The 115,343-nt window shown below is 27.6% G+C and carries 135 protein-coding genes, 1 pseudogene, 3 CRISPR repeat arrays, 3 riboswitches and 1 other annotated feature (2 of these 143 only partly in view); of the genes and pseudogenes, 124 read left to right on the top strand and 12 right to left on the bottom strand.

All coding sequences use genetic code 11. The features are described from left to right. From ACTG45_RS10865 to ACTG45_RS10615, 51 genes are all read left to right on the top strand, one after another. Nucleotides 1–1,086, top strand: partial view of a DUF2800 domain-containing protein gene (locus ACTG45_RS10865; RefSeq protein ID WP_021384812.1) — the 3' portion only. 78 nt of this gene lie to the left of the window's left edge; the window shows 1,086 of its 1,164 coding nt (coding positions 79–1,164); its start codon lies beyond the left edge, outside the window; its stop codon occupies nucleotides 1,084–1,086. 16 nt (nucleotides 1,087–1,102) lie between these two features. Further along, nucleotides 1,103–1,438 (top strand): hypothetical protein, encoded by a 336-nt coding sequence (locus tag ACTG45_RS10860; protein WP_021384834.1) that lies wholly within the window; start codon nucleotides 1,103–1,105, stop codon nucleotides 1,436–1,438. 52 nt (nucleotides 1,439–1,490) lie between these two features. Next, nucleotides 1,491–2,072 (top strand): sigma-70 family RNA polymerase sigma factor, encoded by a 582-nt coding sequence (locus ACTG45_RS10855; protein WP_479918960.1) that lies wholly within the window; start codon nucleotides 1,491–1,493, stop codon nucleotides 2,070–2,072. Between the two features lie 34 nt (nucleotides 2,073–2,106). After that, a complete protein-coding gene (locus ACTG45_RS10850; RefSeq protein WP_021384805.1) occupies nucleotides 2,107–2,673 on the top strand; it encodes a DUF2815 family protein in 567 nt (188 codons plus the stop codon). Then, complete coding sequence (locus tag ACTG45_RS10845) at nucleotides 2,673–4,631, top strand: DNA polymerase (RefSeq protein WP_479918959.1); 1,959 nt, start codon at nucleotides 2,673–2,675, stop codon at nucleotides 4,629–4,631. Before ACTG45_RS10850 ends, ACTG45_RS10845 begins: the two co-directional genes overlap by 1 nt. Before the next feature lie 11 nt (nucleotides 4,632–4,642). Further along, a complete protein-coding gene (locus tag ACTG45_RS10840; RefSeq protein ID WP_479918958.1) occupies nucleotides 4,643–7,060 on the top strand; it encodes a virulence-associated E family protein in 2,418 nt (805 codons plus the stop codon). A gap of 280 nt (nucleotides 7,061–7,340) precedes the next feature. After that, nucleotides 7,341–7,667 (top strand): VRR-NUC domain-containing protein, encoded by a 327-nt coding sequence (locus ACTG45_RS10835; protein WP_109277324.1) that lies wholly within the window; start codon nucleotides 7,341–7,343, stop codon nucleotides 7,665–7,667. Further along, on the top strand, nucleotides 7,616–8,986 hold the full coding sequence (locus ACTG45_RS10830) for an SNF2-related protein (protein ID WP_479918957.1): 1,371 nt from the start codon (nucleotides 7,616–7,618) through the stop codon (nucleotides 8,984–8,986). Before ACTG45_RS10835 ends, ACTG45_RS10830 begins: the two co-directional genes overlap by 52 nt. A 153-nt stretch (nucleotides 8,987–9,139) precedes the next feature. Continuing rightward, complete coding sequence (locus ACTG45_RS10825; RefSeq protein ID WP_021384820.1) at nucleotides 9,140–9,619, top strand: RNA polymerase sigma factor; 480 nt, start codon at nucleotides 9,140–9,142, stop codon at nucleotides 9,617–9,619. Between the two features lie 191 nt (nucleotides 9,620–9,810). Further along, the gene (locus tag ACTG45_RS10820) at nucleotides 9,811–11,832 is read left to right on the top strand and encodes an NACHT domain-containing protein (RefSeq protein ID WP_021384837.1); all 2,022 of its coding nucleotides are present in this window, start codon (nucleotides 9,811–9,813) and stop codon (nucleotides 11,830–11,832) included. Between the two features lie 57 nt (nucleotides 11,833–11,889). Then, nucleotides 11,890–12,573 (top strand): phage terminase small subunit, encoded by a 684-nt coding sequence (gene terS / locus ACTG45_RS10815; protein WP_021384822.1) that lies wholly within the window; start codon nucleotides 11,890–11,892, stop codon nucleotides 12,571–12,573. Continuing rightward, nucleotides 12,563–13,804, top strand: coding sequence for a PBSX family phage terminase large subunit (locus ACTG45_RS10810; protein ID WP_479918956.1), 1,242 nt, complete (start codon nucleotides 12,563–12,565; stop codon nucleotides 13,802–13,804). The genes terS (ACTG45_RS10815) and ACTG45_RS10810 overlap by 11 nt, the downstream gene beginning before the upstream one ends. A 35-nt stretch (nucleotides 13,805–13,839) precedes the next feature. Beyond that, on the top strand, nucleotides 13,840–15,252 hold the full coding sequence (locus tag ACTG45_RS10805) for a phage portal protein (RefSeq protein WP_479918955.1): 1,413 nt from the start codon (nucleotides 13,840–13,842) through the stop codon (nucleotides 15,250–15,252). Further along, a complete protein-coding gene (locus ACTG45_RS10800) occupies nucleotides 15,242–16,603 on the top strand; it encodes a minor capsid protein (RefSeq protein WP_479918954.1) in 1,362 nt (453 codons plus the stop codon). Before ACTG45_RS10805 ends, ACTG45_RS10800 begins: the two co-directional genes overlap by 11 nt. Nucleotides 16,604–16,605: 2 nt before the next feature. After that, the gene (locus ACTG45_RS10795; RefSeq protein WP_479917030.1) at nucleotides 16,606–16,767 is read left to right on the top strand and encodes a CPCC family cysteine-rich protein; all 162 of its coding nucleotides are present in this window, start codon (nucleotides 16,606–16,608) and stop codon (nucleotides 16,765–16,767) included. 70 nt (nucleotides 16,768–16,837) lie between these two features. Then, the gene (locus ACTG45_RS10790) at nucleotides 16,838–17,032 is read left to right on the top strand and encodes a hypothetical protein (RefSeq protein ID WP_167650228.1); all 195 of its coding nucleotides are present in this window, start codon (nucleotides 16,838–16,840) and stop codon (nucleotides 17,030–17,032) included. 43 nt (nucleotides 17,033–17,075) lie between these two features. Beyond that, complete coding sequence (locus ACTG45_RS10785; RefSeq protein WP_021385807.1) at nucleotides 17,076–17,642, top strand: phage scaffolding protein; 567 nt, start codon at nucleotides 17,076–17,078, stop codon at nucleotides 17,640–17,642. A gap of 17 nt (nucleotides 17,643–17,659) precedes the next feature. Next, nucleotides 17,660–18,562, top strand: coding sequence for a capsid protein (locus tag ACTG45_RS10780; RefSeq protein WP_479918953.1), 903 nt, complete (start codon nucleotides 17,660–17,662; stop codon nucleotides 18,560–18,562). Further along, entirely contained in the window at nucleotides 18,562–18,852 is a 291-nt protein-coding gene (locus ACTG45_RS10775) for a hypothetical protein (protein WP_479918952.1), read from the top strand. Before ACTG45_RS10780 ends, ACTG45_RS10775 begins: the two co-directional genes overlap by 1 nt. Nucleotides 18,853–18,861: 9 nt before the next feature. After that, the gene (locus ACTG45_RS10770) at nucleotides 18,862–19,272 is read left to right on the top strand and encodes a hypothetical protein (RefSeq protein ID WP_021385819.1); all 411 of its coding nucleotides are present in this window, start codon (nucleotides 18,862–18,864) and stop codon (nucleotides 19,270–19,272) included. Beyond that, nucleotides 19,266–19,628: a hypothetical protein gene (locus tag ACTG45_RS10765; protein ID WP_021385809.1), complete on the top strand. Its 363-nt coding sequence runs from the start codon at nucleotides 19,266–19,268 to the stop codon at nucleotides 19,626–19,628. The genes ACTG45_RS10770 and ACTG45_RS10765 overlap by 7 nt, the downstream gene beginning before the upstream one ends. Next, on the top strand, nucleotides 19,628–20,053 hold the full coding sequence (locus ACTG45_RS10760) for an HK97 gp10 family phage protein (RefSeq protein WP_021385813.1): 426 nt from the start codon (nucleotides 19,628–19,630) through the stop codon (nucleotides 20,051–20,053). The genes ACTG45_RS10765 and ACTG45_RS10760 overlap by 1 nt, the downstream gene beginning before the upstream one ends. Beyond that, a complete protein-coding gene (locus tag ACTG45_RS10755) occupies nucleotides 20,046–20,483 on the top strand; it encodes a phage tail terminator family protein (RefSeq protein WP_021385811.1) in 438 nt (145 codons plus the stop codon). The genes ACTG45_RS10760 and ACTG45_RS10755 overlap by 8 nt, the downstream gene beginning before the upstream one ends. Beyond that, nucleotides 20,467–20,652: a hypothetical protein gene (locus ACTG45_RS10750; RefSeq protein ID WP_407815314.1), complete on the top strand. Its 186-nt coding sequence runs from the start codon at nucleotides 20,467–20,469 to the stop codon at nucleotides 20,650–20,652. The genes ACTG45_RS10755 and ACTG45_RS10750 overlap by 17 nt, the downstream gene beginning before the upstream one ends. Nucleotide 20,653: 1 nt before the next feature. Further along, a complete protein-coding gene (locus tag ACTG45_RS10745) occupies nucleotides 20,654–21,964 on the top strand; it encodes a phage tail sheath family protein (protein WP_479918951.1) in 1,311 nt (436 codons plus the stop codon). Between the two features lie 19 nt (nucleotides 21,965–21,983). Further along, entirely contained in the window at nucleotides 21,984–22,454 is a 471-nt protein-coding gene (locus tag ACTG45_RS10740) for a phage tail tube protein (RefSeq protein WP_479918950.1), read from the top strand. 52 nt (nucleotides 22,455–22,506) lie between these two features. Further along, a complete protein-coding gene (locus ACTG45_RS10735) occupies nucleotides 22,507–22,764 on the top strand; it encodes a hypothetical protein (RefSeq protein WP_021385803.1) in 258 nt (85 codons plus the stop codon). 1 nt (nucleotide 22,765) lies between these two features. Continuing rightward, complete coding sequence (locus tag ACTG45_RS10730) at nucleotides 22,766–23,206, top strand: phage tail assembly chaperone (protein WP_021385805.1); 441 nt, start codon at nucleotides 22,766–22,768, stop codon at nucleotides 23,204–23,206. A gap of 347 nt (nucleotides 23,207–23,553) precedes the next feature. Then, a complete protein-coding gene (locus ACTG45_RS10725) occupies nucleotides 23,554–23,805 on the top strand; it encodes a hypothetical protein (RefSeq protein WP_021385817.1) in 252 nt (83 codons plus the stop codon). Between the two features lie 57 nt (nucleotides 23,806–23,862). Continuing rightward, entirely contained in the window at nucleotides 23,863–24,210 is a 348-nt protein-coding gene (locus tag ACTG45_RS10720; RefSeq protein ID WP_021385812.1) for a DUF6054 family protein, read from the top strand. A 211-nt stretch (nucleotides 24,211–24,421) separates the two neighbouring features. Continuing rightward, entirely contained in the window at nucleotides 24,422–24,583 is a 162-nt protein-coding gene (locus ACTG45_RS10715; RefSeq protein ID WP_021385814.1) for a type I toxin-antitoxin system toxin, read from the top strand. 401 nt (nucleotides 24,584–24,984) lie between these two features. Further along, nucleotides 24,985–27,378: direct repeats of the CRISPR family, unit length 29 nt; unit sequence GTTTTATATTAACTATGTGGTATGTAAAG. A gap of 97 nt (nucleotides 27,379–27,475) precedes the next feature. Beyond that, a CRISPR array of direct repeats spans nucleotides 27,476–28,030; the repeat unit is 29 nt. A 387-nt stretch (nucleotides 28,031–28,417) separates the two neighbouring features. After that, entirely contained in the window at nucleotides 28,418–29,188 is a 771-nt protein-coding gene (locus tag ACTG45_RS10710) for an SHOCT domain-containing protein (protein WP_021384429.1), read from the top strand. Between the two features lie 155 nt (nucleotides 29,189–29,343). After that, nucleotides 29,344–29,520 (top strand): ribbon-helix-helix protein, CopG family, encoded by a 177-nt coding sequence (locus ACTG45_RS10705; RefSeq protein ID WP_021360954.1) that lies wholly within the window; start codon nucleotides 29,344–29,346, stop codon nucleotides 29,518–29,520. 126 nt (nucleotides 29,521–29,646) lie between these two features. After that, nucleotides 29,647–30,489: a BRO family protein gene (locus ACTG45_RS10700; protein WP_021384426.1), complete on the top strand. Its 843-nt coding sequence runs from the start codon at nucleotides 29,647–29,649 to the stop codon at nucleotides 30,487–30,489. Nucleotides 30,490–30,543: 54 nt separating this feature from the next. Further along, the gene (locus ACTG45_RS10695; RefSeq protein ID WP_021384427.1) at nucleotides 30,544–30,702 is read left to right on the top strand and encodes a hypothetical protein; all 159 of its coding nucleotides are present in this window, start codon (nucleotides 30,544–30,546) and stop codon (nucleotides 30,700–30,702) included. 237 nt (nucleotides 30,703–30,939) lie between these two features. Next, nucleotides 30,940–32,280: direct repeats of the CRISPR family, unit length 29 nt; unit sequence GTTTTATATTAACTATGTGGTATGTAAAG. 192 nt (nucleotides 32,281–32,472) lie between these two features. Further along, nucleotides 32,473–33,000, top strand: coding sequence for a zinc-ribbon domain-containing protein (locus tag ACTG45_RS10690; RefSeq protein WP_479917012.1), 528 nt, complete (start codon nucleotides 32,473–32,475; stop codon nucleotides 32,998–33,000). Between the two features lie 82 nt (nucleotides 33,001–33,082). Continuing rightward, nucleotides 33,083–35,494: a tape measure protein gene (locus tag ACTG45_RS10685; protein ID WP_479920291.1), complete on the top strand. Its 2,412-nt coding sequence runs from the start codon at nucleotides 33,083–33,085 to the stop codon at nucleotides 35,492–35,494. A gap of 335 nt (nucleotides 35,495–35,829) precedes the next feature. Then, a complete protein-coding gene (locus ACTG45_RS10680; protein WP_479918949.1) occupies nucleotides 35,830–36,201 on the top strand; it encodes a LysM peptidoglycan-binding domain-containing protein in 372 nt (123 codons plus the stop codon). Next, nucleotides 36,194–38,164, top strand: coding sequence for a C40 family peptidase (locus ACTG45_RS10675; RefSeq protein ID WP_479918948.1), 1,971 nt, complete (start codon nucleotides 36,194–36,196; stop codon nucleotides 38,162–38,164). The genes ACTG45_RS10680 and ACTG45_RS10675 overlap by 8 nt, the downstream gene beginning before the upstream one ends. Nucleotides 38,165–38,177: 13 nt before the next feature. Continuing rightward, entirely contained in the window at nucleotides 38,178–38,438 is a 261-nt protein-coding gene (locus ACTG45_RS10670; protein ID WP_479918947.1) for a DUF2577 domain-containing protein, read from the top strand. A gap of 4 nt (nucleotides 38,439–38,442) precedes the next feature. Then, nucleotides 38,443–38,862, top strand: coding sequence for a DUF2634 domain-containing protein (locus ACTG45_RS10665; protein ID WP_227836546.1), 420 nt, complete (start codon nucleotides 38,443–38,445; stop codon nucleotides 38,860–38,862). Further along, nucleotides 38,863–39,912 carry a baseplate J/gp47 family protein gene (locus tag ACTG45_RS10660; RefSeq protein WP_479918946.1) on the top strand — a complete coding sequence of 350 codons (1,050 nt, stop codon included), beginning with the start codon at nucleotides 38,863–38,865 and terminating at the stop codon, nucleotides 39,910–39,912. After that, entirely contained in the window at nucleotides 39,905–40,522 is a 618-nt protein-coding gene (locus ACTG45_RS10655; RefSeq protein ID WP_479918945.1) for a YmfQ family protein, read from the top strand. The genes ACTG45_RS10660 and ACTG45_RS10655 overlap by 8 nt, the downstream gene beginning before the upstream one ends. A gap of 11 nt (nucleotides 40,523–40,533) precedes the next feature. Then, nucleotides 40,534–41,340: a phage tail protein gene (locus ACTG45_RS10650; protein WP_479918944.1), complete on the top strand. Its 807-nt coding sequence runs from the start codon at nucleotides 40,534–40,536 to the stop codon at nucleotides 41,338–41,340. 16 nt (nucleotides 41,341–41,356) lie between these two features. Further along, on the top strand, nucleotides 41,357–42,829 hold the full coding sequence (locus ACTG45_RS10645; RefSeq protein ID WP_479918943.1) for a hypothetical protein: 1,473 nt from the start codon (nucleotides 41,357–41,359) through the stop codon (nucleotides 42,827–42,829). 13 nt (nucleotides 42,830–42,842) lie between these two features. Further along, nucleotides 42,843–43,139, top strand: a complete 297-nt coding sequence (locus ACTG45_RS10640; RefSeq protein WP_021384798.1) for a hypothetical protein — start codon at nucleotides 42,843–42,845, stop codon at nucleotides 43,137–43,139. Continuing rightward, nucleotides 43,139–43,321, top strand: a complete 183-nt coding sequence (locus tag ACTG45_RS10635; protein WP_021384794.1) for a hypothetical protein — start codon at nucleotides 43,139–43,141, stop codon at nucleotides 43,319–43,321. The genes ACTG45_RS10640 and ACTG45_RS10635 overlap by 1 nt, the downstream gene beginning before the upstream one ends. A gap of 133 nt (nucleotides 43,322–43,454) precedes the next feature. Further along, a complete protein-coding gene (locus ACTG45_RS10630) occupies nucleotides 43,455–45,137 on the top strand; it encodes a glycine rich domain-containing protein (protein WP_021384791.1) in 1,683 nt (560 codons plus the stop codon). Nucleotides 45,138–45,380: 243 nt separating this feature from the next. Continuing rightward, nucleotides 45,381–45,611 carry a hemolysin XhlA family protein gene (locus tag ACTG45_RS10625; protein ID WP_021384792.1) on the top strand — a complete coding sequence of 77 codons (231 nt, stop codon included), beginning with the start codon at nucleotides 45,381–45,383 and terminating at the stop codon, nucleotides 45,609–45,611. Between the two features lie 15 nt (nucleotides 45,612–45,626). Beyond that, nucleotides 45,627–45,884, top strand: a complete 258-nt coding sequence (locus ACTG45_RS10620) for a phage holin family protein (protein WP_479918942.1) — start codon at nucleotides 45,627–45,629, stop codon at nucleotides 45,882–45,884. After that, nucleotides 45,884–46,720, top strand: coding sequence for an N-acetylmuramoyl-L-alanine amidase (locus tag ACTG45_RS10615; RefSeq protein ID WP_021384790.1), 837 nt, complete (start codon nucleotides 45,884–45,886; stop codon nucleotides 46,718–46,720). Before ACTG45_RS10620 ends, ACTG45_RS10615 begins: the two co-directional genes overlap by 1 nt. A 30-nt stretch (nucleotides 46,721–46,750) precedes the next feature. Here ACTG45_RS10615 and ACTG45_RS10610 read toward each other — a convergent pair whose 3' ends face one another. Then, on the bottom strand, nucleotides 46,751–47,272 hold the full coding sequence (locus ACTG45_RS10610) for a hypothetical protein (RefSeq protein WP_021384795.1): 522 nt from the start codon (nucleotides 47,270–47,272) through the stop codon (nucleotides 46,751–46,753). A gap of 247 nt (nucleotides 47,273–47,519) precedes the next feature. On the opposite strand from ACTG45_RS10610, the gene ACTG45_RS10605 reads away from it, so the two are divergent. The 7 genes from ACTG45_RS10605 (at nucleotide 47,520) to ACTG45_RS10575 (ending at nucleotide 53,255) form a co-directional block, all read left to right on the top strand. Further along, a complete protein-coding gene (locus ACTG45_RS10605; RefSeq protein ID WP_044213511.1) occupies nucleotides 47,520–49,205 on the top strand; it encodes an AIPR family protein in 1,686 nt (561 codons plus the stop codon). A 699-nt stretch (nucleotides 49,206–49,904) separates the two neighbouring features. Further along, entirely contained in the window at nucleotides 49,905–50,657 is a 753-nt protein-coding gene (locus ACTG45_RS10600; RefSeq protein WP_021384789.1) for a sulfite exporter TauE/SafE family protein, read from the top strand. A gap of 204 nt (nucleotides 50,658–50,861) precedes the next feature. Beyond that, the gene (locus tag ACTG45_RS10595) at nucleotides 50,862–50,996 is read left to right on the top strand and encodes a hypothetical protein (RefSeq protein WP_021384793.1); all 135 of its coding nucleotides are present in this window, start codon (nucleotides 50,862–50,864) and stop codon (nucleotides 50,994–50,996) included. A gap of 255 nt (nucleotides 50,997–51,251) precedes the next feature. Further along, nucleotides 51,252–51,551, top strand: a complete 300-nt coding sequence (locus ACTG45_RS10590) for an autorepressor SdpR family transcription factor (protein ID WP_479916814.1) — start codon at nucleotides 51,252–51,254, stop codon at nucleotides 51,549–51,551. Then, on the top strand, nucleotides 51,532–52,173 hold the full coding sequence (locus ACTG45_RS10585) for an SdpI family protein (RefSeq protein ID WP_021384786.1): 642 nt from the start codon (nucleotides 51,532–51,534) through the stop codon (nucleotides 52,171–52,173). Before ACTG45_RS10590 ends, ACTG45_RS10585 begins: the two co-directional genes overlap by 20 nt. Nucleotides 52,174–52,435: 262 nt before the next feature. After that, complete coding sequence (locus ACTG45_RS10580) at nucleotides 52,436–52,768, top strand: carboxymuconolactone decarboxylase family protein (RefSeq protein WP_021384788.1); 333 nt, start codon at nucleotides 52,436–52,438, stop codon at nucleotides 52,766–52,768. A gap of 322 nt (nucleotides 52,769–53,090) precedes the next feature. Continuing rightward, nucleotides 53,091–53,255 (top strand): hypothetical protein, encoded by a 165-nt coding sequence (locus tag ACTG45_RS10575; RefSeq protein WP_003424195.1) that lies wholly within the window; start codon nucleotides 53,091–53,093, stop codon nucleotides 53,253–53,255. 410 nt (nucleotides 53,256–53,665) lie between these two features. On the opposite strand, the gene ACTG45_RS10570 is transcribed toward ACTG45_RS10575, so the two are convergent. The 3 genes from ACTG45_RS10570 to ACTG45_RS10560 all read right to left on the bottom strand — a co-directional run bounded on the left by ACTG45_RS10570 (nucleotide 53,666) and on the right by ACTG45_RS10560 (nucleotide 57,713). After that, nucleotides 53,666–54,508 carry an NTF2-like N-terminal transpeptidase domain-containing protein gene (locus ACTG45_RS10570; RefSeq protein WP_021384785.1) on the bottom strand — a complete coding sequence of 281 codons (843 nt, stop codon included), beginning with the start codon at nucleotides 54,506–54,508 and terminating at the stop codon, nucleotides 53,666–53,668. 102 nt (nucleotides 54,509–54,610) lie between these two features. Next, complete coding sequence (locus tag ACTG45_RS10565) at nucleotides 54,611–55,372, bottom strand: ABC transporter ATP-binding protein (protein ID WP_021384796.1); 762 nt, start codon at nucleotides 55,370–55,372, stop codon at nucleotides 54,611–54,613. 10 nt (nucleotides 55,373–55,382) lie between these two features. Continuing rightward, on the bottom strand, nucleotides 55,383–57,713 hold the full coding sequence (locus tag ACTG45_RS10560) for an FtsX-like permease family protein (protein WP_479918941.1): 2,331 nt from the start codon (nucleotides 57,711–57,713) through the stop codon (nucleotides 55,383–55,385). Nucleotides 57,714–58,228: 515 nt separating this feature from the next. Then, nucleotides 58,229–58,322, top strand: a riboswitch (cyclic di-GMP riboswitch). An 84-nt stretch (nucleotides 58,323–58,406) separates the two neighbouring features. Between ACTG45_RS10560 and ACTG45_RS10555 the strand changes: the two genes are divergently transcribed. From ACTG45_RS10555 to ACTG45_RS10530, 6 genes and pseudogenes are all read left to right on the top strand, one after another. After that, complete coding sequence (locus ACTG45_RS10555; RefSeq protein ID WP_479918940.1) at nucleotides 58,407–58,895, top strand: SH3 domain-containing protein; 489 nt, start codon at nucleotides 58,407–58,409, stop codon at nucleotides 58,893–58,895. Nucleotides 58,896–59,243: 348 nt separating this feature from the next. Continuing rightward, complete coding sequence (locus ACTG45_RS10550; RefSeq protein ID WP_021384779.1) at nucleotides 59,244–59,642, top strand: hypothetical protein; 399 nt, start codon at nucleotides 59,244–59,246, stop codon at nucleotides 59,640–59,642. A 153-nt stretch (nucleotides 59,643–59,795) separates the two neighbouring features. Beyond that, nucleotides 59,796–60,398, top strand: coding sequence for a TetR/AcrR family transcriptional regulator (locus tag ACTG45_RS10545; RefSeq protein WP_021384783.1), 603 nt, complete (start codon nucleotides 59,796–59,798; stop codon nucleotides 60,396–60,398). 123 nt (nucleotides 60,399–60,521) lie between these two features. Beyond that, nucleotides 60,522–60,785: a binding site (T-box leader), on the top strand. Nucleotides 60,786–60,934: 149 nt separating this feature from the next. After that, complete coding sequence (locus tag ACTG45_RS10540) at nucleotides 60,935–61,486, top strand: tryptophan transporter (RefSeq protein ID WP_479916810.1); 552 nt, start codon at nucleotides 60,935–60,937, stop codon at nucleotides 61,484–61,486. Nucleotides 61,487–62,333: 847 nt separating this feature from the next. Then, entirely contained in the window at nucleotides 62,334–63,773 is a 1,440-nt protein-coding gene (locus ACTG45_RS10535; RefSeq protein ID WP_479918939.1) for a cell wall-binding repeat-containing protein, read from the top strand. Nucleotides 63,774–64,024: 251 nt separating this feature from the next. After that, nucleotides 64,025–64,174 (top strand): annotated as a pseudogene (locus ACTG45_RS10530) (tRNA (N6-isopentenyl adenosine(37)-C2)-methylthiotransferase MiaB); the annotation flags it as partial. Nucleotides 64,175–64,256: 82 nt separating this feature from the next. Here the strand turns inward: ACTG45_RS10530 and ACTG45_RS10525 are convergent. After that, complete coding sequence (locus tag ACTG45_RS10525) at nucleotides 64,257–65,936, bottom strand: recombinase family protein (protein WP_479918938.1); 1,680 nt, start codon at nucleotides 65,934–65,936, stop codon at nucleotides 64,257–64,259. A 182-nt stretch (nucleotides 65,937–66,118) separates the two neighbouring features. Between ACTG45_RS10525 and ACTG45_RS10520 the strand changes: the two genes are divergently transcribed. Continuing rightward, nucleotides 66,119–67,816, top strand: a complete 1,698-nt coding sequence (locus tag ACTG45_RS10520; RefSeq protein WP_479918937.1) for a restriction endonuclease — start codon at nucleotides 66,119–66,121, stop codon at nucleotides 67,814–67,816. A 110-nt stretch (nucleotides 67,817–67,926) separates the two neighbouring features. On the opposite strand, the gene ACTG45_RS10515 is transcribed toward ACTG45_RS10520, so the two are convergent. After that, on the bottom strand, nucleotides 67,927–69,060 hold the full coding sequence (locus ACTG45_RS10515; RefSeq protein ID WP_479918936.1) for a type I restriction endonuclease: 1,134 nt from the start codon (nucleotides 69,058–69,060) through the stop codon (nucleotides 67,927–67,929). Nucleotides 69,061–69,266: 206 nt separating this feature from the next. Then, nucleotides 69,267–69,482 (bottom strand): helix-turn-helix domain-containing protein, encoded by a 216-nt coding sequence (locus ACTG45_RS10510; RefSeq protein ID WP_021386639.1) that lies wholly within the window; start codon nucleotides 69,480–69,482, stop codon nucleotides 69,267–69,269. 189 nt (nucleotides 69,483–69,671) lie between these two features. Between ACTG45_RS10510 and ACTG45_RS10505 the strand changes: the two genes are divergently transcribed. Continuing rightward, complete coding sequence (locus ACTG45_RS10505) at nucleotides 69,672–69,797, top strand: hypothetical protein (RefSeq protein ID WP_021386640.1); 126 nt, start codon at nucleotides 69,672–69,674, stop codon at nucleotides 69,795–69,797. A 116-nt stretch (nucleotides 69,798–69,913) separates the two neighbouring features. Here ACTG45_RS10505 and ACTG45_RS10500 read toward each other — a convergent pair whose 3' ends face one another. Continuing rightward, on the bottom strand, nucleotides 69,914–70,261 hold the full coding sequence (locus ACTG45_RS10500) for a helix-turn-helix domain-containing protein (protein WP_479918935.1): 348 nt from the start codon (nucleotides 70,259–70,261) through the stop codon (nucleotides 69,914–69,916). A gap of 143 nt (nucleotides 70,262–70,404) precedes the next feature. Between ACTG45_RS10500 and ACTG45_RS10495 the strand changes: the two genes are divergently transcribed. Together ACTG45_RS10495 and ACTG45_RS10490 are read left to right on the top strand one after the other, a co-directional pair. After that, a complete protein-coding gene (locus tag ACTG45_RS10495) occupies nucleotides 70,405–70,635 on the top strand; it encodes a helix-turn-helix transcriptional regulator (protein ID WP_479918934.1) in 231 nt (76 codons plus the stop codon). Nucleotides 70,636–70,690: 55 nt separating this feature from the next. Continuing rightward, nucleotides 70,691–70,831 carry an Arc family DNA-binding protein gene (locus tag ACTG45_RS10490; RefSeq protein WP_479918933.1) on the top strand — a complete coding sequence of 47 codons (141 nt, stop codon included), beginning with the start codon at nucleotides 70,691–70,693 and terminating at the stop codon, nucleotides 70,829–70,831. Here ACTG45_RS10490 and ACTG45_RS10485 read toward each other — a convergent pair. After that, the gene (locus ACTG45_RS10485; RefSeq protein WP_102815652.1) at nucleotides 70,809–70,997 is read right to left on the bottom strand and encodes an Arc family DNA-binding protein; all 189 of its coding nucleotides are present in this window, start codon (nucleotides 70,995–70,997) and stop codon (nucleotides 70,809–70,811) included. The two genes, ACTG45_RS10490 and ACTG45_RS10485, sit on opposite strands and share 23 nt — an antisense overlap. 154 nt (nucleotides 70,998–71,151) lie before the next feature. Between ACTG45_RS10485 and ACTG45_RS10480 the strand changes: the two genes are divergently transcribed. The 48 genes from ACTG45_RS10480 to miaB all read left to right on the top strand — a co-directional run bounded on the left by ACTG45_RS10480 (nucleotide 71,152) and on the right by miaB (nucleotide 103,255). Further along, nucleotides 71,152–71,319 carry a hypothetical protein gene (locus tag ACTG45_RS10480; RefSeq protein WP_223152983.1) on the top strand — a complete coding sequence of 56 codons (168 nt, stop codon included), beginning with the start codon at nucleotides 71,152–71,154 and terminating at the stop codon, nucleotides 71,317–71,319. Continuing rightward, entirely contained in the window at nucleotides 71,312–72,115 is an 804-nt protein-coding gene (locus ACTG45_RS10475; protein WP_479918932.1) for a phage antirepressor, read from the top strand. Before ACTG45_RS10480 ends, ACTG45_RS10475 begins: the two co-directional genes overlap by 8 nt. Before the next feature lie 46 nt (nucleotides 72,116–72,161). Then, on the top strand, nucleotides 72,162–72,641 hold the full coding sequence (locus tag ACTG45_RS10470) for a hypothetical protein (protein WP_479918931.1): 480 nt from the start codon (nucleotides 72,162–72,164) through the stop codon (nucleotides 72,639–72,641). A 16-nt stretch (nucleotides 72,642–72,657) separates the two neighbouring features. Continuing rightward, nucleotides 72,658–72,858, top strand: a complete 201-nt coding sequence (locus ACTG45_RS10465) for a hypothetical protein (protein ID WP_479918930.1) — start codon at nucleotides 72,658–72,660, stop codon at nucleotides 72,856–72,858. A gap of 18 nt (nucleotides 72,859–72,876) precedes the next feature. Beyond that, complete coding sequence (locus ACTG45_RS10460) at nucleotides 72,877–73,104, top strand: hypothetical protein (RefSeq protein ID WP_021386649.1); 228 nt, start codon at nucleotides 72,877–72,879, stop codon at nucleotides 73,102–73,104. 19 nt (nucleotides 73,105–73,123) lie between these two features. Beyond that, nucleotides 73,124–73,375 carry a hypothetical protein gene (locus ACTG45_RS10455; protein ID WP_021386650.1) on the top strand — a complete coding sequence of 84 codons (252 nt, stop codon included), beginning with the start codon at nucleotides 73,124–73,126 and terminating at the stop codon, nucleotides 73,373–73,375. 76 nt (nucleotides 73,376–73,451) lie between these two features. Further along, nucleotides 73,452–73,718, top strand: coding sequence for a hypothetical protein (locus ACTG45_RS10450; RefSeq protein WP_243193336.1), 267 nt, complete (start codon nucleotides 73,452–73,454; stop codon nucleotides 73,716–73,718). Next, nucleotides 73,718–74,350, top strand: a complete 633-nt coding sequence (locus tag ACTG45_RS10445; RefSeq protein ID WP_479918929.1) for an ERF family protein — start codon at nucleotides 73,718–73,720, stop codon at nucleotides 74,348–74,350. Before ACTG45_RS10450 ends, ACTG45_RS10445 begins: the two co-directional genes overlap by 1 nt. 1 nt (nucleotide 74,351) lies before the next feature. Next, on the top strand, nucleotides 74,352–74,549 hold the full coding sequence (locus ACTG45_RS10440) for a hypothetical protein (RefSeq protein ID WP_021386653.1): 198 nt from the start codon (nucleotides 74,352–74,354) through the stop codon (nucleotides 74,547–74,549). Between the two features lie 13 nt (nucleotides 74,550–74,562). After that, nucleotides 74,563–75,366, top strand: coding sequence for a hypothetical protein (locus ACTG45_RS10435; protein WP_479918928.1), 804 nt, complete (start codon nucleotides 74,563–74,565; stop codon nucleotides 75,364–75,366). Nucleotides 75,367–75,389: 23 nt separating this feature from the next. Beyond that, nucleotides 75,390–75,755: a hypothetical protein gene (locus ACTG45_RS10430; protein WP_223152992.1), complete on the top strand. Its 366-nt coding sequence runs from the start codon at nucleotides 75,390–75,392 to the stop codon at nucleotides 75,753–75,755. Continuing rightward, nucleotides 75,755–75,889 (top strand): hypothetical protein, encoded by a 135-nt coding sequence (locus tag ACTG45_RS10425; RefSeq protein ID WP_479918927.1) that lies wholly within the window; start codon nucleotides 75,755–75,757, stop codon nucleotides 75,887–75,889. Before ACTG45_RS10430 ends, ACTG45_RS10425 begins: the two co-directional genes overlap by 1 nt. Beyond that, nucleotides 75,873–75,995 carry a hypothetical protein gene (locus tag ACTG45_RS10420; protein ID WP_479918926.1) on the top strand — a complete coding sequence of 41 codons (123 nt, stop codon included), beginning with the start codon at nucleotides 75,873–75,875 and terminating at the stop codon, nucleotides 75,993–75,995. Before ACTG45_RS10425 ends, ACTG45_RS10420 begins: the two co-directional genes overlap by 17 nt. 96 nt (nucleotides 75,996–76,091) lie before the next feature. Further along, complete coding sequence (locus tag ACTG45_RS10415; RefSeq protein WP_479918925.1) at nucleotides 76,092–76,277, top strand: hypothetical protein; 186 nt, start codon at nucleotides 76,092–76,094, stop codon at nucleotides 76,275–76,277. A 13-nt stretch (nucleotides 76,278–76,290) separates the two neighbouring features. After that, nucleotides 76,291–76,530 (top strand): zinc ribbon domain-containing protein, encoded by a 240-nt coding sequence (locus tag ACTG45_RS10410; RefSeq protein ID WP_021393731.1) that lies wholly within the window; start codon nucleotides 76,291–76,293, stop codon nucleotides 76,528–76,530. A gap of 18 nt (nucleotides 76,531–76,548) precedes the next feature. Continuing rightward, nucleotides 76,549–76,674 (top strand): hypothetical protein, encoded by a 126-nt coding sequence (locus tag ACTG45_RS10405; RefSeq protein ID WP_479918924.1) that lies wholly within the window; start codon nucleotides 76,549–76,551, stop codon nucleotides 76,672–76,674. Beyond that, complete coding sequence (locus tag ACTG45_RS10400; RefSeq protein ID WP_223152995.1) at nucleotides 76,667–76,864, top strand: hypothetical protein; 198 nt, start codon at nucleotides 76,667–76,669, stop codon at nucleotides 76,862–76,864. Before ACTG45_RS10405 ends, ACTG45_RS10400 begins: the two co-directional genes overlap by 8 nt. 26 nt (nucleotides 76,865–76,890) lie before the next feature. Next, nucleotides 76,891–77,307: a DUF1064 domain-containing protein gene (locus ACTG45_RS10395; RefSeq protein ID WP_479918923.1), complete on the top strand. Its 417-nt coding sequence runs from the start codon at nucleotides 76,891–76,893 to the stop codon at nucleotides 77,305–77,307. An 18-nt stretch (nucleotides 77,308–77,325) separates the two neighbouring features. Next, on the top strand, nucleotides 77,326–77,826 hold the full coding sequence (locus tag ACTG45_RS10390) for a hypothetical protein (RefSeq protein WP_479918922.1): 501 nt from the start codon (nucleotides 77,326–77,328) through the stop codon (nucleotides 77,824–77,826). A gap of 420 nt (nucleotides 77,827–78,246) precedes the next feature. Beyond that, complete coding sequence (locus ACTG45_RS10385; RefSeq protein WP_227482460.1) at nucleotides 78,247–78,453, top strand: helix-turn-helix domain-containing protein; 207 nt, start codon at nucleotides 78,247–78,249, stop codon at nucleotides 78,451–78,453. 622 nt (nucleotides 78,454–79,075) lie between these two features. Continuing rightward, nucleotides 79,076–79,780 carry a hypothetical protein gene (locus ACTG45_RS10380; protein WP_479918921.1) on the top strand — a complete coding sequence of 235 codons (705 nt, stop codon included), beginning with the start codon at nucleotides 79,076–79,078 and terminating at the stop codon, nucleotides 79,778–79,780. A gap of 137 nt (nucleotides 79,781–79,917) precedes the next feature. Further along, nucleotides 79,918–80,541: a hypothetical protein gene (locus ACTG45_RS10375; RefSeq protein ID WP_479918920.1), complete on the top strand. Its 624-nt coding sequence runs from the start codon at nucleotides 79,918–79,920 to the stop codon at nucleotides 80,539–80,541. 58 nt (nucleotides 80,542–80,599) lie between these two features. Continuing rightward, nucleotides 80,600–81,310 carry a phage terminase small subunit gene (gene terS, locus ACTG45_RS10370; protein ID WP_021386664.1) on the top strand — a complete coding sequence of 237 codons (711 nt, stop codon included), beginning with the start codon at nucleotides 80,600–80,602 and terminating at the stop codon, nucleotides 81,308–81,310. Next, nucleotides 81,303–82,628: a phage terminase large subunit gene (locus tag ACTG45_RS10365; RefSeq protein WP_223153001.1), complete on the top strand. Its 1,326-nt coding sequence runs from the start codon at nucleotides 81,303–81,305 to the stop codon at nucleotides 82,626–82,628. The genes terS (ACTG45_RS10370) and ACTG45_RS10365 overlap by 8 nt, the downstream gene beginning before the upstream one ends. A 4-nt stretch (nucleotides 82,629–82,632) precedes the next feature. After that, the gene (locus tag ACTG45_RS10360) at nucleotides 82,633–84,138 is read left to right on the top strand and encodes a hypothetical protein (RefSeq protein WP_479918919.1); all 1,506 of its coding nucleotides are present in this window, start codon (nucleotides 82,633–82,635) and stop codon (nucleotides 84,136–84,138) included. Then, nucleotides 84,139–85,833 carry a phage minor capsid protein gene (locus tag ACTG45_RS10355; RefSeq protein ID WP_479918918.1) on the top strand — a complete coding sequence of 565 codons (1,695 nt, stop codon included), beginning with the start codon at nucleotides 84,139–84,141 and terminating at the stop codon, nucleotides 85,831–85,833. Then, a complete protein-coding gene (locus tag ACTG45_RS10350) occupies nucleotides 85,830–86,087 on the top strand; it encodes a hypothetical protein (protein WP_479918917.1) in 258 nt (85 codons plus the stop codon). The genes ACTG45_RS10355 and ACTG45_RS10350 overlap by 4 nt, the downstream gene beginning before the upstream one ends. Nucleotides 86,088–86,411: 324 nt before the next feature. Beyond that, complete coding sequence (locus ACTG45_RS10345; protein WP_479918916.1) at nucleotides 86,412–87,011, top strand: phage scaffolding protein; 600 nt, start codon at nucleotides 86,412–86,414, stop codon at nucleotides 87,009–87,011. Nucleotides 87,012–87,032: 21 nt separating this feature from the next. Beyond that, complete coding sequence (locus tag ACTG45_RS10340) at nucleotides 87,033–87,992, top strand: major capsid protein (protein WP_479918915.1); 960 nt, start codon at nucleotides 87,033–87,035, stop codon at nucleotides 87,990–87,992. A gap of 10 nt (nucleotides 87,993–88,002) precedes the next feature. Then, nucleotides 88,003–88,179, top strand: coding sequence for a hypothetical protein (locus ACTG45_RS10335; RefSeq protein ID WP_021384768.1), 177 nt, complete (start codon nucleotides 88,003–88,005; stop codon nucleotides 88,177–88,179). Nucleotides 88,180–88,190: 11 nt separating this feature from the next. Beyond that, nucleotides 88,191–88,553, top strand: coding sequence for a head-tail connector protein (locus tag ACTG45_RS10330; RefSeq protein ID WP_021384765.1), 363 nt, complete (start codon nucleotides 88,191–88,193; stop codon nucleotides 88,551–88,553). Further along, a complete protein-coding gene (locus tag ACTG45_RS10325) occupies nucleotides 88,554–88,874 on the top strand; it encodes a hypothetical protein (RefSeq protein WP_219673960.1) in 321 nt (106 codons plus the stop codon). Between the two features lie 59 nt (nucleotides 88,875–88,933). Next, on the top strand, nucleotides 88,934–89,896 hold the full coding sequence (locus ACTG45_RS10320) for a hypothetical protein (RefSeq protein ID WP_021384777.1): 963 nt from the start codon (nucleotides 88,934–88,936) through the stop codon (nucleotides 89,894–89,896). A 42-nt stretch (nucleotides 89,897–89,938) separates the two neighbouring features. After that, nucleotides 89,939–90,346, top strand: a complete 408-nt coding sequence (locus ACTG45_RS10315) for a minor capsid protein (protein WP_223153011.1) — start codon at nucleotides 89,939–89,941, stop codon at nucleotides 90,344–90,346. Between the two features lies 1 nt (nucleotide 90,347). After that, nucleotides 90,348–90,737, top strand: a complete 390-nt coding sequence (locus ACTG45_RS10310; RefSeq protein WP_243193805.1) for a minor capsid protein — start codon at nucleotides 90,348–90,350, stop codon at nucleotides 90,735–90,737. Nucleotides 90,738–90,744: 7 nt separating this feature from the next. Beyond that, nucleotides 90,745–91,197, top strand: coding sequence for a phage tail tube protein (locus ACTG45_RS10305; RefSeq protein WP_223153013.1), 453 nt, complete (start codon nucleotides 90,745–90,747; stop codon nucleotides 91,195–91,197). 25 nt (nucleotides 91,198–91,222) lie between these two features. Next, nucleotides 91,223–91,543 carry a hypothetical protein gene (locus ACTG45_RS10300; RefSeq protein ID WP_054270430.1) on the top strand — a complete coding sequence of 107 codons (321 nt, stop codon included), beginning with the start codon at nucleotides 91,223–91,225 and terminating at the stop codon, nucleotides 91,541–91,543. Next, complete coding sequence (locus tag ACTG45_RS10295) at nucleotides 91,485–91,877, top strand: Gp15 family bacteriophage protein (RefSeq protein ID WP_054270429.1); 393 nt, start codon at nucleotides 91,485–91,487, stop codon at nucleotides 91,875–91,877. The genes ACTG45_RS10300 and ACTG45_RS10295 overlap by 59 nt, the downstream gene beginning before the upstream one ends. Before the next feature lie 15 nt (nucleotides 91,878–91,892). After that, nucleotides 91,893–94,910, top strand: a complete 3,018-nt coding sequence (locus tag ACTG45_RS10290) for a phage tail family protein (RefSeq protein WP_479918914.1) — start codon at nucleotides 91,893–91,895, stop codon at nucleotides 94,908–94,910. 11 nt (nucleotides 94,911–94,921) lie between these two features. Further along, a complete protein-coding gene (locus ACTG45_RS10285) occupies nucleotides 94,922–95,269 on the top strand; it encodes a DUF6711 family protein (RefSeq protein ID WP_223153016.1) in 348 nt (115 codons plus the stop codon). A 12-nt stretch (nucleotides 95,270–95,281) separates the two neighbouring features. After that, nucleotides 95,282–95,458, top strand: a complete 177-nt coding sequence (locus ACTG45_RS10280) for a hypothetical protein (protein WP_021384774.1) — start codon at nucleotides 95,282–95,284, stop codon at nucleotides 95,456–95,458. Continuing rightward, complete coding sequence (locus ACTG45_RS10275) at nucleotides 95,445–97,733, top strand: hypothetical protein (RefSeq protein ID WP_479918913.1); 2,289 nt, start codon at nucleotides 95,445–95,447, stop codon at nucleotides 97,731–97,733. The genes ACTG45_RS10280 and ACTG45_RS10275 overlap by 14 nt, the downstream gene beginning before the upstream one ends. Nucleotides 97,734–97,752: 19 nt before the next feature. Beyond that, on the top strand, nucleotides 97,753–98,895 hold the full coding sequence (locus tag ACTG45_RS10270; protein WP_479918912.1) for a phage upper tail fiber protein: 1,143 nt from the start codon (nucleotides 97,753–97,755) through the stop codon (nucleotides 98,893–98,895). Nucleotides 98,896–98,899: 4 nt separating this feature from the next. Further along, nucleotides 98,900–99,274, top strand: coding sequence for a hypothetical protein (locus tag ACTG45_RS10265; protein ID WP_479918911.1), 375 nt, complete (start codon nucleotides 98,900–98,902; stop codon nucleotides 99,272–99,274). 11 nt (nucleotides 99,275–99,285) lie between these two features. Continuing rightward, entirely contained in the window at nucleotides 99,286–100,545 is a 1,260-nt protein-coding gene (locus ACTG45_RS10260; protein WP_479918910.1) for a hypothetical protein, read from the top strand. 68 nt (nucleotides 100,546–100,613) lie between these two features. Next, nucleotides 100,614–101,252, top strand: a complete 639-nt coding sequence (locus tag ACTG45_RS10255; protein ID WP_479918909.1) for a hypothetical protein — start codon at nucleotides 100,614–100,616, stop codon at nucleotides 101,250–101,252. 9 nt (nucleotides 101,253–101,261) lie between these two features. Then, nucleotides 101,262–101,516, top strand: coding sequence for a hypothetical protein (locus ACTG45_RS10250; RefSeq protein WP_223153022.1), 255 nt, complete (start codon nucleotides 101,262–101,264; stop codon nucleotides 101,514–101,516). A gap of 302 nt (nucleotides 101,517–101,818) precedes the next feature. Next, nucleotides 101,819–103,255, top strand: coding sequence for a tRNA (N6-isopentenyl adenosine(37)-C2)-methylthiotransferase MiaB (miaB, locus tag ACTG45_RS10245; RefSeq protein ID WP_479918908.1), 1,437 nt, complete (start codon nucleotides 101,819–101,821; stop codon nucleotides 103,253–103,255). A gap of 291 nt (nucleotides 103,256–103,546) precedes the next feature. Here miaB and ACTG45_RS10240 read toward each other — a convergent pair whose 3' ends face one another. Beyond that, complete coding sequence (locus ACTG45_RS10240) at nucleotides 103,547–103,885, bottom strand: DUF3784 domain-containing protein (RefSeq protein WP_479918907.1); 339 nt, start codon at nucleotides 103,883–103,885, stop codon at nucleotides 103,547–103,549. A gap of 317 nt (nucleotides 103,886–104,202) precedes the next feature. Next, nucleotides 104,203–104,814, bottom strand: a complete 612-nt coding sequence (locus ACTG45_RS10235) for an NUDIX hydrolase (protein ID WP_479918906.1) — start codon at nucleotides 104,812–104,814, stop codon at nucleotides 104,203–104,205. A 463-nt stretch (nucleotides 104,815–105,277) separates the two neighbouring features. Between ACTG45_RS10235 and ACTG45_RS10230 the strand changes: the two genes are divergently transcribed. After that, nucleotides 105,278–105,634: a winged helix-turn-helix transcriptional regulator gene (locus ACTG45_RS10230; protein ID WP_479918905.1), complete on the top strand. Its 357-nt coding sequence runs from the start codon at nucleotides 105,278–105,280 to the stop codon at nucleotides 105,632–105,634. A gap of 114 nt (nucleotides 105,635–105,748) precedes the next feature. On the opposite strand, the gene ACTG45_RS10225 is transcribed toward ACTG45_RS10230, so the two are convergent. Beyond that, nucleotides 105,749–105,925 (bottom strand): hypothetical protein, encoded by a 177-nt coding sequence (locus ACTG45_RS10225; RefSeq protein WP_044213485.1) that lies wholly within the window; start codon nucleotides 105,923–105,925, stop codon nucleotides 105,749–105,751. Between the two features lie 52 nt (nucleotides 105,926–105,977). After that, a riboswitch (cyclic di-GMP riboswitch) is annotated at nucleotides 105,978–106,067 on the bottom strand. 452 nt (nucleotides 106,068–106,519) lie between these two features. Beyond that, nucleotides 106,520–106,619, top strand: a riboswitch (TPP riboswitch). A 133-nt stretch (nucleotides 106,620–106,752) separates the two neighbouring features. Between ACTG45_RS10225 and ACTG45_RS10220 the strand changes: the two genes are divergently transcribed. The 7 genes from ACTG45_RS10220 to miaA form a co-directional block, all read left to right on the top strand. Then, on the top strand, nucleotides 106,753–107,043 hold the full coding sequence (locus tag ACTG45_RS10220; protein ID WP_003424145.1) for an MTH1187 family thiamine-binding protein: 291 nt from the start codon (nucleotides 106,753–106,755) through the stop codon (nucleotides 107,041–107,043). Continuing rightward, nucleotides 107,018–107,788: an ABC transporter permease gene (locus ACTG45_RS10215; RefSeq protein WP_479918904.1), complete on the top strand. Its 771-nt coding sequence runs from the start codon at nucleotides 107,018–107,020 to the stop codon at nucleotides 107,786–107,788. Before ACTG45_RS10220 ends, ACTG45_RS10215 begins: the two co-directional genes overlap by 26 nt. Nucleotides 107,789–107,809: 21 nt before the next feature. Further along, nucleotides 107,810–108,823, top strand: a complete 1,014-nt coding sequence (locus ACTG45_RS10210; protein WP_021384723.1) for an ABC transporter substrate-binding protein — start codon at nucleotides 107,810–107,812, stop codon at nucleotides 108,821–108,823. After that, nucleotides 108,792–109,526, top strand: coding sequence for an ABC transporter ATP-binding protein (locus ACTG45_RS10205; RefSeq protein WP_479918903.1), 735 nt, complete (start codon nucleotides 108,792–108,794; stop codon nucleotides 109,524–109,526). The genes ACTG45_RS10210 and ACTG45_RS10205 overlap by 32 nt, the downstream gene beginning before the upstream one ends. A 165-nt stretch (nucleotides 109,527–109,691) precedes the next feature. Next, nucleotides 109,692–112,535, top strand: coding sequence for a DNA mismatch repair protein MutS (mutS, locus tag ACTG45_RS10200; RefSeq protein WP_021384739.1), 2,844 nt, complete (start codon nucleotides 109,692–109,694; stop codon nucleotides 112,533–112,535). Between the two features lie 10 nt (nucleotides 112,536–112,545). Further along, nucleotides 112,546–114,513, top strand: a complete 1,968-nt coding sequence (gene mutL, locus ACTG45_RS10195) for a DNA mismatch repair endonuclease MutL (RefSeq protein ID WP_479920277.1) — start codon at nucleotides 112,546–112,548, stop codon at nucleotides 114,511–114,513. Between the two features lie 37 nt (nucleotides 114,514–114,550). Further along, a protein-coding gene (miaA, locus tag ACTG45_RS10190; protein WP_479920276.1) for a tRNA (adenosine(37)-N6)-dimethylallyltransferase MiaA crosses the window boundary here: on the top strand, nucleotides 114,551–115,343 show its 5' portion. 143 nt of this gene lie beyond the right edge of the window; the window shows 793 of its 936 coding nt (coding positions 1–793); the start codon lies at nucleotides 114,551–114,553; its stop codon lies beyond the right edge, outside the window.

The following is a 115,343-nucleotide window of genomic DNA, read 5'->3' as shown; positions in this document are numbered from 1 at the left end:
AACTATCCATCATCAACTAGTATATATGCAGAAGAAGGAACAGTAGCACATGAATTAGCAGAAACTAAATTAATGCTAGAGTATGAAAAAATAAGTAAAAAGGCATATAATGCAAGAATTAAAAACATACAGAAAAGTGAATATTATAACTCAGAAATGGAGGATTATATACAATCTTATGTTGATAATGTAATTGAATTAGTAAATGACAGTAAAGCTATATGTGATGATGTAATAGTAATGTTAGAAGAGAGACTCGATTTTAGTGAATGGGTTCCAGAAGGCTTTGGAACAGGAGATGTTGTTGTAATATCTGATGGAATACTTCAAGTGATAGACCTAAAGTATGGAAAAGGTGTGGAAGTTTCAGCTACAGATAACCCTCAACTTAGACTATATGGTTTAGGTGCATATAATCAGTTTGAAATGCTATATGATATTGATTTGGTTAAGACAACAATAATTCAACCTAGATTTGATAATATATCAAGCGAAGAAATAGAAGTTACCAAGTTACTTACATGGGCAGAGAATGTTAAAAAGAAGGCTCAGATGGCTTTTAATGGAGAAGGTGATTTTGTAAGTGGTGACCATTGTAAATTTTGTAGAGCCAAAAATGATTGTAGAAAAAGAGCTGAAGATAACCTTAAACTAGCTAGAAAATATGATTTTGCTGACACCTTTACTCTTAATGAATATGAGATTGCAGACATTTTAGGATTTGCTAAGAATGTTCAAGATTGGTTAAAGGATGTTCAAAGTTATGCACTAGAACAAGCTGAAAAGCATGGTGTTAAATATCCAGGATATAAGCTTGTAGAAGGTAGAAGTAATAGAAAGTATGTGGATGAACAAGAGGTTGCTAATGTTTTATTAAATTCAGATTGTGATGAGGAAAAGATTTATAAACCAAGAACATTAAAAGGAATTAGTGATATGGAAAAAGCTATAGGCAAAAAGAGTTTTGCTAATCTACTAAGTGATTTAATTATAAAACCAGTTGGAAAAGCTACTTTGGTAGCAGAAAGTGATAAAAGGGCAGAAATTAATAGTATAGATTCAGCTAAAAAAGACTTTGAAATATAAATAGGGGGTGTATTACATGCCATTAGATGAAGCTACAAAAGATAAATTAGATGAGAGTATAAGTACAATTTTAGATTTAAAGAAAAGAAAAAAGAGTATTGAAGAAGATTTAGATTATGAAAAAGATAATTTGCTGGATATATTGAAGAGACTAAACATTACAGAGTATAACTCAATTGAAGAAAATGCAAAAGCCATAGTAATGGATTTTAAAAGAGAAAGTTTAATAAAGGATAAAGTGATGTCAACTTTCTTTGAAGTGAATGACAATCATCTTGATAGAGTGTATATACCAGAACATATAAAGGTTAGTCCAGTATGCTTTGTATCAGTAAGAGTAAAGGATAATTAAAAGCATTTAATTCCTAGTAGCTATAAAACGTTTAAAAAGGGGATATAGTTTTATGGATAATCAAGAAATAATTAAACTAGTGTTAGAATTCAAAAATGGAAATGAATTAGCATTTGAAACATTACTAAGAGAATTTGACAAAGAAGTAAAGATAACAACCAATATATTGTTAAAAAACAATAAAAATAAAACTTATATAGATAAAGATGACTTAATTCAATCTGGATATATAGGATTGTATGAGGGAATAAAAAATCTGAAGACAGAAGGAGAGACTTACCCTAAAGCATATTTTAAGAAATGTATTAGATACAAAATGTATGCTTATATTAAAAGTCAGTTGAGAAAAAAAAATACATTTTTGAATGAAGGAATTTCTATAGAACCAAAACATTATGAAGTACTGTCTAATGGCAATACACTAATAGAAGATGAAGTAATAAACACGTATATTTCAAAAAAAGTAATTAATTATATTAATTATTTACCAGAAAAGCAACAAAAGGTAATGAGATTATATGCAGAAGGTTTTGAGGTTATACAGATATCTAAACTATTAAAATATAAAAGAAAAAATGTAGAAAATGGGGTATACAGTGCAAAAAAAGAATTTAAGAGAATTATGTTTAGATAATATCTATTTATAAAATATTAGGAGGAAGAAAATTATGAGCAATTCAGTACAATCAACAAAGGTGGTAACAGGAAAGGTGAGATTAAGTTATTGTAATATTTTTAAAAGCAGAGCAATGGTAGAAGGTGCAGAGCCCAAGTATTCAGTTTGTATTTTAATACCAAAATCAGACAAGGTGACTTTAGGAAGAATAAAGAAGGCTATTGATGCAGCAAAAGAACAAGGTAAAACTTCTAAATGGGGTGGAAAATTACCAGGTAATTTAAAAACACCTCTTCGTGATGGAGATGACGAAAGAGCTGACGAAGCAGAGGAATATGTAGGAATGTATTTTCTAAATGCAAATAGTACTCAAAAACCTGGAGTAGTTGATAAAGACTTAAATGAAATATTAGATAATACAGAAGTATATAGTGGTTGTTATGGAAGAGTTAGTATAAACTTTTTCCCATATAATAGTGCAGGAAATAAAGGAATAGGTTGTGGGTTGCAAAATGTTCAAAAGTTAGCAGATGGAGAAGTACTTGGAGGAGCTAGAGCTAGTGCAGAAGCAGATTTCTCAGATGACTTTGAAGATGAAGAAGAGGACTTCTTAAGTTAATGAGAACATTATCAATTGATATAGAGACATATAGTGATTTAGATATAAAAAAAGTTGGAGTCTACAAATATGTAGACTCTACTAATTTTGAGATACTGTTATTTGCCTATGCTTTTGATGAAGAAGAAGTAAGAGTTATTGATTTAGTAAATGATGAAGAGTTACCAAAAGAAGTAATAGAGGCTTTAAAAGAGAACACTATTATAAAATCAGCATTTAATGCTAACTTTGAAAGAATAGCAATAAGTAAATTTTTAGATGTTGATTTAAAACCAAATGAGTGGTTATGTACAATGATAAAAGCTTTAACACTGGGACTTCCAGGAAGCTTAGATAGTGTATCTAAGGTTTTAAAGTTTAATGAAGATAAGCAGAAAATGAAAGAAGGTAAGTCATTAATACAATATTTCTGTAAGCCTTGTAAAGCTACAAAAATTAACAAAGGAAGAACTAGAAATTTACCAATACACGATATGGAAAAGTGGAATAAATTTAAAGAATATTGTAAGCAAGATGTTGTAGTTGAAAGAGAAATAAGAAATAAACTTAGCAAGTATAAGACTTCTGAAAGAGAAAATAAGTTATGGTATTTAGACCAAATAATTAATGACACTGGCATCAGAGTAGATACACAGCTAATAGAAAATGCAATAGAGTGTGATAGAAAGTACACTGAAAAACTTACAAAAGAAGCAATTGAAATAACTGGTTTAAATAATCCAAATAGTCCTGCTCAATTAAAAAAATGGTTAAGTGATAAATCAGGTTTTGAGGTTACAAGTCTAACAAAAGAAAGTATTCCAGAAATATTAAAACAAGTTGAGGATAAAAATGTAATTAGGGTTTTAGAGCTTAGAAAATTAATGTCTAAAACCTCTATAAAGAAGTATGAGGCTATGAAATTAGCTAAAGGCAATGATAATAGAGTAAGAGGTCTGCTACAGTTTTATGGAGCTAATAGGACTGGTAGATGGGCAGGAAGATTAGTACAAGTACAGAATCTACCACAAAATCATATAGAAGATTTAGACTTGGTTAGAAATCTATTAAAAGAAGGTGATTTTGATTTAATAGAGCTTTTGTATGATAGTGTACCAGATGTGTTAAGTCAGTTAATAAGAACAGCTTTTATACCAAGTGAAGGTCATAGGTTTATAGTTTCAGATTTTAGTGCAATAGAAGCTAGGGTTATAGCATGGCTTGCTGGTGAGAAGTGGAGATTAGATGTATTTAATTCTCATGGGAAAATATATGAAGCTAGTGCCAGTCAGATGTTTAAAGTTCCAATAGAAAGTATTAAAAAGGGTGACCCACTTAGACAAAAGGGTAAAATCTCAGAGTTAGCTCTTGGATATGGAGGAAGCATAGGAGCTTTAACATCAATAGGAGCTATAAAAATGGGTCTTGATGAAGATGAGCTTCAACCTCTTGTAACAAGATGGAGAAATGCTAATCCAAATATAACTAAGTTTTGGTGGGATGTAGATAAGTCAACTAAAAAAGCTATAAAAGATAGGACTATAGTAGAACTTCAACATGGAATTAAATTTATTTATAATCCAGGAGTTTTATTTATAGAACTCCCAAGTGGTAGAAGATTATCCTACTTAAGACCTAAGATAGAACCTCATACTACATTTAATGGGGATAAAGTGACGTATGAAGGTATGGAACAGACAAGTAAACAGTGGAAAAGAATAGATACCTATGGACCTAAACTAGTTGAAAATATTGTTCAAGCTACAGCTAGAGATTGCCTAAGAGAAGCTATGTTTAATGTAAAAGATGCAGGTTATGACATTGTAATGCATGTACATGATGAACTTGTACTTGATGTAGATAAAAAATATGGTTCTTTGGAAGAAGTTAACAGAATTATGGCAAAAGAAATCTCTTGGGCTAAAGGACTTCCACTTAAAGCAGATGGATATGAATGTGATTATTATAAGAAAGACTAGGTGATTAATTTATGGATGTAAAGGCCAGTGAAATTGAACACATAAATGTAAAACATGATGGCCAACTCATGCTGGCCATAGGAAAAAGTAAGTTAGAAACTCATTGGAAGAATAAAAGTATTTTATGGTCCGAACTTGTAAATAGATTAAGTAAAACATTAAGAACTCAAGAAACCTATACAGAATATAAGAAGATGTCAAAGACTGAAAAAGATAGAGTCAAAGATGTTGGTGGATTTGTAGGTGGAAGCTTAAAAAATGGTAGACGAAAAGCAGAGAATATTGCAAATAGAAGTATTATAACTTTGGATATAGACTATGCAGATAAGGCTATATGGGATGATATTACACTATTAAATGATTATGCTTGCCTTATGTACTCTACTCACTCACATACTGAGAGTAACCCTAGATACAGACTGCTAATACCTTTAGCTAGACCAGTACTACCAGAAGAGTATCAAGCAATTTCTAGGATGATAGCAGATGCTATAGGAATAGATATGTTTGATGATACTACATATCAACCCCATAGGCTTATGTACTTTCCAAGTACTTCAATTGATGGAGACTATATATTTAAATTTCAAGATGGAGAGTTTTTAAACCCAAATGAAATACTAGATTTATATTTAGACTGGACGGATGTAAGCTATTGGCCAGAAAGTTCAAGGGAGAGACAAAAGTTTAATACACAATTAAAAAAGCAACAAGACCCTCTTGAAAAGGATGGAATTATAGGGGCATTTTGCAGGTCCTATAGTATCACAGAAGTTATAGAAACTTTCTTAAATGAAGTATATATTTCTGGTATTGATGAAACGAGGTATACATATGCAGAAGGTAGTACAAGTGGTGGAATAGTTATTTATGATGATAAGTTTTCCTATAGTCACCATGGGACAGACCCTGCAAGTGGAATTTTATGTAATGCTTTTGATTTAGTTAGGATACATAAATTTGGAGAACTTGATGAAGACTCTAAACCAGAAACACCTGTAAATAGATTACCTTCATTTACTCGAATGAGCGAATTTGCAAGCAGTGACACTAAAGTACGAAAGACTATAGGGAGAGAAAACATTGATAAAGCTAAGGATGATTTTGGTGATATAGATTTTGAAGATGATGAATGGTTAACTAGATTAGATTATGACAATAAAGGAAGCTACAAGAAAACAACAAACAATATCTTAATGTTTATAGAAAATGACCCATATTTGAAAGGAAAAATAGCTTACAATGAATTTTCAAATAGAGCTGTTGTTTTAGGTAAGTTACCTTGGAGAAAAGATGATAAATTAAATGATTGGAATGATAGTGATGATTCTGGACTTAGACATCATATAGAAACAATTTACAATGTCTCATCACCATCAAAAGTAAATGATGCTCTAGTAATTGCTTTTGAAAATAATACTTTTCACCCTATAAAAGATTATTTAAATTCTTTAAAGTGGGATGGGATTAAGAGAGTGGATACACTTTTAATTGACTATTTAGGTGCAGAAGATATTCACTATACAAGAACTATAATAAGAAAAGTTTTAGTAGCAGCAGTAGCAAGAGTATTTAATCCAGGAATAAAATTTGATAATATGATGGTTTTATCTGGTCCTCAAGGAATGGGAAAAAGTACTTTTATTAAAAAACTTGGTGGAGACTGGTATTCTGATAGCTTAACTACTGTGCAAGGTAAAGAGGCATATGAACAATTACAAGGAGTATGGTTGCTTGAAATGGGTGAAATGATGGCTACTAAAAAAGCAGATATTGAAGCAGTTAAGCATTTTCTAAGTAAATCAGAGGATATATATAGGGTTGCATATGGGAAGAGAACATCAAGGTTTTTACGTCAATGTGTAGTTATAGGAACAACTAATGATAAAGAATTTTTAAGAGATAAAACTGGTAATAGAAGATTTTGGCCAATAGATACAGGAGTAAATAAGATTAACAAGAGTATATTTAATGGCCAACTTGATAATGAAAGAAATCAAATTTGGGCAGAAGTATTAGAATTGTATAAAGCTAATGAACATTTATATCTATCAGATGAGGAGAAAAAGGAAGCTGAAAAACAACAAAAAAACCACTCAGAAGAAAATGCCAAATCTGGAATTATTGAAGAATATTTAAATAAACCTATTACTCCGAATTGGTATGATTTAAGTATTTCAGAAAAAAGAGAATATATACATGGTTCAGATTTTGGAGAGTTAAAAGAAGGAACAATGCTAAGAGAAAAAACATGTGTAATGGAAATATGGGTTGAGCTATTTAATGGAGAACCTAAACAACTCACTCCTATCTTATCAAGAGAAATTAATGACATATTAAAAGGTTTAGACGATTGGATAGCCTATAGTGGAAACTTAAGATTTGGGAAAACATATGGGAGACAAAGAGCCTATATTCGTAAAAAATAGTGTCAACAGAATGAAAAGCAGTGTAATTTTGAAAATTTTAAAGGTGTCAACAATGTCAACAGAAAAAATAGCTTTGTTGACACTTCTGTTGACACCTAGGATATAGCAATTGCAGTATATAGAATACTAGTGTCAACAATGTCAACAAAATATATATATAAAGTAGTATAAGTAATATTAGGCATATATGTATATATATGAGTATACCTAATACGTATATATACATATATATAGAAAATCTGTTGACATTGTTGACACCTAAATTTAAGGAAGTGATATTTTGTTAGAATCACAAATAGAAAAAAGACTTAAAAAAGAGATTGAGTTGTTAGGTGGAAAAGCTATGAAATTTATTTCACCAGGGGAAGCAGGTGTGCCAGATAGGATTGTCTTATTACCAGAAGGACATGTTATATTTGTAGAACTTAAAGCACCAGGTAAAAAACCAAGGAAGCTTCAACAGTATAAAATGCGAGAATTAAGAGAGTTAGGATTTAAAGTTAAGTGTGTAAGTACATTAAAAGAGATAGATGATTTTATCAAGGAGGTTAAGGGATGGAATTTAAACCACATCCATACCAAGAATACACAATTAGAAAAACTATAGATAATAATAATATAGGTCTACTATTGGATATGGGTTTAGGTAAAACAGTTTGTACTTTAACCGCTATAAATGAATTAATGTATGATTACTTTGATATATCAAAAGTTTTAGTTATAGCACCTTTAAGAGTTGCAAGAGATACTTGGAGTAGTGAAGTAAAAAAATGGGAACATCTAAGGCATCTAAAAGTGTCTAAAGTTCTTGGTAGTAAATCAGATAGAGTGAAAGCTTTAAGTACAGACTCAGATATTTATATAATAAATAGAGAAATGGTATCTTGGATAGTGGATTTTTATAAAAGAAAATGGCCATTTGATATGGTTGTGATAGACGAACTTAGTTCTTTTAAATCAAATAAAGCACAACGATTTAAAAGTTTAAAGAAAGTATTGTCTTTAACTAAAAGAGTAGTTGGGCTTACTGGTACACCAACGCCAAATAGTTTAATAGACTTATGGCCACAGATGTACTTACTTGATAGAGGAGAAAGACTAGGTAAAACTATTACAGGGTATAAAGAACGATACTTTGAACCAGGACAAAAAAATTATCAAACAGGAGCTATATATAATTGGCAACCTAAAGATGGAGCAGAAAATGCAATACATAATAAAATAAAAGATATTTGTATAAGTTTAAAAGCAGAAGATTATTTGAAAATGCCTAGAAAAATAGATAATAAAATTGAAATACACCTTGATAGTAAAATACTTAAATATTACAAAGAACTAGAAAGAGAGAAGATATTAGAATTAGATAAAGATATAATAACAGCCTCATCGGCAGCCGTAGCAGCAAATAAACTTTTACAATTAGCTAATGGAGCAATTTATGATAATGATAAAAATGTAAAGGAATTTCATAAAGAAAAATTAGAAGCTCTAAAAGAAATTACAGATGTTTCAAATGGGAAACCTATTATAGTTTTTTATAACTATAAACATGATTATAGTCGTTTAATGAAAGAGTTTAAGAGTTTGAAACCAAGAACAATAGAAAACTCAAAAGATATACAAGATTGGAATGATGGCAAAATACAATTATTACTTTGTCATCCAGCAAGTACAGGACATGGCCTTAATTTACAGTTAGGCGGAAGTATAATTGTTTGGTTTGGATTAACTTGGAGCTTAGAACTGTACCAACAAGCTAATGCAAGGCTTTATAGACAAGGTCAAAGGGAAACTGTTATTATCAATCATCTAATCTGTAAAGGTACAATAGATGAACAAGTAATGGAGGTACTAGAGAATAAAGATAAAGGACAAAGTGCATTACTTGAAGCAGTAAAAGCTAAGTTAAAAGAATATAGGGAGTGAGAATATGAAAGTAAAAAGAAAAGATGGAACTTATAAGCCCAGGTAAAATAGTAATATGTCTTTATTGTGGAAAAAGATTTTATAAATTAGATAACTCTAAAGTCATATATTGCAGTAGAAGATGTTCAAGGAGAGCAAGAGGGAGTGGTTTAAGTGGATAAAGAAAGTATAAAAGAAATTGTAAGAGAATTAAGAAAAGAAGAAAAAGAAAATAAAAAAAGAGAAGTCTTTCATAATACTAAGCTTTTATTAAAGCATTATAATGATTTAACAAGTCATATTGCGAATTCTATTAGTGATATTGAAGATATTAAAAGTGATTATGATGATTTACTATGTCTAGATACAGAAGATTTATATATATTAAGCATTAAAAGAAGTAAAGCAAAAACCTTAATTATGGTAGCACATATAGATATGGCATTAGAAACCTTAAAAGCAACACAAAATAAATTGCAATCCTTAGAAAAATACAAAGCTTTAGATTTATATTTTTTTAAAGAAAAAACGTATGAGGATATAGCAGAACTTTTACATTGTGGAGTAGCAACAGTAAGACGTTGGGTAAATGAAATGGTTAAAGAACTTGGAATATACCTGTTTGGAGTAGATGGCCTAAAAATAAAACTGTGATAAAATGATGATATTTTATTGTTATTTTATATAAGTTATAATGGTAGTATGAAACAAGTGTATAATATATTCCCTTGAAAAAGACTAAGTTATCTCGACTTGGTCTTTTTTATATTATTTTGTAGTTGTCGAACGATTGTTGAAGGATATTGACCTTTGAAGTTGAATTTTATACTTTGGAGGGGATTAATATGGAAGCAGAAATGTATGTGCAGGCAGCTATGATGGCAAGAAAAGTTGTAAAAGTAACTGGTGCAGATAAAATGATAGAAGATTTAGTAAAAACTCATTTAAGAAATAGAGCGAAAGGCTTTTTTGAAAAACAAAAGGATAAAAAAGAATTGGAATTAATAGAAAATAAACTTAGTGAATACATGATAAGAAGTTATAAAAATCACATATACATGAATACTATAGTATTTGGTAATCAACAAAAAACAATTGATGATTTATATATGCCATTAAAAGTATTGAAAAAAGATAGAATATTATCTAAAGGAGAAAATAACTGTGATATATTAATTAATAGCTATAAAGAAGAGTTTTTGCCTAATTATCAAAAAATAGTATTAATAGATAATGCAGGTATGGGGAAGTCAACTATAGCTAAATATTTATACTTAAGTGCAATAACTGAAAATAAAGGGATACCAATCTTTATAGAGTTGAGAAAATTATCATCTGAAGAAGATATAATCGATTTCATAATGAATGAAATTAATGGGATAAGTGAATGTTTTGATAAAGACAAAGTTTTGAAATTAATTGAAAGAGGAGGTTTTATATTTTTCTTTGATGGATATGATGAGATAAATAAAGCTAATAAAATGAAAATTACTAATAGTCTTCAAAATTTTATTTCCAAAACAGGTAATAATACTTTTTTAATAACTTCAAGAGAAGAAAATGAACTTGCTTCTTTTGGTGATTTTCAAAGTTTTTATATAAAGCCATTAAAAAAAGAAGAAGCATATAATTTAATTAAAAAGTACAATGATAATGACGAAAAAGTTTCAAGGGCATTAATAACAAAAATTGAGGAAGATAAAAAGTTTGAAATAATAAAAGAGTTTTTAGAAAATCCTTTGATGGTTTCTTTATTGTGTGAGTCTTTTAAATGCAAATCATCAATTCCACATAAAAAATATGCTTTTTATAGACAAGTTTATGATGCATTATTTGAAAATCATGATTATTCAAAAAAACCTAGTTATTATAGAGAAAAGAAAAGTGGGCTAAATTTGGAAGATTTTCATAAAATATTAAGAACAATTGGATTTATAACACTGACTAAAGGAATTATTTATTCTAAAGAAAATCTTATTAAGATAGTAAATGAATCAAAAACAAAAAATATAGGAATTCAATTTAATGAAGATGATTTACTTTATGATTTGATTCACAATGTACCCATTTTTATTGAAGAAGGTATTGAATATAGATGGTCTCATAAATCTTTTCAAGAGTATTTTGCAGCATGTTATATCAGTTTTGATTCAGATAAAAAAACTAGCATATTAAAAAAAATATCAAATGGTAAAAACATAGAAAAATTTTATAATGTATTAGATTTTTGTTATGATATAGATTATAAAAACTTTGAGAGATATATTATATATCCTAAGATAAAATCTTTTATAGAATTCTACAATAGTATGTATAGCGATATCTTATATAAAGACTACTGTCAAGAAGATATAAAACTAAGAAAAGAAATTTTATTTGGTATTAAAGTTTTCTATATGTATATGACTAGCAAAAAGGACGAAGAAGAAATTAGAAAAATGCATATGAAACTTTTCGAAGAGCATGAATATATTTTAAACAAATTTATTCCAGATATTCCAGATAGCAACTCTCATAGACAGGATAATATTACTGCGAAATTTCAACGAGATTTAAGTATAAAATATTTGATGAAACTTCTTAATATCAAAGATTTTACTGGAATTAAAGCAGTTTATGGGAAAAAGATATGGACATATGGAGAAATTGTAAAAGTACTTACTCCAGGTTTATATAAATTAGATGAAGATATTAATAATAAATTAAATAAAAAAGAATATTTTAGTTTTGTAACTGATTTGTTAATTCAAAAAATATATATTATTGATGGCCATATTTCAGTTTTTGACTATAGTAAATGTTTAGAAACAATAAAAAAGATTGAAAAGGCAATGGAAGAAGAAAAAGATGATATAGATTTTATATAAGAACTCTAACCAGGGTTCTTTTTTATTCCCAAAACGACAAACAAACGAGGTGGTGATGTGCAAGATGTCAAAGAAAAGGTAAAACAAGATTACCTAAAAGGTATGAAACAAAAGGAAATATCAGCAAAGTATGACATTAGTTTAAACACTTTAAAGTCATGGATTAAGAGATACAATTGGGCTAGTGAAAAAAAGAAGGGTGCACTTAAAAGTAAAAGGGGTGCACCAGTAGGTAATAAAAATGCTACTGGTCCACCTGGAAATAAGAATGCTGAAAAGTTTGGTTTCTTCTCAAAATATCTACCCGAAGAAACTCAAGACATAATTAATGAAATAAAAAATAAAGATAAATTTGATATTCTTTGGGAACAGATAACAATTCAATATGCGGCAATAATAAGAGCACAAAAGATAATGTATGTTAAAGATAAGGAAGAAATGATAAAAGAAGTCAAAAAAGAAAAAACAACAGAGTTTGGAGAAGAAATACAATATGAATGTCAATTCTCATGGGATAGGCAAGCATCTTTTCTTAATGCACAGAGTAGGGCAATGAGTGAGTTAAGGAGTCTTATAAAACAATATGATGAAATGATTCATAAGGATTGGAATTTAGCTACAGAAGAGCAGAAAAATAGAGTTGAAAAGTTAAAATGTGAGGTTGATAACCTGAATAAAGATGATATTGGAGATGATGAGTTGAAAATAAGTGTAGATTATGGGGATAACAATGATAGTTAGAATAGATTTTAATCCAGTTTTCAAGGGAGTTAACTTTACTAAAAAAAGATACAGAGCAATGAAAGGTTCAGCAGGTAGTGGAAAGTCTGTTAATGTAGCACAGGATTATATACTAAAGTTAGGAGATAAAAAGTATCAAGGAGCTAACTTATTAGTAGTTAGAAAATCAGAAGCTACACATAAATATTCAACATATGCAGAGCTTACAGGAGCTATAAATCGTATTTATGGTAAACAAGCTGATAAGTATTGGAAAACAACTCTAAACCCTCTAGAAATCAAAAGTAAGGTTACTGGTAATTCTATAATATTTAGAGGAGTTAATGATACAAAACAAAGAGAAAAATTAAAATCAATTAACTTCTCAAAAGGTAAATTAACATGGGTATGGTGTGAAGAAGCTACAGAACTTATGGAAAGTGATATAGATATACTAGACGACCGTTTAAGAGGTATTTTAACTAACCCTAATTTATACTATCAAATGACATTTACATTTAATCCGGTTTCAGCCACTCATTGGATAAAAAGAAAATATTTTGATTATAAAAATGATGATATATTCACTCATCATAGTACTTATTTACAAAACAGATTTATTGACGAAGCATATTATAGAAGAATGAAAATGAGAAAAGAGCAAGACCCCGAAGGGTATAAAGTCTATGGACTTGGAGAATGGGGAGAAACTGGTGGAGCAATACTTAAAAACTATGTTATACATGAATTTCCTACAGAATTTGAGTACTTTGATAATATGAGGTTATCACAAGACTTTGGATTTAACCATGCAAATGTAGTACTTAGAATCGGATTTAAGGATGGAGAGTTATATATATGCAATGAAATATATGTACATGAAATGGATACCTCAGAGATAATAAAGATTGCAAATAGTAAAGGTTTAGAAAAGAATCTATTTATGTACTGTGATAGTGCTGAACCTGACAGAATTAAAATGTGGAAAAGTGCAGGATATAAAGCTAAAGGAGTTAAAAAAGGACCTGGAAGTGTTAAAGCTCAAATAGATTATTTAAAACAGTTAAGAATACATGTACATCCTAGTTGCACCAATACAATAAAAGAAATTCAACAATGGAAATGGAAACAAGATGAAAGAACAGGGTTATATCTTGATGAACCAGTTGAATTTATGGATGATGCAATGGCTGCTCTTAGATATTCTATAGATAATAAACTTAAAAATAATGGAATAAGCTTCTTGAAATAAAGGAGGTGTTAAAAATTTATATAAGTGAAACAGATTTGATAAAAGCTCAACTAAAAAAAGAGAGTACTTTTAATCTAGCAAGAGTTATAGAACATTATATTTTAAAGCATAGACCAGAGAGATACAAACAAGGAGAAGAATACTATTATGGTAATACTGATATAAACAATAAGAGAAGATATTATTTCTTAGATGGAGCTAAGGTTGATGATTTTACTAAGGTTAATAATAAGGCAATTAATAACTACCATAAGCTTTTAGTTGACCAAAAGGTGGGCTATAGTGTTGGAAATCCAATAGTATTTAATGCAGATGATGACAACTTTACTAAGCTTTTAAATGAATTATTAGGAGAAGAATTTGACGATACAATAACAGAACTATACCTCAATGCTAGTAATAAAGGGATTGAATGGTTACATCCATACATTAATAGAAAAGGTGAGTTTAAATATGTAATAATACCTGCTGAGGAAGCTATTCCTATTTGGAATAGTAAAAGACAAAAGGAATTAGTTGCATTTATTAGATTCTACTACATTGAAGATATAGATGGTAACAAGATAAAAAGAGTTGAATATTATACAGAAAATGATGTGACTTACTTTATTGAAAGAGGTAATAGTTTTGTTCAAGAGCTTTTATATGATGAATATGGAAAAATGACCGATATACAAGAAGGCCATTTTAGAATAAATAACAAAGAACAAGGATGGGGTAAAGTGCCTTTTATACCTTTTAAAAATAATGAAAAGTGTGTCTCAGATTTAACTTTCTATAAATCATTAATAGATATATATGATAATAACATTTCTACACTTGCAGACAATTTAGATGAGATACAAGAGGTTATTTACGTATTAAAAGAATATCCAGGAACAAGTCTACAAGAGTTTATAGATAATATAAGATATTATAAATCAATTAAAGTAGATGGTGGAGGAGGAGTTGACAAGCTAGAGATAAGTATACCTATTGAAGCTAAAAAGGAGCTTCTTGACAGATTAGAAAAGAATATAATTATTTTTGGTCAAGGAGTTAATCCCGAGTCTCAAAACACAGGTGACAAATCGGGTGTAGCACTTAAATTTTTATATTCACTACTGGACCTTAAATGTTCTAAAACTGAAAAGAAGTTTAAAAAAGCAATTAGAGAGCTTCTTTGGTTTGTATGTGAGTATTTAAAGATAAGTAGTAGTAAGAGTTATGATTATAAGTCAGTTCAAATAACATTTAATCATTCTATGATAATAAATGAGTCTGAAAAAATAGACATGGCTTCTAAATCAATTGGAATTATATCAGATGAAACTATTGTTAGTAATCATCCTTGGGCTGAAGATGTTAATGACGAACTTGAAAGACTTAAAAAACAGGAAGAAACCCAAAAAGAATATGATGATTTAATTCCTACTAATAATCAAGAGGGTGTTATAGATGAAACATAAAGATTATTGGAGGAAAAGATTTGAACAATTAGAAGAAGCTCAAAACAATAAAAGTGTAAAATATTATCTTGAATTGGAAAAGCAATACAAATTAGCTATGAATAGTATAGAAAAAGATATATTTGTATGGTATAACAGATTTGCTGAAAATGAAGGAATATCTTTATTAGAAGCTAAGAAACTGTTAAATACAAGAGAACTAGAAGAGTTTAAATGGAGTGTAGAAGAATATATTAAGTATGGTAAAGAAAATGCTATAAATCAAAAGTGGATGAAAGAGTTAGAAAATGCTAGTGCAAGGGTTCATATAACGAGGCTTGAAGCTTTAAAACTGCAAATACAACAACAAGTGGAAGTGCTTTATGGAAATGAACTTGATAGCATTGATAGGTTAATGAAAGATATTTATACAAGTGGATACTATCATACAGCTTTTAATGTTCAACAAGGAGTAAACGTTGGTTGGAGTTTAATGAGTCTTGATACTAACAGAATAAATAAAGTTATTTCTAAGCCTTGGACCAGCGATGGGTTAAATTTCTCAGAAAGAATTTGGGGTAAACATAGACCTGCTTTAGTAAATGAACTACACACTAAATTAACTCAATCGATTATTAGAGGTGAAAATCCAAAGAATCTAGTAAATGACTTTGCTAAGAGATTTAATGTATCTAAATCTCAAGCTAAGAATTTAATAATGACTGAATCAGCTTTCTTTGCATCAGCTTCTAGGAAAGATTGTTTCAACGATTTAGATGTAGAAAAATATGAGATAGTTGCCACATTAGATTTAAGAACCTCAAATATATGTAGAGAATTAGATGGTAAAGTATTTGATATGAAAGATTATCAAGTTGGGATAACAGCTCCACCATTTCATTGTCGTTGTCGGACAACAATAGCTCCTTGGTTTGAGGACGAAGAAGGTTATAGAGCAGCAAAAGATGAAAATGGTAAAACTTATTATGTGCCATCTAGTATGAAGTACAAAGAATGGTATGAAAAGACATTCATAACTGACAAAAAAGATGATATACTAAGTAATAAGAGTTGGTTAAAAGCAGATTTTCCAACTGAAAAGAAATTTAAAAAACATGTAGAGAAACACTTAAATGAATATGGAAATATAACTGCTGAAGAATACCTATCTACTGCAAGGAATTTGTTATCAGAACAATTGAGTAATGATGTAGAAGGATTTTTAAGTAAAGATAACTTTTTATTTAAATATAGAAAGAGTACTAATGATTTTGCTATTGGAAGAGAAGATGGTAAAATATCAACTTTATTTAAACCAAAAGAAGGTTATAATTACTGGTTAGAGCAAATGAAAGAATATAAGGAGGTTTAGATATGAATTGTCCAGTGTGTGGTAAAGATGTAGATATGTTTGATATTTGTGATAATTGTAATTGGCAAAATAGTGGACCAAAAGAAACTAATTACAAAGGACCAAATAAAATGTCACTAAAAGAAGCTAAAGAAGCTTATGAAAAAGGTGAAAAAGTAATATAAAAGCACTTGCTAAGTAATAAATTAGTAGGTGCTTTTATTATGTAAAAATTTAAAAAGGTAGGTGATTTTAATGTGTATATTAACTCAAGTCATAGTTGTAGTTTGTGTAGTACAAATCGTTATTAATTGTATTGCTAATCTTAATGTAAGTATTCTTTGCAATAAATTAAAAAAAGAAAATAAAGCTAATATAGACGAAGTTTCTGATGAAATTTTAAAGAAGGTAAATGAAGAGTTAAATAAATCATTAGAAAAAAGTCTTTAAGAGGCTTTTTTTATTTTGTAAAAAATGAAAGGAGATATTAGAAATGGATTGGTTAAAAGAATTACTTGAAGGAATAAAAGTAGAAGATAACAAGATTGATGTAGCTTCTCTTCAAAAGTCTATAGAAAAGAAAATAAAAGAGACTACAGTTACTCAAGAAGATTATGTGAATCTTGAAACACAACTTAATACAGCTAATGAAACTATTAAAAAGTTTGAAGGAGGTATGACAAAAGAAGATGTAGAGAATCTAAAAACAACTTATGAAACTGATAAGAAAACTTTAGAAGAAACTTACAAAAAAGAAATTGAAGAAAAAGATTTTAATTATTGGTTAGGCGATGCTTTTAAATCTGTTAAATGTAGGGATGAAATAGCATTAAAAGCTCATTTAGACATGGAAGCACTAAGAAATAGTAAAGATAGACAAAAGGCTTTTGAAGAACAGATAAATCCTTTAAAAGTTGATAAAGATTATTTATTTAATGCAACACTAGAAGGTGAAGAACCTAAAACAGATACTATAACACCAGGAGATGCACAATTAAAATCAACTGGATTTAAATTTAACTTCAATGGTGTAAAACCACATGAAAATAATAAACAATAACTAGGAGGAATAAGAATATGGCACAACCATTAGAATACGCAAAGGAATACTCACAAGCTCTAGCACAGGCTTATCCATATGTACTATATTTTGGAGAACTATATGCTACAGAAAATAATAATAGATATAGATGGACTGGTTCTAAAACAATAGAAATACCAACTATAAGCACGACTGGGAGAGTTGATTCAAACAGAGATACAATAACAGCAGCTCAAAGAAATTATGACAATGCTTGGGAGTCTAAACCATTAACTAATCAAAGAAAATGGTCAACATTAGTTCATCCAGCAGATATTGACCAAACTAATTATGTAACTTCAATAGGTAGTATTACAAAGGTATATAATGAAGAACAAAAATTCCCTGAAATGGATGCTTACTGTATATCTAAAATATATGCTGATTGGATAGCTCTAGGTAAAACAGCAGAGACAACTGCTCTTACAACAGCAAATATCTTAGAGGTTTTTGATAAGTTAATGGAAAAAATGACAGAAGCTAGAGTACCTGCTGTTGGAAGAATATTATATGTTACACCAGGAGTTGACACTTTAATCAAGAATGCAAAAGAGATACAAAGAACTGTAAATATAAAAGATGGAGGGACTTCTCTTAATCGTCAAACAACTGATATTGATTCAGTTAAGATAGTTAAAGTGCCATCTAATCTTATGAAAACAGTATATGACTTTACTACTGGATGGAAAGCAGGTGCAGGAGCTAAGCAAATATTTATGTCTTTAATACATCCAAGTGCAATAATTACACCAGTTTCTTATCAATTTTCTACATTAGATGAACCAAAAGCAGTTACAGAAGGTAAATATTTATACTTTGAAGAGAGTTTTGAGGATGTATTTATATTAAATAAAAAAGCTGATGCAATACAATTTGTTGTTGAAGGAGCTGGAGCATAATGGCACAAGTAAGGAAATTAAATAGAATATTAACTATAGAAGAATGTAGAATAGATGATTTTTTAGAGATGGGATATGATTTGATAGATGAAACTGGAAAAGTAGAGAAATATGGTAAGTCTTTAAATATAAAGGATTTAGTAGCTGAAAATAATATTTTAAGAAATAAAGTTGAATCGTTAGAAGAAGAAAATAAGAAGCTTAATGAGAAAGTAAAAGTTTTAGAGGAAGAAAATAGTCAATCTACAGAAAAAGCAGAACTTACAGAAAAAAGTAAGACTAAGAAGTAGGTGGATGTTATGAAAAAAGAAGCTGATAATGTGATTGACAGTATAGAAAAAAGACTCGAAGGGTTTGGATATGTTCTAAAGGATGGAGATAAATGGTTAATAGATTTTGTAAAAGAAAAGATAGAGAATATAATTAAACTTGATTGTAACATAAATGAAATTCCAAAAGAATTAAAAAATATTGAAATAGATATAATAGTTGGTGAGTTTTTATTTACTAAAAAAAATATGGGTCAATTAGATATAGAAAGTCTTAATTTTGAAGTTGTAGAAAAGTCTATATCAGAAGGTGATACAAAGGTAGATTTTGCTATAGGGAGTGGCTCACAAACACCCGAACAACGATTTGACAGTCTTATGGCATACCTTACTACTTATGGTAAAGATAAAATATTAACCTTTAGGTGTTTGAGATGGTAAATAAATCAATGAAAGCAATAGAACTTTTATATAGAGATAAATGCACTATAGTAGAATATAAACCAATTAAAGATCCTGTAAGTAAAAGAACAAATAACAAAGAAGTGATTGTATTAGAAAATCAACCGTGCAAGCTTTCATATAAGAACATTACTTCTACAGCAGATGGGAAAGTAGCTAAGCTAGAGCAAACTATTAAACTCTTTATATCTCCAGATATAGAAATTAAAGCAGGTTCAAAACTTATTATAACCAATCAAAATAATGTTACAAAAGAGTATATAAGAAGTGGTGAAACTGCTATATATCCAAATCATCAAGAGGTAATATTGGAATTATTAGAGGATAAAGCATAATGGGTAGAGGTGGAAGTGTTGATTTTAAAGAACTAAAGAAGTTACAAAGAAATTTACAAAGGTTGGAAGAAAGTCAACTCGATAAGTTTTGCAGAGATTGTGCAAAAGAGTTAGCAGCAAGATTAATTGGCAAAGCTATAAAACGTACGCCAGTTGACACAGGAGTGTTACGACAAGGTTGGAATGGTGTAGCTTATGCAAGGTCACTTCCAGTCATTAAAGCTGGAGATACTTACATTATAGAAATTATTAACCCCATTAAATATGCCAGTTTTATTGAATACGGACATAGAACTAGAAATCATAAAGGTTGGGTTAAAGGTAGATATATGATGACTATTTCAGTACAAGAATTAAGAGGTCAAGTAGATGTAATAATAGAAAAGAAATTAATAAACTTATTAAAGAAGGTATTTGATGCTTAATAATATAATTGATGGAATATCAGTAAAATTAGATAAATCGTTTGGAGAGAGTTATACAATTTATAGTGAAGATGTAGAACAAGGTATTAATGAACCTTGTTTTTTTATTTGCCCTTTAAATCCAAGTAAAGTACCATATCCAAGTGGCAGGACATTAAAAAAGAACTCTTTTGATGTACATTATTTTCCAAAAAGTAATGATAAATCATTTGAGATAAATGAGATAGCTGAAATGTTGTTGGAGGAATTAGAGTATATAAATGTGAATGAAGATTTAGTAAGAGGTACAAATATGAACTATGAAATTATAGATAATGTACTTCATTTCTTTGTTGATTATAACTATTTCACTATAAAAAGTAATGATACAGAAAAAATGAATGGAGTTGAATTGTTTGGCGGTCTAAAGAGAGGTGATAATTTTGAGTAAAACATTAAGTAAAGAAGATAGCTACAAGTTCACTAAGGAACAGATAGTTAATTCTAAGAAGTATATAAGTAGAAAAGATTTATTAAATGCAATTTTAAAAGAAAATGAGTTATATTCTTTTTCAGAAGTGGATGATAGAATAAATAAATTTATGAAAGGAGTGAGTTAATTTGGCTCTAGGTGGAGGAACATTTATAACACAAAATAAGGTACTACCTGGTGCTTATATAAACTTTGTAAGTGCTGCAAGAGTAACCAGTTCTCTTAGTGATAGAGGGATTGTAGTAATGCCACTTGAATTTGATTGGGGTATTGATGAAGAAGTTTTCCAAGTAACTAGTGATGATTTTGAGAAGTATTCAACAAAGTTCTTTGGATATGATTACACTCATGAGAAGTTAAAAGGTCTTAGAGATTTATTTAAAAACATACGACTAGGATACTTTTATAAACTAAACAAAGGAGTTAAAGCTAGTTGCACTATTGCTATAGCTAAATATAGCGGAATAAGAGGTAATGACTTAAAAGTAATAGTAACAACAAATGTTGATGATAACACTGAATTTGATGTTGTAACTTTATTAGATAATAAGAAAGTAGATACACAAATAGCTAAAGTCATTACAGATTTAATTGACAACGACTATGTTAGTTGGAAAAAGGATGCAACACTAGAAGCAAGTGCAGGACTTGTATTTACTGGTGGTGCTAATGGAGAAGCAGTTACAGGGACAGAATACCAAGCTTTCTTAGATAAAATAGAAAGCTATAGCTTTAATGCTTTAGGATGTTTAGCTACAACAGCAGAAATTAAAAGTTTATTTGTAGAATTTACAAAGAGAATGAGAGATAAAGTAGGGGCAAAATTTCAAACAGTACTATATAAGAAAAATGATAGTGATTATGAAGGTGTAGTATCTGTTGAAAATAAAATAAAAGATGTTGGACTATTAGAGTCTAGTTTAATTTATTGGACTACTGGAGCTATAGCTGGATGCGATATAAATAAATCTAATACAAACAAAAAGTATGATGGTGAGTTTGATGTAGATGTTAATTACACACAAATACAACTTGAGGAATCGCTAAAGAGTGGTAAATTTATATTTCATAAAGTTGGTGATGAAGTTCATGTATTAGAGGATATAAACACTTTTGTTAGTTTTACAGATGATAAGAATGATGATTTCTCAAGTAATCAAAGTGTTAGAGTATTAGACCAAATTGCTAATGATATAGCGATTTTATTTAATGATAAATATCTTGGTAAAGTGCCTAACGATAAGGCAGGAAGAATAAGTTTCTGGAATGATGTTGTTAAGCATCACAAAGAATTAGAAAATATTAGAGCAATAGAAGATTTTAAAACTGATGATGTATCTGTAGAACTTGGAAATGATAAGAAAACTGTTATAGTGAGTGATGCAGTTAAGATTATTAACGCTATGAGCAAGCTTTATATGACTGTTTCAGTAAGCTAGAGAGGAGAGTGTTAAGTTTATGTTTCAACAAATAAAAGCGAGAGATACAATAAGTGCATCTAAAGCGGAATGTTATGTTACTATTGAAGGTAAAAGATATAACTTTATGCAAGCTATTAATTTAGAAGCTAAAATGGAGAAAAATAAAAGTGAAGTTCCTATCTTAGGAAGCACTACAAAAGGAAATAAAAGTACTGGAAGCAAGTACACAGGAAGTGCAACATTTCACTATAATACTTCTATATTTAAAGAGCTTCTTTATAGATATAAAGAGACTGGTGAGGATATTTACTTTGATATACAGGTGACTAATGAAGACCCAACGAGTTCAGCTGGGCGTCAAACTATAATACTTAAAGACTGCAATATGGATAGTGGAATTATAGTTAAATTTGATGCAGATGGTGAGTATCTTGATGAAGATATGGACTTTACCTGTGAGGATTGGGAATTAGTTGAAAAGTTCAATATAATAAGTGGAATGGAGTAAAATACACATTTATAAATTATGGATGTGTATTTTTTATTTATAGGAACAGGAGATGGTTAAAATTAAAGATAAATATAAGATAAAAGATTCAATTTCTTTTGATTATAGCAAGAAAAGAACTATAGAAGAAAGTGTAGGGGAAATGTATAGAAAAGCAGGGCTATATTTAGTTGATATTGCTGATAAACTGGCACTTGATACAATTGATGGTTCATCATTAAAACCAATTACAATAACAATCAAATTAGATGAAAATGGTATTACAACAATAGAAAAACAAATAAAATATTTAGTTATGGAGGTAGAATAATATGAGTAATTTAAGTGCTTTTTTAGCTCAAAACGCAATAAAGGTTGATAATGTAAAATATATAGCAAGTGATAGATTTTTAGATGAAGAAGGAAAACCAGTTGAATGGGAATTAAGAGTTTTATCTTCTGAGGAAGATGAAGTATTAAGAAGAGATTGTACTAAAAGAGTGAAAGTAATTGGTAATAATGGGAAACATACTGGTCAATACACTAGTGAAATTGACTATAACAGTTATGTAGCTGAATTATGTGTAGCATCTACTGTATTTCCCGATTTGAAAGACGTTGAGTTACAAAATAGTTATGGAGTAATGGGAGAAGCTCAGTTACTGAAGACAATGTTAACAGCAGGAGAATATGTAAATTACACTGTAAAAGTGAATGAGGTTAATGGATTTGATACAACTTTTGAAGATAAAGTAGAAGAAGCAAAAAACTAATTAGGGGTGGCGATTTCGATGCTAGTATTACTCATTATTGTATTCAAAAATTAAAGTGGAAACCTAGTGAATACTTGAATTTAGAAGTTAATGAGAGAGCATTAGCAGCCGCCTCAATACTTGTTAAAATAGAAGATGAAGAAGAAGCAATGAAAGAAGCTGAAAGAGAGAAAAAGAGAGGGCGAAGAAGATAGAACTTAAAGATTAAATTGGCATAGTCACATACTAATATATGAAAATGTTACAATTTTGGAAATAGATGGATATGTATGTTGTATAGTATAATGTAGATAATATATCATCAAGTAAAAAACAACAAATAAATCTAAATTATGAGGGGTGTGGCTATGGAGAAAAAGACTTTAAAAACAATATGTATATTTGCTTTTGTAATTGGAATGATAGTTCTATTTTGTTGTATAGGCTTAGGTCAAATTAGTGCAGATTATCTTATTAATCAAAATGGTGTAATAGTGGATGCTAGTAAATATGATATTTATTTAGAACAATCTATTTCACAATATAGAAATATTGGTTCTATATTGGCTTTATTAGGAGGAATAGGAATACTGTTTGATAAAAGTGTTAGAAAACACTAAAGAAGTACATTTTTATTAAGATAAAAATTAATCTTTATTTAGGATGTGATAAATGATATGGCAAGAGAAGTATTTACTGTAAAAATGACACCATTAGAAGCTCAAAAAATGATAGAAGAAAACATGGATGCGGACATCATTTTTACTGATGCTTATAATTTAGGAGATGGAAAGTTTATATTAATCACAGCTTTTGATAGGTATTATGTAAGGAGTAGTAGTAATGCAGGTCTTTTAGTTATATGTGAAAATACAACAGAAGAAACACTAGTTAAAGTTGTTTCAACTGGTAGTGGTACTGGATTATTTCAAATTGACTGGGGAGCAGGTAGTAATTTTACTAAAAGAATAAGAAAGATACTTAATGAGTATATTATAAAAGTAATTGATATAGATAAAGATTAAAATAAAACATATTGAGAATAGAGAAGCACTTACTTAAATGGTAGGTGCTTTTGTTTTGCCAAATCTTACTTAGTTAAAGAAATATATAATAGGTAAAATATGTAAGCACTATATGTTATAATAATTTTAGCAAGAAGATGTAATCTACAATTTATAGAGTGGAGTTCATACTAGGATAAAACCTACTTCCTAATGAAAGGAGGTGGGAAGTATGGATAACTTTTTACTTAATGTAATAGCTGGCGTTATTGCTAGTTTAATATTTTGCTTAATTTGTAAAGTATTTATGCAAGTAAAAAGCCACTCAACTCGTGGCAAGAGTAAAAGTGGCTGGGAATTTGATTTTAAAATCAAGTTCCACAAATTTAAATAATTACTAATTGTTTAAATTATGAACTTCACTCTACTGTCAAATAGATTGTAGTTCTTCTTGCTATTATTATACCACAAATTGGTACAGATATTCAAAAATAATATTTTTTATAAGTAATGAAAACTAAATAGATAATATAGTAACGAATTACAAATATGTAGGTACTCTTAAATTGATAAATTATTCCATTTTATTTAATTTTATAGTTTGAATTTTATGATATAATAAAAATATAGAAATTTTGCAGTGAGCGATATTCGTGATAAAGTAGGCTTTAACAGTTGCAATGTAAGGCATTGAGAGCGTATGATAAGTGTTATCAATTGCACGACTAGCCGCTCACTGCAAATTTGAGAGAGTTTTATGTGTGTAAGTATTGAAAATGCTAAGTTTATTTTGGGGTTTTATATTAACTATGTGGTATGTAAAGATATAGTATCAAAGGATATTTTATTTATATCATAGATAGTTTTATATTAACTATGTGGTATGTAAAGTTTTATAATAATACAAAATTTTCAGAGTTTGAGGGTTTTATATTAACTATGTGGTATGTAAAGCTTTTTGTTGCAGCAAGAAAAATCCTCATTATGCTTGTTTTATATTAACTATGTGGTATGTAAAGACAAAAATCCATATTTTCATATATTATTTATTTCAAAGTTTTATATTAACTATGTGGTATGTAAAGCTGCTATTATACCCGAATTAGCAGAAGTAGCGATAGGGTTTTATATTAACTATGTGGTATGTAAAGATAAGAAAACGCAATATCATAATCTTTAATATTTTCTGTTTTATATTAACTATGTGGTATGTAAAGCAAGCATAACAGTGCAAGTATAAAGAAAAATAAATCGGTTTTATATTAACTATGTGGTATGTAAAGTTCAGATAGTAACTATATGATATAATTTCTTTTTTTGTTTTATATTAACTATGTGGTATGTAAAGAAATTTTTAGCTGTATTACAGTCTACTGTATTATCGGTTTTATATTAACTATGTGGTATGTAAAGCCGAAAGAGTTTGGAATGAGAATGCTGTAAATACAGAGTTTTATATTAACTATGTGGTATGTAAAGATGCTTTAGTTTTAAGTGAATTTCAGACATTTATAAAGTTTTATATTAACTATGTGGTATGTAAAGATCGAAATTAATCCTTTTTTAAAAAGAATACTAAAGGGTTTTATATTAACTATGTGGTATGTAAAGGAATATGCTTCCTCGACCTTTTCATCTAACTTTAAATAGTTTTATATTAACTAAGTGGTATGTAAAGATGCTTCATATTAGGTCTACTGGCTACTATACTAGATAGTTTTATATTAACTATGTGGTATGTAAAGCAAAGTAGGCTTTAAATGTACGACTATATTTTCTTATGTTTTATATTAACTATGTGGTATGTAAAGATAGCAAAAAAAGGTTTAAAAAAATCAGACAATAAGGGTTTTATATTAACTATGTGGTATGTAAAGAACATAAAAAATACCCATAATAGAAATCGCAATCGGGTTTTATATTAACTATGTGGTATGTAAAGCTATTCGCAGATGTAGCAATAGGATTAAATAACCCAGTTTTATATTAACTATGTGGTATGTAAAGGTTCTCTTGCTAAAAAAAATAGTAATCATTTTTACACGTTTTATATTAACTATGTGGTATGTAAAGTTTACTAATTCATCGCTAACCAGGTCTAGTCCCTCGGTTTTATATTAACTATGTGGTATGTAAAGAAGCTAAAAATATTCGTTCTGTAAAAAGCATTTAATTGTTTTATATTAACTATGTGGTATGTAAAGTTTCTAGCATTTTGTAATCTTTATAATTTATAGTTGGTTTTATATTAACTATGTGGTATGTAAAGGGGCTACATCTCCAACATATGACCCTAGTTCAATTGGGTTTTATATTAACTATGTGGTATGTAAAGACGATTGTTTGATACAGTGTTAGCCTAGTTCCCGACTGTTTTATATTAACTATGTGGTATGTAAAGGCAAAATCAAAAACTTTATCTTTTAGCCAACTACCCATGTTTTATATTAACTATGTGGTATGTAAAGTTGCTGTTCTTCCAAAAATAGATTGTATAGCAGCTCCGTTTTATATTAACTATGTGGTATGTAAAGTCCTACAAGTCAACTCACTTTTCAATAACTCTTTTAAGTTTTATATTAACTATGTGGTATGTAAAGTTTTAAGTATCATTCAATAATAATTTACAATGTTTATGTTTTATATTAACTATGTGGTATGTAAAGTAAGCGGCATTTTTAATATCATATAAATCATAATCTGGTTTTATATTAACTATGTGGTATGTAAAGTCTAACTCACTCCTTTCATAAAATTATTTATTCTATGTTTTATATTAACTATGTGGTATGTAAAGACGCTACTTAAAATTAAATTTGCTGGAAATTTTCTTAGTTTTATATTAACTATGTGGTATGTAAAGTAGTAAAGAAACTATAACTGTGATGTTGTGAGATAAGTTTTATATTAACTATGTGGTATGTAAAGTAAATGTGAGATATACAAAGAAGATAAAATAACTTTGTTTTATATTAACTATGTGGTATGTAAAGCACAACGTTGGACTAGTACAGTTATAACATCTATTCTGTTTTATATTAACTAAGTGGTATGTAAAGTCATTTGTTAATTTTTTCATTGTATTGTTATAACTTATTTTATATTAACTAAGTGGTATGTAAAGTTTATATACTGTACACGAGGGCTTTGATTAGTATCCATTTTATATTAACTAAGTGGTATGTAAAGGCCTTAAAGTACCCTTTGCTAGTTTTAAATCATTCTCATTTTATATTAAGTGGTATGTAAAGATAGACCCTCCAGTTGATTTATTTCCACCATTTCCTATTTTATATTAACTAAGTGGTATGTAAAGTTTTCTCCGATTGACGGTGTGTAGCCCTGCTCCCCTTATTTTATATTAACTAAGTGGTATGTAAAGAGGTTATGGGTTGGAATTACAAGAAAGAAGAATGTAGATTTTATATTAACTAAGTGGTATGTAAAGTAATGCCAAGAGCAATAGGAGCAACAGCAGAAATTGATTTTATATTAACTAAGTGGTATGTAAAGGTTTGAAACAGTTTAATAGCTTTATCTGTTTTATTTATTTTATATTAACTAAGTGGTATGTAAAGATAAGAGTAGTTTAAAAAGTAATTAATTTTTAATCTGATTTTATATTAACTAAGTGGTATGTAAAGAAAGAAATTATGTCGAGTTTTAGCTTTGAAACATATGATTTTATATTAACTAAGTGGTATGTAAAGTAGTAAAATCTTGTGTTCTTTTCCAACCATTAGAGCATTTTATATTAACTAAGTGGTATGTAAAGGGAATTAAGTTTAACGCTTTTATAACTCCATTTATACATTTTATATTAACTAAGTGGTATGTAAATTCAAATATAAAAGACTTTACATCTTTGCCATCGATTGGTTTTATATTAACTAAATGGCAAGTCAGCATTCTAAGTGGGTGGTAAAACACCATATACCTCGTTTTATATTAACTAAGTGGTATGTAAAGATTACATGGGTAGTATTAGGCATTCTAGCTTTTATAGTGTTTTATATTAACAATGTGGTATGTAAAGTCGTTTATCATTGCTAGCCTAGCATTCGTACTGGTCAATTTTATATTAACTATGTGGACTTAAAATTAAAAATAATCAAAAAACACTTACTCAGGTAGGTGTTTTTTGATTGAAAGAAGGTGATTATAATGTAAAAATTTTACTGATATAGTATAATAATCCTATAAATTCATTATAATAAAGGGGGATATTATGGGATTATTTAGTGGAAATGAAAGTTGTTGTATATGTGGAGAAAAAGGTAAACAAAAAATATCTGATGGTGTAATATGTTCTGAATGTTTAAAAAAATATAAAGATACATTTTCTATAGTCGAACCAACAGATGTAATTAAAAAAATATCTTCTGAGGAAATAAAAAAATCAATAAGATTAACACTTGAAAATAAAAAAAGATTTGAATCTTTTAACGCAAGTAAAAAAGTAGGAATTTATTTATTAGTAGATGAAAATAAAAAACAATTAATTATGTCTGATAAAATAAGCAATTTAAATAAGAATAAGAGAGTATATGACTTTAGGGATATTATTTCATTTGAACTTTTAGAAGATGATGAATCTATAATTAAAAGTGAAATAGGTGGTGCTATTGGAGGAGGTCTTTTATTTGGCGAAACAGGAGCTATAGCTGGAAGTATATTAGGAAAGAAAAAAATAAAAACTTATGTAAATAGTTTAAAAGTAAAAATTACAATTAATAATATAAAGAATTCTATAAAATATATATACTTGATTAATTCTAAAACCTCTACAGACTCAAGTTTATATAAAGAATCTTATAATTATGCACAAGAAATTTTATCAACTTTATCTATAATAACAAATTACGAGGATGCAGAAGATAAAAAAGAGTCTATGTGTGGTTCTACAGCTGATGAAATACTAAAATACAAACAATTATTAGATTTAGGAGCAATAACAGATGAAGAATATAATAAAAAGAAAAAGGTATTATTAGAATAGATAATATAGTAAGCACTTACAAATATGTAGGTGCTTTTGTTTTGCTCAAATTTGGTCGGTTGGGTAAAATAATTAGAAAAAATTGGATATATCATTGACTTTTGTTGCTACATAAATTATAATATAATTGTAGCAACAAAAGTGAGGTGAAATAAATGCCACAAAAAAAGATGGGTCGTCCAACAGAAAGTGTAAAAGATACTATGATTAGAGTAAGAGCTGATAAAGATACTATTGATAAGTTAGATGAATGTGTAAATTTATTAGATAGTAATCGTTCTGAAATAATAAGAAAAGGTATAGACAAAATATATGATGACCTAAAAAAATAACAAAAATAGAGTGTTCGCCCGACCAAGTTTGAACACTCTATTTCCCACAAAGAAGTTAGTACTTCTATATGAAATATTCTATCATATAGAGAAACTTCTTTCAAACTAATTTGAGGAGGAATTTATATGAAAACTAATTTAGAATTAATCAAATCAGAAAATTTTGGAGAAGTCGAATGTAATTTTTATGAAAATGATACTAAAGATATATTAATGACTAGAGACCAAATAGGAATGGCTTTAGAGTATACAGAACCAAGGATAGCTATAAGTAAAATACATGAACGTAACAAAGATAGACTTGATAAATTTTCAACTGTAGTCAAGTTGGTTACAGTTGAAGGGAATAGAAAAGTATTAAGAGATACTATAGTTTATAATACAAAAGGAGTAATGGAAATATGTCGTTTTAGTAGACAGCCAAAGGCTGATACTTTTATGGATTGGGTTTGGGATGTAGTAGAATCTATATTCAAGACTGGTGCATACATAACTGATAATGCTAACCCCGAAAAACTAAGAGAAAAAGCAAGTGAGCTTGAAAAACTGCAACTAGCTTATAATAGTACATCTATGTTAAAAGAATTACTAGACAATGCAGGATTTGACAACAAATCAAAACTATTAACAGCAAAGACATTATATAAAAAGGCAGGCATTGATTTACCAATTGAGATAGATGAAGAAGAACATTACTTTGATACAAAGCAAATAGCATCTAAACTTAAAATATATTCTAAGAGTAATAAACCAGCACAGATGGCTGTTTGTGAGATTATTAAAAAGATTGATTTAGAAGATAGTGAAGTTAAGGGAGTTTGGGAAACAAATGGCTCTTGGACTGGTACTGTAAATAAGTATACAGAAAGTGTAATAGAGAAGATTAAGTGTTGGATAGATGATAATAATAAGCCTGCTAAGATACAAGGTGAAAAGAAGAATTATCATGTAGTATACAAGATTGAGTAAATTCTATTGTATTAAATAATATATTTTAGTTTAGTTTTGAGGGGGATTAATGCAATGTATGAGAATTTACTTGATATGGATAGAATAGAACTTATTAAAGAACTTGGAAGTATCTTTGAAAAAATGAGAAATGAAAATCCAGAAAGATTTTATAGATTTGTAAATTTAGTGAAAGAAGAAGTTAGGAAATCAGAAGAAAAAGAGAATAAATAATATAGATAAAGCACTTGGATATTCTGTTGTTTCAAGTGCTTTATATGTTAAAAAATGGTATAATATAAGTAAGAGTTTTGCAGTGTTCGATTTTTATGTTTAAGTATGCTTTAACAGTTGAAATACAAGGTATTGAGAGTATACGATAAATGTTATCAATTGCACTACTAGCCGCTCACTGCAAATTTAAGAGATTTGTATATGTGTAGGTATTGAAAATACTTAGTTTATTTTGGGATTTTATATTAACTATGTGGTATGTAAAGTTGTTACGCCCATTTCATCTGCCCAAATCTTCGGAAATTTTATATTAACTATGTGGTATGTAAAGTTTTATATATATTATTAATCGAGTTTTTTATTATATATTTTATATTAACTATGTGGTATGTAAAGTTGGGGAAAGTGTGCCAACCCCAAATAAAATATAAAATTTTATATTAACTATGTGGTATGTAAAGTGTTCAACTTTCTTAATATTGTTCTTGTACTCCCTCATTTTATATTAACTATGTGGTATGTAAAGTGAATTTTCGCTAATTTATGTAAAACTTCTCTCTGCATTTTATATTAACTATGTGGTATGTAAAGATAACATCAGATGGGAAACTAAGTGCTAGAGATTTAATTTTATATTAACTATGTGGTATGTAAAGTCATTCAAAATTGGATTTAATCAAGATGGAATAAAGTTTTATATTAACTATGTGGTATGTAAAGCCCTCTATTGGTGAAAGGTTCATTATTTTACGCCATGTTTTATATTAACTATATGGTATGTAAAGTTGGAACTGTAAAGAAGATGTTAGAATATGTTTGCAAGTTTTATATTAACTATGTGGTATGTAAAGTCTTTATTTATTTCAGTAACTCGTTGCAAAGTCCTATTGTTTTATATTAACTATGTGGTATGTAAAGTACATTGGAGTAGCTGCAATTAGTAAGATTCTTAAAGGTTTTATATTAACTATGTGGTATGTAAAGCCCTATATATTTAACATTTCTTTATTTTTTGCTATCAGTTTTATATTAACTATGTGGTATGTAAAGGAATTTAAGGCTGAACTTAAAAAAGAAAATATAAATGGTTTTATATTAACTATGTGGTATGTAAAGTTTTTAGCACTTTTTATATCCTGCTCCAACTGAGGTGTTTTATATTAACTATGTGGTATGTAAAGTTCAATAAAGCTGTTGCAAAGCTTTGTGCTAGGGTTAGTTTTATATTAACTATGTGGTATGTAAAGGGTGGAACAATTATATTTCCTTCCTCATCGATGCTGGGGTTTTATATTAACTATGTGGTATGTAAAGTAATTGAATCTATCAAAATGCAAAGATGAAGGGTCAAATTTTATATTAACTATGTGGTATGTAAAGGACATTGTGTATCTATTTTGCAATACCATTTCATATTGTTTTATATTAACTAAGTGGTATGTAAAGTTGTATTTTCATGGATTTTTGAAATTAGTTTGTCAAGTTTTATATTAACTAAGTGGTATGTAAATAAGCTTTTACTTGCATTAAATTATCTTTCTTTTTAGCCGTTTTATATTAACTAAGTGGTATGTAAAGATGTCCACGTCGAGGTAATCCGCTATACTTTTGATGAATTTTATATTAACTATGTGGATTTAAAATCAAAATACTAAAAACACTTACTTGAATAGTAGGTGTTTTTTTATTGAAAGGATGTGATTATAATGTAAAAATTTTACGTATATAGTATAATAATCTTATAAAATTATTGTACTAGGGGGATTTGTTATGTTTTGTTCAAACTGTGGTTATGAGATAACTGGTGCAGGAAAATTTTGTTCAAACTGCGGAACGCCTGTATTAGTAAATACAGTTAACAATGATGATTTCTTTATAAATATTCATGGAAAAGAATTAAATCTGACTAATATTTATAAAGAAACTAAAGGAGATAAAATTTTAGCAATTGATGTTGTAATGAGGCTACTAGAGCTAGACATAAAAGAGTGTAAAAATATTATATATCCAGCTTTTAAAGAATTAAAAGAGTTAAGTGAAAAAATAAATATTGAAGAAGAAAAAGACGAATTAAGGGAAGATAACTATAAAAAATTTAATGAATTTGAGAATGATAATGTAGCACGTTGCCCCAAATGTGGTTCTGTTTCATTATCTGCTCATAAAAAGGGGTTTGGTATAGGAAAAGCTGTAGCTGGAGCAACTGTTGTAGGAGGACTTGGTTTAATGGCAGGCAACTTAGGTGCAAAGAAAGTTAGAGTTACTTGTTTAAATTGTGGGAAACAGTTCTGGGCGTAAATAAATGACTAAATATAAATTTATAAGCACTTGCTTGAAAATAGGCAAGTGCTTTTATTGTGGCATGAAAGAAGGTGAGAAAGTGGCAACAATACAAACTTCTATAAAAATATTTGATGGAATGACACCCGCTTTTCGTAATATGACTACATCTATTAATACGACAATTAATAGTCTAGAAAGACTACAAGGGAGATTGAATAATCCACTCAACACAGGTGGGATACAGACATCTCAGCAGAGTTTAAACAATATAGAAAGTATTCTCACAAGGATAGAACAGAAAATTGGAAAAAATACAAATGAACAAGAAAATTTTAACAATAGTATAAAACGAGGAAGTGAAGCAAGTTCTGTATTGGTTTCTAGGCTTAAAAATATCGCAGGTATGTACATTGGAATAAAAGGAATAGAAAGTATTACAAAAGCAGCAGATACAATTGCAAGTACAAAAGCACGTTTAAATCTAATGAATGACGGATTACAGACAACAGAACAACTTAATAAGATGATTTATTTATCAGCTCAAAGTGCTAGAGCAAGTTATGCAGATACAGCAGCACAGGTATCAAAACTAGGGATACTTGCAGGAGAAGCGTTTGGAAGTAGTGCAGAAGTTGTAAAGTTTGCAGAGTTAATGAATAAATCATTTGTAATAGGAGGAACATCAGCATCAGAAGCAAGTGCAGCAATGTATCAGCTTACACAAGCCATGGCAGCAGGAAAATTGCAAGGTGATGAGTTTAGGTCAATTATGGAAAATGCACCACTTTTAGCTACTAAAATTGCAGAGAGTATGGGTAAAGGTAAAGAAGCATTAAAGGATTTGTCACGAACGGGTGCTATAACAGCAGATGTAGTGAGAAATGCACTATTTAAAGCAAGTAATGAGATAGAAAAGAAATTCGCAAGCATGCCAATAACTTTTTCTCAAGCTCTTACAATGATGAAAAATGATGCCTATATGATTTTTGGGCAAACCCTCGGAAAGATAAGTGGAGCATTGCAAAGTGTTAGATTTAGTGAGATTGTTGTATCTATGAGAAATGTAATGATTGCAATATCTTCAAGTATTTATGACACACTGAATATTATAAAAAACATTTTAAATAGTGAATTCTTCTCAAGTTTTATACAAGGAGTTACATTAGGAGCTGTATTGATAATTAAAGGTCTTGGAGGAATTACTAATGCAGCACTAAATGTTGCTAATGTGTTTGCCCAAAATTGGAGCATGGTTGCACCTGTTATATATGGGGTGATAGCAGCAATTGCGATATATAAAGGAGTATTACTTGCAAGTACAATTGCCACCACGGTAGCATCTTTTGTAAATTCATTGTATGCAGTAGCTGCATATAAAGCTTGTGCAGCTTTAGCAGCACAAGAATTTGCGATATTCGGAAAAATATCTGCGCAAACCATGGAAGCTTTGGTAACAGCACAAGCAACAGCAGCACAATGGGGATTTAATGCAGCATTATTATCTTGTCCAATTTTTTGGATAATAGCAGGTATTATAGCATTTGTAGTAGTAGTTTTTGTTGCAGTAGCAGCAGTAAATAAATTCGCAGGTACGAGTCTAACTGTACTAGGAGTAATAGTAGGTGCAGTATTTGCAGCAGTAGCAACAATACAAAATATAATGATTGGACTTTTAAATGGTTGTATATTTGTAAACGAAGCTATTGCGAATGGATGGAATCAGTGTGTTTTTCTTATGAAACAAGCTATTGCGAAGGGTGTAATCTTCATAATAGAAAAAATGGTATCATTAAATGACTCAGTAAATAATGCTGGAAATGCGCTTGGGAAAGCATTCATAGACGGGGCGAACATAGCAATCAGAGGAGTAAATAAGTTAATCGACCTAATAAATAAAATACCAGGGATAAACATTGGAAAAGTTGGAGAAGCAACATTTACACCAGTTAAAGCTGATAATAGCTATATACAACAACAAATCAACAGTTTAAACAAATGGGTAGGAAATGCACCAGAGAAAGTTGTACTAGAGCGAATGGGATATAAAGACATTGAAGGTCAGTTTAAAAAAGGAAATGCACTTGGAACTAAGTGGCAAAATGCTATAACTGATAAATTTAAAGATACTTTTGATATTAATAAGATGCTAGAAGATGCAAAGAAAAAATTAGGATTAGACGACTTATGGGATAAAAAATACGGACTTGGTGATGGAATTGGTTCAGCTGGTTTAAATTCTCCACTGAACGATGCCGCCAAAGGAGCAAAAGATACTGCGGGAAATACTGCGAAAATGGCAAAAACAATGGATAAAAGTCAAGAGGATTTAAAATATCTTAGAGATATTGCAGAGCAGGAAACAATAAACCGATTTACAGGAGTCAACATAAAAATTGATATGAACAATACAAACAACATAAATAGTGATACAGATGTTGATGGTATAGTAAATGTTTTAACAGAAAAATTAAACGACGCCATGATTGTATCAGCCGAAGGAATTGTTTAGAGAGGAGGGATATATAAATGGCTTATGATTTTTACTTGGATGGAGTATAATTACCAATTGCACCACCCAAACTTGAGATTAAAGTAACAAATAAAAATAAAACTGTAGACCTAATAAATACTGGTGAAGTAAATATATTAAAAAAAGAAGGGCTATCTGAAATAAGTTTTGAAGCAGAATTTACACACAATAAATTACCATTTTATCGTGGTACTTTTAGAGATGTTCAATTCTTTTTAAGTAAACTAGAACTACTAAAAACCGATTGTAAGCCATTTCAATTTATTGTATCTAGATAACTTGGGAATAAAGTATTATTTAATACAAATAGAAAAGTGTCACTTGAAGAATATAACATAGTAGAAGATGCAGAGAATGGTTCAGATTTTAAGGTTGCAATAAAGTTAAAACAATATAGAGATTACTCAACTAAAAAATTAGTTCCTGCTGCACCTAAAAACAAGACAGGGAGACCTAATGTAAAAATAGAGCCAAAACGAGTTGATTCAGTCAATGCACCAAATGCTAAAACATACACAGTCAAGGCAGGTGATAGTTTATGGTCAATCTGTCAAAAGCAGTTAGGAGATGGGTCGCTATATAAGAAAGTATATGAGTTAAATAAAACAATGCTAGATAAGGCAAATAAGGGGAAGAATTTAAGTAAATATACCATTTATAAAGGGCAGGTGTTGAGGCTTGTCTAATGAATTAGTATTAGCAAATGATAGAGATGTAAGATTAGTAATAGCTCACTTAGAAGATTTCTATGAGCCTGTTGTCCTTGATGGAATCACATGGGAAATTGAAAGACGAGGAACGCCGTCTAAACTTGAATTTACAATAGTTATGGATAAGATATTAGAGTTTTGCGAAGGTAACTCAGTAAGATTATATTACAAGGGTGTAGGTATATTCTATGGATATATATTTCAGAAGAAAAGAGATAAGGAAAATCACATTAAAATAGTTGCATATGACCAGCTGAGATATTTTAAAAATAAAGATACTTATGTATATGGTAATAAAACTGCAAGTGAACTTATAAAAATGTTGGCTAAAGATTTTAATTTAAAATACAATGTCATAGAAGATACAAAATATAAAATATCGAGAGTTGAAGAAAATAAAACTTTATTTGATATGATATTAACTGCACTAGATGATACTTTAAGAGAGAAAAAGGAAATGTATGTACTCTATGATGACTTTGGAAGAATAACATTAAAGAATGTTGCATCAATGAAATTAGATACTGTTATGAATAATGATGTAATAGAAGATTTTGACTATAACTCAAGCATTGATAGTGATACTTATACAAAAATAAAACTAGTAAGGGATAACGAGGAGTCAGGTAAAAGAGATGTTTATATTGCACAAGATTCTACGCATATGAGAAGCTGGGGAATACTTCAAATGTTTGATACAGTAGACAAGAATATGAGTGAAGCAGAGATAAAACAAAAATGCGATATACTTTTAAAACTATATAATAAGAAAACTAAGTCATTAAGTTTAAAAAATGTATTAGGAGATATTAGAGTAAGAGCAGGTTGTTTAGTACCTGTTTTTTTAGATTTGGGAGATATAGAGTTACAAAATTATATGTTGGTTGAGAAAGTAAAACATACATTTGAAAATAATTCGCATTTTATGGATTTAACTCTTGTTGATGGAGACGAATTTGCTTCTTATTCTTCATCAAGCTATAGTAGTGGAAATACAAATAATAAAGACGAAAAGAAAAATGGCCCTGCACAAAGTACTACAAGCAAAGAAGATACTGAAATGGCTAATAAAATCAATAAACTACTTAAAGGTAAATTATCAAATACAGGAAATATATTTGTTAAATATTCAAGTGCTTATAAAGTTAATGCTGCTTTAATGGCTGCAATATCAATGCATGAATCAGCTAGAGGTACTTCAAACATTGCAAATACTAAAAATAATTTCTTCGGAATGAGAATAGATGGAAAGTATTTGAGTTTTTCTAGTACTGATGAAGGAATAAAAAGAGGTATAAGTAATTTATCAAGAAACTATATCTATCAAGGTAGAAAAACATTAGAAAGTATCAGAAATAAGTATTCTTCAAGTTCAGATAAAGAATGGGTAAAATGTGTAGGTGCATTTTATAAGCAGATAACAGGGAGTAATTACGATAATTCAAGTGGTACAGGAATTGGAAGCAACGAAGAAGCAGAAAAGAATTTAAAAGATACAACTTATCAAGTTCAAAATAATAGTACTGCTAATACATCAACAAACAATAATAGTAAAGTAAGTAAAGTTATTCAAGAAGCAAAAAATCAACTTGGCAAGCCATATGCTTGGGGTGGTAATGGTCCTAAAAGTTTTGATTGTAGTGGACTTATGATTTGGGCATTTAAGAGAGGTGCAGGAATAAATCTACCTAGAGTTTCAGCAGACCAATCAAAAGATAGTAGAGGAAAACTATTATGCAACATAAATGATGTAAAAGCTGGGGATTTAGTATTCTTTGCATACAATCAAGGAAAAGGAAAGGTACATCATGTTGGACTATGTATAGGAAATGACCAGTTCATACATTCACCAAAGACTGGTGATGTAGTCAAAATAAGTAGTTTAAGTGGTAGACAAAAACAAAAACATGATTTTGCAAGAGCTAGAAGATTCTTTTAAGTGAGGTGATAATATGAGTCAAGAATTATTGCAGATAATTAAAAAGGCAGCAATGGATGCAGTAGAAACAAGTAATCCAATGCAAATTGCATTTGGAACTATAGAAAGTGTTAATCCTTTGATAGTTAAGATAGAGCAAAAAGCATCCTTTGAAGATTTTTTTTTAATACAAACAGATACATTTAAAAGATATACAGATAAAAAGATAGGAGATAAATTAGTTTTAATAAGAATGCAAGGAGGACAACAGTATTTAATTTTAGATAGGATGTGATGAAGTGATACCAACAGACGCTATTGACTATGATATAGAAGATGTATCAATTATAAACTTTGATGTAAGAGAAGAACCAAGTAAGACCTTTAAATTAAATATAGAAAAAAATAAAGTAGATGGTATTTGTGATGATGTGGAAGCATTAAAACAGACCATCTTTTTAACTTTAAATACTGAAAGATATGAGCACCTTATTTATTCTCGGAATTATGGGGTCGAGTTGAACGACCTTATTGGAGAACCTATATCCTTTGTAATACCAGAGTTAGAGAGAAGAATCAAAGAAGCATTAATACTGGATGATAGGATTGAAAATGTAGATAATTTTGAGTTTGAAAATCAAAAAGGAAAGGTCCAGTGTAAATTTATTGTCCATACCAAATATGGAAATATCAAAGCAGAGAAGGTGGTGAGTGTATAATTGTTTGAATTAATGACATTTGAAAATATAATTGAAAGAATGTTAGATAGTGTACCTGACACGTTTGACAAACGAGAGGGTTCTATAATATATAATGCCTTGGCACCAGTTGCTATAGAACTTACAGAAACATACATTGCTATGGATGAATTACTAGACCAAACCTTTGTTGATACTGCTAGTTACTATTATTTAGAAAAAAGATGCAAAGAGCGAGGAATTACACCACTATCTGCAACCAATACCATTGCAAAAGGAGTTTTCAACATAGATATTCCTCTTGATTCACGCTTTAATCTAGGAGAATACAATTATATTGCAACAGAGAGAATTAGTGAAGGAATATATAAAATGAAATGTGAAACTGCTGGACCTGTATTTGAGTTGGGACAATTAATACCTATCGAATATATAGATAAATTAGAAACAGCAGAACTGACAGAAATATTGATAAATGGAGAAGATGAAGAATCAGAGGACAGTTTAAGGCAACGATATTATGATAGCCTAAATTCACAGAGCTTTGGTGGGAATATACAAAACTATAAGGATGAAGTTAATAAGATACAAGATGTCGGAGGAGTTAAAGTTTATCCAACTTGGAATGGTGGAGGAACTGTTAAGTTAGTAATAATTAACTCTAACTTCAAAGTACCATCTGCTGACTTAGTTAATTTAGTCCAAGAAGAAATTGACCCAATTGAGCACCAAGGAAAAGGATTAGGTTTAGCACCTATAGGTCATAAAGTTACTGTTACAGGAGTCGTGAGTACAACTATAAATATATCAGCAGAAATAACATATAAGAGTGGCTATACTTGGGAGAATATAAAGACTATAGCAGAGGAAGCAATTGACGACTATTTAAATGAACTCAATATGAGCTGGGAAGATGAAGAAAACTTAATAGTTCGTATATCTCAGATAGAAACTCGCCTGTTAAGTATTGATGGAGTATTAGACATTGCAAATACTATGATAAATGATGTTGCATCAAATTTTAGTGTTGATAAAGATTCAATAGTAGTAAGAGGTGAGGTAGTTGGATAAAGAGGTAAATCTAATAAGTTACTTACCACAAATTCTGCAAGACAAAGAAGAATATATAAAAGCATTTAATGCAGATAACAAAGAAATAAAGATACTACATGATAAATTAGATGATGTCTTAAATGACCAGTTCTTAGAGGATTTAACCATAACTGGTATAAAAAGATGGGAAAAAATAATGTCTATAGTTTCTAAATCAAATGAGAGCCTAGAGGATAGAAGGTTTAGGATTTTTAGTAGATATATAAGTAAATTACCTTATTCAGAGAGATTTCTAAGGAATTGGTTAGATTCAGTTGTTGGAGAAGGAAACTATGAATTAACTATAAATAATGCTACTTATAACATTCATTTAGAGAGTGACGCAAGGAATCAAGACTGGTTTGAGGAAGTTCATTCATTTGTAAGTAGTATCAAACCTTGCAACATGAGTTTTGACTACACTAGAATACTTATAAGTAAAGATAATTATATGAATTTTGGAATAACCACTTTGATGGGTCAAGAAATAACTATATATCCTTGGAGTCCACCAAACATAGAAACGTATGGAGAAATTGATATATTAACAGGAAATGGAGTTGGATACCAAGAAATAACAATATTTTAGGAGGTGATATATTGGCTATAGATAAAAGTTATTACACTATAATTACAAATGTAGGAAAGGCAAAGATAGCAAATGCAAGTGTTACAGGTAACAAAGTAGGGTTTGTAAAAATTCAACTTAGTGATGGTGGAGGGAGTGAGTATACTCCTACTGAAAGTCAGACAGAACTTAAAAATGTGGTATGGGAAGGCAACATCGGAAATACAACCACAGATGAAACTGCGCCAAACTGCATAATATTAGAGAGTTTAATACCATCAAGTGTAGGTGGGTTTATGATAAGAGAAATAGGATATTTAGATGATGAAAATAATCTAATTGCAATCTCTAAATATAAAGAATGTTATAAACCTTCTATAGAACAAGGAGCAGTTGTTGATATGAAGGTTAAAACTGTGCTTATTGTATCTAATGTAAATAATATAGAGCTTAAAATTGACCCTACAATAATTTTTGCTACGCTCAAAGATATACAAGAATTGGATACTAAAATAGACACTATTAATGCTAAAATAGATACAACTAAAACAGAGTTAACAAACAACATAGAAACTACTAAGACAGAGATTAATAATAAAATAGGAGATACAACACTACTTGAAACAATAGATAAAACAAATATAGTTAGTGCATTAAATGAGGTAAAAACTAGTGTAGATAGTATAGAAACAACAGCAGAGAAAACAACTATAAAAGATACAGATAACTTATTTGAAAGTGATAATGTAGAGGGAGCATTAAAAGAAGTGATGCAAGAAGTAAAAGGTAATAGAAGTAGTATTATATCAACGATAAATAATAATTTAATACCAATGTAGAAAGGAAGGTGATTAAATGCCTCCAGCATCAACGTATATATGTGATAGAACTGTTAAAAAAAGAAGAGGTTATTATTCAGAGCAAGATGTTTTTCTTTCTCCTTGTCCATATGAATATGTAGGTACCTCCTATCAAAATACTTATTATGGTGACTTTGATTTAAGCAGTTACAAAATTATAACAGTTCCTACAAGCACTAAACGAGAAAAAACTGCAACTCGTGTTTATTTTATATCAGGTGGAAATGTTATAGAAAGCAGTAGTGGAATGAAACAAGTTGTTACTCTTGAACTTATACCCGACCCTAATATTATTATAAATGAAGATTTAGGAGTTATTAGTGATTCTTGTAATATAAGTTATAGAATTCCAGATAGTAACACAAGTGTAAAATTTGATGTAACTGAAAAATTAAATGATGTTGTGATATCTAAAAAAAACTATGCTCTTGATGGTAACTATACTTTAGGTCTTACAGATGAACATTTATCAACTTTAAGCTTTAATTCTAAAAATAATATAACTATAGAACTTAGCACTTATCAAGGAGGTAAATTTTTAGATAAAACTGTTACATTCACAAAAGGCAACACTAAACCAAAATTAAATATATCCTCTTATAATTCAACTACTGCAATATTTACAGCAATAGACACAGATGATAATTTAAGTAAAATAGAGTGGTTCATTGATGATGTATTAAAAGATACATTTACTACAGATTTAACAGCAGAAAAAACAATTAACTATGAACTTACAGATAATGCAATACACACACTTAAAATAGTAGCTACAGATGCAGAAAATGCAACTGCTGAGAAGGTTTTAAGTATAAGCAAAGAAATAATGCCACTTCAAACTGATTCAACTTTACAAGATATATCAAATAAGTTAGTAGAGATTGGAGAAGGATTTAAGAATGGGAAAACAAGTATTATAAATACTTTAGCATTAAAGAATATAGAAGCAAGTTTAAATAATACCTTAGTGGAGTTGTCAGAGAAAATCAAGGTAGGTTTTGATAGTGGAGACGCTAGTTTACAAGATTTGATGAATCAATTAACACAAGCTAATAATACTATAACACAGTTAAATACTAAGTATAAAGTTGCTAGTGGAATTACTTATCAACTCAATAAACCAAGTTTATCTGCTACTTTTTATAATGGTGGTTATATTACTACCCAAGATTATTGGATTAATGTTAGCAATCTCGGTTTTGTTCCTCATATTTTTATAGCTGAGTGCGATTTTACAAGGAATAGTTATTTAACTAAGAGTTTAGTTTTTGCTAGTTATGGTGTTTTTAGTAAAGATTATGTAATTTCTTCGTATTTTAGACGTCAAACAGATTCAACTTTTTCCTCACATGGTAGCATTTATAATCTTAATGAAAAAGATGTTTATGTTGATGGCAGGGGTGTTCAACTTCCTGCTTTTAATAATTACGATTTTGCATATAAATGGTATGCTATAAAATTTATATAAAAGAGGTGATAAAATGAATAGAGCAAATAGAATAATCTATGACCAAACAGGAAAAATATTGCTACAGACAGGAGAAGCAACAGGAGACGTATTAGAACATAATGAAATAACTGAATTGAATTGGATTGATATAGATTATGGAAGTATTGATTATGCTAAAAACAGAGTTATAGGTATAAATATAGAAACTAAACAACCTATCTTAGAAGAAATACCAGTATATGTAAGTGAAGCAGAAAAAGAAAAACAAGAGTTAGAAAATCAATTACTTTTATTAATAAATCAAGAAATCGGAGGAGGAATTTTATAATGAGTATAAATAATGTTGTAGTAAGAATATTAGCAGAAAGGATATTAAATAAAGGGATGAATCCGTTGAAAAATCGAGTTTTTAAACTGGATGATGTAACTAATACAGAGTATAGAAAAGCGGTAGAGGATTATATTATAGAAAATAGTGGAGTAGTAGAAGGAGCAGAACCAACATTATAGAAGGTTCTTTTTTTATTCCTAAAAATATATAAATTCATTTACATTTTGCCTACACTTCATCTGCACTTTGCAGACGTTTATGGTTTTAAAATTAGGTACAATAAAACCATAAATTAAGAAAGAGGTGGATTAAATGGCAACAGTTTATGAATTTAATTATACAGGAAGTGAACAAAGTGTGATATTAAAACCAGGTAAATATAAACTTGAATGTTGGGGTGCTAGGGGTGGTGCTTATGGCACTCCACTTTCAAGTGGATTTCAATATGGCTATGGTGGTTATACTAGTGGTGAATTGATATTGAAAAAAGAAACTATTTTATATGTTTATGTTGGTTTAGATGGTAAAAAAGGCAATACTTTTAATGGTGGAGGATATGCTACTTCCTCAAGTGGAGGAGGAGCTACTGATATAAGACTTATTAATGGTGCTTGGGATAATCCACAAAGCTTATTATCACGTATAATTGTTGCTGGCGGTGGTGGTGGAACAATAGACAGATATAGAGGAGGCGATGGTGGTGGTTTAAAAGGTACTATTGGTAGAGATTTTAATAGTACTCCATCTCATGGTGGTACGCAATATGAAGGTGGCAAAGGTAGTCTCGATGATGGTAGTTGCGATGGTTTTTTTGGCAAAGGTGCTAAACCTGGAAATCCTTCTGGTTTTTCTGGCGGTGGTGGTGGCTGGTTTGGTGGTTCTCGTTCTAATGGTTCTGGTTATGGAAGTGGTGGTGGAAGTGGTTATGTTCTAACTAAAGATAGTTATAAACCAAAAGGGTATATTCCTACCTCTGAATATTATTTTGATAATGTAGTTATGACGACAGGTGGAAATACTGGTGGTTCTGGGGGCTATTCAGATGGTAAAGCAAAAATAACTTTACTACAATCAATGCCATTTCTAACTATATCCTCTTATAACTCCACACAAGCAACATTTAAAGCTGACCACACAGATCCTGCATTATTAACTAAAATAGAAGTATTTATAGATGATGTACTAAAAGAAACTATAACAACAGATTTAACTCTTGAAAAAACAATTAACTACACATTAGAAGATAATGCACTACACACTCTTAAAATAGTTGTTACAGACAGTACTAATGCTACAGCAGAAAAAGTTATAAGTATAAGTAAAAATATAATGCCATTAGGTGATGATGCGAGTCTACAAGATATAGCAACAAAAGTTAGTGAAATGAAAGATGGTTTAATAAATGGTAAAACTTCTATAATAAATGTATTAGGGTTGAAAAATATTGAATCAAGTTTAAATAATACATTGGTAGAGTTATCAGAAAAAATAAAGGCATCATTTGATAGTGGAGATGCTAGTATTGAAAATTTAACAAATAAGTTAACACAAGCTAATAATACTATAAATCAATTAAACTCTAAATATAAAGTTGCAAGTGGAACTACTGCTACTTTAGAAGCCGAAGGTAGTGCTACGCTTTTTGAAGTTGATTATCATGGTGGTAAAAGTTGTGCTTACAATCGCTGGATTAAAGTAACCGGATTAAATTTTATACCTAATATCTTTGTCGCTTTTGAAAACCACAAAACTTCTTATCCTTATTTTCGTTTTAATTTTACATTTGCTTGTAAAGGTGTTTTTGATAAAGATTTTGGTGTAGTATCATTTTTTTCTTTTAGGGGGCAACCTGGCGAGACTAGTTATGATGCTACTGGAAATGTAATTCACATTGACAAAGGAACGCCTTACATGAACGAAAATGGTATTTATCTTCCTATTTACACTCAAGATGATTATACAACTTGTAATTGGTATGCTATAAAATTTAAATAAATGAGATGATAAAATGAATAGAACAAATAGAATTAAATTACTCAGACTTTGAATATAGGAGTATAGATTATAGCAAACAGAATAGAGAGTATATGAACTTAACAATAAAAGAATTATAGAATTAAGTTTCAATAAATAAAAAAGTAAGAGTAATATTGTAATTACTTAAGTGAATACTAGAAAATGTTTATAAGGCTTAGATAACCTCTAAGTCTTATTTTAATACAAAATAAGGAGGTTTTCATGAATGAAGAACTTTTCAAAGACAATTTGAAACGACATGAAGTAACAATAAATAAACATAATGATGAAATAGACGAATTAAAAGTAGCAAATATAGAGTCTAAAGCAGAGTTAAAAGCATTATGTGAGAATTTAAACTCACTTACAAGTATGCTTAAATGGCTAATTGGAACAATGATTACAACCCTTGTAGGATTCTTTATATTTGCAATACAAAGAGGAATATTTTAATTAGGAGGTTAAGATATGGATAATTTAATAAGTTTCATACCCGAGCAACTGCTTTTGCTAGTAGTTGCTCTTAATGTATTAGTGTTTGGATTTAAGAAATATAAGCAACTAGATAATAAATACATTCCAATTATATTGCTTGTGTTAGGAATAGTATTTTCAATATGGATGCTAGGATTTAATCCAAGTTCAATTTTACAAGGAATTTTATGTTGGGGAGTAGCAATAGGAGCTAATCAAGTTTATAAACAACTAAAGGAGGAAAATAAATAATGAAAATATGTATTACAGTAGGACACAGTATTTTAAAAAGTGGAGCATGTACTTCTGCTGATGGAGTAGTTAACGAGTATCAATATAATAAGTCTCTTGCACCAATATTGGCAGATACATTCAGAAAAGAAGGACATAAGGTAGATGTAATAATATGCCCCGAAAAGCAGTTTAAAACTAAGAGTGAGGAAAAGTCTTACAAAATACCTAGAATTAATAGCGGAGTATATGACTTACTTATAGAGTTGCATTTAAATTCAAGTGGCGTAGGAGCTTTTGGAACAGAGGTATTTTACTATAGTGAAAAAGGGAAGGAATATGCACAAAGAGTAGTAGATAAACTATCTAAACCTTTCATAAGAAAAAAAGGAGATAAAGAAGTAGGTAATAGAGGAACTAAATTAGATAGAAGTTTGTATATTTTAAATAGTTCCAAACCTACAGCAATATTAATAGAAAGTTTCTTTTGTGATAACAAAGAGGATTGTGAAAAAGCTAAGAAATTTGGATATGAAGGTATTGCTAAGTTAATTGTAGAAGGTACATTGAATAAAAATATAAATAGTGAGGATAAAATCATGTATAAATATACAATCGTTTATGTTGGAGAAGTTGACAAAATCCCTGCAACCGTAGTTGGTTGGGGGTATAATGATGGAAAGATATTAATATGTGATATAAAAGATTATGTACCAGGTCAGACAGAGAATTTATATGTTGTAGGTGGAGGAGCATGCAGCAAGATAGGGTCTATAACTAAAGAAAGATATACTATGATAAAAGGTAATGATAGGTTTGATACACTTTACAAAGCTTTGGATTTTATAGATAAATAAGAAGGGGGTGTTTGTTCAATGAAATGGTAACTAAAAGTAGTTACCATTTTCTTTTTTTGATTGTTCCATTTTCATATCATTAAGAACTTGTTGAGCAATAAGTGAGAATTTGATTTTTCTCTCCATATCTAGTCCCATATTACTAATGTCTATAATAAATTTAATTATAAAATATATACTAATTAAAACTGGAATAAAACAAAGTATAATAAGTATTACATTTATAACTGTTGGTTTCAAATTCAAAGACAATTTTAAAAAATTCTCAAAGTAATCTGAAAACGAAGTAAGTGCCAAAGTAAAAAAGCATGACAAAATAGCAGCAAAAAAAGTAGAAGCTATACTGAATATAGGATTAGACTGCTTTTTGATTAATATATCAAGTCTTAATTGTTCCAATCCGATATTTATGGTATTTTTCATTGAATTGTAATAATTAAAAATTTTTTCATACTCTGCTTTGAAGTTATCCATATCATTAGAATTTTTTAAATAGTATTCTTTTTCCTTTTTTTCTTTTTTTAAGTCAAACCATTTTTTTAATATATTCATAATTCGTCACCTCCAATATATTCTATATATCATATAATCAAATTTTTTTCATTATTTTGTCGAACGATTTTTGTAGAAATAGATCAAAGAAAATTGATATAAATAAAATATAACTATATAATTTTATTATAGGTTATTTGATATTTAGTTCAAAATAATGAAGTTAGATCCAAAAAACTTATTAGTATATAAAATTCTTATACTTAATATTGTTATAAATAGTGGGGGTTAATTGAGAGGAGAATTTATGGCAAATATAAATGATTTTAAAATTGTAAATACATACAGTAGAAAAATGTTTGAGTATATAGGCATAAAAAAAGTAGATTCGTTAAAAGAAAGTGAAAAAACCAGGCTAGGATTTTATCATTTAATATTAGAAAACATAACTGGATTAAGAGATATTGATGATATAAAAGATATAATAATTGATACTGATTATAACAAAATTGTAAATGGAGAAATAATAAATGATCTTGGTATAGATGCAGTACATATAACAGATGATGAAATACAATTATTTAATTTTAAATTTAGAGAAAAGTTTAATGAAGATAAGACTAAAAGTGAAAATGATTTATCTGTTAGCATGAAGTTTCTACAGTATATACAAAATAATCAGAGGCTATGTGATTTAGACGATAAAGTAAGATTTCGTATAGAAAAAATAAGAGAATTATTGGATAGTAATTATATATATAATATTAAATTGTATATGGTATCTAATGAAGCAAAAGGTTATGCTAATAATTCTAATGTATATATTAATACTCTAGAAGAGAACTATGGAATGAAAGTAATTAATATTTCTTTAGATGATATTATGGGTTTTTTCAATGTAAAGAAGGAGAATCAAAATTGTAAATTTATGATTTCAGGGGACGATTTTTTGTGTTATGAAAAAGATAAGAAATCTAGCAGAAAATCTTATATTGTAAGATTGTCTTTGTTTGATTTAATAAGGATAACACTATCAGATCAAGAACTTAGAGATAATTATTCTATAGAAAATGATTATTCAATTGATAAAAAGAAATTAGACTATTCATTGCTATACGACAATGTTAGAGGATATTTAGGAGAAACTGAATATAATGTAAAGATAGAACAAACATTAAAAAGCAAACATAAAGAGTTTTTTATGTTTAATAATGGTATAACAGTAACTGCAAAAAATATAAGTTGTGATTCTAAAAATAGTGGGATGAAATATCTATTTGAAATAGAAAGTTTTCAAATTGTTAATGGGGGACAAACATTAAGGTCTATATATGAGTTCTTTAAAAATGAAAAAGATGATTTGAAGTTTATCAAATTGAGAGAAGCTTCTATTCTAGTAAGAATATTTAAAATAGAGGATGATAGTGAATTAAAAAATGAAATAGCAGAGTATACGAATAGTCAAAATTCAATTTCACCAGCCGATTTGAAATCAGTAGATAGCATACAAATTCAGATTGAAGAATATTTCAAAGCAAATGGAATATTATATGTTAGAAAAGCAGGTATGATTGGAGATGATGATTATACATATGAAAATAGAATATCAAAAGAAAGATTAGCTCAAATACTATATTCGGTTAATGGATATCCTGATAGAGCATCTAACCAAAAGAAAAAGTTATTTCAAGAATATTATGATGAAATTTTTAGAGGAGAAAATTTCACATTAGAAAATGCAATACAATATAGTAATCTTTATTTTAAAATTGAAAAGATATATAAAGACAAAAAAGAACATATTGAATATTATGATCAAAAAACATTTTATATAATTTATATGTTTGAAAAATATGGATGTGATATAAATGAATCTATTGATATTCTTGAGGATGCATTAAACAAACATCAATCTTCTGTTAGTAATTCTAGAAAGTTAATACAGAAGAAATTTAAGGATTCTCTAGACTCTATTGTTGAACCTAAACAATAAAGTTTTAGATTGTAAACTAGAAGATGAAGAAATCAAAAAGGCTATTAACTAGTAATCTTAATTAGATTCATTTAGTTGATGTTAAAGTATGAAAACCATAGTATAACCTGTAATAATAAAACGAATGAAAATTATCATACTAAAACATAAGACATGTTATAATTATATTAATATATACATTAACATTACTCAACATACCTTAGAAATGATTTAAATAGGTCTTTTTAACAACCTAGAACATGTGATATAATAAAAAAATAGAAGTGTATTCGCAGTACACTTTTATATCTGTAACTAAGCATTCTCATGTTGGGGAGTGCTTTTTTCATTTCTCCAAACAACCTTGTTTTTGCATCAATAATTATCAAATCAATCTAATTGACTACATAATCTTATTGTTATAGGATATAGTTATAGATAAACTGGTGAGGTAATAATTCTTTATACTTTAATTTTGTAATTAAAAAACAAGGGTGGCAAAACCAAACTTGCCACCATCTTGCCACCGAAAATAAAGAATAGGAAAAATTTAAATTAAGTATAATAAAACATAAACAACAAACTAATACTAATAAATCGTTGGAATACCAACATTTGTTAAATAATAATAATAATAAACAAATAACATAGAATAAGATTGTAGTTTATGTAAGATATATGTTGTTAATAAATTTGAGATAGAATATGTGGAGGAATTTTATGTTTGCAATTATTTTTTTATGTATAGGGGGTTTTTTAGCTGCCTTTGTAGATTCTATAGCAGGAGGGGGAGGACTTATAAGTATGCCCGTTCTCATGGCTATTGGAGTTCCTGTGCATCTTGCCATTGGTACAAATAAATTTGCTGCATCAGCAGGATGTATAAGTAGTGCTTATAGATATTCAAAATCTGGTAAAACCAATAATGAACTTTTAAAAAAATTAGTTCCATTTACTATTATTGGTAGCATTTTAGGTGTAAGATGTGTACTATCAATAAGTGAAGATATATTAAATGTTTTAGTTGTAATAATGATTTTAGTAGTGGCTATGTACACCTTTATTTCTAAAAACTTAGGTCAAGAAGATAATTTTGAAGGTATTAATAAGAAAAACCTAAGATTAGGTATGCTTATGGCTTTGGTAATGGGTTTTTATGATGGTTTTTTTGGACCTGGGACAGGTACTTTTTTAACTTTTGGATTTATAAAAATATATGGATATGATTTTTTACATGCTTCTGCAAATACAAAAATATTAAACTTAACAAGTAATATAACTTCATTGTTATTATTTATGATAAATGGTCAAGTATATTATAAGATTGCTATAGTGTTTGCACTAGTTATGATAATAGGTGCTTATGTAGGTGCTAAAGTTGCTATAAAAAAAGGTTCAAAGATGATAAAACCAATATTTTTAGCAATGGCATTGTTTATGGTTACAAAATTGGTATATCAAACGTTATTTTAATTGATTAACTTTTATAATTAATTGTGAGTTTTTATATTAAAATATATCAAATAATTTTATGAAAGTTCTAATTATCTTCTAATATAGTTCATATGTAATACACATATAAATTGTAATATTGTATCTATAAAGGTTGTATATCAAAAAATATAAATTTGATTTTATGGGTATGAAATATATAATAATTTGTAGGAGGAGTTATTTATGAATATATCAAGAAGAGCTATGAAGATAATTGAATTGGCACAAAAAATTGCTAGTAAAAAAGGTGTTACAGTACAAGAAGCTTGGAATGATGCAATGAGAGAATACAAAGCAAAATATGAATATGTTGCATAATAGTATGCATTATATTTTAAATATAGGAAAGATATAAAATAAAAGGGCTTAGAGTTAATTTCTAAGCTTTTTTATTTTTTGAAATTAAGATATTTGAATAGAAATAAAATGTGAGTAAAATCAACTTATTTACAAAGAATAAAAACTTTATTTGAGAATTTAAAACAACTATTTAGAAAAAAATCTAAATAGTTGTTGAAATATAATAATAATTATGATATATTCTAATTAGATGGAATTCTAAATAGAGAGGTGATGGTGTTGGGTTTTCCAGAAACGTTTAAAGCTCTTTCAGACCCTGTAAGAAGAGAAATATTACTTATGTTAAGGGGGAATAAAATGTCAGCAGGAGAAATTAGTGAAAAATTTAATATGACAAATGCCACAATTTCTTATCATCTATCTCAATTAAAAAAGGCAGGACTCATATTTGAGACAAAGTATAAAAATTTTATTTTCTATGAAATAAACATTTCGGTTTTTGAAGAGGTTATGCTTTGGTTTTCACAATTTATGGAGAAGGGAGAAAAAGATAATGAAAAAAGCGATAAATAAGCAATTTATTTTATCTACATTAATATGTTTTATACCATTTATTGTATCAATATATTTTTACGAGAGACTACCAAATGAAGTTGCAATTCATTTTGATAGTTATGGGAATCCAGATAATTATGCTCCAAAGTTTATAGCAGCTTTTGGAGTACCATTATTAATGCTATGTGTTCATTTATATACATGGTTTAGACTTGAAAATGAACCTAAAAAGGCTAGTTTTTCAAATGTTATGCAAAATTTATCAAAATGGGGAGTTGCTATACTTTCAGTCATCTTACAAATAATGATGGTTTTGTATTCAACAGGAATTAGTTTGGATTTTAATTTTTATACAGGATTGATTTTGGGGATAGTAGTTATTTTATTTGGAAATTATCTTCCTAAATGTAAGAGAAATTATTCTATGGGAATAATTTCTCCATGGGCTCTTAATGATGAAGAAAATTGGAATAAGACACATCGTTTAGCTGGATGGATTTGGATTATTGGTGGGATATTATTAATTATTAATGCTTTTATTAGCATCCCTCTTTATAATATCTTTGTAATTTTTGTAATTGTAATACTGCCATTTATATATTCTTATTTGATATATAGAACTTCAATTAGAAATAACTAATACAATCAATTCCTATTATAATATTTGGATAAATAGAATACATTTCAGAGCTAAAATATATAATTAAAAATTTATTAATACACTTATTTTAGCTCTGAAAAAATATTCTTTAATAAAAATAGTAGTAGGTTATTAAAAGTTTTTGATAATCTATATAAATTAGTCTATTGAATGTAAATTAAAAGGTTTGATTTAATATTGAAAGGCTAAGTATAGTGTGATACTCTTACAAGAAATCATTTATAAATATAGGAGGCAGGACATGAACACTAAAGAAATGAAGGAATATAGAGAGTTTTACAATAAAAAATTAAATGAAACAGATGAATTTTTTAGAGTATTTGGAAGTCTTGATGATAAGACTTATTCAGAAGGAGCTATAAGCAAAAAAAATAAGGAATTAATGGGATTAGCTATTTCTATTTTAAGTCGATGTGATGAATGTATTTGTTATCATATTGAGGGGTGTATCAACTCTGGGGCAAGTAAGGATGAAATTATAGAAGCAATAAAAATAGGTGTAATTGGTGGTGGGTCTATTACATATCCAAATGCAAGGTTTGCAATAAAGGTTTTAGAAGAGTTTAATATATAATTTTGATAACAATAATTTATTGATAATAGGTTGTTTAAAATTGAATTAAATTTTATTCTTTTATTAATTTTTTATAATTCTCATAAATTTTAATAAAAAACTTTTACAAACAAAGTTTTGTTTACTGTATTTTATTATCAAGTTTCCTACAAATTAAATTGTCTATTTTTATTTATAGAGTAGAATAAACTGTTTTTGTTAAGAATTTTGAAAGTAAAATCAGACTAAAAAAATAAAGGCACTAATTTGTCTAACGTTTATTGGTGAAAAATAAACATATAGAAGTTATAATAAATATATAAAAATATATGAGAGGTGTTATATGTTTGGTAAACCAAAAGAAAGTGTTAGATTTCTAGACTTTAATGATGTAGCAGAAAAGTTTGGAGAAAAAAAAGCTGTTGCAATTTTTGATGCTATAGCTGGAAAAAAATCTAAAGAACATATTATCAAAGATATAGAAAAATTAGTGAAAAATGAAGTTTAGATATTTATAAGGTATATTGAGCTTGAGGGTAGCTCTTTATACCTTCTTTTTTATTGTTTTAGAGGATATCCTAATGTTTAGATTGTATATTATAAAGGTAATGTAATTTAGATGACTTTAGATATGTAGTGTAGAGTATTTAACAAATAATATCTATATTTAGTGATGTAAATTTAGTCAATATATTATTAATAATATAATTGAAAAATTATTAAGATTGCCAAACTAAATTTTTATAACTAAGTCTTAACAGTTACATGTTTTTATTTAAATAAAAAACTTATTGTTATAGATTAATATTTATATAGCAATAAGTTTTTATAATTTAAAATTGTAATTAGTTTTGTAAAAATTATGATTTAATATTTAATCATATATGAAATGTTTCCTATAAATAAAAAGCTAAATAGTTAGTCTAGATGACTTTTTAGTGACTCTAGATTGGATTTCGGATCTTCGTTATCTTTATTAAAGTATAACGATTTATTTAAACATTGTCTTGCTTCATCAAATCTTTTATTAGCCATAAGTATAACTCCTTTTAGGTTATATATATCACTCATCTTTTTTTTGTATTCAGAATCTATTTTATCTAAATATTTTAAAGCGTTATTAATTGAATCAAAAGCATTATCTACTGCATCTGAAGAATCAGGAAAACCATCAAAACGCATATAGTTGCATGCTTGTGCATAATAAAGATCTGAATCAGTAGGATTAATAGAAATTGATTTTTTCAGTAGAGTTTCAACTTCTTTAATGGTTTCCAGTTTATAATCCTCAAGTGTAAGTTGAGCAAGAGCCATACTATTAATGGAAAAATCATTCTTGAAACTTTCATGCAATAAGAGTTTGTATTTATTATTTTCAACTATAAAATATCTATTAATTTTTAAAGAATCATTTCTTTTATGAAGAATATTTTTTATCTCAAAAGATTCTTCTAATTTAACCACATTTTTATACTCTTTTCCACCATAATTATATTTTTTTATATTTTTTTCTTTACTTACTTTATAACTAACTACTCTATTTGTTTTAACTAAAATATCTTGAAATTCTTCAAAATTTTCTAGACTAATTTCTTTCTTACTATCTTTACTTAGTAAACTATATGCTGTTTCATAGTCACCAGAGTTCACTCTATCAATATATTTTTTTGCTACATAACTAGCATTTTTTTGAGAACATCCTGCTACAGATATTACAATTGATAATGTTAAGAGTAAAGTTATGCCTTTAGTAATATTCATAATGTAATCACCTAATAATTAAATTTTATTAATTATATTTTAGCATCAAATATTGAATAAGTCATCAGCTTTAAAGTATATAAAGAAGATAGTTTAATAAAATTAAAAACCTAACTCTGATAACCAACTTATTAGTTTATTTTCTCTCTCTTTTAAATCATTACTATTAAATTTTCCTAATTTAATTTCACCAACAATCATACCATCAGACATAAATAATACTCGTTCTGTCTTTGCTGCTACTTTGACGTCATGAGTTACAAGCATAATAGTTGTTCCTAATTTATTAATAGCTATAAGAATATCCATTACTTCATTTGTTAGCTTGGAGTTAAGTGCACCTGTAGGTTCGTCTCCAAATAAAATTTTCGGGTTGTTAATTAAAGCACGACATATGGAAGCCCTTTGAAGTTGACCTCCCGAAACCTGAGTAATATCCTTATTTTTTATTTCCGAAATATTCATTTTTTCCATAAGTCTTGTCGCTCGTTCATTGATTATTTGACGACTTTCTTCTTTATTTAAGTAAGCTGAGAGAATTATGTTGTCAAATATATTTAAGTTTTTAAGTAAATTACTTTGTTGAAATATAAAGCCCATATTTTTTAATCTAAGTTTTGATAATGCTTCTTCGGACATATTAGAAATCATTTCACCTGAAAAATTGACTATACCAGATGTTAATTTATCCATTCCACTTATGTTATGCAGTAATGTTGATTTACCAGACCCAGAAGCACCCATAATAGATATAAATTCTCCATATTGAATTGATAAATCTATTCCTTTTAAAACTTGCTGCATATTTCCTTTAGCAATAGTATACTCTTTAATAATTTTTTTAGCTTCTATAATATTATTCATAACATACCCCTTACTCTATAATAGACATAATTTTTATTTTATTGATTGCTCTATTAATTACTATAATAGTAATTAATACTGTGAGAATTAAAGCTGATGGACAAAGTATATATACAATTAATGGATTTACTATAAATTGAAGATTTGAGATACCAGAAAGTAGTAAACCAGATATTTTTTGTCCAAGTGTATTTGCCATAATAATTCCTAAAATAACTCCGATTATAAGTACTAATAAAGCTCTAGTAATATATTGAATACGTATATCTTTAGTAGAAAATCCTAAACTAAGCATAGTTGCTGTTTGTGGTGTATCTTTGGCAATGAGCATCTTAAAAAACATTGCTGTAATTAGTGAAGAAATTACAATAGATATGACAACAGCTAATTTTATAACAAGTCTTAACTGGTTGATAATAGAGCTTAATGTCTGACTTATATAATTATTTATATCTGTAACTTTAGCAGGGTAATAACCAATACTGTATTGTTCTAATTTATCTGCTACATTGACTCCAGGTTTTAAATTTAAATTTATGACATGCCATAAAACATTATCTTTGTTAGATGGTAACATAGCTTTTGCAGTCTTACCACCATGTGTAATGTCTTGATATATGCCACTAACAGTAAGAGTTAACTCTTTACCTTTTGAGAAAATAGATAAATTATCTCCAATACTTTTTTCTAGTTCATTTGCATTTATAACAGATAGTGCAATTTCATTTTCTTTTGTTGGTGCAGAACCTTTTACATATGTAAGTGGGAAAGTTTTAAAGTTTCCATTTTCTATTTTCATATTTTCTACTTTGCCATTTTTATTTTTTATTTTATATGAACTTGTTGTAAAGGATTCATATTTTTCAACATCATTGTCATCGTTAATTTTTTGTAATATAGAATTAAAAAGATGTTGGGTTTGATTTGTCTGTGATAAATCAATACGAATATCACTCTTACCAGCGCCCATATAAGTAATAAATTCAGGTGATTGAATAGTATTTAGAAAATTAAGTGGTACAATCATGAGGAAAATACAAATCATGTAGACAAAACAAAGCAATCCATAGACAGTAAATTTTCTTACTACTTCATTTAACCCTAGAAATATATTGGCATTTGTCATTTTGGTTTTGTATAGCTGTAAGCTATATCCATGTATTACAGAGTTTGTAGAATGATTATTTCTTAATGCATTAACTGCTGATATTTTTTTGAATCTTTTAAGTATAAGTTTACAAAAGAATACAATAGCTACAAATACAAGAACTGAACTTATAAATGGAATAAGAATACTAAAGATATCTTTATCTACTGTTCCCATATAAATATAAATATTTTTTGTAAAAAAAACTCCTATGAATAACGACAATATATAGCCAAGAAAACTTGCAAAAGATGAAATTAATACGTATTTTATCAAATATAGTTTTTGGATGTTACTATTTTGAATACCAATGGCTTTCATAACACCAATTTCTCTGTAGTCTTCTTCAATCGTTGTAATTAAAGTAAATCGTAAGCATAAAATAGAAATTGTAATAAGAAGAATGCTAATTAAGATGACAATAGCAATTACAATTCCGTCAGACAAAGCATTTAGTAGTTTATAAGTGGAATAAGTTATTGATGTACCTGTTTGTGGGAGCTTAGTTGATTGATATAGTGTTTCAAACTCACTAATTTTATTTATATCATTTAATAGAAATTCAATTAGATATTCGCTTTCCCCTATAGTAACTTTTAAAGTGCCCCAATCATTATCACTGATTAAAAAACGCTTTGAAGTAACAAGAGAAGGGTTCATCTGTGCATCACGTATAAAATCTTTTATTGTAAATTCCATAAAGAAACTACCCTTAATAATTTTTATTGTATCTCCAATTTTTAAATTGCATTGTTTCATATAGTATACAGGAACTCCTATTTCCCCATCTTGTATTTGCATTATTTGATTCTCCATATCTAATAGAAAGTCAAATTTATCATTTTGTTTTGTAAAGCTATTTTCTAGTACACTATTAGCCTGATTTTCTCCTTTATTTCCTAAAAAAATATTAGCTCCATTTATATTTAAAAGTTCAGTAGTTTGTTGCTTTTTTACATATGGAGTTTTAGCTGAAAACTTGTCAATTTCTTCTTGATTTAATTTGCCAGAATACATTTGAACATAATGAGGCGCATGGGATTTTTGAAACAAAGAAGTCATGGAATGAGTTAGTTCTATAATGATGCTCGTTGCACTAGATACCAGCATTGATGCAAGCAAAATAAAAATAAATAGAGTAATTGTTATCACTTTGTTTCGAGTTAAATCTTTTAATAATATTCTCTTAAGCATAAATAATCCTCATTTCTTAAAAATTTTGTATTGAATATTTTAGATTTATTTTATATTAGTCATAGATATATAAAAATTAAACTGACCGTCGGTCTATAATCATAATATAATAATATTACTATTTTGTCAAGTTATTAAAAAAGTAAAATATAAACTTCTTATGATAAAGTGTTTATACAAAATATACCCTAAAGAAATTAGTAAGAATTTTAAAAAAGAATATAATTAATATATTTTATTTTTAGTTTTTTACTAATCAATAATTTTTAATATTAATTAAGTATATAAAAAATTATTGATTATTTTTATGTATTAATATTTATTAAAAAAGATTTGTTAAAAGTAATAGTATCATAGATAAATTACTATTTTTTAGATGAATTATGAAGAATAATAATTAAATTAATAAATATAAAGGTATTTTTTGCTTATTATTAATTAAAAATTTAATTTATATTTAATTAATATAAAATTTGAGGTAATATTATTTTTAAATTGTTCAAATTATGTTATTATTCAGATATAGGCAATATTAGATAAATCTAATGACGCAAAGCTATAGGGACTAAAATCTTTATGTAATAAAGGTCATGTCAGCCAGTTGCCAAAAAGATAATGATTCTTTTTGTTAAAAGTATTTGTTGAAAGTATATATTTTTAATAACTTAATATTTGGCAAGAGGAGGGCTTAAGATGATATCTGAATTAATGTTAAAAAATTTTGGCGAATCTAGCATCAATTTTAAGACTAAAATTAAATTAAATTTAAGAGAAAGACCAGACATAAATAGTATGAAGTTGAAAAGTATACCAGAAGGTAAAATTGTCAAGCTAAAATGTGTTGATGGAATATGGGCAGAAGTTGAAAGTAATTATGACAAAGGATGGTTACTTTATAAATATTTAGAAAAATTAAACAATGTTAAAAACAATAGTAACAACATGGTAAAAGATAGAAAAAAGAATTATGTAGGAAATATAAGAACAAATGGTCTAAGTTTAGAACTTAGAAATGACAGAACATTAGACTCTAGAATTATAACTACAATTCCTGATGGTTTTAAAGTTGAAGTATGTTATAGTGTTGGGAAATGGGCAAGAGTGAATATTGATAAAAGTGGAAAAAGATATTCTGGATATGTATATAACCAGTATATAGAAGAATATTTAAGTTTATCATAATTGGATACTAGTAAGCTTTAAATACACTAATAAATCTCAGAAAAAGAATCCTAATCATAGGATTCTTTTTCTTTTGTAAAAATCATCATTTAATACTAAACAGAATAAATTAATTAAGCTATCTTAATTATAAATGGAAAATTTAGTTGAAAGTAGATTTAATTTGTATTTTGTGTACTAAGTATCATAATTTACTATTAATTTAAAGAATTTTAACAAAAGAGAAACTTTACAGAATAAAAATATATTAAAGATAAGAAAACATATAAGAAATTTGAAAAATTTTGTAATTTTTACTTTAATATATACTATAATAAACTAGATATAAGTTTTTATGAGGGGGAAAATATGAAAAAAAAGAAAAAGTTGATTGGAGTAATTATATCTTTTTTACTTATAATCAGCATTATAAATCCATTACAAGTTGAGGCAGAAGTTATTACTGATTCTAGTGTATACATTTCTTCAACACAAGAGAGTTATCAATCTAATAATACTAGGTTTAAAACTATTAAATCTAAAAGTAGACACAAACGTAGTAAATCTAGTAAAAGTAGAGTGAAATTAAAAAAAAGGACTACAAGAACTAAAACTTATGGACATGGAATTCTAAATAGACACAAAAGTCGAGGTATAAGGAGATATAATATTTTATCAAAATTGGTACTGTCAATAATAGTTATGTTTGTTGTTATAGTTTTAGTTATATTAATATTTATTAAAAGAAAGAAGAAGAAATTTTATTAAATACAACAATGAAAATTATATAGTTGTTTTATGTGATTTTATTATTAATTAGATGGTAATTTAAAGAACAACGTTTTGTTAATTATTGATGTTTATTTAATAGCATGATATAATTTGAACGGAATAATATGCTGTTTAAAAGGAGATACAAAAATGGCACGAAAACGAATATTAAATGGTGGTAAACGAGATGAACTTATTGATAATGCACTTAAGTTGTTTTTAGAGTATGGATATGAGAACACCTCTATAAGAATGATTTTAGATAGTGTTGGTGGAGAAGTTGGCATGTTTTATCACTATTTTAAATCAAAGGATGAAATATTTAATGAAGTAATAAAGTTGTTTTTAGCACAATATGAACAAAGCTTTTCTGATATTTTATATGATGATTGTGTAGCAAATAACCTAAAAATTGATGCAGTATTCGAGTTATTACAAAAAAGTATTTCAAAATATAAAATATTCAAATCAGGTAAATTTCATTGGAGTATGCAAATTGCACTTAATCAATTAACTTTAAAGAGTTTAGTTCCTCATATAGCAAAATATATAAACTCTATGCGTGATAAAGGTGAGATTGGGAGTTCTGCGATTGAAACAGACTTAGAACTTGCAAATGCTGTTCTCTATTCATCATTTTCAATATTACATCAAGATTCATTAACTGAATTAACAGAGGAAGAATTCGAGCAAAAAAAACAGACTATTAAAGGAATTGTTTATAGAATTTTGGATTTAAAAAGAAATACATAACTTAATTTACTATGTTTTAGAAAAAATAGATTACAAAATATATTTTTAAATTTATAAAAATATATTGACATTTTTTAGAAAAAATAATATTATTATTTCAACGACAAAATTTAATAAAGTAAATTAAATCCTATGACAAGGAAGAGTAGTTGAATTTAGGTTCAGTATAGAGAGCTGAGGATGGTGGAATCTTAGCAAGAAAAAATTTGATGAATGGCCCTTAGAGGAGTAAATTGAAATCATAGTTTTGAGAGTAGACTTTATCGTCAGTCGCACGTTACAGCGAATAAGGTATGTAAGTACCTGATAATGAGATATATAAAAATTTGATTTTATATTAATTTTTATATAATTTAGGTGGCAACGCGGATAATCTCCGTCCTATTAGATTAGGACGGAGTTTTTTATTTTACTGAAAACTTAAAATATAGAAGGTGGTGAAAAAGATGTTATGAATTTCCAAAGCTAAAGATGATGATATAGTAAATTGGCAAAAAAATAAATTGAAAATAAAAAAAATAGGAGGAACTACAAAAATGAAAACAAATACAAAAAAACTAACTTTAAATGCAATACTTTTAGCGATGGGATTATTGATACATCAAATTACACCAGCTATAGGATTACCAATGAAACCAGATATACCACTAGCAATGTTATTTGTAATATTGGTTTTAAATAGAGATGATTATAAAACTTGTTTAATAGCAGGTATAGTAACTGGAATATTTACAGCACTTACATCAAGTTTCCCAGGAGGTCAAATTCCTAATGTAATAGATAAAACTCTTACAGCAAATATAGTATTTTTATTAATGAACATTAGTTATAAAATGCCTTTTATAAAAAAGTTAGCTAAGAAGACACAAGATATTATAGTAGTTGCAATAATAATGCCAGTAGGAACACTTGTAAGTGGAACAATTTTTTTATTAGCAGCTCAAGCTATAGTTGGTCTTCCAGGTGCTTCATTCACAGCTTTATTTTTAGCAGTAGTATTACCAGCTGTTTTAATAAATTTAGTTGCAGGAATATTTTTATTCAAGATTGTTAGTCTATCAATAAGAAGAGTTAGTTATCAAGCTTAAATATGAAATAATACTTTACTTTATAACTATTATAATAATTAAAAAAATAAGAACAGGGTAGATTATAACTACTCTATTCTTATTTTTTTTAAAGATTTAGCATTAAATATTTTTGCTTTTAATAAAATATTTATATAATAGTAATATAACTTCAACTTAATGGATAAATTATCATACCTATGTCAATATTCTTATATGTATCTCATTTATAGCTATTAAATATAAAATTTATTTAAATTTACTTTTTCAAGATAAATTTGTGCATTAATCTTCTCTGATTTGTCAGCTCTTAGAGTATACTAAAATCTCCACTTAATTAAATTTGTATATATTTACATTTATATAGTTCTAAAAAATATAGCAAAAAACATATTTTTTGTGAAAAACTTGCTTAAATTTGATTAAGAAAAAATACATAATTCATGGTATAAAATAAAGTTTAGTTAAAGTTTTTAAAACAATATATATGAAATATAGTTTTAATGTAGAATTTAAGGTTCTAATTTTAAATGAGACTCTAGCTGAATTAAATACGTGTAACTATAATAGAAATAGAATATTTTGAGAAATGTATCTATATACTTAAAAAAGAAAAATAAATCTATTAAAATAACATAATAAAAAAAATATTAAGAATAAAAATATAATTATAAGTATTTATATAAATCTAGTTGATTTTTAATATAAATGTAAATACAATTATATTTAAATGAATAATTGCATTTGTAATTATTAGTAATACAATCTACTATAGTTTATGATTTTATATAAGTTTGTTAAGTACATAACCTAATTAAGAGAATGTATTCACATATTAAAAATTTATTATGAGGGGGATAATTCTATTATGAAATTCTATAAAAGAATGTTAACATTGACTTTGAGTATTTCTTTTGCATTTGCAAATATTCAACTAGTAAATGCAATATCATCTGTAGAAAAGATACAAGGAAAAAATAAGTATGAAATTGCAGGTAATGTAGCAGATGAAAATGCATATAAGACTGCTATACTAATTAATACTAATAATTCTATCGCAGATGGTTTAAGTGCAAGTGGATTAGCAGGAGCTTTAAATGCACCTATACTATTAACTGAAAAAAATACTATACCAACTGAAACATCTACAAGATTAAAAAATGTATCAAAAGTTTATATAATTGGAGGAACATACTCTGTTAGTACAACTGTCGAAAATTCATTAAAATCTAAAAATCTAAAAGTTGTAAGAATTCAAGGAAGTGACAGAATAAAAACAAGTTATAATGTTGCAAAAGAAATAAACTCAATAAAAAAAGTTGATACTGTTATGTTGACAAATGCATATAAAGGAGAAGCTGATGCTATAAGTATTGCCTCTGTAGCAACAAGAGATAAGGCACCAATAATTCTTACTAATGGAAGAAGCATACCTTTTTCAACTACTGGTTTGAAATCTTATGCAATAGGTGGAACATCTTCAATGAGTACTACTTTAGTAAATAATACTAAATCTACTAGATTGGGAGGAAGTACTCGATTTGAAACTAATAAAGCAATAATAAATAAATTTTACAAGGATGCTAAAGAATTTTATGTAGCTGGAGCATATGAATTAACAAATGCTCTTGTAGGCTCTTCTTTATCAAAAAATAGTCCAATGGTATTAGTTGATAATGGCAGTAATAAAAGCGTCTTAAAGAATGCTAAAAAGATAACTTCTATAGGATACATAAATTCAACTATAATTCAGCAGTGTCTAAATGTAACAAATGGAATTGGAGATACTAATACTGGCATCGTAAAAGATGATGCTAAGCCAACTACAAAGACCATAAAGGCTGGCATGTATAAGGTTGGGAAAGACATATCAGCAGGTGAATATTTAATAACTTCAAATTCAGGAAGTTATGCTTCTTATTATGAAGTTACAGGTGATAGTACAGGAAATGCTGATAGTATACTTTCAAATGATATTTTTAGTGGAACTAGATACATAACTTTAGAGAATGGACAGTATATTAAAATTGAAGATTCAACAATGATATTAGCAAAGTATGCTAAGGTTCAAAAAGCTAAGAATGGTAAGTTTGGAAATGGCATGTATAAAATTGGACTAGAAATTCCTGCTGGAGAATATACTGTAGTTTCAAATTCTTCTGATGCATATTATGAAGTTAGAGATAATAGCTTAGGTGATTTGGATGGAATAGTTACTAATGATGCTTTCTCTGGGAATAGATATATAACAGTTGAGGAAGGTCAATATTTAATACTAAATAATTGTTATTTAATTGAGAATGAATAGAATTTATTATCTTCAATAATAAATTGTGTATTTTAATATAAGAAAGGTGTTTTAAATTAAAATTTAAAACATCTTTTTTATTGTTATGATAAAGAATATCTATTTTTATTTTTTAGAAATACACTATATTTAAATTATTAAATTTATCATTAAAACATACATAGAAAAATAATAATATCTTTAAAAGATTTTTCTTATTTGATATAATTAAGGTTATGTGTAATATAAGAAATTAACTAGGAGGAATAGACGTGAGCAAAAGAAAACAAGTAACAATACCTATAGAGAAAATACAAGAACAAGATAAATATATAGAACAAATACACAGACAAAATGAAGAATACTTCAACAGAACTGGAAAGAGAAAACTCGTGTTTACTCAAACCTTTGGATGTCCTTTAGTGTAAGTTAACATGGTTATATGCTCACTACTATTAACATATAAAATAAGCTATTCAATGATTCATGAATAGCTTATTTTTATTATTTATATATAAATGTATTTGTAAGATTATTTTTAAATTTTATGCTATGTATTATGCCATTTTTTATTGTTATATTATCTATCATAGATTCAATAAAATCTTTTAAAATTTGTTTATCCATATTCATAACTAATCTTTTATAGTCAACAGTTTTTTCATTCAATAAATTAAATGAAAGTAAAAAATTACTTGCAGTTTTTAAGAAGGACATATCATTAGGTAAAGAGTTATTATCTGCTTTTTTAGATTCAATCTCCAATTTATTATTAATTGCAGATAAATTTTCTTTAAGTGAAACTTTTTTTAAAAGATACTGTTTTTTTGACATATCTTTAGAGAATAAAAATAAATCTTCAAGTTTATTAAGAGCATTTTCAAACTTTTCTTTTTCTGATAATAGAAGTTTAATAGTAGTATCTTTCATATTACTGTTTTTCTTTTTAATATTATTTCTATTTAGCTGCCTAATCTTTTGATTCTTTGAAACATATATACAAATGTACATGTTTTCAAGCTCATCTTGTTTTATTCCAACTATGTTTTTAAATGTATTACCTTGAAGGAGTCTTTTTTCAAGTTCTTTTATATTTTTAACTCCATAAATGTGTACTTTTATAAGATTTAGTATATAGTTGAAAATAAATGGACCTAGAGTTATATCTGTAATAATTTTAGAATTACAATATACATCCTTAAATTTACTTGAGCACCTATATGATGAAGGTTTATAGCCATTTTTTCTAGGTCTATCAAGATTTGATACAAATCTATTACCACAACATCCACATACTAGAAATGAACCAAATATATGGGTATTTATAACATTTTTTCTAAAGGATGCTGAAACTTTTGAACCATTTGTATTCATTATGTCATTACAGTTTTTCCATTGTTCAGTAGATATTATTTTACTATGATTATTATCTATTATAATCCATTCTTTTTCATCTTTTATTTTTCCTCGTGCACTTTCTCTATAATTATAACGATAAGTTCCTTTATAAAATGGATTTCTTATAATGTCGCAAATTGTTTTACTTGTCCATATTCCATTTCTTTTTGTTTTTATATTATTATTGTTTAAATAAGATGAAACTTTTGAAGTTGATTTTAATTCTTCGTATTTATCATATATCATTTTTACTATTATGGATTCTTGAGTGTCGATTTGAGGGAACTTACTTTCCTCATCATAAGTATAACCAATAGGACAATTAGCACCATTCCACAATCCTTTTTCAGCTCGTGAAAGCATAATTGAGTATACTCTTTCTGCAGTAAGTTGTCTTTCAAGTTCAGCGAATACAAGTATTATTTTTAACATTGCTTCACCCATAGCTGAACTAGTGTCAAATTGTTCATTTTTACTGATAAATATTACATTTAGTTTTTTTATTTCTTCATAGGTATCGCAAAAATCAAGTAAGTTTCTTGATATTCTATCTATTTTCCAAACTAGTATATGAGTAAATTCTTTATTTCTTACTCTATTCATCATATCTTTGAAAGCAGGTCTATCTGTGTTTTTGCCACTGTATCCTGCATCCTCAAATATTTCATAGTCGTCTATTCCGAGTACATATTTGGAGTAGTTTATAAGCTCTTGGCGTTGGAATGGTAGGGAATCTTTGTCTACTTGATAGTGTGTACTTACTCTTACATATAGTGCAGATTTCATATTATCACCTCTCTAAGTAGAGTTTATAAGAGTTGAGATTTGTTTAAAATAGCAAAATTAACATGATAAAAGGAGATTTTAAAAGTTCAATAAAGGAATTTATAATTTTATGTAGAATTTAAAAGATTATGTATATAATTTAGAATTATTATCACAGGAAATTAAAAGGAATGGAGAGTAGTATGTTTAAGTTTATTAAGAGAAAGAAGGAAGAACAACAAGAAGAAAAAGAAAAGATTGAAAGAAATAAAAAATTAGAAGAAATTAGATTAAAAGAACAAGAAAAATTAAAAGAAGAGGAAAGATTAAAAAATGAAGAAAGAATAGAAAAAGAGATAGAAAAAGCATATAGAGAAGAAGAAGAAAGGATAAAAAATGAAGAAAAGCTAAGAATAGAAGAAGAAAGCATAAGAAACGAAGAAAAGCTAAGATTAGAACAAGAAAGAACAAAAGAAGAGGAAAGATTAAAAAATGAAGAATTAATTTTACAAAATAAATTTAGAGAAGAAATTGATAGAAATTACATATCCATTACTTTTTCAGCAATTAATATTTGCACAATGCATAATTTTTGTTGCGAATTAATGGAGAAAATATATGGAGACATTGATAGATCTATATTTTATAAAACTATTATAGAAGTATATAAAATTATGACTGATGTAAATTCAATTGAAGAATTTGATGAGATACTTACTTTGGAAAAATCACAATTACTAGTGGAAAAAATATATACAACACATGTTTGTGATATAAGTGATGAATTAAGTGTAGAAGTAGGAAATATAACAATAGATAACAAAATAGATAATTATATATTAAATGAATCTCTTTATGGAGGTACAGAAGTATTCAATATGCTTTTTACTCAAATAACAGATTCGTGGGATGATTTAAGTAATTTAGATTTTAAAACTTTATTGATATCATGGTTCATGTTTTCATATGCAAAAGCTTTTAATAAATTATTGATACTATTAAGATATAAAGATAGTTTTGTAAATAATAAAGAATTATATACAATAACAAGGAATCTATACATAGAGTTAAAAGAATATAATCTTGTTAATGAAAAATTGTATCCTATGTATAAGGAATTTTACTTTGATACATTTGATATAGCTTTAGATGAGGTTTATTTTAACATACTTGCTGGATTAATCAGTAAGGAGATATTGTTTAATGAGATTGAAATAGAAGATACCTTAAGTAATATAATTAATGAAATAGATATAATTAATAAAGATAATATGGAATATAATGATGTATATAATATAATTAAAAAGATTGCTGATATAGATGATTCACTTATTAACAATGAAAATTTTATATATTTATATTGTATTATAATACATATGTTTAGAAAAAATATACAAACTGAGGATTTAATTGATATATTATCGAAGCAAACAACTTTGATGAATGATGTAGAAAACTATAAAAGTCAAAGAAGGTTGGAAATTGACAGAAAACGTTATTTAAATAATAGCTTTAGTTTGGATCAAGATATGAATAGTGATAGGAATATATTTGATAATATAGTAACAGGAGCAGATTTTGAATTATATTTAAAAGATTTATTTTGTCAATTAGGATATGAGGTTATCACAACTAAAGCTTCTGGAGATCAAGGTGCAGATTTAATTATATCAAAAAATGGAATAAAAAAAGTAGTGCAGGCTAAATTTTACTCAAGCAGTGTGGGAAATAAAGCAGTACAAGAAGTTATAGGAGCAATTAAATTTTATAAGGCTGATTTAGGTATGGTAATAACTAATAATTATTATACAAAATCTGCGATAGAATTAGCATCAGTAAATAACATAGAATTAATAAATGGAGATGATTTAATATCTTTAAGAGAGAGTGCCTTTGCATAATATTTGTAAAATTGAATTGGAGTATATAGAATGATATATTCTCGAAAAGATATTTTGAAGAATAAAACGTTCTATATACTTATCTTTCTTATAAAAAGAGTAGTTTTAAGCTACTCTTCTTTATATTTCTCTATAACAAAAATCAAATCATCCTTTAATTCTTTTATATCTACAACATCATCCATTTTATATTCTAAATAATCATTTTCCCCATTAGGAAGGCAGATAGTTTTATTAGAATGGTTAAGAGTTATTTTGCATATCCAATTTTTTATATCATTTTTATATAATATATTAAGCTCATTACTTATTTTTTTAGATGTTATTTCATCTTTAGAAACTTTTTCTATTAAAATATTTTGAACTATATCTATTGCCTTTAATTCATCCTCTGTTAATAATATATTATTTTTAGGTCCGATTTCGGGTTTAAGAAGATTATTTCCATCTTGTTTTTTTGTTAGATCATTATCTATTTTATTTTTTTCTTTCTTTTTATTATCTTTCACTTTCTTTTTTTCATAATCTTCATTATCATTCTCTAACAGGAGCTTTAATTTTTCATTCATAAAATCATTAACAAATTGAGATAATGACCTTTTTACAATAGGTCTAAATTTTTCAACTACATTTTGAGTTTTAATTCCATTATAAAAATCATTTATTATGAATCTAACAAATTCATCAGATGGATTTTCTAATTGCATATTTAATTGTGATTTTATTAAACTAGTGTATTTTAATTCTGATGCGATATTAAAGATTGTATCTATATCAAAAGAATTTTTAGTGAATTTTTTTAGATGAGATATTTTATTGTCATCCATATTTAATAAATTTAATACCAAAAATGGTTTTTCATCCATTTTATTTTTTTCTTCCAAATCAGTGAAGAATTTATAAATTATTCCATTAGTAAGTATTGCAAATTTTGCTTCTGTTGCTGTAAAATATCTAAATAGCTGAGCATCATGTTTTTTTAATTTATCACTTGCACATTTTGCTTCTATTAGAATTAATGGTTTACCATCTTTTAATATTGCATAATCAACTTTTTCACCTTTTTTAACACCTACATCTGCTATAAATTCAGGCATAAACTCTAATGGATTAAAAATATCATATTCTAAAATTTGAAATAATGGCATTATTAATGCTGTTTTTGTTGCTTCCTCTGTGGTTAAGTTATTCTTTAATGTTTCTATCCTCTTACTAAATTGATTTATTTTATCTGAAAAATCCATAGTAACCCCCCATATCATAAATATACATATATAGTTAATAATATACACAAAGTAACCTATTTATCAATATATTTTATGGAAAAGTCTACTTTTATATGTAAAACAAGTTATTTTTGATTTATTATATAACCTTCACATTAATTCAATAACATAAAAATAGAGTAGTTTGTAATTGTTCTATTATTATGCTATCAAGATATTTACTATTATATTTTCCTTCTTTTCAAGTTTTCTTCAATAAAGTACTCACATAGAATGAGACAATCTATTTCTAATGCAAGTGACAAATCAATAATTACATCTATATTTATATTCTTATATAGCCCCCTTTCTAGCTCTGAAATGTAAGTTCTACTTAAATTTGCTTTTTCAGACAAATCTTTTTGTGTTAATCTTCTTTTTTTTCTTAATTCTTTTAACATACTAAAACCTCCCTTTACTTTAATTTATACATGTTGACATTTGTAGAATTGTAAAGTAAATGACGGTGATAGCGACATTTTTGAGTAAAAATATGTGCTAAAATGTAATTAAGAAAATTCTATGTGAATAGAGTGTGAAAATAAAGAGTGGCTAGAATTTTTAATACATGATAGAGGGGGATACTTTAAATGGGGGATTTAGAAATAAAGGTATTAGAATTAAATGAAATATTAATTGAATTAGATAAGCTTAATTCAGAAAAAATAACAGAATATTTTGAAATATTGCTCTCTATTTATGAAAAAGATGAATAAATAAACTATGAATTATAATTAAAAGGTAATTGTATTTAATATTTTTAAATAAAAAGAGATGTTTAAAAATAATTAGTTTATTTTAAAACATCTCTCTAAATTTATATAAGTAAATATTATTTTTTTGATTTTTCTTCTTTCAAAAACACTTTTGCTATATTTAACATTCTATTTTGTGCTTCTTCACTCAATTCAGTAAAGATTTTCAACATGTTTTTTATATCTTCTGGGGAATCTAATTTTTCAATAAATTCATTTATTTCTTTTTCATTTGATTTTCCAAGAAGATAATCTGTAGATACATTAAAAAATTCTGATAGTTTCAAAATTATATCATGAGGTGGAAAGCGTTCTTCTTTTTCATAGAAAGAAATCATTTTAGGTGTTAGCCCTAAAAAAGTTGAAAGTTCTTTTTGAGTAACATCTTTTTCAATTCTCAATTCTTTTATTCTATTTCCAATCATATTATTTAGCCACCTTTTTAAATTTATTGAACTATTAGTTCTTAATTATCAATTATATACTATTTTTTTTGAAAAATCCATTGACAATGTACTAATAGTACTGTACTATTAGTACATAAGATAAAATAAAAGAAGGTGATAAATTGAATAATTTAAAAACTCTTAGGATAAAAAGAAATTTAAGTAGAAATGAGTTAGCATCTAAATTAGGTCTTACAAGTAGGTATATAGCTTTCTTAGAGAAAAATGAAAGAATACCATCTTTAAGTACAGCAGTAAAAATATCTAGCTACTTTAATACCTCAATAGAGGAAATTTTTTTGAAAACTGAATGTACTAAAAGTACAATTAAAGAAGGCGAAGATATGAAATGATTTTACTAAATTAGTACTTTGAAATCTAAATATAGAATATAAAAGAGGTGATTAGGTGCAAAGAGAACAAACAACAATACGCCTACCTAAAGAACTTAAAGAAAAGTTAGAAAAGCAGGCAAGTAAAAAAGGAAGAAGTTTTAATAGTATTCTATTAAGTATATTACAAGAATTTATTCAGAGTCCAAACATATAGAACCATGTTCTTTTTCAAATATTTCGATATGTTTAGTAACAAGAAACTCTATTTCTTTGTTAGCCGAACGAGCGTTGTATTCAGCTATATATTTAAGTTTATCAAGTTTTTCCTTTGGTATTCTAATTGCAAAATGAGGATTTTTATATGTACCCATTTTAGCCATAATATCAACTCCTTTATGTAGTCTATTTGGCAACAATTATATCATAAAAATAAATATAAAAAATATATAGGCAACATATAGACAACATAATGAAAAGGTATTATACTTTGTATTAAAGATAGGCAACACATAGATAACAAAACAGGAGGGAAATATGTTAGGAAATAGAGTAAGAACTGGCTTAAGAATTCCATATGATTTAAATACAAAATTAATACTAATAGCAGAAGAAAAAGGAATGTCCAAGAATTCTTTAATATTACACATACTTTGGAATTATATAAAAGAAATTGAGAGTGAGGAGGTTGGTAAGTATGAATAATTTACAAATAATTAAAGAACAAGAATTATTAGGTAAAGAATTTAGAGTTTATGGAACTTTAGAAAATCCACTATTTTTAGCTAGGGATGTAGCTGAATGGATAGATTACAGTAAGACAAGCGAAGGATACTATAATACTTCTAAAATGCTAATGAGTATAGATGAAGAAGAAAAAGTGACTATTACAAATAGTAATAGTGGTGGAAATAAATTATTTTTAACAGAAGATGGATTGTATGAGGTTTTGATGCAAAGTAGAAAATTAATTGCTAAACAATTTAAAAAAGAAGTTAAAAAGATAATAAAAGAAATTCGTAAAACTGGAGGATATATACATACAACAGAAGACATGTCAGATGATGAAATAATGGCAAGAGCATTACAAGTAGCTCAAAAGACAATAGAAAAGAAAAGTATAGAAATAGAGGAAAAAGATAAAATGATTCAATTACAACAACCAAAAGTACTATTTGCTGATGCAGTACTAGGTTCTGAAAATTCAATATTAGTTGGTGAACTAGCAAAAATATTAAAACAAAATGGTGTAGATACAGGTCAAAATAGGCTCTTTGATTGGCTTAGAGATAATGGATATTTAATTAAGCGTAAAGGTGAGGACTATAATATACCAACTCAAAAAAGTATGAATTTAGGAATAATGGAAGTTAAAAAAAGGGTGATAAATAACCCTGATGGAAGCACTAAAGTAACTAGGACGGTAAAAATTACTGGTAAAGGACAAGTTTACTTTATAAACAAACTAAAATCAGATAATAAAATTAAATTAGTTTTTTAAAATAGATTACAAATAATCTAAGTTTATCTTAAAAGGAGGAAAATATATGGCAAAGATAGCAACAAAAGCGTTAAACAGTATTTACTACAAAGCTAGATTAGAATGTGCAGAAAGAAATAAAGATATGAGAAGTAGAGAAGGGACATCACAGTATTTATCAATGGATTGTACAAAATTAGCAAGAATTGAATTAGGAAATATCACACCTAGAGCTGATGAAGTATTACAAATTTCAAGTGTATATAATGCACCAGAACTAATTAATTATTACTGTAAGAATCAATGTTCAATAGGAATTACATATGCACAAAACTTAGAACTTAAAAGTTTGGATAGGTTAACCATTGAGATTTTAGCAACTAGAAATGATTTTGAAAAAATGACTGAAATATTACTTGATATATCTGAAAAAGGTTCAGTAGAAGAATATGAAAAAGATGATTTTAAAAAATATGTATTAGACACATTAAAGCAAATTTCAAAATTAGCACAAGAAACTGATTTATGGGCTAGAAAAAACATTTAATGGGAGGTGATAAATTATGATGAATTACAAAACAGAAGAAGAATTTCAGGCACAATTAAAAAGGACATGGAAAGCACTGAATGAATGTGGAATTTATACAATAGAAGAAGCAGAAAGAGCATTTCAAAATATTCCACCAATAGATATATCATATATGGTTACACCAATAGATTTTGATGAAATATATAGAATTAGAAAAGAAATGTTTGGCCATTAATCAAGGAGGAAAATTAGTATGGAAGGATTAGTATTAAAATTTGATTTAAGTAAATTCAAAGTAGGTAAGGCAATAAAAATAAGCTCAAGAAAAATTAATTTTGAAGGAGATTGTATTGTAATAGTAGCTACTAGTGATGAATTAAATTTAGCTTATTTTGATAAATATAGAGGATGCATACAATATCAATTATTAACGATAGAAGATATTCAACAAGGCGATTATAATATTAGATTTTTACATTAAATAAAAGGAGTGAGTGTAAGTGAATACAGCTAAAATATTTGCAATAAGTCAAATCAAAAGAGCTAATATAGAAATTGAAAGGTTAAAAGATAACAATGAGACTAGTAATATTAATATATTAAATTGGTGGGAAGGTGTAAAAATAGCCAGTGAAAATATACTTAAAATGCTTGAATATGATATTGAATTAGAAGCATCTGATGATTTTAGGGAAATTATGATGTATCAAGAATATTTAGAAAGGGAGAGACCTTTAAATGTACAGATATAAGAAAAGAGCCTCTGCAAAGGCTCAATTCAAAAAAACATCATAATATCAATATAATTATAACATAGAGGGGACTATTTTGAAAAGTAGAGAAGAGATAATTCAAGTATTAGAAGAACAATTATTTTTATTAAATTTTACAACAGTTGATGAAGTAGATTTAGATTTAAAATTTGGACAAGTATCAGCATTAGAATCTTGTATAGATAAACATAAAAAAGAGTGGACTTTAGAAGAGTTTAAGCAACATTTAGAAGATAATAAGTTAAAAAAACTTTATGGTGATTACATAGATGGTTTTATGAAAATCTTAGAACAAAACATAAAATATATGGAGGGAGATTGATGGATAACAAAAATATATATATTAAATTAATGGATGTGAGAGTCAGGTTTAATAAACTAGATATTAAAAAGAGTGGTCAAAATAAGTTTGCTAACTTCAAGTATTTTGAGTTAGCAGACTTTCTACCTCAAGCAACAGATTTATTGGAAGAAGCTAAATTATGTCCTATAGTGACTTTTACAAATGAGTATGCAACATTAACATTGATAAATGGAGAAAACCCATTAGAGCAGATTACATTCACTTCTCCAATGCGAGACTTACAACTTAAAGGCTCTAATGAATTACAAGCACTAGGAGGTATAGAAACCTATCAAACTAGATATTTGTATATTCAGTTACTTAATATAACTGAAAATGATAGTTTTGATGCAATAAGTGGGAAAGAGCAGTTTAAAAATAATACTAATTTAAATAAATTTGATGAAGAAAATAGAAGTAATGAGATTAAAGTTTTATCTACTAAACAATTAAGTAGATTATATGCAATAGCTTATAATGCTGGTGTCAGTAAGGAAAAGTTGAAAGAAAAGGTTTTTAAGCAGTTAGGTAAAGAAATAAAGGATTTAAATAGAGAAGAATATGACATGATTTGTAAAGCTTATGAAAATGTAGAAAAAAGAGAGGTGTAAAATGGCTAGTTATTTAGTTTATGAATGTGATAGGTGTAAAAATAGAGTTAATAGTGAATTAGAACTTGTAACAATGCCAGTATTAAGGTCTTGTGAGTATGATAAAGATGTAAATATAATGATTGGGAGAAAGAGCTTTATAGAAGTATGTTTTGATTGCTTAATTTATATAACAGAAGAGATGGAATTAGTTAGATAAGAGGGTGGATACCTTGAAATATACAATATTAGGGTTTAGTCAGAAAAAAGCAGTAGAATTAGGTCTTAATATAAGAGATTTGCTTATATTAAGATGGTTTGTAGATTTTTTAGGAAGTGGAAGAATGTCAAGAAAGGTGATTGAAGGAATTGACTACTATTGGATTGACTACTCAGGAGTGATAGAAGAACTGCCAATACTTTATACAGAGAAGCAAGACACAATATATAGAATACTTAAGAAGTTGGACAAATTAGATATACTTGAACATGCTACTTTAAAACAAGGAGGAACATGGAGTTACTATAAATTAGGATATAGATATATAGAGCTAATTAGTAACACTAAAAGTTATCCACATGTCGGAAATATATCCGACTGCTCGGATATAAATCCGACCCAAACGGATATAAATCCGACCCAAACGGATATAAATCCGGAACGAAAAACCCATCTACTATATCCTTCTACTATACCTTGTAACTATACTACACAGACAAGTGCTGTAGTAAATAAAAATAAAGAAATAATTGAAGAAAATACACACTTAAAACTAAGTGAGAATATGAAAAAGAAAGTAGTAAATTGGGATGAAGATAGATTATTAAAAGCTATATATATCTTTATAAATAAGAAAGGTGAGGTATTCAATTTTTTAGAAAAGATATATAAGGATAATAGGAACTTTATTAGTAATGATGCTGGTAAAGTTACTAAAACCAAATTTGCTAACTTTACGGAAACATATATTAAATATACATCTAGTGAACTTGATGAAATAATCAAAAAAAGTCAAAAAGAAAAGTTTAAAAAATAGTTAGATAGGGGGATATATAAGCTGTGCTTAAAGTGGAAAGATATTTTAGTGGTTCTGTTATAAATAATATTATAGAAGATGATTTAACACTTAAAAACTATCTTGCATTGTACTGTTGCATAATTGGAGTAACAAGAAACGGAGAAGAGATGTATCCAACTTCTGAAAAAATGTTAATAGAGTTTGGTATTGAAAGAAGAATGAAAAAAAGGAAAAAAGATATACCAATAAAATTGACTAATGTTACAACTGGTGAGGAAAAAGTTTTTGAATCGTTAGATAGTGCAGCCTGTTTTTTAAGATTAAAACATCAAGCAGTTTACCAAACAATTAAAAAGAAGAGTAAAACTAGAAGTGGATGGAAAGCTGAATATGTTGAGGAGGAATAATGGAAGTTTCAAGAATAGAATATACAATTAAAAGAGCAAAAGAATTATATGACAATGGAGAAAATATATTTACTGCAATAGATAAAGCTAGAGATGAATATGAGGAGATGGTTAAAAATGAATATTTTAACTAGTATTACATTAATAATAACTAGTTTTATAATAGGTAGAATTTATGAATATAGGTTAAATTTAAAAGAGTGTGAAAATTGTAATAGTAAAGACCATGAGAATATATGAAATTTATGTGGATAAATAATAGTAAAAGTAATTTTATGAATGAAACTAAGAACTTTATAGATTTACTTTAACTTATATAAAGGAGTAATTGTTAATATGATTACAACAGAATTTATAGTTACTTGGCAAACAACTAGAAAGTGGGAAAAAGGAAAGACATATAGTCATGTATTTACAGATTTAGAGAAAGCAAGAGCGTTTAAGAAAGATGAGGAAAATATAAAAGAAAATTATAATGTTAAGCTTTTAAGTAGAGCTATAGTCGAAATCGAAATAGATTAGGTAGGTGTTTTTAATGAATACTCTGATATATAAATATATAGTTAATGAACATAGAGATGAAGCAGATGAGTTAGATAGAGACTATGGAGAATTTAAAATATTTAATGGAGGTAAATGTTTTGGTGGATGTGGTAGGAATTTCTATACATTAGCTAAGTTTAAAAAAATGATAGTTACTTGTCCCCATTGTGGAAAAAAATATCAAATAAAACTTTTTAAAAATGGAAAAGTGAATATGAGAGTAATTGAATAAATCAAGGGAAGTGATTATATGAAAAGAAGAAGATGCAGTTGGTGTGGCAAACTATTTTATATTGATGAAAAATCTAAGGAGACTTACTGTTGTAAGGAATGTAGGAAGAAGGCTAATAGGGCTAAGAGTAAAGAGGATGAATAAATTCCAAAAGGCAGTTTCTCAAATGGTAAAGCAAGAGGAAAAAGAGAATTTATGGCAAGGATACGAAAATTGTAGGGTAGGTAGAAGTATACCAAGTTCAATAAGAATATATGTAAAAGGATTTAAAAAGTCTGGGTATAGTGTACATGAAGTTTATAACTTTATAAATGATATTAATAAGTATGAGTAATTTTAAGTGATAAAGGGAGTATTTGGTTGAGTAAATACAATAATAAAAAAATTGTAATTGACGGAATTAAATTTGATAGTAAAGATGAGTCAGAGTATTATTTATATTTAAAAGAAAGAAAGGCGAATGGAGAAATAAAAGATTTTGGACTTCAACAAAAGTTTGAATTACAGCCTAAATTTAAGAAGGATGGAAAGAACTATAGGGCTATTACATATACAGTTGATTTTGCCATATATAAATGGAATGGTGAAGTTGTTTATATAGATGTGAAAGGATATAGTACACAACAAGGTGAACTTAGAAAAAAGCTTTTTGACTATAAGTATCAAGATAAAAAATTGATATGGATTACTAAGAGTAAAAAATATGGAACAGATGGTTGGATAGAATATAGTGAACTTAAGAAAAAGAGAAAAGAAAATAAGAAAAAGGTAGCTTAAGTAAATAGGGGTGATGTTATGGCAAGTAAAGTTAAAAAGGAGTTTTTTATGGCAACTAAAAAGCACCTTGAGAACTACAAACAATTACATATTAATATTGAAAGTCTAAAACTTCAAATAAAAAATCTTAAAGAGTGCCATTTAGGTGATTTTATGCAAGGTTTAAGCTATGACAGCATTCCTATAAGTAAGACTAATTCAATAAGTAATCAAGTTGAAAATGAGTTAATTATTCTTGAAGAAAAGATAATAGAAAAACAGATAGAACTATATGAAATGGAAGCACTAAAATATACAATAGATGTATCCATAAGCAATTTGAAATCTATACATAAACAAATTATAAGGTATAGGTATATTGAAGGCTTAGAATGGAGTTTAATAGTTGATAAAGTATACTTAGAAGAAAGACAATTAAGGGAAAGAGCTAATCAAGCTATTAGTTCAATATCAATAGCCTTATTTGGTAAAAAAGCACTAATAGAGCAAGAACCATTATTTAAGATGTTAGATTTATAGGCAGTTAACAACTGTCTATTTTTTTGCAAAAAAGATGTATGGAAATTATTGACAATATCACGCATACGTGATATAATTAAAGTATAGAAAGGAGGTGAAAAGAAAGTGGCTAAGAAAATAAAAGAGTTCAGAAAACTCATAAAAGAATTAACTGAACTCGTACTCGAAGTTGGCACACTATTAGCAGTCATCAAAATGGTAATAGATAGCCTACATTAGTAAAACGTTAAGAGTGGAAGTTGCACCTTCCCTCTTAACTAAATTATAAAACATAGTCACTGAAAATACAATGAATAAGTACAAAGAGTTAACATTTGAATTATTGAAATTACTGTATGACACTATTAAATTGATTGGAGCATTAATCTTGTTATATTATGTTATTAATTCAATTTTATAGTAATGATTAAGGGGGATTTTATGAATCGATTTGAGGGCATTTATAGCTTTGCAGAAGCAACAAAATTATGGAGTTTGAAAGACTCTACACTTAGAAAAGCAGTTGCAACAGGAAAATTAGTTGAAAATATCGATTGTAAAAAATTTGGTCGTGATTGGGTAGTAACTATTGAAGCAATGGAAAGAGAATATGGAAAATTAGATAGTATAATGAAAGACCTAGATTAAATTCTAGGTCTTTTAATTGCCGTTTTTCTGCCGATTTTATAATTTAAAATGTGAGATAATAGTATTGTGGAAATGAATATTTCCCTCTCAAAACTAAATATATATGTGAGCTAGGTTTAAGGGATTCACCTAGCTTATATGAACAGACTAGGCAGGGCATGAGGATGTTGTAAGTTCAATTCTTACTATGTTCAAAATATTTTTATTAATACACTATATGTAGCAGTTGAATTTAGATTAAAATCTCATACAATTTTGTATCTTAATTCAGGTGTCTAAAAGAGTGGGGCTTGGTAACCTCACTCAATGTATAAGTGCTGGTGCATAATTCTAGGTTCAATTCCTAGAACTTATTCCTTATAAATATAATATGTATCCCCCATTAAAAAGACTTAGATTAATTTCTAGGTCTTTTATATTCTGATATTTTGAAAGTTAGCTTTGTATGTGCAAAATGTATTAAATGAATTAGATTGAGGAGACATAAAAAAGAAATTAAAAGTATATCTTGAGAGACAATTTTTTAAAATAAAATAGATTAAAAGGATATTGACTAAAGATGTAGAATATTATCCTAAAAAGGGGTTTTAAATATTAAATCTCACAAGAGGGAGAGTGGAGTATGGGAATTTATTCTGCAAGTAATTATCAAAGAGAATTTTATGTTGAAGGAAATTTTTACAATATAAAAGATGGAGTAAATGGTCATAGTGTTAGATGCAGAAATGTTGCAAATATAAAAAGGAAGAATAATCTAGAATCTGAGTTAAATGCAACTTTCATAATGATGAATCCTGGAAGTTGTGAATTAATTGATGAAAGTAATAAAGATAGTATCCCTGATTATACTTGTTATGATATTTTAGAAAAAGGAATTTCAAGTAAATTTAGATGTTCTAAGGCAGACCCAGTTCAGTTTTGTATTATGGAAATTATGGATAAAATGAATTGGAACTATGTAAATATAATTAATCTGTCAGATATAAAGAATCCTAATTCTGGAAAATTCTTTGATGAAGAAAAGAAATTTAGAAAAGACTTTTATATGATTCCAGATATACATTCAATTTTCTCTAAACATAGAAAAGATATAAATTTATTTATTGATACTCAAAAACCAGTAATACTTGCTTGGGGAGTTGATAGTCATAAGGATTTAAAAGATATTATTAGTAAAGCGACAGATTATATAAAAGAAAAGGGGATAGAATTTGTTGGTATAAAAAATAAAGATGGATTTTATTATCATATAAGACCAAAGGTAGGAAAACCTAAGATTGAAGAAATAGTTAATGAACTAAATAAATTAGGTGTTACATCATACTAATGGATTTAGATATATTTGTAGTTGTTAAATGATTGTTGAAAGATATTGACCTTTAAAGTTGAATTTTATATTTTAGGGGGGAGATAAATATTGATGTTTTTGAGCGAATACAAGTCCTTATTAAGTCTATAGGATGGTTGCCTGCTATTATAGCATTTATTATTACTTTTTATAAAAGCAGTCAGAAAAAAATTGAAAGTTATGAAGAAGATTATTTTGATAAAGTATTACTTCCATATGTAGAAAAGTATAGAAAAGACAAAAACATTAATTCTATAGAATTTTTCAATGATAAAAATAGTATAATAAATTGTTATATACCTAGTTATATATTTTATACTATTGATAAAAAGGATTCTATAGCACTGCATAAGATTCTTATGAATGATTATTGGGAAAATTATAATTCTAGTTTAAATAATATAAATAAGAAATTAGAAAAATTTTCTAGTAGTTCTGATTTTGCACAAATATTTTTCTATATATTTATGATGATTTATTTTTTTCTATTAGCTATTTTATCTGCTATTATTGGTATACTTGAGTGGGCTATAACTTTAAATATAAATAGTGATATAAAAATTCTTTTTGTAATAGCAGTAATAAGTATAATGCTTTCTTTCGGGATTAGATATATTGCAAAGAGAAGTATTAAAAATATTAAAGATAATTATACTATGAAAAGTGAAGATATAGAGAAACTTATAAAAGTTAAGGAAAATGAATATAATAAAAATCATATAAAATATTACATAAACTAAAGGACTCTAACAAGAGTCCTTTTTTATTATCAAAACAAACAAATAAAGAGGTGGTGATTTGCAAGATGTTAAAGAAAAGGTAAAAAAAGATTACCTAGAAGGTATGAAACAAAAGAAAATATCAGCAAAGTATGACATTAGTTTAAACACTCTAAAGTCATGGATAAAAAGATACAACTGGGTTAGTGAAAAAAAGAAAGGTGCACCTATAAACAAAAAGGGTGCACCTTTTTATAATAAAAATTCAGTTGGACATGGTGCTCCAAAAGAGAATAAGAATGCTGAAAAATTTGGTTTTTTCTCAAAATATTTGCCTGAAGAAACACAAGAATTAATTAATGATATAAAAAATAAAGATAAGTTTGATATTCTTTGGGAACAGATAATAATTCAATATGCAGCAATAATAAGAGCACAAAAGATAATGTATGTTAAAGATAAAGAGGAAATGATTAAAGAGCTTAAAAAGCATGAGAGTACAGAAAATATTGAGAGAATACAATATGAATTTCAATTTTCATGGGATAGACAAGCTTCTTTTCTTAATGCTCAGAGTAGAGCTATGAGTGAACTTAGAAGCCTTATAAAGCAGTATGATAGTATGATTCATAAAGATTGGAATCTAGCAACAGAAGAGCAAAAACAAAGAATTGAAATATTAAAATCTAAAATACCAAATAAAGATGCTATTAATATCAATTCACAAATAACAGCTCTTGCAGATTTGATAAATAATCCAGTAGACGAAAGGATTATAGAAAATGATTAACTATTCTCCACTAACAATAAGACAAACAGAGTACATAAGGAAAAGTAAAGGTAGTTGGTTAAATGTTCTAGAGGGTGGGAAAAGAGCTGGTAAGAATATTATAAATTTGATAGCTTATTCTATGTGTTTAGAGGTTCATCCAGATAAATTACATTTAGTAGCAGGTGTTTCACTAGGAGCTGCTAAGATGAACATTATAGATAGTAATGGTTTTGGTTTGCAGTATCTATTTGAAGGTAGATGTAGAGAAGGTGAATATAAAAATAGGGATGCATTATATATTCAAACTTTAACTGGAGAGAAGATTGTTATTATTGCAGGTGGAGGAAAAGCAAATGATGCAGCAAGAATAAAAGGTAACTCATATGGAACAGTCTATATATCAGAAGTAAATGAGTGTCACCAATCATTTGTACAAGAGGTTTTTGATAGAACTCTAGCAAGTAGTAAAAGACAGTTATTCTTTGATTTAAATCCATTTTCACCAAGTCATTGGTTTTATAGAGACATATTAGATTATCAAGATGAATTGAAAAATAGTGGAGAGAATGAGGGATATAATTATTCACATTTCACTATAAAAGATAATTTGAGCATAAGTAATAATGTATTAAAGGAAGTTTTAAGAACCTATGATAAAACATCACTTTGGTATCAAGCTGATATATTAGGGAGAAGAGTAGCAGCAACAGGAAGAATATATACTGGATATAAAAAGAGTGAAGTTGTTATAGATAGAAACTATATAAAAGATAATAATATAACATTTATTGAATTTAGTATAGGCATAGATATTGGTGGTACAGATGCAACTGTAGCAACTCTAACAGGTTTTACTAAAGGCTATAATGAGATTATAGAGTTAGATGGATATTATCATAAACAAGGGAAAAATCATGGTTATACACATGACAAGTATGCAAAAGAAATAGTCGATAAGATTGAGGAGTGGTCAGATACCTATCCTCATTTTTTATTTTCTACATACATATTCTGTGAAAGTGCAGATAAGCTATTTAGACAAGCTCTAAGCAATGAATTGAAACGAAGAGGTATAAATATACAAGTAACACCAAGTTACAAAAAAGATGGGATAGTAGATAGAATAAGGCTTGTAAATATACTAATAAATCAAGGTAGATATAAGATTATGAAACATTTAAATAAATGGGTAGAAGCTATTGAAAATGCAATATGGGATGATGATGAAAAATCAAAGGGAAATTGGGTTCGTGTTGATGATGGAAGCTATCCTGTTGATTGCCTAGATAGTTCAGAGTATTCGATACAACCATTTAAAAAGAGATTGGAGGTTTAAGAATGTGGGGTGGTTAAAAGATATGGCTACTAAAACAGCTATAAAGTTACTTAATATACAACCAGCTATTGATAGGGAAATTACAATAAAAGAGCCATTGGGATTTAATGGTAATATAATGAAAAATAGAATTTGGTATAGAGGAGAACCTTCTGAATTAGACCAATTTTTTAAAAAAACTGCCAATGATTTAGTAAGTAAGTCTAGATTTTGGGCAGCTGTACCTAGTTCTGATTTTAATGTTAGAAAAGTACATTCAGGTATTCCTGCTATGATTGCTGAGAGATTGGCAGATATAGTTGTAGCTGATATGGATAAAATAGAACTTGATACAGAAGAATTGACTAATTTATGGACTTATATAAGTAAAGATAATCATTTTAATAAACTTATTGGAGAGTCTATTATTGAAACTTTAGTAACAGGAGATGGAGCTTTTAAAATAACAGTAGATACAGATATAACTACTAATCCAATTATAGAATATTATAGTGGTGAAAGAGTAGATTATAAATTTAAAAGAGGTAGACTATCTGAAGTACACTTTCTTACAGAATATTCAAAGGATAATTCAACATACACTTTAATTGAGATATTTGGAAAAGGATACATAATAAATAAATTGATTGATAGCAGAGGTCAAGACGTTCCATTAAGTACTTTAGATGAAACACTAGAGTTAAAAGATATCACCTATGAAGGTGATTTTTTAATGTCTGTACCTATGATGTTTTTTAAATCACCTAAATGGTTAGGTAGAGGGAAAAGTATATTTGATAGTAAGTCAGACAGCTTTGATGCTTTAGATGAAACTATAAGTCAATGGGTAGATGCTATTAGAGATGGAAGAGTTAAACAATATATACCAGAAAGTTTACTTCCTAAAAATCCAGTAACAGGAGAAATTATTAAATCTAATTCATTTGATAATAAATATATAGCTATAGCATCTAGTTTAGCTGAAGATTCTCAAAATACAATAGAAATTCAGCAGCCATCAATTAATTATGAAGCATATGTAAATACCTATGCAAGTAATATAGATATGTGTTTACAAGGTATTATATCACCTGCTACTCTTGGTATTGATTTGAAGAAAACGGATAGTGCAGAATCACAAAGAGAAAAAGAAAAAACAACTTTATATACTAGAGGTAAAATAATAGATGTTTTAAATGAAGTTATACCAGAGATAGTATCAACTGTACTTAAAGTTAATGATTTATTGTATGAAAGAACTATAGGAGAATATAATCCAGTTATAAGTTTTGGTGAATACTCAACACCAAGTTTTGATACAGTAGTTGATACAGTAGGTAAAGCTAAAAGTTATGGAATAATGAGCACAGAAATGGCTGTAGATGAGCTTTATGGTGATACTATGAGTGATGAAAAGAAAGCAGAAGAAGTTCTTAGGATAAAAGAAGAAAATGGACTAATGGACATAGAAGAACCAGCAACTAATATAGATGGAATGAATGATGATGTAGTCAATGAGGATGTGATTTAGTTGGCTTTAAATCCATATGATATATCATCTATTTATAGCGATATGGAACTTGATTTAGTGAAGTCAATGAAACAAAACATGAAACTGCATGAGTCAGAAGAATTAAAAGAAGGTTTTAAGTGGGAACAGTGGCAGAAAACTAAATTAAGGGAAATAAAGAAATTTCAAAAGAGAAATAAAGGTATAATAAAAGATTATCAAAAGATAATTGATGGAGAAACAGATAAGTTACTAAAATCTAGTTTTAAAAATGGGTCTAAAAGGTCAGAAAATTTTATTAGTAAGACGCTAAATAAAGTAAGTTCTAAATTTAAAAACATGTTTGAGCCTAAAGAAAAAAGCTTTTTTAAAATAAATGAAGATAAAGTTTTTAGTCTTATTAAATCTGTTAAAGGTGATTTACATAATGCAAATCATGCTGCACTTAGAAAAATGGATGATGTCTATAGACAAACAATATTCAAATCTCAAATGTATGTAAATAATGGGGCTATGACAGTAAATCAAGCAGTAGATATGGCTACTAAAGATTTTTTAGACAAAGGAATAAATTGTATTACATATAAAAATGGCAGAAAAGTAAATATATCTAGTTATGCAGAAATGAGTATAAGAACAGCTAATCAGCGTGTAACACTAATGGGGGAAGGTATAAAAAGAGATGAGTATGGAGTACATACAGTCATAACATCAAATCATACAAATACTTGTCCACTGTGTTTACCTTGGCAAGGAAGAGTATTAATTGATGATGTATATAGTAAAGGAAGTTCAAAAGAAGGAAGATATCCTTTATTAAGTGAAGCTATGTCTCTAGGTTTTTTACATCCAAACTGTAGACATCATCCAACTACATTTTTTCCTGATATTAATGAAATTCCTAAGCCTTTGACAGAAGAAGAAAGACAAGATGCTCTTGAAAGATATAATGCTGAACAGAAACAAAGAGAAATTGAGAGAAATATAAGAAAATGGAAAAGAATAGAGGCAGGCAACCTAGATATTGTTAACATTGAAGATGCACATAAGAAGTTAGAATTATATCAAAATCAAATGAAGGAGCATTTATTAAAGCATAGCTATTTAAGAAGAGATTCTTGGAGAGAAAAATTAAGAAATGATGATATAATTAGTACATCAAAATATTTAGATTCTAGAAATAATAAATTAAAACAAGTTTTATCAAAAGAATTAGAAAAGTTAACTGATGATGAAAAAGAAGTAATTAGGTATTATACAGGATTTGGAGCCAATAAAATTAATACTGCTTTAACAACAGGTAAAGGAATAGAAGCTCTAAAAGATAAGATAAATATATTAGATAAGGCTTTGGCTAAAGGTGTTATTAATGAAGATATAGTTGTATATAGAAAAACTATCCCACAGTATCTAGGGATATTCCCAAAAGGATATAAGGTAACAGATTTAGATATGAAATCTATAAAAAATAGAGGACTTGAAGCAAGAATCTTTACATCAACTAGTTTAAATGATTTTGATTATCAGGGTAGAAATGTATTTATTAGAATGAAAGTTTCAAAGGGATATAAAGGAGCTTTATATATAAAAAATTTAGCTGTTGATAAATATAAATATCAAGAAGAAATTTTATTTTCAAGAGGTTTGAAATATAGAATTAATGATGTTAAAATAGATAATAATAAATATTATTTAGATGCAGAGGTGATAGAATGAGTAAGTTACCAAAGATAGGAAGTGGATTTGACTGTGATTTTGGTTCAGTTGTTTTAGATCCTCCTTTATGTAATGCTTGTAAAAACTTGTATTTAAAAAATGATGAGTTAAGTTGCCATATATATGAAGAAATCCCTCAGAAATATAATGAGTGCAACAGTTATGATTGTCCAAATTTCATACCAAATAAAGAAACTTGTTGGTATCCTTTTGTAAAAAAAGAAATAGATAAGTTTTTTTCTGAAAATAAATAGTTTTAGTATCTATAATCAATATTTATTTTATTGTTTTGGTATTAAATTAGAATTTTAATGAATTAAGTTTTATAAAGCATTTGTTAAGATTTATAGTTAAAATCACTTTTATAGTTTAAATACATAAAAAGTATAGAGATATAATATTATATTTAAATTATTTACTGTTTTGATAATATTAATAGATACAAGAAGATTAAGCACATACTTAAAACTAAGTAGGTGCTTTTTTTATCGCCATTTTGTTGTTTTGGGCGCTAACTATAAACTCATCACTGGGCAAGACCAGGTTAAAAAATGAAGATGAAAAGGGAGAAAGATAAAATGAATAAAGAACAATTTATTGCATTAGGATTAACAGAAGAACTTGCTAAAAAGGCAGAATCAGAATCACTTTCAGAACTTAAAAATTACATACCTAAAACAAGATTTGATGAAGTAAATACAGCTAAAAAACAACTTGAAAATGATATACAAGATAGAGATAAACAATTAGAAAACTTAAAAATAAATAGTGGAAATTCAGAAGAATTAAAAAAGCAAATTGAAACATTACAAGAAGAAAATAAAAATAAAGATATTAAATATCAAGAAGAATTACAAGATTTAAAACTTAGTAATGCCATTAAGTTATCAATATCAGGTAAAGTTCATGATGAAGAGTTAGCAGCAGGTTTATTTGACAAATCAAAATTAATTTTGGGTGATGATGGAAAAGTTGCTGGAATAGAAGAACAACTAAAAGCTATTCAAGAATCAAAGAAATTTTTATTTAAAGAAGAGAAACAAAGTAATCCTAAGTCAGGTTTTAAATTTGGTAGTGATGGAGGAAGTAATATAGATAACTCTAATCAACCAAGCAAATTGAGTATGAAAGATGCTATACAAGCAAAAATACAGTCTCAAATGGCTAAACAAGAGTAATTTTAAAGGAGGAAAATAAATATGGCAATTACATTAGAAGAAGCTAGTAAAAATGTACAAGATGATTTACAAATAGGTGTTATAGATGAATTTAGAAAGTCAAACTGGATTTTAGATAACTTAACATTTGATGATGCTGTTTCACCAACAGGAGGAGGGTCTACACTTACTTATTCTTATACAAGACTTAAAACTCAGCCAACAGCAGCATTTAGAGAAATAAACAAAGAATATATACCACATGAAGTAACTAAAGAAAGACATTCTGTTGATTTAAAGGTATTTGGAGGTAGCTACCAAATAGATAGAGTTATAGCTAATATGGGTGGTATTGTATCAGAAGTGGAGCTTCAACAAGCACAAAAAATAAAGGCAGCTCAAGCACTTTTTAATGATACATTTATAAATGGAGATAGTGCAGTAGATTCAAAAGCATTTGATGGTTTAGAGAAAGCTCTAGCTGGAAGTTCAACAGAATATAATTTAGGTGACAGTTTAATAGACTTATCTACTTCACAAGCTATTACAACAAATTATATGGCATTTTTAGATATGTTGGATGAGTTTTTAACAGGTCTAGATGGAACTCCATCATTTATAGCAGGAAATACTAAATTGATATCTAAGTTAAGAGCATGTGCAAGAAGAGCAAGCATGTACCAAACACAACTAAATAGTTTTGGCCAACAAATAGAATCATACGGAAATGTACCATTTGTTGATTTAGGAGCAAAGCCTGGTACAAATGATGATGTAGTAGCTACAGATACTACAAAAGGAACAACATCATTATATGTTGCAAGACTTGGTTTAGATGGTTTACATGGAGTATCAATGGCTGGTGTATCACCTGTGCAAACATGGTTACCAGATTTCACTACTTCTGGAGCAGTAAAAACAGGAGAAGTTGAAATGAGTGCAGCAATAGCTTTAAAAGCATCAAAAGCAGCTGGAGTTTTTAGAAATATAAAAGTTAAATAGGGAGGATTAGATGGCTAAAGTAATAGCACCAAATAGTCAATATAATGGTTTAAGTGCCAATGTATATTTTCAAAATGGGATTGGTGAAACCACTAATCCCATTTTGATTGAATGGTTTAATGAACATGGCTATAAGATAATAAACGATAGATTAGAAGAAAAAATAACTAAACCAAAACGTAAATAGGAAGTGATAAAGTGCCTTATGCGACAGAAGAATACTATAAAAACGATTATGGTGGAAATCTTATAGAAGATGAAAAGTTAATTAGTAAATTAGAAAGAGCATCTGACCAAATAGATGTTTTAACATTTAATAGAATTGTTACTATAGGTTTTGATAGTTTAACAGAGTTTCAAAGAGATAAAATAAAGAAAGCTGTGTGTATACAAGCGGATTTCATATATAAGTATGGAGAATATATTGATATGCCTTTAAGTGGGTATTCAGCAGGGGACATATCTTTAAGCTTTAATGCAAGTACTATAAATGGTATAACTACTACAAATGAAATAATTAACTATTTATCTCAAACAGGTCTTACTTGTAGGAAGATATAGATGAAACTACCATTTCCTAAATGGATTTTAGTTACACCTGTTAAGATATATAGTACTTATATAAGTGAAGATGGAGAGCCTATTGAAAGTTTGATACTTGATGGTATGTGTAACTATTCTGAAAAAACTAAACAAACTTTAGATAAAGAAAGAAAACTTATAACTTTAGTTGGAAAGATTATTTGTGAAGGTGATATTTATCCAAATAAAATATTGCAAGGATATATTGAAATACAAGGTAATAAAAGAGATATTTATAGAGTATCAAAACCTAGGAATCCAGATGGCTCAATTTTTTCTACTGAAATAGAATTAATTTAAAAAAAGCCCTCATTTTGTCTTAATATGTGCTATTATTTTGTTAAAAGGGGGGAGTTTTCATGATAATTTCAGATGAAGAATTGAAACTAGTTAAAAAAGATGCAGGTGGATTATTGGGAGCAGTAGGTGGTACTTATGTGGATTATTGTGGTGGAGTAACTGGATTAAAAGAAAATTCAAAAGGACAATTATTAATATTAAAAAATGGATTTTCGTTTGATAGTTTGTTTCAAAAAAAACTATTTATTCCACTTGATAATGTACTTAAGGTTTATAAATACAATAATGTGATATTTATAGACTTTATAGAAGAAGAAAATCAGTATAGAGTTGAATTTAAAGCAAAAAACATTGATAAGATAAAAGAGATGACAGATGCCATTAAAAGATTAAGTGGAGATATAGAGATAGAAAAACTTCAAGCTAGAAAACAATTAGAGGATATTCCAGTAGGAGATGAGTTTATATACTCAAATGATTCTGAAGGAATTAATGTAAAAGAATATAAAGAAGAAAAAGAATTACCTTATTTATCTCTAACAGATATAGAGATAGCTTCTATTATAGAAGAATGTGGATATAATAAAGTTAACTCTATAAAACAAATAAATAAATTAACCAGTTTAAGTTTGACTCAGTGTAAAAAGATAGTTGATGATTATTTTATAAATAATAATTTGGGGAATATAGAAAAATATGATGCAATAAAAGATTCTAATAATGAAAAAAAACATGAGGATAAAATTAAAAAGCTTCAAGAAAAACAACTTAAACTTGAAATGAAAAATACAAAACTAAATATAAAACAACAAAAAAATGCTATAAAACAAGATAAAAAAACAGCTCGTTGCCCTAAGTGTGGCTCAACGTCTCTATCAGCACATAAAAAAGGTTTTGGTATAGGGAAAGCTGTTGTTGGAACATTAGTTACTTCTAATCTTATTGGTCTTGTTGCTGGAAATGCAAATGCTAAAAAAGTTAGAGTTACATGTCTAAAATGTGGCAAACAGTTTTGGGCATAATAATTATTAAAGAGTACTTGTTTTATCAAGTACTTTTTTATTTTGGAGTTGATTATAATTAAAAATCCATTTAGAAGTAAACTAAGTATTGATATAAAAATAAATAATACAAAAATTAATAAGTTAAAAAAAGCTCAGAGAGAAGCTGCTAAAATGACAGCAGAAGCTTTAAAAACAGAAATTAATACAATGCAAGTTGTACCAAAACAAACAGGAATATTGGAAGAATCCATAAACATAAACCTGAAGTTACTTAATAAGGGGCAGCTTAAAATAATATATGATACACCATATGCTAGACGTTTATATTATCATCCTGAGTATAATTTTAGAAAAGACAAAAATAAGAACGCACAAGGTAGATGGTTAGAAGTTTTTACAGAAGGAAATAAAAAAGATTTCTCAGAAAAAGCATATTATAAATGCTATAAAAAGTTAACTGGAGTGTAAAATGTATCTTAAAGATATTAAAGAATGGTTAAAGGAAACCATAAGTAATAAAAATATTACATTTTATATTGGTAAGATAGATGCTAATAAAGAAAAAGTAATAGGCATATATAATAAAAATAGTAACAGTAATAAAATAGCTGTAGGTGGACTTATAAATACATCAACATCTACTAAAGCTATTACAATTTTAATTCATTGGGATAAAAATTGCGACACAACTGAAAGGATGTCTAAATGCATTTATGAGTTATTTAATGGGCAAAGTGTTGTCATTAATAAAGTAAGTGCTTTTTTTATTATGAAAAATGATGAACCAGTATTTTTAGGTACTGATGAAAATGGAATTTATGAATATGTAATTGATTTAGATATAATTTATGAAAGGTAGTGATTAAATGGCAGGAAAAAGTGGAGTAGTACCTGTGTATGACTTAACATTTGGAGTCAATACAACTGGTAGAACTGGTGATGCAGATACTATTGTTAAGGATGCAGAATCATTAAGTGTTAGTATTGATGGAAATATAGAAGAATGGAATCCTATGGATCAAGGCGGATGGACAAGAAGATTAATGACAGCTAAATCTTTATCAGTATCTATGGGAGGAAAAAGAAATTATGGAGACCCTGGCAATGATTATATAGCAGGGCTTGCTTTTAAAAATGGACAAGATTGCAATAGTATATTTTCAATTAATTTTCCAGATGGAGCAACTCTTAAATTTGATTGTATAATAAATGTAACTAGCATGGGTGGAGATTCTACTGCTACAGATGCATTAGAGTGGGAAGCCTTAAGTGATGGTAAACCAATATATACACCTGCATCAGGTTCTAGTGAAAGTTAGAAATATTAATAAGAGGAGTTAAAGTATGTCAAATACAATAGATATATCAACAAAATTAACAAACGAAAAACCAAAAATAAAAATATCTGAAGGTAAAATATATACTGTAAATAACAGTAAAAATACTGTTCTTATAGTAAATCAGAGAATGTCTGAGAATAATTCAAACGAAATTGAGCTTATAGATGATGCTTTAAAACTATTACTTGGAGAAAAGGCATTCAAGGAAATAGATTCAATGCAGCTTTCATTTGTAGATTACAAAACTATATTTATAGCAGTTATGGCTGCTATATCAGGAGAAACTTACGAAGATACAGAAAGTCGATTTCAAAACTCAAAATAAATCTGATGGATTTTATGATTTATATGAAGATTGGGAATTAATAGAATCAAGTTTTGCAAAACAATATGGAATAAGACTCCGAACTGAGATTGATATGTCTTGGTCAGAGTTTTGTTCTTTATTATCTGGAATTATGCCAGAGACACCTCTTGGTCAAATTGTATCAATTAGAGCTGAAAAAGACCCTAAAATATTAAAAGGTTTTACTAAAGAACAAAGAAAGATAAGAAATGATTGGATATTAAAACGTAATAAAAAGCTTAGAGAAGATAAAAATAATTATTCTTCTTATATAAATAACTTTCAAAATTGGTGTAAGGAAACCTTTAGTTAGAAGGGAGGTGCATAGATGAGTATTAGTGTAGGTACTATAAATTTAGGCCTAAATATAAATCAGGGAACTTTTAATAAGCAATTAAGTGGTATAGCAAATGGAGCTAAATCAACAATTGGAAGTGCTTTTGGTGGAGTAGGTAAAATGGTGGGAGTAGCTTTAGGCGCAACTGCAATAGCCGCATTTGGTAAATCATGTATTGATTTAGGTTCTGATTTAAATGAAGTACAGAATGTAGTAGATGTTACCTTTGGAAGTATGGCACAGGATATTAATGACTTTGCTAAAACTTCTATAACTCAAATGGGTATGTCAGAAATAGCTGCTAAAAGATATACTGGAACTATGGGAGCTATGCTTAAAAGTTCTGGATTATCAACTAAGCAAGCTTCTGATATGTCTAAAACTATAACACAATTATCTGCTGATATGTCTTCATTTTATAATCTTGATTCAGAGGAAGCCTTTGAGAAAATTAGAAGTGGTATCTCAGGAGAGATAGAACCTTTAAGACAATTAGGTATTAACATGTCAGTTGCTAATTTAGAGGCATATGCAATGTCAAAAGGAATAACTAAAGCATATCAAGATATGAGTCAGTCTGAACAAACATTACTAAGATATAATTATTTACTAAGTGTTACAAAAGATGCACAGGGCGATTTTGTCAGGACTCAAGGCGCGTGGGCAAATCAGACTAGAATACTTTCAGAACAATTCAATGCTCTAAAAGCTACATTAGGTCAAGCTCTTATTAATATGCTTACACCAGTTGTAAAAATGTTAAATACACTTATACTTAAACTGCAAGTTGTAGCACAACAATTTAAAGCTTTCACAGAATCTGTTTTTGGAGATAATGCATCATCTGGTAGTTTTGGCTCTATACCAAAAGATATTGAATCAATTGGAAACAACTCTGATAGTGCAAGTGATTCAATAGCTGGTATTGGAGATGCATCAAAAGATACAGCAAAAAAAATAAAAGGATTAATAAGTGGGTTTGATGAGATAAATACACTAACTAAAAATTCAGATACTGATGGCTTAGGAGATATGGGAAATGTAACTTCCCCTATTAGTCCTAATATAGATACAGGAAATTTATCAAAAGTAAATCAAGAGCTAAATAAAATGTTAGCAGATATGTTTAAGCCATTTCAAGATGCTTGGAGTAAAGAAGGTCAAGCAACTATTGATAGTATGAAATATGCCTTTACAAGTATAAAAGATGTAATAAAATCAATAGGTTCGTCATTTAAAGAAGTATGGACAAATGGTACAGGAACAGAAATATTAACTACTACTCTTCAGATACTTCAAAATATATTTAATGTTATAGGAGACATTAACAATGCTTTTATAATAGCTTGGGAATCTAATAATTTAGGAACTCAATTAATTCAAAGTATATCAGATGCTTTATTGAATGTATTAAGAATTATTAGAGATATAGGAAATTCTTTTATAGAAGTTTGGAATAATGGTACAGGTATTGAATTTTGTACAAATATACTTAATTTACTAAAAACAATATTTGATATTATAGGAAGTATTGCAGGTGCATTTGATATAGCCTGGAAGAGTAATGAAACAGGAACAATATTAATACAAACTATATTTGATATGCTAAATTCTATTTTAGGGTTAATAAATAATATAGGTCAGACTTTTGTTGAAGTATGGAACAATGGCACAGGGGTAGAAATAAATACACTCATACTTCAAATATTAACAGATATCTTTGGTACTATAAATGAAATTACAGATGCATTTAGTATTGCATGGGAAAGTAATAATATCGGAAAACAAATAATTCAAGGAATATGTGATATTATAACTAATTTGCTTACACTACTTCACAATATGCAAGAAAGCTGTAGAGAAGCTTGGGAGGTTGTGGGTGTTCCGCTTGCAACAACTTTTTATGAAATTTTAAATGCTATTATAGGAGTAATTGAAAACCTAACAGGGAAGTTGGTAGAAGTTTGGGATAATGGAGGAGAGCATTTATATCTAGGAATTGTAAAACTAGCAGAAAAAATCTTTGAACTAGTAGGATATGTTATAACAGATTTTATAGCACCTTTTGCTAATGGCTTAATAGACATATTAGCACCAGCAATTTCTTTCGTTTTAGATGTGTTAGGAACTCTTGCTGATTATTTAACAAATTTCATAGATTGGTTATTAAATGAAGGTAAACCAGTTTTAGATACTATAATAATTGTTCTTGGAAGTATGGCAGTTGCTTTTGGTGTCGTAAAAACTGCATGTACAGTATTTGATACTGTTAAAAAAGGAATAGATATATTTAATGGTTTAAAAAATACAATATCAGCTGCTGGTGGAGTCATGAAGTTAATTCCACAAGTTTTAGGAACAATGTTAGGACCATTTGGCTTAGTTGTAATAGCAGTAGGTGCACTTATAGCAGTAGGAGTGCTTTTATATAAAAATTGGGATACAATAAAAAAGAAAGCTACAGAAATCTTTGGATATATAAAGAATTTTATAAGTGGAGTGTGTAGTAAAATAGGCGGATTCTTTAGTTCAATGGGGACTAAAATAAAATCAGTCATAGATGCTATACCAGGTGTATTTAAAAAAGCATTTAATGGTCTTGTGAATATAGTAAAAGCACCACTTAATGGTGTTATAAAATTATTTAATAGCAGCCTAGGAAGTCTTAAATTTGATATTCCAGATTGGGTTCCTGGTCTTGGAGGTAATTCTTTTGGAATACCTAAAATACCTCTTCTTGCAAAAGGAGGTATCATTGAACAACCAACATTAAGTATGGTTGGAGAAAGAGGAACAGAAGCTGTAGTACCGCTTGAAAATAATACACAAGGACTTGATTTATTAGCAAACAAAATTATGGAAAGAATGAATGGATTAGGAAAAAACAATAATACTAGTGGAGATTTGACAGTAGAATTAAAAATGGATGGAAATAAAATGGGTGAAGTTGTAATAAAAGCATTTAGACAAATGGAAAGAAAAACAGGAAAAACAATATTAGAATTATAAGGAGTGGTGATATGTTATCTATAAATGGTGTAGACATAATTGCTCCTACAGTTTTTCAAGTAGATTTAACTGATATAGATGGAGAAAGTAATAGAAATGCAAAAGGAGAGATGTGTCGAGATAGAATAGCAACTAAAAGAAAGTTAAGTTGTGAATGGGGTATTTTAGATTCAAGTGAAATATCTATACTTCTAAATCAAGTAAAAGATGTTTTTTTTAAAATAACATATCCAGATCCTGTTTTAGGGCACATAGAGACAAAGACTTTTTATGTAGGGGATAGGTCTATGCCTGTTGCGTTAAAAAAAGATAATAATATATTTTGGCAAAGTCTAAAAATGAATTTTATAGAAAAGTAAGGAGGTATATTCATGGATATAAAAATAAGCGATAGATTACTTTATCAAAAGGCTTTAAATGAGGTTGTAAAACTTCAAAATGATTTAATCATACAAAAAGCTATTAATGATGAAAAGGATACTTATATTATTGAACTACAAGAAAAATTAGCTGAGTTTGAAGAATGTGATAATAATGAAAGAAACTAGTCAAGAATATAAAAAAGCAATATTGGAAAGCTCAAGGATTATAAATTCTAAAATTATAATAAATGGTGAAAAATATACTGATGAAGATATAATATCTATAAATATAGAAGAATCTATTTTAAATAATGAAAAGTTTGAACTTGGTGGAGGAATAGCTACATCAGTAAATATAGAAATAAATAACTATTCTAACAAATTTAAAGACTATAAATTTAAAAATAAATGGTTTGACCTGTATTTTTATATAGAAATAGCAATAAATGAATATCAATCAAGAATAGAAGAAATTTACTTTGGAAAATACTATATATTCGAAACAGAGTTAAGTGGAAAAATAATAAAACTTGAATGTTATGATACCCTTATATTAACTGATAAAGCCTACAAACCAAATATAGGATTTCCAGCAACAGTTTATGATATAGTTGTAGATATAGCGAACATTTTAAATCTAAAATTAAGTGACAAGATAGTAAAACGTAGATTCAATAATAATGACTTACTTATAGAATATAAACCAAATTCAGATGAAGCTACATATAGACAAGTTTTGATGGACTGTGCAGTCATTGCAGGGTCTTTTTTGATTGTTAAATATGGTGAAATAGAATTTTTAGACTTAATAGAGACAGATGTACAAATCACAGGTAATAATTGGTTTGATGTAACTATAGGTAGTGAATCTAATAAAATAAATTTTGTTGATATAAATGGAGTAGTTGCTGGAGACCCTTTTGAAAATGGATTACAATTAAGTGTTTTGTTACTTGATTACAATAAGGAAAGTGAGATAAGAAAAGTCGCACAAAGCATTTTAAATAAATACAAGAATTTTGTTTATACTGGTTTTAGTATGGACTGGCAGGGTGATTTTGGACTTGATGTAGGTGATAAATTAATTATCTATGATAAAGATGATATACCACAGGCTACATTTATAAGTGATAATAAGATAAATTACAATGGTGGCCTTAGTTCTACAGTTAAAGCAAAGATAGATAAAGAGGAAGTTAGAAGTGCATCAAGGACTATACAAAGGCTTGATAGTAATTTAAAAAAACTTGAGAGTGGCTTTATTCAAACAAATGAAAGTATAGAACTTTATGTAAAAGAAATTACAGATAAACAAGAAACTTTAGAGTCTAAGTTTGAAATATTGTCTGGTAGTATAGAAGCTATAGTACAAAGTACAGTTGATGAAGCAGTATCAAAGATTGTAATTGACACTGAAAAAATAGTAATGGAAGTAACTAAAAAAATAGATGGTGAGTACATAGTATCAACTATTAACCAATCAGCAGAAAAGATAGAGATGTCTGCAATAAATATTGATTTAGAAGGATATGTTACTTTCAATTCTCTTGAGGATGAGGGAGAAACTAGAATAAATGGTAGCAATATTATAACAGATACTTTATCTGTTGATAAGTTAAAATCAAGTACAGATAATCCAATTATTCATTTATTTGTAAATGAAGAAAGAGGGATTGATTGCTCTATTGATGCTACAGCCCAATATGAAGAGGGTATTGGAGATGCATTAAGATACAAGAGGGACTCTGAAAATTATTTATGTATTAGAGAAAATTCTTTTGGACTTTATCAAAGTGGTTATCCAGAATATGAGGTATTTAAATTTGGTAATAACGAAAATTCTTGTTTTATAGATACTGTAAATGGGAAAATCTCTTTTGAAAAAGATAAATTATATTATGAAAATGCAGGAGTTAAAAAAAGAATATTATTGGATGGAGATTCGACTGGTGGTGGCGGTTCTGGTGGCGGTGATTCTGGTGGTGAAGTAGTCAAACCGCCTGCTGGCGCATTTTATATAATAAAAGATGATAAACGTTTATATTATGAATATGGTTATTTTACTTATTACACTGTTGATGATTTAAAACTTTATGGAAGACGAGTTAATATAAGTACTGATGGATATCACAACTACTATAATTCATATTTTGATGCTGACTTATTACAATACCAAAAAATTAAAATGGTTGTTGTTTTTGACTATGACTGCGTGCATGAACTTGGTGACTATAAGCCAAACCCCGAATATAACAATACAGTTAAAATCGGTTTAATTTATGCTAAAGTTAGAAAAACTATAGAAATTAAAATAGACACATTTCGAAGAAAAAATGTCGTTATGGAATTAGAAACTTCGGGATTTTCGAATTTACGTCCAGAGTTTTATTTTGAATATTGGGTAGTTGGAACGTTTGAATTTAACATATATATAAGAAATTGGTGGGTAGAAGCAATATAAAAGGCAGGTGAGTAAAAAAATGAGAGATAAAATTTATACAGTTGATTTAAATACGAAAGTATATTCTGTGCCAATATATAAGCAATTCGATAATCTAATACCTTTTTCAATAAGATTGGTTGAAGATGGCAAGCAAACAGATTTAACAGGATATACAGCTTTAGCGTTTTTTCAGAATGATAAAGTACTAATTCAAAAGAATTGTATTATAAATGGTAACATTGTAAAGGCTATTTTAGATAACAATATTCTTGCATTGCCTGGATTAATTAAGGTAGAATTTCAATTTAGAAAAAATCAAGAGATAGTAACTACTTTTCAGATGAAAATACAAGTCGAAGAATCATTAGACAAAGATAATGCTATAGAATCAACTCCTCAATGGGATGTATTAGGCCAAGCAATTATTGATATTACAAATTCAATAAAGGATATAAATGACACTAAAGAAAATTTAATAAAGGATATAAATACTAATATAAGTACCTTAACTAGTAAGATTGATAGTTCTATAGATTTAATGACTCAAGATATTAATATTGCTAAGGAGAATCTAGTAGATGATATATCAGATTTAGCTACAAAAATAGATGAACGTGTAGCACTGGAGATATTTGATGGAGATTATAATAGCTTAATTAATAGACCAACTAAAGTATCTGATTTTGAAAATGATGTAGGGTATATAACAAGTTCAGACATAGATAGCTCACAAAATCATGTTCATACAAATAAGACTATTCTAGATGCAATTACACAAGACAAAGTGGCAAGTTGGGATTCTAAAACAGATTTCGATGGTAATTACAATAGCTTAACAAATAAACCAACTAAAGTATCTGATTTTGAAAATGATGCAGGGTATATAACAAATTCTGATATAGACACATCACAAAGTCATGTTCATAATAATAAAACTGTTTTAGATGGAATTACACAAGAAAAAGTAATTAGTTGGGATGCAAAATCAGATTTCGATGGCAATTACAATAGTTTAACTAATAAGCCAATGTTATTTGATGGTGATTATACTAGCTTGATAAATAAACCCGATTTAACCTCTAAAACAATAACTGGCTTAAACTTTTGGACTGGTACACAAACTGAATATGATAACATAACGACAAAAGATTCTACTACCTTGTATATAATAAATGGGTGATAAGATGCTTAATATAAATAATATAGAGATAAAAAAAGTATTTTTAGGTAATAAAGAATTAAATAAAATTTTTTTAGGAAATTACTTAATTTATTCTAAAAATCAAAGTCCTTCATTCATTAAATTAGAATTAAGTGATAAATTTAAATCAAAAAATAAAATGAGTAATAATATAAAGTCTGTTAAAGAAAAATTTATTATAGATATTAACAACAAAAAAATAGTTGAATTAACAGAAGATGTAAATAAGATTTTTATAGCAAATTTAAATACAAAAGAAATTAATGATAATTATATTTCAGATGAAGCAGCCGCAAAAGGCACAGGGTTTACAGATACTTATACAAAAGTACGCTTAATTGGAATGAGAACTAAATAAGAGGTGATAAAATGTCGATGAAAGGACACGCTAAAATAGAACTTACAGACGAAAACGGAAACATAGAAACATATGAAGAAAATAATATAGTTACAAATGCAATTAAAGATTTGCTTAGTGTAAATTTGAACGGGCAAGTAATTCCTAGCAACTTTTTTCCTTTAAATATGTTTTTTAAAGGGATACTATTATTAGATAACAACATAGAAGAAAATCCAGAAATTACAGCGATACCGTATGGTGTAAACATAGTCGGACATGCAGGAGAAGAAGTTAACAATAGTGATGATATTGAAAGAGGTTCACCAGTTCTCGAGGAATGGGAAGAACTTGAAAATGGATACAAACTCGTTTGGGAATTTGATAAAACACAAGCAAACGGAATTATAAAGTGTATTTCTCTAACACATATGTATGTAGGTGACTATGGTTTGTTTGAATATATAATGATTGATTGTAATTCTTCTTGCAGGACTTTCGAAAAAATGCCGACAGTCGTTTCTGCTGATTTTGAAAAGGGGTATTTATATTTTTGCGAAAACAATACCTCAACAGGAGATATAGAAATAAAAAAATATAAACATAATTTTTTTGAATTTGGAATTAACGACGAACCTAGTTTTTCTAAGTTTTTAGAAACTAAAGTTTTGTCTGGAACTGAAATTGGAATGTTAAAAAGAAAAATAAATTTTTCGCATGGTAAAGATGGTTGTATATACGGATTTAGTACTTTAGGAAACAGTACAGGAAATGCAACTCTTAATATCATTAAAATATCAGAAAAAGACTTTAGTTATACAGAGGAGACTGTAATTTTAGAAAATACTTTTTTATATGCTTCAACAGGAGCAATAAATTTTTTCCCAATTAACAATAATTCTGTGTACTTAGTTACAAAAGATGCATATTCATTTTACAAATATAATTTTTTAGATAAAACTATTAAATTATTAGAAAGTGATAGAAAACTTACTTTCGACAGTGAAGGTTTTCTTAAATTTTGTGCGAATGGTGGGAATTTATATTCTAACAAAATAATGATTGTAAATGATAAAGTAAAAAAACTTGAACGACAAATTTATTATTTAAACGCTGACAGCACAACACAAACGTATAATAATTACTTTGTAACTTTTTATACAAAAGACCCCATGTTCATGGGTGTTTATCTTTTAAATGCAGTATTAACAACTATAAATAATCTATCTACACCGATTGAAAAAACAGCAGATAAAACACTAAGAATAACATATACAATAACAGAGGTATAAATCAAAGTAAGACTATATAGCATAGTCTTTTTTTATTGTCTAAGATAATTAAAAAAAGGATAAAAAACATGATAGCATTAGAAAATAAAAAATTAAATAAAATCTATTTAGGCGAAATGAATATAGATAAAATTCACTTAGGTGGTATAGTAGTTTATTCTAATAATACAGAAATTAAACATACTGAACGTTATGGAGCATACCTAACAGCCAATAATAAACCAGAGCCTTATGAAGCTACATCAAGTCAAAATACTTGGGGAGCATACAGAGCGTTTACTGAAACTTTAGGGGATGACTTAAACTTAACTGGTTTAAGTAAGAACACAAGTCAATGGGTTCAAATAAAACTAGATAAAAATATAAGGATATGGGCTATTAAAATGCACTTTAGAACAACAGTATCAAATCAAGATACTGCACAAGTTCCATTTAAATTCAAACTCTTAGGCTCAAATGATGGGTCAAGTTTTACTGAATTGCACAACTGTGAAAGCTGTAATCCAGATTTGTTTTGCAAATGGAAGGATGATATTTATAAGTATGATTTTTCAGATGCTGATTTTATAGAAGTAAGCAGTAATAATGAGTATCAGTATTATAGAGTTGAATTTTTTAATACTCAAAGCATATCAAAAGGAAAAGTAACTAATACAGAAGGAACTGAAGTTAAAATAACATTATTGAATTTATACCAGTTAGAATAGGAGGTCACTATGGAACAGCTAGTAACAGAATTAAGTAGTTTGGGAGCAATAGGAATACTATGTGCCCTTTTATTCAAAAACACGATGCAAGAGAAGAAAGAAGATAGAGATATGTATAAAAAGACAGTAGAAAACTTTATCGAATTATCTACACAACAACAAGAAATTAATAAAAATGTATTAATAGAAATGGGAATAATGAAGATAGATGTACAAGAAATAAAAGAAAATGTATTAGATTTAAAAGACATGTTACAAAAATAAAGTAGTTTTTAACTAGAATCTTATAGGATTATTATAACTATAAATTAGAATAAGTAAAAAAGAGAAAATACTATTAAATTGTTTTATTTTCTCTTTTTTATTTCTACTAATTTCGATTGAACTTATCTCTTTTATTTATTATTTTACTTATATTTTATATGATGATTTACCTTAATTGACATATCTTATCTAAATTATCATTAAAACACGCATAGAAAAATAATAATATCTTTAAAAGATTTTTCTTATTTGATATAATTAAGGTTATGTGTAATATAAGAAATTAACTAGGAGGAATAGACGTGAGCAAAAGAAAACAAGTAACAATACCTATAGAGAAAATACAAGAACAAGATAAATATATAGAACAAATACACAGACAAAATGAAGAATACTTCAACAGAACTGGAAAGAGAAAACTCGTGTTTACTCAAACCTTTGGATGCCAAATGAATGAACATGATTCAGAAAAATTATGTTCGATGCTAGAAGAAATGGGATACCAAATGTCAATGATGGTTGAAGAAAGTGATTTAATAATATATAACACATGTGCAGTTAGAGAAAATGCAGAGCTAAAAGTATATGGAAACTTAGGTCAACTAAAGCATCTAAAAGGAAAAAATCCAAATATGAAAATAGCTGTATGTGGATGTATGATGCAGCAACCACATGTTGTGGAAGAATTAAGAAAAAAATACAAACATGTAGACCTTATATTTGGAACACATAATCTATATAAATTTCCACAACTACTTACAGAATCAATAAATTCTGACAAAATGTTAGTAGATGTTTGGGATGTGGATGGAGAGGTAATAGAGGGTCTTAGAAGTAATAGAAAATTTGAACTAAAAGCGTTTGTAAATATAATGTATGGATGCAATAATTTCTGTACGTACTGTATAGTTCCATATACAAGAGGTAGAGAAAGAAGTAGAACACCTGAAGATATAATTGATGAGATAAAAGAACTTGTAGCAAATGGAACAAAAGAAATAACTTTACTTGGACAAAATGTCGATTCTTATGGTAAGACACTTGAAAATCCAGTTACATTTTCAGAGCTTTTAAGAAAAGTAAATGAGATAGAAGGAATTGAAAGAGTTAGATTTATGACATCTCATCCAAAAGATATATCTGATGAAGTAATATATGCAATTAGAGATTGCGATAAGGTATGCGAATTTTTACACTTACCAATACAATGTGGAAGTAGTAGTCTTTTGAAAAAAATGAATAGACATTATACGAAGGAATATTATTTAGAAATAATAGAAAAGGCTAAAAAAGAAGTACCAGACATTGCGTTTTCAACAGATTTAATGATAGGTTTTCCAGGAGAAACAGAAGAAGATTTACTGGATACTTTAGATGTAATTGAAAAAGTTAAATATGATTCAGCTTTTACATTTATTTATTCCAAAAGACAGGGAACTCCTGCTGCTAAAATGGAAAATCAAATACCAGAAGAAATAAAACATGAAAGATTTAATAGAGTATTAGAAGCTGTAAATAGGATTTCAGCAGATATAAATAATGGATATAAAAATAGAATAGTTGAAGTTTTAGTTGAAGGAAGAAGTAAGAATAATGAAAATAAATTTGCTGGTAGAACTAGACAAAATAAACTTGTAAATTTTGAAGGTGGAAGTGATGATTTAATTGGAAAATTAGTTATGGTTAAAATCACTGAACCTAGAACCTTTTCATTAAATGGTGTACTAGTAAATAATTAATACTGTATAAAATAATAAAATTATGTAAACCAATTAAAATAGATGTACTATAAAACAAAATATATCAAATTTTAAAAACATATATCATAGATGTTAATTTCAGTTTTTATTATAAATAAATTTGATATACATTTGATATACGATGTAAATTCATTGTACATCTATTTTTATTTTATTTTGATAAGTTTTATATAACCATATTTAGTATTACTTTAGTATATACTAAAGTATTATATAATAGATATAAAAAGCAGTTAATCTTTCATGACTAACTGCTCAAATTGCTAATCATTATTTTTTACATTTCTTATTAGAATAATAGATATTGAAAAGCACACTAGCAAGTATAACTATTATAAATATCACAGCAAATGGAAGCATGTTTTTTTCATCCATTTGTCCGCTTTCTACTCTATAACCAAAAAACGCCATAATAAATAACATTATAGATACAATAAAAATAACAATACTAGAACTCCTACATAATTTTTTTTTATCATATCGAGCTTTTTCTTTATCGCTCATAGTATTATAACCTGCCAGTAGTATACTGGCTTTTCCATTAAATAATAATATACTTAAGATGAAAGAGGCAATTGCCGATATAACTATGAATCCTACTGCAAACATTATAAGCACCTCCATATACTTTAACTTACAGTTTACTAATTTATTATATTTTACCATAAACATACATTAAAATCATTTATTTCATATCTTAGCCTTATTAGATATATTATTATGCTATAGTTTATCTATAGTGTGATAATAATACTTAGTATTTACCTTGAAATTGTATTGAATATTATGTAATAATAATTTAACAATAATCAAGTAGAAAAAACATTATAAAATATAACTTTCTATATTTCCTATAATTATAACATTTTAAATTTAGAAAAATTTAAAACTTATTATCTAAAAATTTTAATGTTTGTTTACAAATATTATTCTGATAAGAAGTTCAAAAAATTTTCTAGTATTTTTGCTGTCATACCCCAGATTACATAATCTTTATATTTATAGAATAGAATAGGATAACTCCCGCTTTCAAATTTATAATCTTTTTGATTTGGAATTGATCCATAAGGTAGATTTTCATCAGGAAAAACTTTTACAGTATTATTATAAGTATTTGGAGGATTTTCTAAAAGATATTTTATAGGTACCAAAAAAGTATGGTCAACTTCATCCTTATTTATGTTTAAATTATTAATGTTTTTTATATATCCTAAATAAGGATGTATTATAAATTTTACAGGTGTTATAAGTAGGTCAAGACTTGCTATGATTTCTATATTGTCACTAAAAGTGCCTAGTTCTTCACAAGTTTCTCTGACAGCAGCATCATATGGAGTTTCGTTGGATTCTATTTTGCCACCTGGAAAAGAAATCTCGTTAGGTTGATGCTTTAAATTCTTTGAGCGAACTTCAAATAATATATGGTGTATGTTATTTATCTCTACTATTGGAATTAAAACAGATGCTCTTTTCATATTTTTATATCCGTTTATATATGGTTTGTAATCTTTGAACTTGTTTTTAATATCGTTTATCATTTTTTCCTCCTAAAATAATATTATTAAAAATTATATAATTGAGTTTTAACAATAATATATAATTATGATTTATCTAATTTAAGATATAGTAACTATCTATATTATTATATAATATAATGATAAATATATATTAACAAATAATAAAAAAATTAATTTGATTGTATATAAATTAGTTTGTTATTAAATTAGTATTAATTAGAATTAAAAAGTTCGGAATGTTACTTAGAAGAAGCCTATGATTCAACTTCTATGTTTGTTGAGAATGCAATTATAGCTTTTCCAATTATTTTTACTTCAACTGGCTTATTATCTGAAATAATTACTTTTACTAACATCTTGCCTTTGCGTTTTATTGTTATTATGTAAATCTCTATACTACAATCAAGATTATATTACGAATTAGTATGTTAAACAGGAATACATTTTTTAGTTATTTATTTACCCTTTTAAAAGGAGGGTTAGAATGAATATAGATAATAATTTTGAAGAATTTCCAACTATTGAAGAAAGACAAAAAGATTTTAATTGTTCAATTTGTTTTATTATGACTGTGATAGGAAGTAAATGGAGGGCAATTATTTTATGGCATATTTTAAAACAAGAGCCAATACGTTACAGTCAATTAAAAAAAGAAGTTGTTCATATAAGTCATAAGATACTGTCACAAGAATTAAAGTATCTTGAAAGAGATGGACTTATTAAAAGAATTTCTTATCCAACTATTCCTCCAAAAGTTGAATATTTGTCTACTAAACGTGGTAAATCATTGGAATCGATATTATTAGAATTATGTAATTGGGGTAAACAGTATATGAGATAAACTCAACTGTTTACTTCATGAAAAATAGATAATGAAGCTTATTTTAATTAGTTCTTTAATGTATTATAAAACGTAGATAAAACTAAAAAGGGTTTTCTAGAAAATAAAATTTCTTTAATTATATCTGCTTACCAATACCATCACTTGATGCAAACAAGATTCTACCACGTTCTCTCCATATTCTAGTATAAAGTCATTTAATTGTGTATCTATAAAATTGCAGTAATCGTATGAACTGCATATATATGCAGTTAGTATATGCGTACATCTATCCTTTTTATCTATAAACATATATTATTTATCCCCCTAAAAAACTTTCATAAAAACAAAAAGAAAATATCTTTTTGGCAACTGGCTGACATAACTTGTTTTATAAGCCTTAGTCCCTATAGCTTTGCGTCACTAAATTTCTCTAGTTTTGCCTATTTAGTTTTATTCTACAATTACAATCATATAGGAAAACGTTTTATTTTTCAATATACATATTAAAAAATTTAAAAATTAAAAAAAATAATTTATTTTTCAAAAATAAATTAGGTAAAATAATTATATTATATAGACAAATTAGAGTAATATATTTTTATTATTAAATTAGATTGAATTAATTTAATACAGTAAAATAAAGCTGAACAAAGTTAAATGGTTAATAAAATAAAAAAAATCATTATAACAGTATATTTTTTACATATAAACTTTAAAATTTAATCAAACTCTAATAAACTCTAATAAATTATGATAAGTATGTATAGTAGGCATATAATTTTGTAAAAAGTATTATTAAAATATTATTTTGGTATTATATATTTTAAAACAGACAAAATATATAATATGAATAAAAAATTTGTTAAAATATGATAAGTGTAGTATAATCAAGTAGAAAAGATATAATATATTTCGGGGAGCTAATGTGCTGAGAGGAGATTTTATCTCGACCCTTTGAACCTGTTTGGATAATGCCAGTGTAGGGAGACCAGTAAAGATGAAAAAAAGTCTTATCCTATTGTGGATAAGACTTTTATTTTATTTAAATATTATATTATCTTTTTAGGAGTAAAAAATTTTAATAAAAAACAAAATATACCTAGTAGGTATTAATTATTTTTAAAGGAGTGATTTAAATGGTAATCGCAGACATAGCAGTAATGCCACTAAGACCTTACAAAGGTGAAGAAGAAATGTATAAAGTAGTAGATGCTTGTATTGCTGAAATTGAAAAAAGTGGTCTTAAATGTGAAATAGGTGCAATGAGTACGACTGTTGAAGGTGATTTTGATGAAGTTTTTGAATTATTGAAGAAAGTACATAAAATCCCTTTTAACCTTGGATGTGAAAGAGTTATAACAGTAGCTAGAGTAGATGAAAAAGCTGGGGGCTTGACTATAGATGAAAAACTTAGAAATCATAGATAAAGTTAAAGATAGTATATATCCAATAGCAACATTTTTGTTTATACTTATTCTTTGGCAATCTGTGGTAGAAGTTTTAAAAGTCCCACAGTATATACTACCCACACCAGTAGATATACTTAATGTATTTTTTAAAGACTCTCAAAATTTATCTATGCATGCTGTAGTTACTATAGGAGAGGCAATACTTGGTTTTATAGTTGCAATTATAATATCATTGATAATTGGTGTATTGATGGATTTTGTGTTGATAATAAAAAAATGTCTTTATCCTATTATGTTGGTCACTCAAATGATACCTACAATAATTATAGCTCCACTTTTTATGATATGGTTTGGCTTTGGGACAATGCCAAAAATATTGATGGTAACGCTTACTTGTTTTTTTCCTATATTAATAAGTTTTGTAGATGGAATTGAGAATATTGATAAAGATTATTTAAATTTATTTAAGACTATGAATTCAAATAAAATTAATACATTTATTCATCTTAAATTTCCTATGGCAATGGATAAATTTTTTTCTGGACTCAAGATATCTGCAACATATGCTGTAATGGCAGCAACTGTTGCAGAGTGGTTAGGTGGAACCAAAGGTCTTGGTGTTTATATGCTAAGGTCAAAAAGTGCATATGCTCTTGATAAAGTATTTGCATCTACTATATTGGTAGTTATATTTAGTTTGATATTTGTAGGAGTTGTACAAGCAGTAAAAAAAATTGTTATAAGACATAGATTAGCAGATTAAATGTATTTGAGGGAGGCTATTATGAATTTTAAAAAATTAGGAATATTAGGTTTAGTAAGTGTTTTTACACTAGCAACAATAACTGGATGTTCTTCAAATAATGATAAGGATAAAAGTAGTGCTAAAGATGATTCTTCTAAAAAAGTGACTATGGTACTTGATTGGACACCAAATACAAATCATACTGGATTATATGTAGCACTTGATAAAGGTTACTATAAAGAAGAAGGTCTAGATGTGGAAATAGTTCAACCACCTGAAAGTGGAGCTGAGACTTTAGTTGCAACAGGTAAAGCGGACTTTGGTATAAGTTATCAAGAACAAGTTACTTATGCAAAGACTAGTGAAGACCCACTTCCAATAAAAGCTGTAGCAGCTGTTATACAACATAATACTTCTGGGTTTGCATCACCAAAAGAAAAAAATATAACTACAGCTAAGGATTTTGAAGGAAAAACTTATGGTGGTTGGGGCTCTCCATCAGAAGAAGCTGTTTTTAAAGCAGTTATGAAGAAAAATGGAGCTGATTTTAATAAGTTAAAGATAGTTAATACTGGTCAAGATGATTTCTTTGCAGCTATGAAAACTGTAGACTTTGCATGGATATTTGAAGGTTGGGATGCAGTTAAGGCAAGTTTAATTGATTATGATTTAAACTTTATACCAGTAAAAGATTTAGATGAAAGATTAGATTATTATACACCACTTATAATTTCTAATGAAACTGTACTTAAAGATAATCCAGAACTAGCTAAGAAATTCTTAAAAGCTACAACAAAAGGTTACGAATATGCAATTAAAAATCCAGAAGATGCAGCAAAAATATTAGTAAAAAATGCACCTGAAGTAGATGAAAAATTAGCATTAAAGAGTCAAGAATATCTAGCAAGTAAATACAAAGACGATGCACCTAGATGGGGAGAAATGAAAGACAGTGTATGGAATAACTACACATCATTCTTAAAAGAATATAAATTAATAGATAAGGATATGAAGGCAAGTGATGCTTACACAAATGAATTCTTACCACAATAAAAAAATAAAAGTATCTATAGAAAATGTATCAAAAACATATAAAGAAGTTGAAGTTTTAAAAGATATAAGTATTGATGTCTATGAAGGTGAATTTGTTTCTATATTAGGTCCAAGTGGATGTGGTAAAAGTACTATCTTTAATATTATAACTAAACTTACAGATTATAATAGTGGTAAAGTAGATATAAGTGGGAAATACAGTTACATGTATCAAAAAGACTTACTTTTACCATATAAAACTATAATAGATAATGTGTCACTACCACTGGTCTTAAAAAAAGAAAAAAAGAGTAAAGCAAGGGAAATGGTAAAACATTATTTTGAAGTCTTTGGTCTAAGTGGATATGAATATAAATATCCATCAGAACTTTCTGGAGGAATGAGACAAAGGGCAAATTTCCTAAGAACTTTTATAAATTCTAATGACATAATGCTTTTAGATGAGCCTTTTGGAGCACTTGATTCATTGACTAAGACATCTATGCAAAAATGGCTTTTAGATGTTAAGAAAAAGGTAAATTCAACAATACTTCTTATAACTCATGATATTGATGAAGCTATAATGTTGTCAAACAGAATTTATGTTATTTCAAAAAAGCCCTCAATAATAAAAAAAGAATTTATAATAGATAGTAGAGAATTGAATGAAGATAACCTTGAAAATGTCATTAAACTTAAGAAAGAAATAATATCTTTATTATAAAAATTCTATATGTGTTTTATTCAATAAGTATTAAACTTAGCAATCCAAAATGTAATTATACATTTTGGGTTGTTTTTTAGTTATACGTCAAAATTTTATATATTATGTTAATAATAGTCATCTACTATGATATAATATTTAATTAGAAAAGAAGGAGGTTTGATAATGCAAATAGATATGAATAAATTAACTCCTATGATGAAGCAGTATCTTGAAGTAAAAAACAGATATAAAGATTGTATACTGTTTTTTAGATTGGGAGATTTTTATGAAATGTTTTTTGAAGATGCATTAGTAGCTTCAAAGGCTCTTGAAATAGCATTGACAGGAAAAGCTTGTGGTTTAGAAGAACGTGCTCCTATGTGTGGTGTGCCTTTCCACTCAGCCAATTCATATATATCAAAATTAGTTGAAAATGGATATAAAGTAGCAATAGGTGAACAAATGGAAGACCCATCTACTGCAAAAGGAATTGTTAGAAGAGAGGTTATAAGAGTCATCACTCCTGGAACCGTTTTAGATGGAAATTTACTTGAAAATAAAAAAAATAATTATTTGTTATCTTTGTATAAGGATGGTTCTAATATAGGGCTAACTTATGTCGATATAAGTACAGGAGAAACTAATGCAACATGTTTGAATGAAGATAAAGTAATTGAAGAGATTGCAAAAATCCATCCTACAGAAATAATTATAAATGATTTAAACTTTATAGAAAAACTTAGAGATATAGCTACTGTAAGTAATATATACATAAATGAAAGTTTTAGTGATAACTATTTGGACATAAACATATTAAGAGAATATTTTCCAGAGGTTTATCTACAAAAACTAAAGTTTGATGATAAAGGTCTTATAAAGTCAAGCTTATCAATTCTTCTAAATTATATATATAATACTCAAAAACAAATAACATCTAACATTAATAATATAAATATATACAATTCATCAGAATATATGGTTCTAGACATGTTTACTAGGACCAATTTAGAGCTTACCCAAACTATAAGAGGTAATAAGAAGAAAGGTTCATTATTGCATGTTCTTGATAAAACTTCAACAGCAATGGGAGGTAGACTTTTAAGAAAATATGTTGAAGAGCCTTTGATAAATAAATCTAAAATTGAAAATAGATTGGATGTAATAGAAGAGATAAAAGATGACTTTATATTAAGAGAAGACTTAAATGATATACTCAAAAATATATACGATATAGAAAGAATATGTGGGAAAATAGCTTTTGAAAGGGTAACACCAAAAGAATTAATTCATTTAAAAAATTCAATAGAAAAGTTACCTAATTTAAAAGACACAATAGATTTATCAAATGCAACAATACTAAAAGAGTATGTTTCAGAAATGGATAAACTAGATGATATATACAATTTAATAGATGAATCTATTTTAGAAGAACCTACAATAACTATAAAGGATGGAAATATAATTAAGTCTGATTTTAGTGATGAGCTTAAAGAATTAAGAGATATTTCTAAAAATGGAGCTTTTCTTGTAAAAGAAATAGAAAATAGAGAAAGAGAAAAGACAGGAGTTAAATCATTAAAAATAGGTTTTAATAAAGTCTTTGGTTACTATATAGAAATAACAAAAGCCAATTTTAAACAGGCAAAACTAGATGAGACATATATAAGAAAACAGACACTTAGTAATGCAGAAAGATATATAACTCCAGAATTAAAGGAAATAGAGGAAAAGATATTACATGCTGAAGAGAAAATTAAGTCTCTAGAATACGAGATATTTGTAGGTATAAGAGATACTATATACAAAAATATAGATAGAATACAAAAAGTAGCTAAGACTATAGCTAATATAGATGTTTTTGTATCTCTTGCAACAGTTGCACACATAAATAACTATGTAAAGCCAGCAATAAATGAAGATAATAAGCTTGATATAAGAAATGGTAGACATCCAGTTGTTGAAAATATAGTAGGTGAGGAAAATTTTGTTCCAAATGACACATATCTAAACCGTGGGGAAAATATTATTAACATAATAACTGGTCCTAATATGTCTGGTAAATCAACATATATGAGACAAACTGCTATAATAGCACTTATGGCACATATAGGTTCGTTTGTACCAGCTGAATATGCTGATATTCCAATTTTAGATAGAATATTTACTAGAGTTGGAGCTAGTGATGACTTATCTCAAGGTCAATCTACTTTTATGGTAGAAATGAACGAAGTATCTCTTATACTAAAAAATGCAACAGAGAGAAGTTTAGTTATATTAGATGAAATAGGTCGTGGAACCAGCACTTATGATGGTATAAGCTTAGCATGGTCAATAGTGGAATATATTCAGAAGAATATTAGATGCAAGACTTTATTTGCAACTCATTATCATGAACTTACTGATTTGGAAGAGGAGTTTGAAGAGGTTAAGAATTATTCAATAGCAGTCAAAGAAGATGGAGAAGGAATAATATTTTTGAGAAAAATAATTCCTCAAGGGGCGGATAAGAGTTATGGAATATATGTTGCTAAATTAGCTAAATTACCAGATGAAGTTATAGAAAGAGCAAAATATATACTTAAAGACTTGGAAAAAAATCATGTTTATAACAGTGTAGCAATAAATGGAGATAAAGAAAAAACTAATGTGCCTAATATCAACTTAGATGAAGAATTGCTTAAGGTAAATCAAAGCAATTTTAAGAACAAATATGAATCTTTAAAAATAGAGCATGAACTTGTCGTAAAAGACTATAAACATATAAAAAAGGATTACGATAAATTAAATTCTAAATTTAAATTATTAAATGATGAAGTTGCTTTAATAAAGGAAAATGATGATAAAGAGAAAACTAATAAAGAAGATTCTGTAAAAGAAGTAGCCTTAACTCAAATATCTTTTGATAGTGTAAAAAGAGATATACTATCAGAAGAAATTTTAAACCTAGATATCTTAAATATGACTCCATTAGATGCAATAAATTCTCTTTATAATCTTCAAAAAAAAGCAAAAGAAATAAAATCTTAGAGGTGTACAAATGAAAAATATAATTAACATCCTAGATGATTTGACTATAAACAAGATAGCAGCAGGTGAAGTTGTAGAAAGACCTTCTTCTGTAGTGAAAGAACTTATTGAAAACTCTATCGATGCAGGTGCAAATAAAATTTCTATAGATATAGTTGATGGAGGCAAGAGTTTAATTAAGATTACAGATAATGGAATAGGAATACCTTCAAGTGAAGTTGAAAAATCATTTTTAAGACATGCTACTAGTAAAATTAAAAAAATTGATGATTTATACGACTTATATTCTCTTGGTTTTAGAGGAGAGGCCTTAGCATCTATTTCAGCTGTATCTAAATTAGAGATGACTACTAAAACAAAGGACGAGATTATAGGAACTAAAATATACGTTGAGGGTGGAAAAATAATATCAAAAGAGCCAATAGGTTCTACTAATGGAACTACAATCATTATAAAAGATATTTTCTTTAATACACCAGCAAGACAGAAGTTTTTAAAGTCTACTCATGCAGAAACTATAAATATAAGTGATTTAATAAATAAACTTGCAATAGGTAATCCAAACATTCAATTTAAATATACAAATAATAATAAACAAATGCTAAATACTCCAGGAGATGGTAAGCTTGTAAACACAATTAGAAGCATATATGGAAAAGAAATAACGGAAAATATAATAGATGTGGAGTTTAAGTGTAATCACTTTAAAATGAATGGATATATAGGTAATAACAATATATATCGTTCTAATAAAAACTTACAACATATCTATATAAATAAAAGATTTGTAAAAAGTAAGATAATCATAGATGCAATAACAGAAAGTTATAAGTCTATAATCCCAATAGGTAAACATGCAGTTTGTTTCTTAAATATAGAAGTAGACCCATCGTGTATCGATGTAAATATACATCCTAATAAACTTGAAATTAAATTTGAAAAAGAACAAGAAGTGTATATAGAACTTAGAGATTTTTTGAAGGTCAAATTGATACATTCAAATCTTATTGGAAAATATGCTACTTATACTGATAAAAAAACACAACCTAGAATTGCTATTAATAACAGAGAAAAAAGTACAGATTGTGAATTGAGAAATAATAATTTATTAGAATCTAATCTTCAAAATAACAATATTACTAAAGACAAAGATGAAGTTATTGAAGTTGTAACTTTATCGAGTGAAAGACCAACAAATGAATTTCAATCTGTAAGTGAAGTCTTAAATGCAAGTGTAGAAGACGAATTAAAAAATACTAAGTATCTAAGTGAAGATAATGCAAATGACAATATACAAGAAGAATTTCAAGTTGATGGCTCCAGAAACGAAGATAACTATTATATGGAAAATAGTGTTAGAGATAGTGAAGAGAAGTATTTAGATGATTCAAAACGTAAGTTTTCCTTATATGGATATATTGTAATTGGAGTTGTGTTTAATACTTATATAATTTTAAGTAAAGATGATTCTATGTATTTGCTGGACCAACACGCTGCACATGAGAGAATATTGTATGAGAGATATATGGAAAAGTTCTATAGACAAGATATCAATATGCAAATACTTTTAGACCCAGTGGTAATTGAAGTGTCAAATGTAGATATGCTTCAAATTGAAAACAATTTAGAGTTATTTATGAAATTTGGTTTTGAACTAGAAGTATTTGGTAATAATCATATAATGATAAGATGTGTTCCAACTATATTTGGAGTTCCTGAAACTGAAAAATTCATACTCCAAATAATTGATAATATAGAAGAGATTACAAGTAATTATGATTTAAAAGGAGAACGATTTGCATCTATGGCATGTAGGTCTGCTATAAAAGCAAATGATAAAATATATGATATTGAAATAAAAAGCCTATTAAAACAGCTAGAAGAGTGTGAGAATCCATTTACATGCCCTCACGGAAGACCTATAATGGTCGAAATATCTAAGACAGAAATAGAAAAAATGTTTAAAAGAATTATGTAAAATATTTGGGTAGTTAAAATATATGGAAAGGAATATTATGAAAAAAATACCACTTATAATACTTACAGGTCCAACTGCTGTTGGAAAGACAGATTTGTCAATAAAATTAGCAAAGGATATGAATGCAGAGATAATTTCAGCAGATTCCATGCAAATATATAAATATATGGATGTTGGAAGTGCAAAAGTTACAGAGGAAGAGATGCAGGGAGTAAAGCACTATCTTATAGATGAAGTTAAACCTGACTATCCATTTTCAGTCTCAGAGTTTCAACAAAGGGCAAAGAAATATATATATGAAATAAATCAAAAGGGAAAATCTGTCTTAGTAACTGGAGGCACAGGGCTTTATTTAAATTCTTTAATATATAATATGGATTTTGCAAAATCAGATGCCAATAACGAATTAAGAGATGAACTTCAAAATCAACTTGCTGAAAAGGGAATAGATTACATGCATGATAGACTAAAATCACTTGATGAAGAGGCTGCTAATAGAATTCATAAGAACAATACTAAAAGAGTTATAAGGGCACTTGAAGTTTGTCTAAGTGGCAAGAAAATGAATGACTTTTCAAGTGATTTAAAATTCAATGAAGAGTATGAACCTATAATAATAGTCTTGAATAGAAACAGAGAATATTTATATGAAAGAATAAATATGAGAGTTGACATTATGCTTAGAAATGGACTTGTTGAAGAGGTCAAAAAACTTTTAAGTATGGGGTTTAAAAAAGACATGATATCCATGCAAGGTATAGGTTATAAAGAGATATTAAAGTATCTAGATGGAGAATATACATACGAAGAAGCTATCGAAATAATCAAAA

Source organism: Clostridioides sp. LIBA-7602 (assembly GCF_056688945.1).
The sequence above is the reverse complement of the archived record's forward strand: the minus strand, read 5'-3'. Positions and strand labels throughout refer to the sequence as shown.

Coding starts and splice junctions, on each gene's coding strand:
- ACTG45_RS10800 (WP_479918954.1), top strand. CDS start 15,242: ATGAAACATAAAGATTATTGGAGGAAAAGATTTGAACAATTAGAAGAA.
- ACTG45_RS10705 (WP_021360954.1), top strand. CDS start 29,344: ATGCCACAAAAAAAGATGGGTCGTCCAACAGAAAGTGTAAAAGATACT.
- ACTG45_RS10720 (WP_021385812.1), top strand. CDS start 23,863: ATGGCAAGAGAAGTATTTACTGTAAAAATGACACCATTAGAAGCTCAA.
- ACTG45_RS10475 (WP_479918932.1), top strand. CDS start 71,312: ATGAATAATTTACAAATAATTAAAGAACAAGAATTATTAGGTAAAGAA.
- ACTG45_RS10385 (WP_227482460.1), top strand. CDS start 78,247: ATGAATCGATTTGAGGGCATTTATAGCTTTGCAGAAGCAACAAAATTA.
- ACTG45_RS10580 (WP_021384788.1), top strand. CDS start 52,436: ATGAACACTAAAGAAATGAAGGAATATAGAGAGTTTTACAATAAAAAA.
- ACTG45_RS10460 (WP_021386649.1), top strand. CDS start 72,877: ATGGAAGGATTAGTATTAAAATTTGATTTAAGTAAATTCAAAGTAGGT.
- mutS (WP_021384739.1), top strand. CDS start 109,692: ATGCAAATAGATATGAATAAATTAACTCCTATGATGAAGCAGTATCTT.
- ACTG45_RS10535 (WP_479918939.1), top strand. CDS start 62,334: ATGAAATTCTATAAAAGAATGTTAACATTGACTTTGAGTATTTCTTTT.
- ACTG45_RS10410 (WP_021393731.1), top strand. CDS start 76,291: ATGAATACTCTGATATATAAATATATAGTTAATGAACATAGAGATGAA.
- ACTG45_RS10545 (WP_021384783.1), top strand. CDS start 59,796: ATGGCACGAAAACGAATATTAAATGGTGGTAAACGAGATGAACTTATT.
- ACTG45_RS10445 (WP_479918929.1), top strand. CDS start 73,718: ATGGATAACAAAAATATATATATTAAATTAATGGATGTGAGAGTCAGG.
- ACTG45_RS10270 (WP_479918912.1), top strand. CDS start 97,753: ATGAGAGATAAAATTTATACAGTTGATTTAAATACGAAAGTATATTCT.
- ACTG45_RS10465 (WP_479918930.1), top strand. CDS start 72,658: ATGATGAATTACAAAACAGAAGAAGAATTTCAGGCACAATTAAAAAGG.
- ACTG45_RS10380 (WP_479918921.1), top strand. CDS start 79,076: ATGGGAATTTATTCTGCAAGTAATTATCAAAGAGAATTTTATGTTGAA.
- ACTG45_RS10820 (WP_021384837.1), top strand. CDS start 9,811: ATGGAAGCAGAAATGTATGTGCAGGCAGCTATGATGGCAAGAAAAGTT.
- ACTG45_RS10700 (WP_021384426.1), top strand. CDS start 29,647: ATGAAAACTAATTTAGAATTAATCAAATCAGAAAATTTTGGAGAAGTC.
- ACTG45_RS10215 (WP_479918904.1), top strand. CDS start 107,018: ATGAAAAACTTAGAAATCATAGATAAAGTTAAAGATAGTATATATCCA.
- ACTG45_RS10520 (WP_479918937.1), top strand. CDS start 66,119: ATGTTTAAGTTTATTAAGAGAAAGAAGGAAGAACAACAAGAAGAAAAA.
- ACTG45_RS10400 (WP_223152995.1), top strand. CDS start 76,667: ATGAATAAATTCCAAAAGGCAGTTTCTCAAATGGTAAAGCAAGAGGAA.
- ACTG45_RS10420 (WP_479918926.1), top strand. CDS start 75,873: ATGAATATTTTAACTAGTATTACATTAATAATAACTAGTTTTATAATA.
- ACTG45_RS10605 (WP_044213511.1), top strand. CDS start 47,520: ATGGCAAATATAAATGATTTTAAAATTGTAAATACATACAGTAGAAAA.
- ACTG45_RS10265 (WP_479918911.1), top strand. CDS start 98,900: ATGCTTAATATAAATAATATAGAGATAAAAAAAGTATTTTTAGGTAAT.
- ACTG45_RS10285 (WP_223153016.1), top strand. CDS start 94,922: ATGTTATCTATAAATGGTGTAGACATAATTGCTCCTACAGTTTTTCAA.
- ACTG45_RS10645 (WP_479918943.1), top strand. CDS start 41,357: ATGCCTCCAGCATCAACGTATATATGTGATAGAACTGTTAAAAAAAGA.
- ACTG45_RS10790 (WP_167650228.1), top strand. CDS start 16,838: ATGTGTATATTAACTCAAGTCATAGTTGTAGTTTGTGTAGTACAAATC.
- ACTG45_RS10730 (WP_021385805.1), top strand. CDS start 22,766: ATGAGTAATTTAAGTGCTTTTTTAGCTCAAAACGCAATAAAGGTTGAT.
- ACTG45_RS10735 (WP_021385803.1), top strand. CDS start 22,507: ATGGTTAAAATTAAAGATAAATATAAGATAAAAGATTCAATTTCTTTT.
- ACTG45_RS10390 (WP_479918922.1), top strand. CDS start 77,326: ATGGCAAGTAAAGTTAAAAAGGAGTTTTTTATGGCAACTAAAAAGCAC.
- ACTG45_RS10235 (WP_479918906.1), bottom strand. CDS start 104,814: ATGATAAACGATATTAAAAACAAGTTCAAAGATTACAAACCATATATA.
- ACTG45_RS10830 (WP_479918957.1), top strand. CDS start 7,616: ATGGAATTTAAACCACATCCATACCAAGAATACACAATTAGAAAAACT.
- ACTG45_RS10845 (WP_479918959.1), top strand. CDS start 2,673: ATGAGAACATTATCAATTGATATAGAGACATATAGTGATTTAGATATA.
- ACTG45_RS10440 (WP_021386653.1), top strand. CDS start 74,352: ATGGCTAGTTATTTAGTTTATGAATGTGATAGGTGTAAAAATAGAGTT.
- ACTG45_RS10415 (WP_479918925.1), top strand. CDS start 76,092: ATGATTACAACAGAATTTATAGTTACTTGGCAAACAACTAGAAAGTGG.
- ACTG45_RS10525 (WP_479918938.1), bottom strand. CDS start 65,936: ATGAAATCTGCACTATATGTAAGAGTAAGTACACACTATCAAGTAGAC.
- ACTG45_RS10855 (WP_479918960.1), top strand. CDS start 1,491: ATGGATAATCAAGAAATAATTAAACTAGTGTTAGAATTCAAAAATGGA.
- ACTG45_RS10225 (WP_044213485.1), bottom strand. CDS start 105,925: ATGTTTATAGATAAAAAGGATAGATGTACGCATATACTAACTGCATAT.
- ACTG45_RS10540 (WP_479916810.1), top strand. CDS start 60,935: ATGAAAACAAATACAAAAAAACTAACTTTAAATGCAATACTTTTAGCG.
- ACTG45_RS10240 (WP_479918907.1), bottom strand. CDS start 103,885: ATGTTTGCAGTAGGATTCATAGTTATATCGGCAATTGCCTCTTTCATC.
- ACTG45_RS10600 (WP_021384789.1), top strand. CDS start 49,905: ATGTTTGCAATTATTTTTTTATGTATAGGGGGTTTTTTAGCTGCCTTT.
- ACTG45_RS10770 (WP_021385819.1), top strand. CDS start 18,862: ATGAAAAAAGAAGCTGATAATGTGATTGACAGTATAGAAAAAAGACTC.
- ACTG45_RS10585 (WP_021384786.1), top strand. CDS start 51,532: ATGAAAAAAGCGATAAATAAGCAATTTATTTTATCTACATTAATATGT.
- ACTG45_RS10290 (WP_479918914.1), top strand. CDS start 91,893: ATGAGTATTAGTGTAGGTACTATAAATTTAGGCCTAAATATAAATCAG.
- ACTG45_RS10795 (WP_479917030.1), top strand. CDS start 16,606: ATGAATTGTCCAGTGTGTGGTAAAGATGTAGATATGTTTGATATTTGT.
- ACTG45_RS10340 (WP_479918915.1), top strand. CDS start 87,033: ATGGCAATTACATTAGAAGAAGCTAGTAAAAATGTACAAGATGATTTA.
- ACTG45_RS10840 (WP_479918958.1), top strand. CDS start 4,643: ATGGATGTAAAGGCCAGTGAAATTGAACACATAAATGTAAAACATGAT.
- ACTG45_RS10310 (WP_243193805.1), top strand. CDS start 90,348: ATGTATCTTAAAGATATTAAAGAATGGTTAAAGGAAACCATAAGTAAT.
- ACTG45_RS10280 (WP_021384774.1), top strand. CDS start 95,282: ATGGATATAAAAATAAGCGATAGATTACTTTATCAAAAGGCTTTAAAT.
- ACTG45_RS10255 (WP_479918909.1), top strand. CDS start 100,614: ATGATAGCATTAGAAAATAAAAAATTAAATAAAATCTATTTAGGCGAA.
- ACTG45_RS10560 (WP_479918941.1), bottom strand. CDS start 57,713: ATGCTTAAGAGAATATTATTAAAAGATTTAACTCGAAACAAAGTGATA.
- ACTG45_RS10205 (WP_479918903.1), top strand. CDS start 108,792: ATGCTTACACAAATGAATTCTTACCACAATAAAAAAATAAAAGTATCT.
- ACTG45_RS10555 (WP_479918940.1), top strand. CDS start 58,407: ATGATATCTGAATTAATGTTAAAAAATTTTGGCGAATCTAGCATCAAT.
- ACTG45_RS10610 (WP_021384795.1), bottom strand. CDS start 47,272: ATGAATATATTAAAAAAATGGTTTGACTTAAAAAAAGAAAAAAAGGAA.
- ACTG45_RS10350 (WP_479918917.1), top strand. CDS start 85,830: ATGAGTAAGTTACCAAAGATAGGAAGTGGATTTGACTGTGATTTTGGT.
- ACTG45_RS10405 (WP_479918924.1), top strand. CDS start 76,549: ATGAAAAGAAGAAGATGCAGTTGGTGTGGCAAACTATTTTATATTGAT.
- ACTG45_RS10335 (WP_021384768.1), top strand. CDS start 88,003: ATGGCTAAAGTAATAGCACCAAATAGTCAATATAATGGTTTAAGTGCC.
- ACTG45_RS10505 (WP_021386640.1), top strand. CDS start 69,672: ATGGGGGATTTAGAAATAAAGGTATTAGAATTAAATGAAATATTAATT.
- ACTG45_RS10670 (WP_479918947.1), top strand. CDS start 38,178: ATGAGTCAAGAATTATTGCAGATAATTAAAAAGGCAGCAATGGATGCA.
- ACTG45_RS10740 (WP_479918950.1), top strand. CDS start 21,984: ATGTTTCAACAAATAAAAGCGAGAGATACAATAAGTGCATCTAAAGCG.
- ACTG45_RS10725 (WP_021385817.1), top strand. CDS start 23,554: ATGGAGAAAAAGACTTTAAAAACAATATGTATATTTGCTTTTGTAATT.
- ACTG45_RS10260 (WP_479918910.1), top strand. CDS start 99,286: ATGTCGATGAAAGGACACGCTAAAATAGAACTTACAGACGAAAACGGA.
- ACTG45_RS10470 (WP_479918931.1), top strand. CDS start 72,162: ATGGCAAAGATAGCAACAAAAGCGTTAAACAGTATTTACTACAAAGCT.
- ACTG45_RS10710 (WP_021384429.1), top strand. CDS start 28,418: ATGGGATTATTTAGTGGAAATGAAAGTTGTTGTATATGTGGAGAAAAA.
- ACTG45_RS10305 (WP_223153013.1), top strand. CDS start 90,745: ATGGCAGGAAAAAGTGGAGTAGTACCTGTGTATGACTTAACATTTGGA.
- ACTG45_RS10515 (WP_479918936.1), bottom strand. CDS start 69,060: ATGGATTTTTCAGATAAAATAAATCAATTTAGTAAGAGGATAGAAACA.
- ACTG45_RS10500 (WP_479918935.1), bottom strand. CDS start 70,261: ATGATTGGAAATAGAATAAAAGAATTGAGAATTGAAAAAGATGTTACT.
- ACTG45_RS10550 (WP_021384779.1), top strand. CDS start 59,244: ATGAAAAAAAAGAAAAAGTTGATTGGAGTAATTATATCTTTTTTACTT.
- ACTG45_RS10620 (WP_479918942.1), top strand. CDS start 45,627: ATGGATAATTTAATAAGTTTCATACCCGAGCAACTGCTTTTGCTAGTA.
- ACTG45_RS10220 (WP_003424145.1), top strand. CDS start 106,753: ATGGTAATCGCAGACATAGCAGTAATGCCACTAAGACCTTACAAAGGT.
- ACTG45_RS10780 (WP_479918953.1), top strand. CDS start 17,660: ATGGCACAACCATTAGAATACGCAAAGGAATACTCACAAGCTCTAGCA.
- ACTG45_RS10690 (WP_479917012.1), top strand. CDS start 32,473: ATGTTTTGTTCAAACTGTGGTTATGAGATAACTGGTGCAGGAAAATTT.
- ACTG45_RS10365 (WP_223153001.1), top strand. CDS start 81,303: ATGATTAACTATTCTCCACTAACAATAAGACAAACAGAGTACATAAGG.
- ACTG45_RS10325 (WP_219673960.1), top strand. CDS start 88,554: ATGAAACTACCATTTCCTAAATGGATTTTAGTTACACCTGTTAAGATA.
- ACTG45_RS10760 (WP_021385813.1), top strand. CDS start 19,628: ATGGGTAGAGGTGGAAGTGTTGATTTTAAAGAACTAAAGAAGTTACAA.
- ACTG45_RS10765 (WP_021385809.1), top strand. CDS start 19,266: ATGGTAAATAAATCAATGAAAGCAATAGAACTTTTATATAGAGATAAA.
- ACTG45_RS10715 (WP_021385814.1), top strand. CDS start 24,422: ATGGATAACTTTTTACTTAATGTAATAGCTGGCGTTATTGCTAGTTTA.
- ACTG45_RS10320 (WP_021384777.1), top strand. CDS start 88,934: ATGATAATTTCAGATGAAGAATTGAAACTAGTTAAAAAAGATGCAGGT.
- ACTG45_RS10810 (WP_479918956.1), top strand. CDS start 12,563: ATGATAGTTAGAATAGATTTTAATCCAGTTTTCAAGGGAGTTAACTTT.
- ACTG45_RS10510 (WP_021386639.1), bottom strand. CDS start 69,482: ATGTTAAAAGAATTAAGAAAAAAAAGAAGATTAACACAAAAAGATTTG.
- ACTG45_RS10785 (WP_021385807.1), top strand. CDS start 17,076: ATGGATTGGTTAAAAGAATTACTTGAAGGAATAAAAGTAGAAGATAAC.
- ACTG45_RS10640 (WP_021384798.1), top strand. CDS start 42,843: ATGAATAGAGCAAATAGAATAATCTATGACCAAACAGGAAAAATATTG.
- ACTG45_RS10275 (WP_479918913.1), top strand. CDS start 95,445: ATGAAAGAAACTAGTCAAGAATATAAAAAAGCAATATTGGAAAGCTCA.
- ACTG45_RS10230 (WP_479918905.1), top strand. CDS start 105,278: ATGAATATAGATAATAATTTTGAAGAATTTCCAACTATTGAAGAAAGA.
- ACTG45_RS10595 (WP_021384793.1), top strand. CDS start 50,862: ATGAATATATCAAGAAGAGCTATGAAGATAATTGAATTGGCACAAAAA.
- ACTG45_RS10860 (WP_021384834.1), top strand. CDS start 1,103: ATGCCATTAGATGAAGCTACAAAAGATAAATTAGATGAGAGTATAAGT.
- ACTG45_RS10590 (WP_479916814.1), top strand. CDS start 51,252: ATGGTGTTGGGTTTTCCAGAAACGTTTAAAGCTCTTTCAGACCCTGTA.
- ACTG45_RS10210 (WP_021384723.1), top strand. CDS start 107,810: ATGAATTTTAAAAAATTAGGAATATTAGGTTTAGTAAGTGTTTTTACA.
- ACTG45_RS10565 (WP_021384796.1), bottom strand. CDS start 55,372: ATGAATAATATTATAGAAGCTAAAAAAATTATTAAAGAGTATACTATT.
- ACTG45_RS10755 (WP_021385811.1), top strand. CDS start 20,046: ATGCTTAATAATATAATTGATGGAATATCAGTAAAATTAGATAAATCG.
- ACTG45_RS10570 (WP_021384785.1), bottom strand. CDS start 54,508: ATGAATATTACTAAAGGCATAACTTTACTCTTAACATTATCAATTGTA.
- ACTG45_RS10250 (WP_223153022.1), top strand. CDS start 101,262: ATGGAACAGCTAGTAACAGAATTAAGTAGTTTGGGAGCAATAGGAATA.
- ACTG45_RS10615 (WP_021384790.1), top strand. CDS start 45,884: ATGAAAATATGTATTACAGTAGGACACAGTATTTTAAAAAGTGGAGCA.
- ACTG45_RS10480 (WP_223152983.1), top strand. CDS start 71,152: ATGTTAGGAAATAGAGTAAGAACTGGCTTAAGAATTCCATATGATTTA.
- ACTG45_RS10575 (WP_003424195.1), top strand. CDS start 53,091: ATGTTTGGTAAACCAAAAGAAAGTGTTAGATTTCTAGACTTTAATGAT.
- ACTG45_RS10695 (WP_021384427.1), top strand. CDS start 30,544: ATGTATGAGAATTTACTTGATATGGATAGAATAGAACTTATTAAAGAA.
- ACTG45_RS10485 (WP_102815652.1), bottom strand. CDS start 70,997: ATGGCTAAAATGGGTACATATAAAAATCCTCATTTTGCAATTAGAATA.
- ACTG45_RS10425 (WP_479918927.1), top strand. CDS start 75,755: ATGGAAGTTTCAAGAATAGAATATACAATTAAAAGAGCAAAAGAATTA.
- ACTG45_RS10625 (WP_021384792.1), top strand. CDS start 45,381: ATGAATGAAGAACTTTTCAAAGACAATTTGAAACGACATGAAGTAACA.
- mutL (WP_479920277.1), top strand. CDS start 112,546: ATGAAAAATATAATTAACATCCTAGATGATTTGACTATAAACAAGATA.
- ACTG45_RS10630 (WP_021384791.1), top strand. CDS start 43,455: ATGGCAACAGTTTATGAATTTAATTATACAGGAAGTGAACAAAGTGTG.
- ACTG45_RS10775 (WP_479918952.1), top strand. CDS start 18,562: ATGGCACAAGTAAGGAAATTAAATAGAATATTAACTATAGAAGAATGT.
- ACTG45_RS10345 (WP_479918916.1), top strand. CDS start 86,412: ATGAATAAAGAACAATTTATTGCATTAGGATTAACAGAAGAACTTGCT.
- ACTG45_RS10850 (WP_021384805.1), top strand. CDS start 2,107: ATGAGCAATTCAGTACAATCAACAAAGGTGGTAACAGGAAAGGTGAGA.
- ACTG45_RS10300 (WP_054270430.1), top strand. CDS start 91,223: ATGTCAAATACAATAGATATATCAACAAAATTAACAAACGAAAAACCA.
- ACTG45_RS10635 (WP_021384794.1), top strand. CDS start 43,139: ATGAGTATAAATAATGTTGTAGTAAGAATATTAGCAGAAAGGATATTA.